The organism is Psychrobacter urativorans, assembly GCF_904846695.1.
Taxonomy (GTDB): domain Bacteria; phylum Pseudomonadota; class Gammaproteobacteria; order Pseudomonadales; family Moraxellaceae; genus Psychrobacter; species Psychrobacter urativorans.
Genome location: NZ_CAJHBR010000005.1, coordinates 1 through 115,343, shown reverse-complemented (window position 1 = coordinate 115,343; position 115,343 = coordinate 1). Strand labels below are relative to the sequence as shown.

At 42.9% G+C, this 115,343-nt stretch carries 87 protein-coding genes and 2 tRNA genes (1 of these 89 running past the window's edge); 54 read left to right on the top strand and 35 right to left on the bottom strand.

Annotation, left to right across the window (positions count from 1 at the left end; translation table 11 throughout):
* Together gabT and JMY09_RS05560 are read left to right on the top strand one after the other, a co-directional pair.
* Positions 1-48, top strand: partial view of a 4-aminobutyrate--2-oxoglutarate transaminase gene (gene gabT / locus JMY09_RS05565; protein WP_201622606.1) — the final stretch only. The gene continues 1,224 nt to the left of window position 1, outside the view; 48 of the gene's 1,272 nt are visible here — the last part of the coding sequence; its start codon lies off the left edge, out of view; the stop codon is at positions 46-48.
* A gap of 285 nt (positions 49-333) precedes the next feature.
* Entirely contained in the window at positions 334-1,776 is a 1,443-nt protein-coding gene (locus JMY09_RS05560) for an APC family permease (RefSeq protein WP_201622605.1), read from the top strand.
* Between the two features lie 145 nt (positions 1,777-1,921).
* Here the strand turns inward: JMY09_RS05560 and JMY09_RS05555 are convergent, their stop codons facing one another.
* The 6 genes from JMY09_RS05555 to nirB form a co-directional block, all read right to left on the bottom strand.
* Positions 1,922-3,301, bottom strand: coding sequence for an NAD-dependent succinate-semialdehyde dehydrogenase (locus JMY09_RS05555; RefSeq protein WP_201622604.1), 1,380 nt, complete (start codon positions 3,299-3,301; stop codon positions 1,922-1,924).
* Positions 3,302-3,681: 380 nt separating this feature from the next.
* On the bottom strand, positions 3,682-5,013 hold the full coding sequence (locus tag JMY09_RS05550) for a glycosyltransferase (RefSeq protein ID WP_201622603.1): 1,332 nt from the start codon (positions 5,011-5,013) through the stop codon (positions 3,682-3,684).
* A gap of 210 nt (positions 5,014-5,223) precedes the next feature.
* Positions 5,224-6,096 (bottom strand): TIGR03915 family putative DNA repair protein, encoded by an 873-nt coding sequence (locus tag JMY09_RS05545; RefSeq protein ID WP_201622602.1) that lies wholly within the window; start codon positions 6,094-6,096, stop codon positions 5,224-5,226.
* A 61-nt stretch (positions 6,097-6,157) separates the two neighbouring features.
* Entirely contained in the window at positions 6,158-7,426 is a 1,269-nt protein-coding gene (locus JMY09_RS05540) for a putative DNA modification/repair radical SAM protein (RefSeq protein WP_201622601.1), read from the bottom strand.
* Between the two features lie 309 nt (positions 7,427-7,735).
* Complete coding sequence (nirD, locus tag JMY09_RS05535) at positions 7,736-8,101, bottom strand: nitrite reductase small subunit NirD (protein WP_201622600.1); 366 nt, start codon at positions 8,099-8,101, stop codon at positions 7,736-7,738.
* Between the two features lie 51 nt (positions 8,102-8,152).
* Positions 8,153-10,741, bottom strand: coding sequence for a nitrite reductase large subunit NirB (gene nirB / locus JMY09_RS05530; RefSeq protein ID WP_201622599.1), 2,589 nt, complete (start codon positions 10,739-10,741; stop codon positions 8,153-8,155).
* Positions 10,742-11,346: 605 nt separating this feature from the next.
* On the opposite strand from nirB, the gene JMY09_RS05525 reads away from it, so the two are divergent.
* From JMY09_RS05525 to cobA, 5 genes are all read left to right on the top strand, one after another.
* Entirely contained in the window at positions 11,347-12,849 is a 1,503-nt protein-coding gene (locus JMY09_RS05525) for a NarK family nitrate/nitrite MFS transporter (protein ID WP_201622598.1), read from the top strand.
* Between the two features lie 4 nt (positions 12,850-12,853).
* Positions 12,854-14,923, top strand: a complete 2,070-nt coding sequence (locus tag JMY09_RS05520) for a bifunctional serine/threonine-protein phosphatase/kinase (RefSeq protein ID WP_201622597.1) — start codon at positions 12,854-12,856, stop codon at positions 14,921-14,923.
* Positions 14,924-15,032: 109 nt separating this feature from the next.
* Positions 15,033-16,634, top strand: a complete 1,602-nt coding sequence (locus tag JMY09_RS05515; RefSeq protein WP_227677184.1) for an NAD(P)/FAD-dependent oxidoreductase — start codon at positions 15,033-15,035, stop codon at positions 16,632-16,634.
* Positions 16,631-20,020 carry a molybdopterin-dependent oxidoreductase gene (locus tag JMY09_RS05510; protein ID WP_201622596.1) on the top strand — a complete coding sequence of 1,130 codons (3,390 nt, stop codon included), beginning with the start codon at positions 16,631-16,633 and terminating at the stop codon, positions 20,018-20,020. The genes JMY09_RS05515 and JMY09_RS05510 overlap by 4 nt, the downstream gene beginning before the upstream one ends.
* A 239-nt stretch (positions 20,021-20,259) precedes the next feature.
* The gene (gene cobA, locus JMY09_RS05505) at positions 20,260-21,090 is read left to right on the top strand and encodes a uroporphyrinogen-III C-methyltransferase (RefSeq protein WP_379606632.1); all 831 of its coding nucleotides are present in this window, start codon (positions 20,260-20,262) and stop codon (positions 21,088-21,090) included.
* Here the strand turns inward: cobA and greA are convergent.
* From greA to JMY09_RS05480, 5 genes are all read right to left on the bottom strand, one after another.
* Complete coding sequence (gene greA / locus JMY09_RS05500) at positions 21,077-21,553, bottom strand: transcription elongation factor GreA (protein WP_201622594.1); 477 nt, start codon at positions 21,551-21,553, stop codon at positions 21,077-21,079. The genes cobA and greA overlap by 14 nt on opposite strands.
* A gap of 242 nt (positions 21,554-21,795) precedes the next feature.
* Entirely contained in the window at positions 21,796-25,074 is a 3,279-nt protein-coding gene (gene carB / locus JMY09_RS05495; RefSeq protein ID WP_201622593.1) for a carbamoyl-phosphate synthase large subunit, read from the bottom strand.
* A gap of 152 nt (positions 25,075-25,226) precedes the next feature.
* The gene (locus JMY09_RS05490) at positions 25,227-25,778 is read right to left on the bottom strand and encodes a hypothetical protein (protein WP_201622592.1); all 552 of its coding nucleotides are present in this window, start codon (positions 25,776-25,778) and stop codon (positions 25,227-25,229) included.
* Positions 25,778-27,016: a glutamine-hydrolyzing carbamoyl-phosphate synthase small subunit gene (gene carA, locus JMY09_RS05485; RefSeq protein WP_201622591.1), complete on the bottom strand. Its 1,239-nt coding sequence runs from the start codon at positions 27,014-27,016 to the stop codon at positions 25,778-25,780. The genes JMY09_RS05490 and carA overlap by 1 nt, the downstream gene beginning before the upstream one ends.
* A 313-nt stretch (positions 27,017-27,329) precedes the next feature.
* The gene (locus JMY09_RS05480; protein WP_201622590.1) at positions 27,330-27,878 is read right to left on the bottom strand and encodes a phosphatase PAP2 family protein; all 549 of its coding nucleotides are present in this window, start codon (positions 27,876-27,878) and stop codon (positions 27,330-27,332) included.
* 378 nt (positions 27,879-28,256) lie between these two features.
* Here JMY09_RS05480 and JMY09_RS05475 point away from each other — a divergent pair, with 378 nt between their 5' ends.
* From JMY09_RS05475 to ppnP, 4 genes are all read left to right on the top strand, one after another.
* Entirely contained in the window at positions 28,257-28,793 is a 537-nt protein-coding gene (locus tag JMY09_RS05475; protein ID WP_201622589.1) for a gamma carbonic anhydrase family protein, read from the top strand.
* An 81-nt stretch (positions 28,794-28,874) separates the two neighbouring features.
* Positions 28,875-29,612 (top strand): HAD family hydrolase, encoded by a 738-nt coding sequence (locus tag JMY09_RS05470; RefSeq protein ID WP_201622588.1) that lies wholly within the window; start codon positions 28,875-28,877, stop codon positions 29,610-29,612.
* Between the two features lie 282 nt (positions 29,613-29,894).
* A protein-coding gene (gene prfB / locus JMY09_RS05465; protein ID WP_201622587.1) for a peptide chain release factor 2 occupies positions 29,895-30,990 on the top strand; the annotation gives its coding sequence in 2 pieces (ribosomal slippage) (positions 29,895-29,966 and positions 29,968-30,990; 1,095 coding nt in all).
* A gap of 45 nt (positions 30,991-31,035) precedes the next feature.
* Positions 31,036-31,320 (top strand): pyrimidine/purine nucleoside phosphorylase, encoded by a 285-nt coding sequence (gene ppnP, locus JMY09_RS05460; protein WP_201622586.1) that lies wholly within the window; start codon positions 31,036-31,038, stop codon positions 31,318-31,320.
* Between the two features lie 136 nt (positions 31,321-31,456).
* On the opposite strand, the gene JMY09_RS05455 is transcribed toward ppnP, so the two are convergent.
* Complete coding sequence (locus JMY09_RS05455; RefSeq protein ID WP_201622585.1) at positions 31,457-31,912, bottom strand: GNAT family N-acetyltransferase; 456 nt, start codon at positions 31,910-31,912, stop codon at positions 31,457-31,459.
* 313 nt (positions 31,913-32,225) lie between these two features.
* On the opposite strand from JMY09_RS05455, the gene JMY09_RS05450 reads away from it, so the two are divergent.
* The 6 genes from JMY09_RS05450 to JMY09_RS05425 all read left to right on the top strand — a co-directional run bounded on the left by JMY09_RS05450 (position 32,226) and on the right by JMY09_RS05425 (position 41,719).
* On the top strand, positions 32,226-33,371 hold the full coding sequence (locus tag JMY09_RS05450) for a DNA topoisomerase IB (RefSeq protein ID WP_201622584.1): 1,146 nt from the start codon (positions 32,226-32,228) through the stop codon (positions 33,369-33,371).
* A 49-nt stretch (positions 33,372-33,420) separates the two neighbouring features.
* On the top strand, positions 33,421-34,224 hold the full coding sequence (locus tag JMY09_RS05445; RefSeq protein ID WP_201622583.1) for an SDR family NAD(P)-dependent oxidoreductase: 804 nt from the start codon (positions 33,421-33,423) through the stop codon (positions 34,222-34,224).
* Positions 34,225-34,375: 151 nt separating this feature from the next.
* Positions 34,376-34,939: a L,D-transpeptidase family protein gene (locus tag JMY09_RS05440; RefSeq protein ID WP_201622582.1), complete on the top strand. Its 564-nt coding sequence runs from the start codon at positions 34,376-34,378 to the stop codon at positions 34,937-34,939.
* 359 nt (positions 34,940-35,298) lie between these two features.
* Positions 35,299-37,893 carry an ATP-dependent chaperone ClpB gene (clpB, locus tag JMY09_RS05435; RefSeq protein WP_201622581.1) on the top strand — a complete coding sequence of 865 codons (2,595 nt, stop codon included), beginning with the start codon at positions 35,299-35,301 and terminating at the stop codon, positions 37,891-37,893.
* Positions 37,894-38,232: 339 nt separating this feature from the next.
* The gene (locus JMY09_RS05430) at positions 38,233-39,882 is read left to right on the top strand and encodes a BCCT family transporter (protein WP_201622580.1); all 1,650 of its coding nucleotides are present in this window, start codon (positions 38,233-38,235) and stop codon (positions 39,880-39,882) included.
* 181 nt (positions 39,883-40,063) lie between these two features.
* Positions 40,064-41,719, top strand: a complete 1,656-nt coding sequence (locus JMY09_RS05425) for a BCCT family transporter (protein ID WP_201622579.1) — start codon at positions 40,064-40,066, stop codon at positions 41,717-41,719.
* Between the two features lie 399 nt (positions 41,720-42,118).
* Here the strand turns inward: JMY09_RS05425 and JMY09_RS05420 are convergent, their stop codons facing one another.
* From JMY09_RS05420 to dnaQ, 7 genes are all read right to left on the bottom strand, one after another.
* Positions 42,119-42,502, bottom strand: a complete 384-nt coding sequence (locus JMY09_RS05420) for a DUF3144 domain-containing protein (RefSeq protein ID WP_379606631.1) — start codon at positions 42,500-42,502, stop codon at positions 42,119-42,121.
* A gap of 51 nt (positions 42,503-42,553) precedes the next feature.
* Entirely contained in the window at positions 42,554-43,720 is a 1,167-nt protein-coding gene (gene metK, locus JMY09_RS05415; RefSeq protein WP_201622578.1) for a methionine adenosyltransferase, read from the bottom strand.
* Positions 43,721-44,277: 557 nt separating this feature from the next.
* On the bottom strand, positions 44,278-44,973 hold the full coding sequence (nth, locus tag JMY09_RS05410; protein ID WP_201622577.1) for an endonuclease III: 696 nt from the start codon (positions 44,971-44,973) through the stop codon (positions 44,278-44,280).
* A 118-nt stretch (positions 44,974-45,091) separates the two neighbouring features.
* On the bottom strand, positions 45,092-45,952 hold the full coding sequence (locus tag JMY09_RS05405; protein WP_201622576.1) for an RnfABCDGE type electron transport complex subunit B: 861 nt from the start codon (positions 45,950-45,952) through the stop codon (positions 45,092-45,094).
* Between the two features lie 78 nt (positions 45,953-46,030).
* Positions 46,031-47,014, bottom strand: a complete 984-nt coding sequence (gene nudC, locus JMY09_RS05400) for an NAD(+) diphosphatase (protein ID WP_201622575.1) — start codon at positions 47,012-47,014, stop codon at positions 46,031-46,033.
* 203 nt (positions 47,015-47,217) lie between these two features.
* Positions 47,218-48,939, bottom strand: a complete 1,722-nt coding sequence (locus tag JMY09_RS05395; RefSeq protein WP_201622574.1) for a hypothetical protein — start codon at positions 48,937-48,939, stop codon at positions 47,218-47,220.
* A gap of 148 nt (positions 48,940-49,087) precedes the next feature.
* Positions 49,088-50,929 carry a DNA polymerase III subunit epsilon gene (gene dnaQ / locus JMY09_RS14505; protein ID WP_227677183.1) on the bottom strand — a complete coding sequence of 614 codons (1,842 nt, stop codon included), beginning with the start codon at positions 50,927-50,929 and terminating at the stop codon, positions 49,088-49,090.
* A gap of 151 nt (positions 50,930-51,080) precedes the next feature.
* On the opposite strand from dnaQ, the gene JMY09_RS05380 reads away from it, so the two are divergent.
* A complete protein-coding gene (locus tag JMY09_RS05380) occupies positions 51,081-51,788 on the top strand; it encodes a hypothetical protein (protein WP_227677182.1) in 708 nt (235 codons plus the stop codon).
* Between the two features lie 85 nt (positions 51,789-51,873).
* The gene (locus JMY09_RS05375; RefSeq protein WP_201622573.1) at positions 51,874-52,188 is read left to right on the top strand and encodes a hypothetical protein; all 315 of its coding nucleotides are present in this window, start codon (positions 51,874-51,876) and stop codon (positions 52,186-52,188) included.
* A 162-nt stretch (positions 52,189-52,350) separates the two neighbouring features.
* Here JMY09_RS05375 and JMY09_RS05370 read toward each other — a convergent pair whose 3' ends face one another.
* Complete coding sequence (locus tag JMY09_RS05370) at positions 52,351-52,818, bottom strand: YkvA family protein (protein ID WP_256932917.1); 468 nt, start codon at positions 52,816-52,818, stop codon at positions 52,351-52,353.
* 403 nt (positions 52,819-53,221) lie between these two features.
* On the opposite strand from JMY09_RS05370, the gene JMY09_RS05365 reads away from it, so the two are divergent.
* The 3 genes from JMY09_RS05365 (at position 53,222) to JMY09_RS05355 (ending at position 56,295) form a co-directional block, all read left to right on the top strand.
* Complete coding sequence (locus JMY09_RS05365) at positions 53,222-54,493, top strand: LD-carboxypeptidase (protein ID WP_201622572.1); 1,272 nt, start codon at positions 53,222-53,224, stop codon at positions 54,491-54,493.
* Positions 54,494-54,807: 314 nt separating this feature from the next.
* Positions 54,808-55,620, top strand: a complete 813-nt coding sequence (locus JMY09_RS05360; RefSeq protein ID WP_201622571.1) for an SEL1-like repeat protein — start codon at positions 54,808-54,810, stop codon at positions 55,618-55,620.
* 96 nt (positions 55,621-55,716) lie between these two features.
* On the top strand, positions 55,717-56,295 hold the full coding sequence (locus JMY09_RS05355) for a tetratricopeptide repeat protein (RefSeq protein WP_201622570.1): 579 nt from the start codon (positions 55,717-55,719) through the stop codon (positions 56,293-56,295).
* Positions 56,296-56,422: 127 nt separating this feature from the next.
* On the opposite strand, the gene truC is transcribed toward JMY09_RS05355, so the two are convergent.
* Positions 56,423-57,208 (bottom strand): tRNA pseudouridine(65) synthase TruC, encoded by a 786-nt coding sequence (gene truC, locus JMY09_RS05350; RefSeq protein ID WP_201622569.1) that lies wholly within the window; start codon positions 57,206-57,208, stop codon positions 56,423-56,425.
* Between the two features lie 398 nt (positions 57,209-57,606).
* Between truC and JMY09_RS05345 the strand changes: the two genes are divergently transcribed.
* Positions 57,607-58,059 (top strand): PH domain-containing protein, encoded by a 453-nt coding sequence (locus tag JMY09_RS05345; protein WP_201622568.1) that lies wholly within the window; start codon positions 57,607-57,609, stop codon positions 58,057-58,059.
* A gap of 326 nt (positions 58,060-58,385) precedes the next feature.
* Here JMY09_RS05345 and JMY09_RS05340 read toward each other — a convergent pair whose 3' ends face one another.
* Positions 58,386-59,381 (bottom strand): diaminopimelate dehydrogenase, encoded by a 996-nt coding sequence (locus tag JMY09_RS05340; protein WP_201622567.1) that lies wholly within the window; start codon positions 59,379-59,381, stop codon positions 58,386-58,388.
* A 511-nt stretch (positions 59,382-59,892) separates the two neighbouring features.
* Between JMY09_RS05340 and JMY09_RS05335 the strand changes: the two genes are divergently transcribed.
* The 8 genes from JMY09_RS05335 to JMY09_RS05300 all read left to right on the top strand — a co-directional run bounded on the left by JMY09_RS05335 (position 59,893) and on the right by JMY09_RS05300 (position 71,897).
* Positions 59,893-60,870 carry a LysR substrate-binding domain-containing protein gene (locus JMY09_RS05335; protein WP_201622566.1) on the top strand — a complete coding sequence of 326 codons (978 nt, stop codon included), beginning with the start codon at positions 59,893-59,895 and terminating at the stop codon, positions 60,868-60,870.
* A gap of 280 nt (positions 60,871-61,150) precedes the next feature.
* The gene (locus JMY09_RS05330) at positions 61,151-62,419 is read left to right on the top strand and encodes a 2-aminoadipate transaminase (RefSeq protein WP_201622565.1); all 1,269 of its coding nucleotides are present in this window, start codon (positions 61,151-61,153) and stop codon (positions 62,417-62,419) included.
* A gap of 102 nt (positions 62,420-62,521) precedes the next feature.
* Complete coding sequence (gene hglS, locus JMY09_RS05325; protein WP_201622652.1) at positions 62,522-63,904, top strand: 2-oxoadipate dioxygenase/decarboxylase HglS; 1,383 nt, start codon at positions 62,522-62,524, stop codon at positions 63,902-63,904.
* Between the two features lie 169 nt (positions 63,905-64,073).
* On the top strand, positions 64,074-65,564 hold the full coding sequence (gene amaB, locus JMY09_RS05320) for an L-piperidine-6-carboxylate dehydrogenase (RefSeq protein ID WP_201622564.1): 1,491 nt from the start codon (positions 64,074-64,076) through the stop codon (positions 65,562-65,564).
* Between the two features lie 515 nt (positions 65,565-66,079).
* Complete coding sequence (gene nhaC, locus JMY09_RS05315; protein WP_201622563.1) at positions 66,080-67,549, top strand: Na+/H+ antiporter NhaC; 1,470 nt, start codon at positions 66,080-66,082, stop codon at positions 67,547-67,549.
* Between the two features lie 17 nt (positions 67,550-67,566).
* Positions 67,567-68,853 carry an L-pipecolate oxidase gene (gene amaA / locus JMY09_RS05310; protein WP_201622562.1) on the top strand — a complete coding sequence of 429 codons (1,287 nt, stop codon included), beginning with the start codon at positions 67,567-67,569 and terminating at the stop codon, positions 68,851-68,853.
* Positions 68,854-69,166: 313 nt separating this feature from the next.
* Entirely contained in the window at positions 69,167-70,564 is a 1,398-nt protein-coding gene (locus tag JMY09_RS05305) for an FAD-binding oxidoreductase (RefSeq protein WP_201622651.1), read from the top strand.
* 310 nt (positions 70,565-70,874) lie between these two features.
* Positions 70,875-71,897, top strand: coding sequence for an ornithine cyclodeaminase family protein (locus JMY09_RS05300; RefSeq protein WP_201622561.1), 1,023 nt, complete (start codon positions 70,875-70,877; stop codon positions 71,895-71,897).
* Positions 71,898-72,113: 216 nt separating this feature from the next.
* Here JMY09_RS05300 and rluF read toward each other — a convergent pair whose 3' ends face one another.
* From rluF to JMY09_RS05280, 5 genes are all read right to left on the bottom strand, one after another.
* Complete coding sequence (gene rluF / locus JMY09_RS05295) at positions 72,114-73,103, bottom strand: 23S rRNA pseudouridine(2604) synthase RluF (protein ID WP_201622560.1); 990 nt, start codon at positions 73,101-73,103, stop codon at positions 72,114-72,116.
* A gap of 474 nt (positions 73,104-73,577) precedes the next feature.
* Positions 73,578-73,664 (bottom strand) — tRNA-Leu (locus JMY09_RS05290).
* 140 nt (positions 73,665-73,804) lie between these two features.
* Positions 73,805-73,878, bottom strand: a tRNA-Cys gene (locus tag JMY09_RS05285).
* Positions 73,879-74,092: 214 nt separating this feature from the next.
* Positions 74,093-74,227 (bottom strand): putative transporter small subunit, encoded by a 135-nt coding sequence (locus JMY09_RS14500; RefSeq protein ID WP_216580840.1) that lies wholly within the window; start codon positions 74,225-74,227, stop codon positions 74,093-74,095.
* A 79-nt stretch (positions 74,228-74,306) separates the two neighbouring features.
* Positions 74,307-75,965 carry a sodium:solute symporter family protein gene (locus tag JMY09_RS05280; RefSeq protein WP_201622650.1) on the bottom strand — a complete coding sequence of 553 codons (1,659 nt, stop codon included), beginning with the start codon at positions 75,963-75,965 and terminating at the stop codon, positions 74,307-74,309.
* Between the two features lie 820 nt (positions 75,966-76,785).
* Here JMY09_RS05280 and folD point away from each other — a divergent pair.
* Positions 76,786-77,655 (top strand): bifunctional methylenetetrahydrofolate dehydrogenase/methenyltetrahydrofolate cyclohydrolase FolD, encoded by an 870-nt coding sequence (folD, locus tag JMY09_RS05275; protein WP_201622559.1) that lies wholly within the window; start codon positions 76,786-76,788, stop codon positions 77,653-77,655.
* Between the two features lie 119 nt (positions 77,656-77,774).
* On the opposite strand, the gene corA is transcribed toward folD, so the two are convergent.
* Positions 77,775-78,968: a magnesium/cobalt transporter CorA gene (corA, locus tag JMY09_RS05270; protein WP_201622558.1), complete on the bottom strand. Its 1,194-nt coding sequence runs from the start codon at positions 78,966-78,968 to the stop codon at positions 77,775-77,777.
* Between the two features lie 48 nt (positions 78,969-79,016).
* A complete protein-coding gene (locus tag JMY09_RS05265; RefSeq protein WP_201622557.1) occupies positions 79,017-79,406 on the bottom strand; it encodes a DUF2237 family protein in 390 nt (129 codons plus the stop codon).
* A 661-nt stretch (positions 79,407-80,067) separates the two neighbouring features.
* Between JMY09_RS05265 and JMY09_RS05260 the strand changes: the two genes are divergently transcribed.
* The 12 genes from JMY09_RS05260 to JMY09_RS05205 all read left to right on the top strand — a co-directional run bounded on the left by JMY09_RS05260 (position 80,068) and on the right by JMY09_RS05205 (position 96,198).
* Complete coding sequence (locus JMY09_RS05260) at positions 80,068-81,333, top strand: ATP phosphoribosyltransferase regulatory subunit (protein ID WP_227677180.1); 1,266 nt, start codon at positions 80,068-80,070, stop codon at positions 81,331-81,333.
* Between the two features lie 174 nt (positions 81,334-81,507).
* Positions 81,508-82,797, top strand: coding sequence for an adenylosuccinate synthase (locus JMY09_RS05255; protein WP_201622556.1), 1,290 nt, complete (start codon positions 81,508-81,510; stop codon positions 82,795-82,797).
* Between the two features lie 375 nt (positions 82,798-83,172).
* Positions 83,173-83,604, top strand: a complete 432-nt coding sequence (gene ndk, locus JMY09_RS05250) for a nucleoside-diphosphate kinase (protein WP_201622555.1) — start codon at positions 83,173-83,175, stop codon at positions 83,602-83,604.
* 469 nt (positions 83,605-84,073) lie between these two features.
* Positions 84,074-85,339 carry a 23S rRNA (adenine(2503)-C(2))-methyltransferase RlmN gene (gene rlmN, locus JMY09_RS05245; RefSeq protein WP_201622554.1) on the top strand — a complete coding sequence of 422 codons (1,266 nt, stop codon included), beginning with the start codon at positions 84,074-84,076 and terminating at the stop codon, positions 85,337-85,339.
* A gap of 233 nt (positions 85,340-85,572) precedes the next feature.
* On the top strand, positions 85,573-86,445 hold the full coding sequence (pilW, locus tag JMY09_RS05240) for a type IV pilus biogenesis/stability protein PilW (protein WP_227677179.1): 873 nt from the start codon (positions 85,573-85,575) through the stop codon (positions 86,443-86,445).
* On the top strand, positions 86,442-87,254 hold the full coding sequence (locus JMY09_RS05235) for a helix-turn-helix domain-containing protein (RefSeq protein ID WP_227677178.1): 813 nt from the start codon (positions 86,442-86,444) through the stop codon (positions 87,252-87,254). The genes pilW and JMY09_RS05235 overlap by 4 nt, the downstream gene beginning before the upstream one ends.
* 194 nt (positions 87,255-87,448) lie before the next feature.
* Positions 87,449-88,564, top strand: coding sequence for a flavodoxin-dependent (E)-4-hydroxy-3-methylbut-2-enyl-diphosphate synthase (gene ispG / locus JMY09_RS05230; protein WP_201622551.1), 1,116 nt, complete (start codon positions 87,449-87,451; stop codon positions 88,562-88,564).
* Positions 88,565-88,675: 111 nt separating this feature from the next.
* The gene (hisS, locus tag JMY09_RS05225; protein ID WP_201622550.1) at positions 88,676-89,977 is read left to right on the top strand and encodes a histidine--tRNA ligase; all 1,302 of its coding nucleotides are present in this window, start codon (positions 88,676-88,678) and stop codon (positions 89,975-89,977) included.
* A gap of 217 nt (positions 89,978-90,194) precedes the next feature.
* The gene (locus tag JMY09_RS05220) at positions 90,195-91,007 is read left to right on the top strand and encodes a YfgM family protein (RefSeq protein ID WP_201622549.1); all 813 of its coding nucleotides are present in this window, start codon (positions 90,195-90,197) and stop codon (positions 91,005-91,007) included.
* A 123-nt stretch (positions 91,008-91,130) separates the two neighbouring features.
* Positions 91,131-92,339: an outer membrane protein assembly factor BamB gene (gene bamB / locus JMY09_RS05215; protein ID WP_201622548.1), complete on the top strand. Its 1,209-nt coding sequence runs from the start codon at positions 91,131-91,133 to the stop codon at positions 92,337-92,339.
* 219 nt (positions 92,340-92,558) lie between these two features.
* Positions 92,559-93,980: a ribosome biogenesis GTPase Der gene (der, locus tag JMY09_RS05210; RefSeq protein ID WP_201622547.1), complete on the top strand. Its 1,422-nt coding sequence runs from the start codon at positions 92,559-92,561 to the stop codon at positions 93,978-93,980.
* Positions 93,981-94,233: 253 nt separating this feature from the next.
* The gene (locus JMY09_RS05205) at positions 94,234-96,198 is read left to right on the top strand and encodes a sensor histidine kinase (protein WP_201622546.1); all 1,965 of its coding nucleotides are present in this window, start codon (positions 94,234-94,236) and stop codon (positions 96,196-96,198) included.
* Between the two features lie 172 nt (positions 96,199-96,370).
* Here JMY09_RS05205 and JMY09_RS05200 read toward each other — a convergent pair whose 3' ends face one another.
* Both JMY09_RS05200 and JMY09_RS05195 read right to left on the bottom strand, forming a co-directional pair.
* Positions 96,371-97,537, bottom strand: a complete 1,167-nt coding sequence (locus JMY09_RS05200) for a D-alanyl-D-alanine carboxypeptidase family protein (RefSeq protein ID WP_201622545.1) — start codon at positions 97,535-97,537, stop codon at positions 96,371-96,373.
* 569 nt (positions 97,538-98,106) lie between these two features.
* Entirely contained in the window at positions 98,107-98,547 is a 441-nt protein-coding gene (locus tag JMY09_RS05195) for an MCR_0457 family protein (protein WP_201622544.1), read from the bottom strand.
* Between the two features lie 548 nt (positions 98,548-99,095).
* Here JMY09_RS05195 and surE point away from each other — a divergent pair.
* From surE to JMY09_RS05175, 4 genes are all read left to right on the top strand, one after another.
* Complete coding sequence (gene surE, locus JMY09_RS05190; RefSeq protein WP_201622543.1) at positions 99,096-99,956, top strand: 5'/3'-nucleotidase SurE; 861 nt, start codon at positions 99,096-99,098, stop codon at positions 99,954-99,956.
* Between the two features lie 292 nt (positions 99,957-100,248).
* Positions 100,249-101,034: a peptidoglycan DD-metalloendopeptidase family protein gene (locus JMY09_RS05185; RefSeq protein ID WP_201622542.1), complete on the top strand. Its 786-nt coding sequence runs from the start codon at positions 100,249-100,251 to the stop codon at positions 101,032-101,034.
* A gap of 115 nt (positions 101,035-101,149) precedes the next feature.
* The gene (locus JMY09_RS05180; RefSeq protein WP_201622541.1) at positions 101,150-102,691 is read left to right on the top strand and encodes a phosphatase PAP2 family protein; all 1,542 of its coding nucleotides are present in this window, start codon (positions 101,150-101,152) and stop codon (positions 102,689-102,691) included.
* Positions 102,692-102,758: 67 nt separating this feature from the next.
* Positions 102,759-104,918 carry an ATP-dependent helicase gene (locus tag JMY09_RS05175; RefSeq protein WP_201622540.1) on the top strand — a complete coding sequence of 720 codons (2,160 nt, stop codon included), beginning with the start codon at positions 102,759-102,761 and terminating at the stop codon, positions 104,916-104,918.
* Between the two features lie 141 nt (positions 104,919-105,059).
* On the opposite strand, the gene JMY09_RS05170 is transcribed toward JMY09_RS05175, so the two are convergent.
* Together JMY09_RS05170 and JMY09_RS05165 are read right to left on the bottom strand one after the other, a co-directional pair.
* Entirely contained in the window at positions 105,060-105,752 is a 693-nt protein-coding gene (locus tag JMY09_RS05170) for a class I SAM-dependent methyltransferase (protein ID WP_201622539.1), read from the bottom strand.
* A gap of 44 nt (positions 105,753-105,796) precedes the next feature.
* Complete coding sequence (locus tag JMY09_RS05165) at positions 105,797-106,141, bottom strand: DMT family transporter (protein WP_201622538.1); 345 nt, start codon at positions 106,139-106,141, stop codon at positions 105,797-105,799.
* A gap of 579 nt (positions 106,142-106,720) precedes the next feature.
* Here JMY09_RS05165 and JMY09_RS05160 point away from each other — a divergent pair.
* Both JMY09_RS05160 and JMY09_RS05155 read left to right on the top strand, forming a co-directional pair.
* Entirely contained in the window at positions 106,721-108,028 is a 1,308-nt protein-coding gene (locus tag JMY09_RS05160) for an NAD(P)/FAD-dependent oxidoreductase (protein ID WP_201622537.1), read from the top strand.
* 103 nt (positions 108,029-108,131) lie between these two features.
* Complete coding sequence (locus JMY09_RS05155) at positions 108,132-108,470, top strand: RidA family protein (RefSeq protein WP_201622536.1); 339 nt, start codon at positions 108,132-108,134, stop codon at positions 108,468-108,470.
* A gap of 121 nt (positions 108,471-108,591) precedes the next feature.
* On the opposite strand, the gene JMY09_RS05150 is transcribed toward JMY09_RS05155, so the two are convergent.
* A complete protein-coding gene (locus JMY09_RS05150; RefSeq protein ID WP_201622535.1) occupies positions 108,592-109,755 on the bottom strand; it encodes a glycerate kinase in 1,164 nt (387 codons plus the stop codon).
* A gap of 131 nt (positions 109,756-109,886) precedes the next feature.
* Complete coding sequence (locus tag JMY09_RS05145) at positions 109,887-111,245, bottom strand: GntP family permease (protein ID WP_201622534.1); 1,359 nt, start codon at positions 111,243-111,245, stop codon at positions 109,887-109,889.
* Positions 111,246-111,432: 187 nt separating this feature from the next.
* On the opposite strand from JMY09_RS05145, the gene cobT reads away from it, so the two are divergent.
* The 4 genes from cobT to JMY09_RS05125 all read left to right on the top strand — a co-directional run.
* Positions 111,433-112,566 (top strand): nicotinate-nucleotide--dimethylbenzimidazole phosphoribosyltransferase, encoded by a 1,134-nt coding sequence (gene cobT / locus JMY09_RS05140; protein ID WP_201622533.1) that lies wholly within the window; start codon positions 111,433-111,435, stop codon positions 112,564-112,566.
* Positions 112,566-113,381 carry an adenosylcobinamide-GDP ribazoletransferase gene (cobS, locus tag JMY09_RS05135; RefSeq protein ID WP_201622532.1) on the top strand — a complete coding sequence of 272 codons (816 nt, stop codon included), beginning with the start codon at positions 112,566-112,568 and terminating at the stop codon, positions 113,379-113,381. Before cobT ends, cobS begins: the two co-directional genes overlap by 1 nt.
* A 164-nt stretch (positions 113,382-113,545) precedes the next feature.
* A complete protein-coding gene (locus JMY09_RS05130; RefSeq protein ID WP_201622531.1) occupies positions 113,546-114,097 on the top strand; it encodes a histidine phosphatase family protein in 552 nt (183 codons plus the stop codon).
* Positions 114,098-115,217: 1,120 nt separating this feature from the next.
* Positions 115,218-115,343, top strand: a 126-nt coding sequence (locus JMY09_RS05125; protein ID WP_320157829.1) for a helix-turn-helix domain-containing protein, incomplete at its 3' end; no start/stop codon positions are given.

Below are 115,343 nucleotides of genomic sequence, written 5' to 3'. Positions count from 1 at the left end.
GTACTGCAAGAAGGTCTTGATATCATCAAAACTTTATTGACTGCTTAATAAACTTATCGCTGATAAGTGATGAGGTTGAATAAGTCAGACCTTAAGCAAGGCAACTCAAAGTAGAATTTTAGATCAGATAGTGATCTAAGTTAAACCACGGCGCCTTGCACGACAAGACGCCGTTGTTGTTTGTAGAATTGCTATTTCACTATCGTTTGAAGCAATTAAAAAGATCGTAAATTATTTAATAATCGCTGTGAAGTAACTGGATTCAATCGATAAAGTCTTAAATAGCTACAGACTGAATCTATTAAGGATGATACCAAGACAAGGAGTAAGTTTATGTCTGGATTTAAAAAATCGCTGGGGATGTTCGATATTATTGCCTTAGCCTTTGGCGCTATGGTTGGGTGGGGCTGGGTAGTTCTAGCAGGGGGTTGGATTATTGCCGCCGGAACTTGGGGGGCGATGTTAGCGTTCTTATTAGGCGGTATGGCGGTGATCTTAATCGGTGTTACGTATGCTGAGTTGGCCGCATCTATGCCAGTTACTGGTGGTGAGCACACTTATACCCATCGAGCTTTAGGGGTCAATGTGTCCTTTATTTGCTCTTGGAGTATTCTGTTCGGTTACTTCTCTGTAGTGGCCTTTGAGGCGGTTGCGCTACCGACAGTAGTAGAATACTTCATCCCTAATTATAACCAAGGCTATCTATGGACCATTGCTGGTTGGGATGTCTATGCCACTTGGGTGGCAGTAGGTATGCTCGGCTCAGTCATTGTCACTTGGTTGAATATACGCGGCATGGAAGTGAGTGCTTGGTTCCAAAAAACAGCAGTAGTAGGTATTTTATTCGTAGGTATTTTACTATTTATTGGTGCCATATTATATAACCCTGCTAACTCGACGGCTGTACAAGCCCCTGCATTTATTGGTGGTGCTGCTGGGGTAATGGCGGTTATTGTCATGGTGCCATTTATGTTTGTGGGCTTCGATGTAATTCCACAAGCCGCTGAAGAGATTGATCTAACTCGACCTAATATTGGTAAGTTTTTGATTATCTCAATAGTTATCGCTGTGCTATGGTACGTTGCGGTTGCTTGGAGCGTCGGTACAACGCTACCGCTAATACAAGCAGAAAACTCTACTTTGGCTACTGCAGATGCCATGACCAACGCTTGGAGTGGTAAATGGGCTGGGATTTTATTAGTGATTGGTGGGGTACTTGGTATTCTATCTAGTTGGAATGCCTTTTTAATTGGTGGTAGCCGCTTGCTTTATGCGATGTCAAAAGCACACATGCTGCCAGCATTTTTAGGTAAGCTACATCCAAAGTACAATACCCCAATGAATGCTATTTTATTGATAGGTGGCTTGGCTACGCTAGCGCCCTTGTTCGGTCGTAAAATGCTAGTGTGGATCGTCGATGCCGGTGGCTTTGGTATTGTCATAGCTTATACTTGTGTCGCTATCTCCTTCTTAGTATTGCGCTACCGTGAACCTGATATGGTCCGTCCCTTTAGAATACCAGCGGGTAAGTTAGTAGGGGTAATCACTATTATTTTAGGTCTTTGTCTATTGATGTTGTACATGCCAGGCATGCCCTCGGCGCTTATCGCCATTGAATGGTGGATATTCTTAGGCTGGACAGTACTAGGTATCGTTTTATATAGCTATGCAAGAATCAAGTATCCGGGTATTAGTGAAGCCATTATGAATGAGGAATTACGTGAATTAAAAATTGTTAATCAATTATGGCTAAAGGAAAATCCGCCTAAAAAATAAGCAGATTTAATCAACAGCTATCAATAACTTAATACTAAAAAAGCCTAGCGTCAATTCGATACGCTAGGCTTTTTTTATGTTATCTGTCTTATCTTAAAAGAATGTGACCTTATCAAGATAAGCAGAGGTTCGCATTGACCCAGGTTTATGCTGTGGTTTTATTGCGTATGAGTTTGTAATTTAAAAACTCAGTAATACCAAGGGTACCTAGCTCTCGACCAAATCCTGAGCGCTTGACCCCACCAAAGGGTGTGCTGGCTTCAGTACCAGAAGGCGCATTGATAGTGACCATGCCTACTTCTAACTTGTCAGCAATCTGTGCAGCTAGCTCTGGGCTTTGGGTTTGTACCGAAGCGCCAAGGCCAAAGGGTACGTCGTTTGCAATTTTAATAGCATCATCGATATCCTGAGCTTTATAAATCACTGCCACAGGGCCGAACAACTCCTCACGGTAAACGTCCATGGAATCAGTGACATCTGTGAGTACGGCAGGCTTAAACCAAGCGCCAAGCTTATCAGTTATTTTGCCGCCCTCAACCAATACCGTTGCTCCAGCTTTGACAGCACTGTCCAGCTGCTTTTGTAAGTTATCAGCGGCAGCTTTTGATGACATAGGACCAATAAAGGTTTGCTCATCTAAGGGATCAGCTAAGGTCATGGCATTGACTGCAGCAGTAAAGCCTTTAACGAAATCGTCATAAACGTCGGCAACGACAATCAAGCGCTTAGCGGCATTACAGGCTTGACCAGTATTACCAAAGCGTCCAACGATTGCACCTTGTATCGCCTGCTCAATATCAGCGTCCGCTGTCACAATAAAGGCATCAGAACCACCAAGTTCTAATACGACTTTTTTGAGGGCGCTGCCTGCTTCTTTAGCAACGGCTGCACCAGCACGTTCAGAACCGGTGAGAGAGATGCCTTGCACTCTTTTGTCTTGAATAATGGTGGTGGCTTGCTCATTGGTCGCAAAGATATTGTTGTAAACACCATCAGGTAGGCCGGCGTCTTTGAGAATCTCAACGATAACTTCTGCAGTATTAGGGCATTGCGGCGCATGCTTTAGGATAATGGTATTACCCGCCATAACGTTTGGCGCCACAAAACGAGCAACCTGATAGTGTGGATAATTCCATGGCATAATGCCTAGCAGCGCACCAACGGGATATTTTTCTACCTTAGCCGTACCTTCATCAACTGCGATCTCGCTAGGTGCTAATAGCTGTTCTGCGTTGTCTGCATAATAGCGGTAAATCTCTGCTACTAGGCCGATTTCGCCTTTGGCTTGTGCCACTGGTTTGCCCATTTCAGTAGCAACGATTCGTGCAAGCTCATCTTGACGCTCAACATAAATGTCAGCAACCTTATGTAATAAAGCACTGCGCTCACTAAGCGGCACATGACGCCAGTCTTGATAAGCGGTATCGGCATGTTCGATAGCTTGCTGGATATCTTTATCACTAGCGACTGGATAGGTGGCTTGAAGCTCACCAGTGGCTGGGTTATTGACTTGATAATCGCTCATAAAATCTCCTTGGATTAGAATCCATTTTTAGTTATGTTTTAAAGATAGGGACTAAATAACAAACCAACCAATAAATACTTTTACAATGTATTTACTGCTGGCTACTGCTGGGTAATATAAGCAATATTGCTATCATTAAAAATAATTGCTTTAGTCTGTACTCTCACTACCTGATGCTTAAGGAAGATTTTTTCAAGGTGTTCAATCGTTAAGCTGTCATTTATATCAGCGTATTGAGGGGCAGTAGTGCTGAGTTCATCGAATAAAAATTGAGATAAAAAAAGCCCAACATCAACATGTTAGGCTTTTTTTAGTTATAGCGATAAAGAGTTATTGTTAATAAGTACACAGCACTTAACGTCTATAGCTTTATTGAGCTGCTATTTATTATCTCTGTGCACTTTTTTCGGCATAGGCTTGTCTTTTACTATAGACAGAGCTGTCTTTGTAGAGGGTTTATTATAAGGTGTTACAGGCTCATTACTGGCAAAACGATCGGATACTTTGCCGCGGTTTTTGCTACCTGACTTTAAGTGTTTTTTTATTCTCATGACTGAGTAAGCATCCGATGTTGCTTGCTCCTCGATCAGTGCTTGATTATATAGTCCTTGATAAACGGCTAAGGTTTCTTCGATCATTTCACGCATAGTAAACAGATCAGTCATATTAGGGCGAGTAACACTCTCTAACTGGTTCCTGACGGCTTTACAAAGCGCTTGAGCATTGTGTTTTTTGACTAATCCTTGCGGATACAAAGGCTGTAGTATTTCAGTGAACGCCGCTTGATCCCAGCCAATTACTGGAGTCCCTAAATGTATGGCTTGCAAGGCGTTAATACCGATAGACTCAGGCTGATTGGCTAAAGCCATGACAATATTGGCTGCTGATAGCCATTCGCGCATATCATTACGTTTGCCACCGACATAAGTAATGCGCTCACTCAAGTTCAAAGCATTGCTACGCTGGCGAAAGTCTTCATGCGCCACATCACCCTCTCTATAGTCTTCATCCATAATAATCACATGAATGAGCGGAAACTGCTCCTGCAAATTACCTAAGATATCAATCAGCCATTCTTGACCGTACTCATGACCGATAATCGTCGGAAACACTAGCCACTTTTTATGTTCAAGCTCAGGATATTCAGCAAAGGTGCGACGTATCCAATAGACGGAAGGGTTGTGTCGATAAGGGTAGCGACGAGTATCAATACCACGATAAATACGTCTAATAGCTTTACTGCCCATATGCTCACGGCGCAGACCTTTTTTGAGATAATTGGTCACGCTGTCAGAGACGGTGATAATAGTATCGACGTCAAGTAGGGCTTTTGAATATTTATTAATAGGATAAAAACCATACATCGTCGATACTAATTTGGGCGGACGACTAACTCGCGCTCGACGCAGAGCTAAATGTAGTATCCATGCTGGCGTACGCGAGTGCACGTGGATGACGTCAGGGTTATACTGTTCAATCAAATGACGTAAAGGTATGATTTGTAATAACGATATCCAAGACTTTTTATTCATGTGCAATTGGTGATACAAGGTACCGTCGCGCTCAAGACGTTTGACTAACTCATTATCATAGTCAGCGCTGGAGATAATAATAGAAGTATGGCCGTTTTTTACCAAAGCACGACCAAGATGAAAAATACCACGTTCGGATTCATCATGTTTTAGAGACGACAACAAGCGCATAACTATCATAGTAGCAACAACTACTCAGTAAAATATTTAAAGGTTAAAAAGCATGCCAGCTGCTATTGTCAGTTAAAAACTAGCAAAACTCAACCATAACCGCAAACTAGCCTAGAGAAATAAGTACTTTTGCCAGCAGTTGTAAATACAGCACGGCTATTTATAGTAGCTTATTAATCAAGCTCCCTCATTATTAACGCAGAGCCATTTTAGCCAACACTAACGACGCTTTTGTAGATAGTCGGCATTAGGGAGTATTTGTTTTTCGCTAAGATACTTCCAATAGCGCTGCGGCAAATATTGCTTGTGTAGCCGTGAGTTTTTGCGCTCTTTGATATTAACATTAGTAAAGTAACCTTGCCAAAAGCGCTGATAACGCTGCTCATCAGCACTATGAATGCTGGCCGGATTGCGCAGCACCGCATTATCAAGGTCGGTAATAGTTTGCAATTCGGCCGGGCGAGAGGCTGTACTTTGGCTTTTGTCGTAGTAAATACCATAGCCACGGGCTAAGTCATAAATCGCCCAATGTTGATCCTGATAGCGTTGGCGAAAGTGCTCTCCAATCAATGGCAACACATTGAAATCAGGTTCTACTCGAGCAAAATAAATATCATCGGTAGTGTGCTCAAAGCGCACAAAAGCTTCCATACGATGTTTTTCTCGCCCAACTGACTTTACCGTTTGTGCCAACTCCAACACATAAAGATTACCTAAGTCTTGTAAGATGGCGCGCTTAGGATAGTCGATGGCGTATTTGATTACCTGAAATAAGGTAGTACCGATGTCCATCTTTTCGGATAAAAAGCCCCATAGGACTTGGCGCATACCTGAGCGGCCTAGTAGCTTATTTAACTTGATTAACACTCTTTGAGCTTTTTCATCATCGATAGCCACACTACTAGCGGCACTAATCAATGAGGGGACATAACAATCTTGGGCGGTCAACTGTAAGCTCGGATCGTGCTGAAGTTTATTATCGTACACATAATATACAGCGCTGAGCCAACCCTCAAAGCTTGGCTCATAAAGCACGATACTAGCGGTCAAATGACCTAGCGAATAGCTGTCTTTTGCGATCAGTGCTGACATATTTTCCTCAAGTTGCTATCAATTAAATCGGCTCAGATAGAGGTGATGATTGCCGCACTGTTTAAAATAAAGCTAACTGGCCACTACGCTGATCTTTAAACTTAGTCTGAGTTTGCGCCAATACATACTGTCGAAAGTTATCACGAGTCAGATGCGAGAGGTGCTCGTTCTTACCAGTAGTGGCGATAAAGTATTTAGCGCGGTTTACCGCTGCGCCCATTTTCTTTAGATGATATAAAGTTAGCTGATTAAACTTACGGGCTTTTACTATCTTTTTAGCAGTCTTAACCCCAATGCCAGGAATCCGGACGATCATCTCGTAAGAGGCGGTTTGAATATTAACAGGGAAATGCTCACGATGACGAATCGCCCAAGCCAACTTAGGATCACAATCTAGATCTAAAAACGGTGAATCCGGCTCGACAATTTCATGAGCCCCAAAGCCGTAAAAGCGCATTAACCAGTCGGCTTGATAGAGACGGTTTTCACGAATCATCGGTACTGGAGTACCAATTGCTGGCAAGCGGCTGTCAGACAGCATCGGCACATAGCCAGAGTAATAGACGCGTTTGAGATCGTATTGTTTATAAAAGTGACTCGATAGCTGGATAACTTGTAGATCTGTCTCGTTACTAGCGCCAACGATCATCTGACTGGTCTGACCAGCTGGGACAAATTTTGGTGCTTTTTTATGGGTTTTACGACTTTCACGGATAGTGATGATTTCTTCTTTCACCGTTTCCATTGGGGCTTTTAGTTGCTCATGTGACTTCTCTGGTGCTAGTAGTGCTAAGCCGGACTTAGTAGGAATTTCGATATTAACGCTCAAGCGATCGGCATACAGGCCCGCTTCTAATAGCAGCTCTTTTGAGGCACCAGGGATAGTCTTTAGATGAATATAGCCATTAAAACGTTCACGAGTACGCAGGATCTTAGCAACCTCGACTAAGCGCTCCATAGTGTAATCACCGCTTTTAAAGATACCGGAGCTGAGAAATAAGCCTTCGATATAGTTACGACGATAAAACTGCATAGTCAAATCGACTACTTCTTCGACGCTAAAAGCGGCACGTATAGTGTCATTGCTCTTACGAGAAGTACAGTAAGCACAGTCATAAATACAATGATTGGTTAATAAAATTTTCAGTAGGCTGACACAGCGACCGTCTTCAGTATAGCTGTGACAAATACCAGTCGCTGAGGCATCACCCAAGCCACCGCCTTGGTTCTTACGCGTGCCAGCAGAGGAGGAGCAAGAAACATCATACTTGGCAGCATCGGCCAAAATGTTCAGCTTGCCTTGTAGTCTTTCATAATTGATGGTTGCCATAAGTAAGGATTTACCACTTAATTAGTAGAAGACTATTTTAGCAAAGTGCTAGGTAAGTCACTGTAATTATTGGATAAACAACAAAACTATACGACAACGGTTGTCGTATGAGACAGCCATTGTGTGAGCCCTAATGATATAGGCGCAGCAGACAACTAGTGTCGTTCATTAACAGGAATACAGCCAAGTAGTCCATCGCCATAACCGCAGTGTTTTATCTCTACACTTATGGCTTCTAGCTTTATAAACAGCCCTGTAAATAGGCAATAATCAAGGATGCATGGACTCATAAGCGCCAGCCGCTAGCCGTTAACCAGCATCAGATAGAGGGCTGCTAATGACGACATCGTCACCTTCTAATTGCACAGGATAAGTGTCAATCTGGATACTGTCATCATCTAAGCACTGACCAGTAGCCAGATTAAAACGCTGCTTATAAATAGGGGAGGCGACATAAAGTACGGCCTTCTCTACACCTTTATGATCAGTGATAACGGTATCACCAAGTAAACCTCTAGAGAGTACGTTGGCTTGACTAAAAGGATCATAATTATCAACCGCGAACAGTTCTGCTTGCTTAGTACAAAAGATGGCGACCTGTTTGCCATTGATTAGTGCGCAGACACCAGTCTCTGGAATGATATCATGAAGTTTACAAACGGTTTGCTGGGACATTAGATAATCCTTAAAGAGTAAGGGTAAAGGTTAACGACAACGAACGGCAGCCTAAACAAGTTCAATGGTTTTAATCTGGGCTTTTTCAGCCTCAGTTGCTGGGCGAATTTGTTCGCGCTCAGTTACAAACACCACATTATCATCGCCTTTTTCGCTATTGACGAAATGACGGAAACGTTTGAGTTTCTCAGTATCAGTGATAGTCTCTTTCCACTCGCAGACATAGTTATCAATTAGCAGCTGCATCTGTGCTTCTAGCTCAGCCGCTATCTCTAAACTATCGTTAATGATGACGTCTTGCAGATACTCAAGACCGCCCTCTAAGCTCTCCCGCCATTTTGAGGTGCGCTGCAATTTGTCAGCGGTCTTAATGTAGAACATAATGATGCGGTCGATATACCGCACTAGGGTTTCAGTATCGAGATCGGTGGCGAACAGCTCGCCATGACGCGGGGTTATACCGCCATTACCACAGACGAATAAATTCCAGCCATTTTCAGTCGCTATCATGCCAAAGTCTTTACTTTGCGCCTCAGCACATTCTCGCATACAGCCAGATACGCCCATTTTTATTTTATGTGGGGAGCGTACCCCTTTATAACGGTCCTCAAGTCTTAATGCTAAGCCGATGCTATCATCGACGCCGTAACGGCACCAGTTATTGCCAATGCAAGACTTTACCGTGCGCAGCGATTTGCCATAAGCATGTCCCGTCTCAAAGCCGGCTTGTACTAGCTCAGTCCAGATATCTGGCAGTTGCTCCAGTCTTGCACCAAACAAGTCGACACGCTGACCACCCGTAATCTTAGTGTATAAGTTATAGTCTTTGGCCACTTGACCCAGCACAATGAGCTTGTCAGCAGTAATCTCGCCACCTGGTACGCGCGGTACTACTGAATAGGTACCATCCTTTTGGATATTACCCAGATAGTAATCGTTGCTGTCTTGTAGTGGGGCCAACTCAGGTTTGAGCACATAATCATTCCAGCACGAGGCCAAGATAGAGGCAACAGTCGGTTTGCAAATCTCACAGCCGCGGCCACTACCATGCTCAGTCAATAGCGCATCAAAGGTTTTGATCTCATGCACCCGAACTAAGCTGTATAAATCTTGACGCGAGTAAGAAAAATGCTCACATAAGTCATTATTGACTTCAAAGCCTAGGGCCTCTAACTGATAGCCTAAGGTGTCTTTGACCATGGGCGCACAGCCGCCACAGCCTGTAGCAGCACTAGTACAGGCTTTCACGTCCGCTATTGAATAGGCGCCGCCCTCGACCGCTGCGCAGATATCGCCTTTGCTGACGTTATAGCAAGAGCAAATAGTCGCGGTGTCGGGAAGGTTTTCAATACCCATTACCGGCTTTTCAACATTGGGCAATATCAAGCTCTCAGGATGAGCGGGCAGGTCGATATCGTTCAGATACAACTGTAATAGGTTGTTATAGTCCTCGGTATCGCCGACTAGTACTGCACCCAGTAGCTTTTTATTATCATCGGTGGTGACCAGCTTTTTATAAATGCCCTCTTTAGGGTTTTGGTACAAGTAGCTTAAGCTGCCCTCAGTCTTGCCTTGCGCGTCACCGATACTACCCACGTCCACGCCCATGAGTTTGAGCTTAGTACTCATATCCGCACCAGCGAAGGTTTGCTTAGTATCACCAGCGATTTGTGCGGCGCAAATACTCGCCATGCTATAGCCGGGTGCCACTAGACCAAATACCTTATTGTCCCACACCGCACACTCGCCAATCGCGTATATATTCTCAGCAGTAGTACGGCACTGTCCATCGATTAAAATACCACCGCGCGCGCCCAGCTCAACGCCGCACTGCGAGTTGTTTTTCACAATGCCATCTTGCGGCCGAATACCGGCACTAAAGACGATCATATCGGTATCGAGCGAAGTCTCATCGGTAAACTGCATCGTCAGATAATGATCATCTTCGCTCTGCACGCTGTTGTTATCGATGATCTGTTGGGTATTTTTACCCGTCAGTACCGTCACCCCAAGGGCTTCGATTTTTTGTTTGAGTATCTCGCCGCCAGCAGGGTCTAATTGCACGCCCATAAGCTGCGGGGCAAACTCCACTACATAAGTCTCAAGGCCTAATGTTACTAAGGCTTTCGCCGCCTCAAGCCCCAATAGACCACCCCCAACCACCACGCCCTTTTTGACTTTGGGCAGCTCAGCGATCGCCAGTATCTCATCCAAATCGGCAATGGTTCGATACACATGGCAGTGCGGATGGTCTTTGCCTTCGATTGGCGGTACAAAAGGATACGACCCCGTTGCCAGTACCAGCTCAGCGTAGCCTATCTGCTCGCCATCTTTGGTCGTGATGCACTTATTAGCGGCATCGATATCGACAATGCGCTGATTTAAGTGCAGATTGACCCTGGCGGACTCATAGGTGGCGAGGTCGACCAAGTTGAGCTTGCTGGCATCCTTATGCTCAAAGTAGCTGGACAGATATACACGATCATAAGCCGGGCGGTCTTCCTCAGCGAATACATGGATATCAAAGCACTCATGCAAGCCTTGCTCAATGATTTTGGTGATAAAGTGATGGCCGACCATGCCATTGCCAACCACTACTAACTTCGGTTTATGCGACGTACTCACTGTAGGGTTACTCATGCGCTTATCCTTGATAATGGGCTGGTTTAGATAGAGCTACCTGAATACCGTTATTACTACCTTATGATCACAGCCTAGGTGGCTAATCTTAGCTAATAACACAAGCAGCAGGTGGGCTCTTGTCCCTACAAAGCATCAATAACTGTGCCAAGCCTAGTGCTAGAAGGTGGTTTATGATCGATAGTTTATAAGAGTCATATCAAGACAGGGGTGGTAGTATCAGGGGGTTTGAAACTATTTGAAGAAGGTGGTTTACTACTCATAAAAGTAATAATGGTAAGTCTAGAGTGGGTTGTTAGCAAAGTATCACTGCACCAAAATAACCTGTTCAATGCACTGCATTGGTATTTATTAAGCGGGTTAGCTGTCGTCATTAGTGCCCTATAGTTGAGTTTTATTTATTATCGATTTACGGTTAAAGATTACTTACAAGTCACTTAACACTAAGCGTTACTGCTTGAAGTGTTGACGGAATTTCAGGCGTATAACGATTTTTATAAGGGCAGATGGCATAGCCATTGCACCTTGATAGCTGTTCTAACTGATAAGTTTCTGTATTTAACTTATTGCAACTATCCAAGGTTAGCCACATAAGGAAATCGCCTATGTCATCGTCACTGCTCATTCCTCCCTCTAAAGACAAGATCAACGTCTTATCTTTTACCGGTAAAAACAGGATTCTGCATTTAGGGTGGATGGCATTTTTCTTCACCTTTTTTGTATGGTTTAATCATGCGCCTTTTTTATCAGCGATTGGCGAGAGTCTTAATCTGACTAGAGATCAAGTGAAGACGCTGCTGATTTTAAATGTGGCCTTAACTATCCCAGCCCGAGTTATTGTAGGAATGCTCACGGATCGCTTCGGTCCACGCTTGGTGTATACTGCGATTTTGGCTATTGGAGCGCTTCCCTGTTTTACCTTCGCTTTTGCTCAAGATTATAATACTTTAGCTTTGTCGCGTTTTTTGCTGGGTTTTGTAGGGGCAGGTTTTGTCGTGGGTATTCGTCTGATGAGTGATTGGTTTCCGGCTAGTGAGCTGGGCACAGCCGAAGGTATTTATGGTGGCTGGGGTAACTTTGGTTCAGCAGCAGCGGCATTATTGTTACCCACAATTGCTATCATCGCGGCGGCCATATTTGGGGGCGATGAAGGCTGGCGTTATGCGACTGCAACCTCGGGCGTGGTGATGATGCTTTATAGTGTGATATTTTATAAGTTGGTACGTGATGCGCCTAAAGGAGCGACGTATTTTAAACCGAAAAAGTCTGGAGCTATGATGGTGACCTCAGCCGGTGACTTTTGGCTGATGATGGTGTTTAAGCTGCCGATGTATTTGGCATTAGCTTTATTGACTTGGAAGTTGTCACCTGCCGGTGTGCATTTAATCAGTCACTCCAGTGTTAATATTATTTATATTGGCTTGATTGTTCTTTATCTTTACGAATTTGTGAGTAGCTATCGTTTTAATAAAGAGATATTCACTACGCCTATGCCTGAAGCACACCGTTACGACTTTAAACAAGTAGGTGTTTTGAACATTTTATACTTTGCAACTTTCGGCTCCGAGCTAGCCGTAATCTCCATGTTGCCGCTTTTTTATCAGGAGACCTTTAGTCTATCGATGGTGATGGCTGGGGTGTTAGCTTCTAGCTACGCTTTTATGAATTTGATGTCGCGCCCAGGGGGTGGTTGGCTCAGTGATAAGTTCGGTCGTAGAATTACTTTATTAATTTTGACAGCGGGTCTGGCAATAGGGTACCTGTTGATGGGCTTTATGGATTCAACGTGGCCCCTAGCTTTAGCTTTACTGATTACTATGTTCTGCTCGTTTTTTGTACAAGCAGGAGAAGGGGCAGTGTTTGCGGTTATCCCTTTAATCAAACGTAGCATGACCGGACAGTTCGCAGGGATGACAGGAGCTTACGGTAATGTGGGGTCAGTGGTCTACCTGACTATCCTCAGTCTGGTCTCCTATCAAGTCTTCTTCTTTGTGATCGCTGCAACAGCAGTAGTTGGATTTTTAGCACTATTCTTGTTAAAAGAGCCAGAAGGGGTCATCATCGAAGAGATGCCGGATGGTACCTTTGCCCAGATTCAGGTGAGCTAAAAGTATGGATACTGATACTCAAGAAGACCGTAAAGCATCAACTAGCCCTAACAGAAATGATACCTCGTGGTCGATTGATTTTTATACTACTAAGGGTCGTAAAGCTGAGAACCAAGACAGCATATTGATCACCAGTTGCTTGCCATATGGTTTTTTAGAGTCGACACTTGCATATCCAGATCAGTCAAGTTTAACGCCCCTAACCGATCAGCCTTTATTGGTGCTGATAGCCGACGGGGTAAGTGCTTGTCAATTCCCCAAACAAGCTAGCCAATTGGTTGTCAATACGATCGCTCACCACCTTACTATCGCTTTAGCGCAGGTGGTGCAACCAGCAGATAATCCGCCCTGTAAGACAGACAGTCAGCCTTCAGTTGACTTCACAACAGCACTAACTGACCTTGACGATAATCAAGTTGCAGGCCTCATCAAGGTCGCCGTGAATAAAGCCAATGATAGTCTATACTTTCCGCAAGTCTATCAGCGGGTGCCACCCCTGTTATCCACACTTTCAGGCCTGCTGTGTATCGGCGATCGTATTCACCTATTCCACACGGGTGATTCGCGTATCTACCTTGTCGGCGTAGATAGCTTGCTGGCACTAAGCCAAGACCATCGGGTACATCAAGGGCTGCATAAGGGAGCGCTTAGTACTGCTATGGGTGCAGACACGCAAGTTACCTTGCAACAATCAGTGTTTACCCTGCATCAAAATGAATGCTTAGCTATGATGACTGATGGGGTCTATGAGCATATTGAGCCTGCCGAGTTACAGTTTGAGCTATGTGCAGCAGCGGCTATATTGCAGCCTATAGTGGCAAGTCACCGATTACCAATAGCGCCGAAGGTCAGCCAAATGTTGTGTGAGCAAGCCTTAATACAGGGCAGTCATGATAATTTAACCATGATTTGGTTGCAAAGACATGCTCAGCCCACGGCATCTAAGCTCAATAACCCTAGTCAAGCTCAGTCTATCAATGGGCCTGATGACGCCTGTAAGTGGGACAAGCAAAATGTCAGTAGCAACGATATCGATCGTTACCAGTTACTAGCTAGCTTGGATGTTGGCGATAACATTGATGGTTTTATGGTTATTGAAGTGATCGCTCGCACTGCTCGTAGCGAGGTATATCTGGTAGAAGATAAAGAGGGTTATAAGTTTGTTTTAAAGTCGCCGAGCCTCGACGCTGTAGGCGATGGGCATTATCTGCGTGAGTTTTTAAAGGAGCGAAAAATTGGCTTGAGTCTGTCTAAGCATCGCCGTGCAGGCGAGCCTGCTTTTAATCAAGTGGACCCCAATAATCTGTCCATCGATAGGCTAAGCGTCAGTGCTTATCAAGAAAATGGCTCAGCGCTTAGTGCATCGGGGGTGTTGCGCTATTATCCAGTACCAGCGAGCAGCAGGTATCTATACCACTTGACAGAATATATTGAAGGCGAAAGCCTACGAGACTTTATCACTCATAATGCCCCTTGTGATATATGGCAAACTTACGATTTGCTAGTCAAGATTGGTATGGCTGTTCGAGTGATGCACCGCCATTATCTATTACATCAAGATATCAAGCCTGAAAATATCTTGTTGACCACCTCTGGCACAGTCAAACTGATTGATTTTGGCTCGGCCAGCTCTTTAATATTGAAAGATAGTACTCGACCCCCTAATGGCGATCTGCACTATGCTGCACCAGAATATTACACTGATGCACCAAAAGGCGTCCATTCTGACCTTTTCTCTATAGCAGTGATTGGTTATGAATTATTGACAGGACAATTACCTTTTAGCTCTCAAACTTTGATGAGTCCGCATAAGGATTTAACACTACCAGTGCAGTGGTTACATCGGCAGCGGGTACCCTTCGCTAGCCAACAGGCTTTAATGCGTGCGTTCCATTCTAGTACCCAAGCGCGCTATCAAGCGATAGGTGAGTTTTTACAAGACTTTAACCCTGATAATAGCAGTAGTATTAACGATCCTGAGCCTCTTATTGTACGCCGTCCGTTATTGGTATGGCACAGCATTTGCTTCATTGAGTTTGTCATTATCTTATTGCTGTTGGCCTATATCAGATAGCCTTGATTAGACTGCCTTGATCAGGAGCACTGAGCCCAGCTATATAAGTAACTTTTTGACTAGTCATTTTAGTTAATGCTGCATTTTGCGGCTTAGGGACTCCAATCTTATGTCGCTCTGTATAAAACCATCAATTACTAATATAAAATCCTGCGCCAAAAAACCTAACGCCATGCGTAGCAATCGCTCCAATGCTGGCGTTGTGATTATTGGTGCTGGCATGGCCGGTAGCCGGTTTGCTATTGAGTTGGCCCGAGCGCAGCAGCAAAGCGAGCCTCTAACAAGCGCCGGTTTAGAGAGTATAGAGGCTCCTTTGCCCATTACTCTGATCAGTAAAGAGCCGCAAGTAGGTTATAACCGTATTATGTTATCGCCTGTATTGGCAGGAGATACCGCCTTTAGCGACACCTATCTGTACTCTGTGTCTGACTATGAGCAGTTAGGCATCACCGTGTTAGCGGGCGTTACAGTGGACAGCATTAATACTGAACAGCAATTTATAAAGCTGCAACAGGGTCAAACGCTCCCTTATGCCAAGTTAGTGATTGCTACTGGCTCAACCGCTCGAGTTATCCCTTTTGACAATCATAAAGCACTTGGCGTGCATGTGTTTCGAGACTTGGCGGATGTCACAGCCTTAACTCGATATGCCCATCAGAATAAGACTGGTATTGTCATCGGCGGCGGGGCATTAGGACTAGAGGCTGCCTGTGCGTTGACCACGCAGGGCGCACATATGACCGTCGTTCATGTGGACAATTATGTCCTAAATCGTCAACTTGATGAGCCAGCAGCCAAGCTATTACAGGCCGAACTGAGCCGCCGTAGTATAGGGCTAGAGCTGGCTGCTAGCACGGAGAGTATCGTCATAAACAATAACAATGCTAACAAGGTATGTGGGTTAGCACTAAAAGATGGGCGCACCTTACCGGCTGATTTTATAGTAATGGCAGTAGGCGTGATACCCAATACCACGCTGGCTAAAGATAATGGCCTTGTTGTCAATCGGGGCATTATCGTAGATCGCTATATGCATACTAGCTGCCAAGATGTTTATGCCATTGGCGAATGTGTTGAGCTCGACGGTGAGTTATTCGGTATGGTGACGCCTATTAATCAGCAAGTAGATACTTTGGTATCGGTATTAAAAAGTCCAAAAATATCGAATGCCAGTCCTTTATCAGCCGCCAAAGTGCTGTCGGATCATAATTTATGGGTACCAGATAGCTGGCAACCCTTTGTAAGTAAGCCATTATCATTAAAATTAAAAGTATCAGGAATAGCTGCTTTTTCAGCGGGCCAAATCGAGTTCGATGAAGAAGAACAGCAGGCTATTGAAACCATAACTTATTACCAAAGGAGCTTAAATCATTATCACTGTCTTTATTGTAAAGAGCAAAAGCTAGTTGGTGCAGTGCTGTACGGTGATGTTGATGAAGGGCCTTTTTATAGCCAGTTAATTAGTGAAGGTAGCGATATATCCCTCATAAAACAATATTTGATCTTTGGCGCCGCTTACTGCCACCTCGATCCCGTTGATACCGACATGATTGTCAGTAATGAGCTGGATTTAGATACAGGCTCTAGCAATAATACTTGCAATGACAATCATGCTATCAACCGTAATAGCCATCAAGAAGATGCGTTACAAGACCAAGCAGTACAAAAAAATGCGTTAAAAGCAGCGGGCTCACTAGGAGAAGTATCATGAATCAGGCCGTTACTGATAAGCCTTCATCTACTAGTAGAGCGCTAGCGCCTAGTAAAACCCCACCAGTTGATGCAGGGCCTAGTGCAGTCAAAGGATTGCAGCGCATTACTCTGCACAACCAAGACTCTAAGCAGACTAAAACTATACGCACCACTTGTCCTTACTGCGGGGTAGGCTGCGGGGTATTGGCGCATGTTGATGAGCTAGGAGTAGTAAGTGTGACGGGCGATCCTACACATCCTGCAAATTTTGGTAAGCTGTGCTCAAAAGGCAATGCGCTGGCACAAACCTTAGGGCATCAGCGCCGACTAACCCACCCTTATTACCAAAATAAACTAGCATCGATGCAGCATCAGCCTGTAGCACTTCAGGCAAGTGAAAGGGATGATGTTGATCTGCCTATTATGAAGCCTACTAACTGGAATGTGGTCTTAGAGGATATTGCTAATCGCTTTAAGGCTATTATCTCAAAGCATGGGCGAGACAGCATCATGTTTTATGTCTCAGGACAGCTACTGACGGAGGATTATTATGTCGCCAATAAGTTTATAAAAGGTTTTATTGGTAATAACAATATAGACTCCAACTCTCGATTGTGTATGTCGTCAGCGGTCGCCGGACACAAACGTGCCTTTGGTGCTGACTTAGTACCTGGTAATTATGAGGATCTGGAGGCCTGTGACTTGTTAGTGCTGGTCGGCTCAAATATGGCTTGGTGCCATCCTATCTTATTCGGGCGCTTCTTAGCCGCCAAAAAAGCCAACCCTAATAAAAAGCTGGTAGTGATTGATCCGCGTCGCACAGACTCTTGTGAGTTTGCCGATTTGCATTTGCCGATTGCTGCTGGTAGTGATACGCACTTGTACAATGGGTTGCTGCATTATCTTGAGCAACAAGGTTGCGGTGATGAGGCCTACGTTGAGCAAAGCGGCGGTGTTGATGAAGCTTTATATAGCGCCAAGCACTGGAGTATTAATAGAGTCTCTGACGCCTGCCAAGTAACCGCAGAGTCTATTCTTCAGTTCTATCAGCTAGTCGCTGCTAATAATAAAACAGTCACAGCATTTAGTATGGGTGTTAATCAGTCTAAAGATGGTACTGACAAGGTTAATGCTATTATTAATAGCCACTTATTCACCGGACGTGTAGGAAAAGTGGGCGCCAGTCCTTTCTCACTCACCGGTCAGCCGAATGCGATGGGCGGACGTGAAGTCGGGGCACTGGCGAACTTACTGGCCGCGCATCTAGACTTAGAGAATGCTGATCATCGTCAACTAGTAGCAGACTTTTGGAAAGCGCCACAACCAATCAACCCCAAAGTTGGGATCAAAGCCTGTGACGCTGCTGATGCCATTATGGATGGGCGTATTAAAGCTATTTGGATCATGGTGACCAATCCGGTAGTCAGCTTACCTGAGGCCGATAAGTTCCGTCAGGCCTTGGCTGAGTGCGATTTGGTTATTGTCTCCGACTGCTCCAAAGATAGCGATACTCTAAAATGCGCTGACATTGTGTTACCCGCTCAAGGGTGGGGCGAAAAATCCGGTACGGTGACCAATTCAGAACGGCGCATATCTCGCCAACGCTCCCTAGTCAGCGCAGCAGGCATGGCAAAACCGGATTGGTGGATATTATCACAAGTGGCCAAACGCATGGGTTTAGCAGGGTTTGATTATCAGCATGAAAGTGAGATATTTAATGAGCACGTAGCACTGACCGCTTATAACAATAAACCTAGCCAGCACCGCTCGAATAACCCTCAGCCGCGTTACCTTAATCTGGCCAAAGAGCTATTAGCCTTAGGCATAGCAGCAGAGGATAGCCATCATTATCAGGGTGAAGTATCCTCATCAAGTGCGCTAAGTATCGACAGCTATGAGTCTATGACTCCTTTTCAATGGGGAGGGCCACGTATAGCGATGAATGAGTCGCCCGCTACCAAAAACCTTCAATCTAGTCACCTAAGCATTAGTGACACTTATAACCCTAAAACCACCCTAATTGCTATTACTTGTTCTAATACACCAAGCTTACCCCATTTGCATCAAGGCAAACGTCAAGTTACTAGCAAGCCTACAATTAAACCCTACCCACATAGTAGTGACGCGCACCAAGCAAGCCTTGCTGATTTACCTAGTATTGATTTGCGCCTTATTACTGGGCGATTACGTGATCAATGGCATACTATGACACGAACAGGATTAGTGGCTCAGCTCAATCAGCATCAAGCCGTGCCAACACTCACTTTACACCCTAACGATGCTGAGCTATTAAACCTTAAAAATGCGGATTTTGTACGACTTTGTGCAAGGTACCAAGATAGCAGGGCGGCTAACAAAACGAGCGCTCAGTCAGAGCATAATAGCAAGGTGCTGGCACAAGTTGCTATTAGCGATAGTATGCGTATTGGTGATGCCTTTATGCCAATGCACTGGAGTGATGCTTTTGCAAGCTATGCTCGCGTTGGCACGCTCATTCCTACGGTGGTTGATCCGCACTCCGGCCAACCTGAACTAAAAAATTCAGCGATCAGTATTCGTCCAGTACCTATGCAGACGTTTGGCAAGATTTTGGTGCATCCTGAGTGGCAAGATACCATTATGGAGCAGCTAAGGGCTATGTTAGCGGCTTTTGAGGCTCAACGCGTCAATACGATTCCAAAGGTAAGGGCGTGGCCTAACTGTAAGCCTCTCAATGAGTCCTTATCATTACCAGCCTTGACTTGGAGCCTTAACCATCAAGCCAACAGCGTGCTGATTAACTTAGCCAGTCCCGTTGCCAGTATGGCGCAGCAGCTAGTTGATTCGGAGTTTTGGCAACAGTTTATAAAAAATCTACAGACGCTTTTACCAGTAGAGGCACCAGTGACTAAGCCAATACAAGCTGAGCTTACTGTATCTAAAGAAGCCGCTTCATTAACTGACGACGTTAAGATGACAACTTCGTTCAGTAGTGCCTTTATAGTGAGTCCGCAGCAAAGGCAACTAAACTTTGTTTTGACCCAAAGTCAGGATAATAAAACAGCAGACTCAGAGATGCTACAGGCAGTTGAGCCCAGTGAACGGCTAATAATGGCCATATATTTTGCTCCCTCATTAGCGCAGCTACCAGTATGCCATTGGCTTGACAGCTGTTTTTTAAGTACTAGTGATATTCCAGCTGACCTGCGTTATAAATGGCTATTGGCTGGCCGACCGGCTAGCGGTTATGTTGATCCAGGGCCGATGATATGTTCTTGCATGTCGGTTGGCAAAAATAGAATCATTGAGGCGATCACTAAGCAGGCTTGTAGCACTGCAGTAGCAATCGGCAAACAGTGTGCAGCAGGGACCAATTGTGGATCTTGCGTGAGTCAGATCAATAGGCTAATAGCAGAGTATGGATAACTGACGCTACCAAAAGTAGGGAGTTTCATACTTATAGCATGGCATAGCAATTGCATTTTATTAGAGACGACTCACTCTGCTTATTACTATACTAAGGTCTCTTTGGCTACTGGCAAGGATTTTACTGAGCTTTATGAATGGCATTATTAGGAGCTATTAACATGACTGATTTATCGGCCTCTACCCCCACTATACCATCTGAGTATTCGGCTAGTGTTACTGCTGAACGGGCGGAGATTATGACACTAAGCTTTAGTAAATCTAGTCTATCATCGAGTAAAAATGCTTCACCGAGCGCTAGACAGGTAGGTACGGTACATTTAGTCGGAGCAGGATCTGGTGACCCTGAGCTATTAACCCTAAAAGCACTGCGAGTGATGCAAAGCGCGGACGTGGTGCTTTATGACAGCTTAGTATCTGAAGACATTTTGGATATGTGCGCGATGAGTGCAGAAAAGATATTCGTCGGCAAACGCTGTGGTACTCATGCCATACCGCAAGCCGGTATCAACGAGTTACTAGTCAAGCATGCGCTAGCTAATAAAAAAGTAGTCAGACTCAAAGGCGGTGATCCTTTTATCTTTGGGCGGGGTGGTGAAGAGTTACAAGAAGTGGTGCGTCATGGCATCCATTTTGAGTCTATTCCAGGCATTACGGCAGCAAGTGCCGCCGCTAGCCGAGTAGGGATTCCCTTAACCCATCGCGACTATGCGCAGTCGGTCAAATTCGTTACCGCATGCAAAAAAACAGGCGGCGCCAACGAGGACTATGAAGAGTTATTAGATAGCACCCAAACGGTTGTTTTTTATATGGGATTGCAGCGCTTGGCTCAGCTAACCCAAGGTCTTATAAAGGCCGGACGAGATAGTGAGACACCTTTTGCTATTATTAGTCATGCCAGCTTGCCCACTCAGCAGATACTTATTGGTAAGCTTAGTAGTATTGCTGAGCAACAAGCATTGGCCAAACTACCTACGCCGGCGTTACTTATTATGGGTGATGTAGTCACTTTGCATTATGAGTTGGCAGCTTATAACCTTGGCAGCCTTAAGTCATTTAGTTATAAATAACTTTCATTAACTCATATTCAACGACACCTTTTGGGGTTTCGATACGCACTTCATCGCCTTCAAATTTGCCAATCAAACCGCGAGCGATAGGCGAGTTAACAGAGATTTTGCCTGCTTTAAAGTCAGCTTCATCATCACCAACGATTTTGTACTGCTTTTCTTCTTCGGTGTCCATATTTTCTATGACTACAGTCACCCCAAATACCACACGGCCGTCATTCTTTAAAGTAGCAGGATCGATAACTTGAGCGCCACCAAGCTTGGCTTCGATGTCACGGATACGGGCTTCGCAAAATCCTTGCTGCTCACGGGCAGCGTGGTATTCAGCGTTTTCTTTTAAATCGCCGTGTTCGCGAGCTTCAGCGATAGAGGCGGTGATGCGTGGACGATCGACACTTTTTAGCTGTTTTAGTTCGACTTCTAAAGCTTCGTGTCCTTGCGGAGTCATGGGATAACGTTGCATATTTTTTTCCTTAAACCAATAACAGCACACCATCTCTTATGGAGACGATGTGGGCATTATTATAAGTATTATAAAATGTTGGTATGCCTAAGGTTTGAGTGGCTAGATAGCACCCACTTAGACAGTACACAATATGAGTGGATAATAAAAAGCATAGTAGCAGTGAGGCCACTATGCTTCTATAATTAATTATCGATTACTAGCTATTACTAAGCTAGGTAGTTAAGTCTAATTTACTGAATTTATTCAGCTACGTCAATAGGCTTTGCTTGCTGATGTAAATCTTGCAGTTTATAAACCTCGAATGGTAAGTCGATAGCGTAAGATTTGCAGACCGCATCGGCCGCCCCTAAAGTGGTCACATAGAACACTTTGCCTTGCAGGGCACTACGACGAATAGAGAAAGAATCCTCTTGCGCTTGCTTGCCTTCGGTAGTGTTAATAATGATATCAATGTTGCCATTTTTTAAAGCATCAACGATATGTGGGCGCCCTTGAGTAACTTTATTGATTTGCTTGCACTCAATACCGTTGGCCACTAATATTTTTTGAGTACCAGTAGTCGTGACAATATTAAAGCCAAAGTCAATTAACTGACGAGCGATAGGTACTACTTGTTGCTTATCACTATCACGTACTGAGATAAATACAGTTTTGCTCTCGCCTTCAATAGGTAGGCCCGGCAAGCGCTCATTACTACCGATAACCGCCTTATAAAAAGCTTCGCCAAAGGTTTTACCTACGCCCATCACTTCGCCAGTAGACTTCATCTCAGGGCTCAAAATAGGGTCAACACCTGGGAATTTAGCAAAAGGGAATACCGCTTCTTTTACCGCAAAAAATGCAGGAACGATTTCTCTAGTAAAGCCCTGATCTTTTAGGGAAGTGCCCGCCATACAACGAGCTGCGACTTTCGCTAATGAAGTACCGATACACTTAGAAACGAAAGGAACTGTACGTGCCGCGCGCGGATTGACTTCTAAGATATAAACCGTTTCGCCTTTTACCGCGAACTGAACGTTCATCAAGCCAACCACACCAAGCTCTTTGGCCATGGCTACCGTTTGCTCACGCATCACATCACATAACTCTTCTGATAATGAGTAAGGCGGTAGCGAACACGCTGAGTCTCCAGAGTGCACGCCCGCTTGTTCGATATGCTGCATGATACCGCCAATCACCACATCAGTGCCGTCACAAATACAGTCGACATCGACTTCGATTGCATCGTCTAAGAAGCGATCCAGTAGTACTGGCGCCTCGTTAGAGGCTTGCACGGCAGTACGTAGATAGTGTCTGAGCTCGTCTTCGTTATAAACGATCTCCATCGCACGGCCGCCCAATACATAGGATGGGCGTACTACTAAGGGATAACCGACATCTTTGGCTTTGACTAAACCATCTTCTAAGCTAGTCGCTAAAGCATTAGTTGGCTGTACAAGATTCAATTGCTCAATCATGTGTTGGAAGCGCTCACGATCTTCAGCGCGGTCAATCGCATCAGGGCTAGTGCCGATGATTTTGACCCCAGCGGCCTCTAAAGCACGGGCCAATTTCAACGGGGTTTGACCACCGAACTGGACGATGACGCCATCAGGCTTTTCGATACGGACGATTTCTAACACATCCTCTAAAGTAATTGGCTCGAAGTACAGACGATCTGAGATGTCATAATCGGTTGAAACCGTTTCAGGGTTACAGTTAACCATAATGGTCTCATAACCGTCTTCACGCATGGCAAGGGCGGCGTGCACACAGCAATAGTCAAACTCGATACCTTGGCCAATACGGTTAGGACCACTACCGATAACCATGATTTTTTTCTTGTCTGTTGGTTTGGCTTCACATTCGCTATCATAAGTAGAGTACATGTAAGCGGTGCTAGTCTCAAACTCTGCAGCACAAGTATCTACCCGCTTGTAGACGGGGTGCACGCCTAAGTCCCAACGTTTTTTACGCAGTTGCTTTTGGGAGATACCTAGTAGTTTGGCTAAGCGTAAGTCTGATAAGCCTTTACGTTTAAAGCGACGTAGGTTTTGCTCAGTCAAGCCGCCAAAGCCTAGCGCTTTCACAGTCGCCTCAGTGTTAACGATATCTTCGATTTGCACTAAGAACCAAGGGTCAATTTTGGTAAAGCTAAATACTTCATCGACGCTCATGCCAATACGGAAGGCATCGGCCACGTAGTAGATGCGTTCAGGCGTTGGAATAGTAAGACGATTGGTAATCTCACTACGAGCTTTATCAGCGCTAAGTTGACCATCTTTAATAGCCGCAAAGTCGATTTGTTCATCGAAACCATCTGAGCCAGTTTCCATGCCACGTAGGGCTTTTTGCATCGACTCTTGGAAGTTGCGGCCGATAGCCATCACTTCACCAACTGACTTCATTTGTGTCGATAACACGTTGTCCGCTTGTGGGAATTTTTCAAAGTTAAATCTAGGTATCTTAGTGACGACATAATCGAGGGCGGGCTCGAAGCTCGCTGGAGTTTTGCCACCAGTAATATCGTTTTGCAATTCATCTAGGGTATAGCCGACTGCTAGTTTTGCGGCGATTTTGGCGATCGGAAAGCCAGTAGCTTTTGAAGCCAATGCTGATGAGCGCGATACGCGTGGGTTCATCTCGATGACGACCATGCGGCCAGTATCAGGATTAATGCCGAACTGTACGTTAGAGCCACCGGTTTCTACCCCGATCTCACGCAGTACTGCCAAAGAGGCGTTACGCATGATTTGGTATTCTTTATCGGTCAAGGTTTGTGCTGGGGCAACAGTGATAGAGTCGCCCGTATGCACGCCCATCGGATCGAAGTTTTCAATGGCACAGATGATGATACAGTTGTCTTTTTTGTCACGAACCACTTCCATCTCGTATTCTTTCCAACCTATCAACGACTCATCAATCAGCAACTGATGGTTCGGTGATAAGTCAAAGCCACGCTCACAAATCTCGATAAATTCATCACGGTTATAAGCGATACCGCCACCTGAGCCGCCCATAGTGAATGAGGGACGGATGATGCACGGATAGCCCATTTTTTCCTGGGTAGCAAAGGCCTCTTCCATAGTTTCAGCAGTCTCAGCACGAGGGCATTCAAGGCCAATACGCTTCATAGCTTTATCAAACAAGTTGCGGTCTTCTGCCATCTCGATTGAGTCTTTGGTCGCGCCAATCAACTCGCAATTATATTTAGTCAATACGCCGTGCTTATCTAACTCTAAGGCACAGTTCAAAGCCGTTTGACCACCCATCGTTGGTAGGATGGCATCAGGGCGCTCTTTAGCAATAATTTGCTCAACGGTCTGCCAAGTAATCGGCTCAATATAAGTGGCATCAGCCATCGCAGGATCAGTCATGATAGTCGCTGGATTAGAGTTGACTAAGATGACTCGATAGCCTTCTTCTTTTAGGGCTTTACACGCTTGTGCGCCTGAATAATCGAACTCACACGCTTGGCCGATAACGATAGGGCCTGCGCCAATGATAAGAATACTTTTTATGTCGGTACGTTTTGGCATAATGTTTTTAAGTCCTATTTTGGCGAGTTTATATTTGTATGATGTTTGGGTAAGCAACAAGATTTATAAATAATTAAAAATCTTCTGAAGACAATGTGATTTAATGATTTTAAATACTAAAATAATTTTTATTTAATTTTAAGTAGTATCATTTACTTAATATTAATCTTTTCAAGAGCAATATCAAGACAGGCTAAAAACTCTATAAATTCATTTGATGAATACGAATAATTAGATAATCCAACTTCTAGCGCATGTCCAATTACAGCAAAAGTTTGTTTGAGAGATAACTCTGAGTTTTTAGCTAATAATTCAGAAAACCTTCCTAATTCACTAATCGTAAATCCGTATTCATACTTTGCTGTTTCTATATCCTTTAACATTATTTCAATAATGTCTGAGTCTAAAGTACGGGTATGTATCAATGGAATATCACGAATAATATCTTCTAATAAATCAAACGGTAATTCTTCATTAAAATTGCTCAAAAGAATATAAGCGAAATCCCAGCGTTGTTTAGCGGATAACTTTGATAAATACTGAATGTATTTGTTTTGGAACTCTTGTAATACAGCATTCCATGACTTATCAAAGTTTTGCTTATTTTTATCACTCATATTGCTAGAAAATAATTTATGATCTGACAAAGCATTATCTATATTACTACCACTTTTTCTCACGAAAAGCTGAGAGATAAAGCTCACTATTTAGACCTAGCCATCATCGCCGCAAACTTATCAAACAATGGCGCAGCATCATGCGGCCCAGGACTGGCTTCGGGATGACCTTGGAAGCTAAAGACTGGTTTATTGGTCAGCTCAATGCCTTGGTTGGTGCCGTCAAATAGTGAGCGATGGGTCGCTTTAACGTTATCAGGTAGGGTGTCTTCATCAACCGCAAAGCCATGATTTTGACTGGTAATCATAACCGTGCCCGTGGCTAGATCCTGTACTGGATGGTTAGCACCATGATGACCGGTTTTCATTTTGATAGTATTGGCACCACTAGCTAGACCGATCAGCTGATGACCTAAGCAAATACCAAAGGTTGGAATGTTAGTTTCTTCGATGATATGACGGACGACATCGATAGCATAGTCACAAGCTGCAGGGTCGCCAGGACCGTTTGATAAGAAGATACCCTGTGGATTCATCGCAAGCACATCAGCGATAGGAGTCTGCGCTGGAACCACAGTCACATGACAGCCACGGTCAACGAGCATACGCAAGATGTTGGTCTTAGTACCGAAGTCATAAGCGACGACGTTATATTTAGACTCGATATGAGTGCCGAGCTGTTTAAAGAAGCCACCAGTACCGCTATCATGGCTACCGACTAAATCACGGTTGAGTAGGGTGTCAGATAATTCCCAAGTACCGGCTGTCCACTCAAAGCTATCGGAAGTACAGCACTCTTTGGCTAAGTCCATGCCTTCAATACCAGCAAACTCTTTTGCCAGATTAATCGCTTGTTGCTCATCGTCTTGACTGATCGTTTCGCCATTAGAGGCCGTCATGATGCAGCCATTCTGTGCGCCTTTATCCCGTAATAGGCGAGTAAGCTGGCGAGTATCAATCTCAGCAATAGCAACAGTATCGTTACGCTTGAGATAGTCAGTCAAGGATTCAGAATTGCGGAAGTTAGAGGTAACCATAGTGGCATCACGAATGATGAGGCCTTCTGCCCATATTTGATGCTTATGATCTACATTGCCTGATTCAGCATCTTCAGAGTTAGTACCTGTATTGCCGATGTGCGGATAAGTCAGAGTCACTAGCTGACGGGCATAACTAGGGTCAGTTAGGATTTCTTGATACCCTGTCATGGCCGTATTGAATACCACTTCACCGACACGATGACCCGCGCTACCGATACTCAGACCGCGAAAAATCGTACCGTCTGCTAGTGCCAAAATTGCTTGTATTTCTGTCGATGAATTCAAGGATTGCCTCCGCTGTTATAAGTGAGTGCCCCTATGTTCTGCTAGGATAAATATTGGTTTAAAGTTGCGATTTATAGGACTATAACTGCAGTCAATGAACTATAAAAAACAGCCTGAGACAAAATTTAGCCGCAAAAAAGCGAGAAGACATTATCAACGAAAACTACAAGACCCACTAATTAGTGAATAAGTAATAAATCGTATCATGTCCGCTCGCTTAGGCACAGATTTTGCGCATTATACTAGAATTTTTCCCTCAGGGCTAGCGCCATAAACAGGAAAAAGCCATAAAAGAACAATAGTTAGGCGCGCACTAAAACTGATAGTTTACGGTTAATCCATAATAATCAGGGGCAAGGTTAGTGGCGATGTGTAAGTTATCATTATAACTTTTGGTTAAAAACATACTGCTGGCAATGCCCAGCGCCGCACCTGCCAACACGTCAGTGGTATCATGCTCGTCTGCTTCTAAGCGAGTATAAGCGACAAAGCCTGCGCCTACATAAGCGGGTATGCTGTATTGGAGTCCATAACGTTTATGGATAAAGCTGGCGCCTTGAAAGGCTACTGATACATGTCCAGAGGGAAACGAGTTATTATCGCTACCGTTAGGCCGCTCTTTATCGATAGTAGCTTTGAGCACTTGCGTGGCCGCAAAGTTAGTAGCAAATGAACCATAGAACTGCTTACGACCAGCTTTATCATCCATATAATAGGTGCTACCGTAAGCAATAGCGGGGATAGCAACCGCAACGATATCACCAGCTCTTGTAAGATCTGAGTCATTGGCGGTACAAATTGGACTAGTCAAGATCAAGCCTGATGATAACAAGATCGATGCGGCGTACTTTTTATGGCTCATAGCCTTATTCCTAAAGATGTTTTGCTATGGATATTGAAATGCTATCATCAGTTTTTATTTGATGATAAGCCTCAGTTATTGGGTTGCTTACTTAAGCATTCTTTTATTGCTTATTTAGTCATTTTTTTCATTGCTCAAAGCTAGCTAGACCAGTGCTAAAGTTCGCTTCAAATCCAGCTTGATGACCATAAAAACTGCCTTTAATAGCAGCTAATTTGGATGACTGGGCAATTGTACTATAAAGCCGGACTGGTTTTTTTATTATCTAATGCTTATAAAGACTATTATAAAAATCTTTATCAACGCTGATTTATCGCTAGGCATTTATTGCTAGCTATTCGCTATTGATCAGTTACTATTCACTATTAAGGATCGATTATGATTTATCAATATTTAGACAAAGTCCCTAAATTTGCTAGCCCATTTAATGGTTGGGTAGCCGACTCAGCACGAGTGATTGGTGATGTCTATTTGGGTCATCAAGCTAGTGTTTGGTTCGGCGCTGTAATTCGTGGAGATAATGAGCGCATTCATATCGGCGACTATAGTAATGTACAAGAGAATAGCGTCATCCATACTGATGCAGGCATTGAGGTCACTATTGGCAATTATGTTACTATTGGCCATTTGGCGATGTTACATGGCTGCGAAATCGGTGATAATAGCTTGATTGGCATTGGTGCGGTAGTGCTTAACAATGCCAAAATCGGCAAAAACTGTATCATCGGGGCTAAGGCATTAATCACCGAAGGCAAACAGATCCCAGACAACTCATTAGTGATGGGCGCGCCCGCCAAAGTAGTCAAAACACTCACTGATGAACAAGTCGCTATGCTGCAAGCCTCTGCTATGCATTATGCCGCACGTTGCCAAAAGTTTAAAAATGGTCTAAAAGAAATAGCTATGCCTGAATAGCTATGCCTGAATAGAGAGGCGCCAGCTTTACAGTTACTACCATTCTAAGTATGCTTACCTATTATTGACGAGTATCACCCTATGAGTAACCCAGCTATTGATTCTTCACTTAACTATTCTTCTGTTAATGACATCCCCGCATCAAAGCGCACTTTAGCTTTATTTGACTTAGACCATACTCTACTTGATGTCGATAGCGACTATTTATGGGGTGAATATATTGTCAATAACGGTCTGGTTGATGAGGCAGAATATCGAACTGCCAATCAAGCATTCTATGAGCAATACATCGAAGGCACGCTAGATGCGACTGAATATAATGAGTTTGTAGCGCAGTTTTTGACTAGCTTGCCGCTGCCGCGCTTGCATGAGCTACGTGAACACTATATCCAGACTGAGATCGAACCGCATATACGTCCAAAGGCCCTAAAGGTATTGGCTGAACATATCGAATTAGGCCATGATGTCGTGATTATCTCAGCGACTAACGATTTTGTAGTATCGGCTATCGCTAAGCGCTTTGGCGTTGAGCGGGCGAATGTATTAGCGACGCCACTTGAAATCATTGATAAGCGTTATACCGGTAAATTAACTGACAAACCCAATTTCAAAGAAGGTAAAATCTATCATCTGAATAAATGGCTGGACAAGCAGCAAGCTGCTGGCGTTAGCTTTGATAAAACTTACGCTTATTCGGATTCCAAAAATGATTTACCGTTATTGCAATGGGCGGATATGGCCGTTTGCGTCTCGCCCGACGATGCTTTACATGCGCACGCTTTAGCGCACCGCTGGGCAGTAGAAGATTGGAGTATTTAGTTTTATTCAGGTATCGAATATTTTATAAGTAGCGTGGGTGGTAACCCACGTGATAATTTAGCTCAGCGTTCCGTGACTGTCATGATTGTTGGAGTTCTATTTAAAGAATTTCCCTTGCAAAGCTAAAGTTGCATTGCAATTTTTTAACGCTTTTCAGGCGTAGGCTAGGTTTTTAACCCAGCATTTTAAACTTGCAAAGTCTTGCAGCGGGGCTAAAAACGCCAGCCTACAACAGACCCTATTTATCTTATTTTTATTACTTATTAACCCTTAGGAAAATTTATGGAAATCAATCCGTACCAAGAGCAAATCAAAGACTTATCTGAGCGTGGACAGGACTTACGGAGGTATCTTTGACTTCGATGGTAAGCAAGAGCGCTTAGAAGAAGTCAATTTAGAATTAGAAAACCCTGAGCTATGGAACGATCCTGAGCGGGCGACTAAGATTAATAAAGAAAAGAGCCATTTGGATGGCGTTATCGACGTAGTGGTATCGCTTGAGACTACCTTAGAAGATGCAACAGCGATGCTAGAATTAGCAGTTGAAGCGGAAGATGAGTCCTTGCTTAACGATGTGCAAGCTGAGCTGGACAGTGCCGAAAAGCGGGTAGCTGATTTAGAGTTTCGCCGGATGTTCAGTGGTGAGATGGACCCTAATAATTGCTATTTGGATATTCAGTCTGGTAGCGGGGGTACTGAAGCGCAAGATTGGGCGGAAATGCTGCTGCGTATGTACACCCGCTGGGCAGAAGCGCATGGCTTTAAGGTTGAGGTCATTGAGATCTCATCTGGCAGCGTGGCAGGTATCAAGTCAGCAACCATCGAGATCAAAGGCGATTATGCTTTTGGTTGGTTACGCACAGAGATCGGTGTGCATCGCTTAGTCCGTAAGTCACCGTTCGATAGTAATAACGGCCGTCATACTTCATTCGCTGCAGTGTTTGTATCGCCTGAGATTGATGACGATATCGATATCGATATTAATCCAGCAGATTTGCGCATTGACACCTATCGCTCATCGGGCGCTGGTGGTCAGCATGTAAACACTACTGACTCTGCGGTGCGTATTACTCACGACCCAAGTGGTGTCGTAGTGACTTGTCAGAACGAGCGTAGTCAGCATGGTAACAAAGCCACAGCGATGAAAATGCTGCGTGCTAAACTTTATGAGCTGGAAATGCAAAAGCGCATGGAGAGCCAACAAGCGGTTGAAGACGGTAAGTCGGATGTCGGTTGGGGCAGCCAGATTCGCTCTTATGTCCTTGATGACTCGCGTATCAAAGACTTACGTACTGGTGTTGAAACCTTTAATACTGGTGCGGTACTCGATGGCGACTTGGATCAGTTTATCGAAGCCAGTCTAAAAGCGGGTTTATAAGCCTCAATTCGTATTCAAAAAACCAAAACTTACTTAAGGAAGATTATGCCAAGCGTGAATCAATATTTTGATGATAAAGTGACTTCTATTGCCTTTCAAACTGCCACTAAGCCAGCTACTGTAGGCGTTATGTCTATCGGTGACTATGAGTTCGGTACTAGCGAGTTTGAGACTATGAGTGTGGTTAGTGGCGCATTAACGGTCAAGTTGCCTGACAGCGATGAGTGGCAAACCTTTGCTGCTGGCGAGCAATTTACTATTGAAGCCAATAAAAAATTCAAAGTAAAAGTCGCGGTTGAAAGTGCTTATCTATGCTTATATGGTAAGTAGGATTTGTAACTAGTAGCGGTTATGTAGATAGTTTTCCCCGCTAAAAAAAACGCCAAACATTATCTGATTGGCGTTTTTTTATGGCTGTTATTTTTATACCTATTATATGACTAACTGAGCGGTAAACTGCTTTGAGTCATAAATCTTTTCGGTATTGCACCATATCTGTTTGACTAGCGATATGATCATAGAGTATCCGTGCTGGGGTGTTGCTCTGTTGCGTAGTCCAATAAACACGATTACAGCCTCGTTGCTTAGCGAAATCATAAACGTATTCAATCAACGTACGACCAACCCCTTGTCCACGTACCGATCCATCAACATATAAATCTTCCAAATAGCAACAGTCAGTAGTGTTCCAAGTATTAGGGTGTAGCACGACATGAGTGATGCCGACTAATACACCAGCTATCCGAGCGCCAAAGCCATAGATTGCTATCTCACTATCGATTATCTTGCGCCAAGTACAGTCGGTGGTTTCAGCCGCTAAGCTAGTCTCATAAAAGCTCAAATAGTTTTGCCATAGCGTTAGCCAAGCCTCATAGTCAGAATCTACAAGCGCGGTTATGGTAATAGAAGATTTACTAGTCATAGTTTATTCAGCTTTACAAAGTTAAAGGGTGTTAAATTATGCCTTAATAGTCATGATTTTATAACCCTGCCAGCCATCATATTGTGCGAAAGGGTGCCTTTAGACGGTTGCAGGTTTTACACAGGATTACACATTAGGCGTGGCAAACAAACAGTAAAAAAACTGCGAACTCTCTATGCTAAGGCTACGACAGGTTATTGACTGTCTACTACTAAACTTTAATGACTCAAAATAAAATATCTAAGGGCTAAAGTCCGAGCAGCTGCTGGCGATAGCTTACTCAAAATATTAGTGAAAAAAGGCGCACTATTTTATGGCTAATCGCACTGAGCAAGCAATGATAGAGGATCTACGTCATGATTATGAGTCGCTTGCACGCCGTGCCAAGCTACTTTATGTTAGTGATGAGGAACCAGGCTATCAGCGTCGTCGTCATGGGCGCGGTTTTACTTATCGTGATGCTACTGGCCATACGGTCAAAGATAAAAAGCTACGCCAACGTTTTGAGGCGTTAGTTATTCCACCGATGTGGTCAGAGGTGTGGATATGCCAAGATGACAGAGGGCATATCCAATCGACTGGTCGTGATGACAAAGCGCGTAAGCAATATTTATACCATGCGCTTTGGGATAATGTGCGTGACCAAGCCAAGTTCGATGCTATGATTGGCTTTGCTGAGGCGTTACCTAATCTGCGTGCGCAAGTTGAGCTGGATTTGGAGACAACGTCGTTATCTCGTGCTAATGTATTGGCTGCGGTAGTCAAACTGTTAGAGACCACCCTAATTCGGATAGGTAATAGTCGCTATGCTAAGCTCAACAAGAGCTACGGTCTTAGTACTCTACGCAGTAAGCATGTCAGCGAGATCGACAATGGGTTGGCCTTTGACTTCGTTGGTAAGAGTGCCAAAACTCATCATATTGAATTACAAGATGAGCGTTTGATTGCTATTGTACAAGCGTGCTCGGAGCTACCTGGCTATCAGATATTCAAATATCTTGATGAGCAAGGGGACAAGCAAGTGGTGGATAGCGCTGATATCAATCGTTACTTACGTGAGAATCTGTGTGCTGATAGTAGTAGTGATAATCAGGATCAAGAAGAGGTTGATAGACGCTATAGTGCCAAAGATTTTCGTACTTGGATGGCTAGTGTGTTGGCTGCCAGCTATCTCTATGACGAGCTACACAGCCCCACAGGAGCAGAGATAGTCGCCAGCGAACCGCATAGCAAGATGCGCCAATCATTAGTGACAGAAATGGTCAAAGAAGTAGCTAGCGAGTTAGGCAATACCCCTAGTGTCTGCCGCTCCTCCTATATTCACCCCGTTATCATCGAGCGGTTTTTGGCTGGAGAGTTCTTTGAACCTTATAAACAAGCAAGACGTGGACGCACTAAGCAGTATCAAAGCTCTGAAGAAAAAGCTTTGCTTGCATTCTTGCATAGCTTAGAGATTTGACCCTAATAGAGTAGTAATAAAAAATTAATTCATCACTAAAGGAATAGTTATGCAAATTGAAAACAGCAGTTTTTTGGTTACTGGTGGGGCATCTGGACTGGGCGAAGCCGTAGTTCGGGCTATCACAGCTCAAGGTGGTAATGTAGTCATAGCGGATCTCAATGAAGCCGCTGGTCAAGCTTTAGTGGCAGAGCTAGGCGCTAAGGTACGTTTTACACGTTGTGATGTAACTAATGGCGATGAAGTACAAGCTGCTGTACAGCTAGCCGAACAAGATTTTGGTGGCTTACAAGGTTCTATTAACTGCGCTGGTATCGCCGTAGTACAAAAGTTACTCGATCGTGATAACAATCCTGCCGACCTTGAGGCATTTAGCCGTGGAGTGAATATTAATCTAGTTGGCTCCTTCAATGTGGCACGCTTAGTAGCTGCTAGTATTGCTCGCCGAGTTGCTGCTACTAATATCGCTAGTAGTGATGCCAATCAAGAGACTGAAAAGAATCTAGATCAAGGGGTGATTATCAATACCGCCTCCGTTGCAGCCTTTGATGGACAAGTTGGCCAAGCCAGTTATGCCTCTTCTAAAGCTGGGGTAGTTGGCTTGACTCTACCTTTGGCTCGTGAGCTGGCACGTCATGGTATTCGGGTAATGACTATTGCGCCCGGAGTTTTTGGCACCCCAATGATGAATAGCATCCCAGAAAAAGCGCGCGAGCAGTTGGAGTTAGCCGTTCCTTATCCTAAGCGCTTGGGCGCACCTAGTGAGTTTGCTAAGTTAGTTACCCATATCATTGATAACGCTTATCTAAATGGTGAAGTGATTCGCTTGGATGGGGCTATTCGTATGACTTAAGACTTACAAAGTCGGTTTTCGCAGGATTTAAGGTACTCGCAGTATTCAGGGTATTAATAGTATTCGCACATAACTTAGCCCTAGGTTTTGCTATATTGATGGCAAAAGTTTTTACCCAGCATTCAAATAGCTCTAATAAGGATTAAAACCTATGTCGTTTTCTACTACGGATACTAATAAAGGCTTACGCTGGTTACTAGTCGCTATTGGCTTTGTGCTGATTATTAGTGTCGCTACTAGCAGTTATGCCAAGAGTGTCACTAACCGTGAGCAGCCTATCGATGACAGCGTAACTATCGATAAGATATTTGTCGATAAGTCTAATCGCCTGTTAAAGCTAATGAATAAAGGTGAAGTTATCAAGAGTTACCATGTGGCCTTAGGAGACAGTCCAGCAGGTCATAAGCAGCGCCAAGGTGATGAGCGTACCCCGACAGGCAACTATATTTTAGATTATAAAAACGAAAAATCTAAATTTTATCGCTCTATTCATGTTAGCTACCCTAATGCTGCTGATAAAGCCCGTGCCAAAAAGCTTGGCGTTAATGCTGGCGGCGACATTATGATTCATGGCCAGACTAACGGTTTAGGTCATTTGGCGGCGATTACTCAGCAACGTGATTGGACGGATGGCTGTATTGCAGTCACTAATGATGAGATGGATGAAATCATGGCTATCTATAAAGTAGGCATGCCGATTGAAATTGTAGAATAGGTCAGCACAGTTACTGTTTTTTTTGCTTACTGTTTTTACTGGCCATTTTTTGCTCATTATTTTTTCCATCGTTCTTGCTTAGTATTTTACTAAATAGTCAGCTATACCCAGCGTTTGTTCTTAGCCGAGCAAGCGCTTATTTTTTACATTTTTTAAAGATTTTATGGTTTTGTTGTCCTTGAAATAGTCGTTAAATATACCAATTAATTAGTCAAGATAAATATCACTGTTATAAGTAAGGTTTTATTGATTAGCTAGGTTGAAATAACCCCTAAGCTACCTTATATACATAACAGACACTGGTAAGTAAAAACCATAAATTTGCTGCCAAATATACCAATTATAAGAGGATCTAAAATATGAGATTTGAAAAATTTACTCAAAAGTTGCAATCAGCGATTCAAGAAGCGCAGAGCTTAGCGTTAGGGCGCGATAATACTGGGATAGATCCCGTGCATCTACTAGCGGTTTTGTTGCAAGATGAATCGAATTTGTCTATCTGTCAGCAAGCTGGTGGTTCTATTCCGGCGTTGAAGAATGGGGTAGCCAAAGCCCTAGATAATCAAGCAACGATTAGCGAACCGACTGGCGATGTCAATCTGAACCCAAACTCAGTCAAAATCTTGAACCTTGCTGATCGACAAGCACAAAAAGAAGGCGATGATTTTATCGCCACTGAATGGGTGATGCTAGCGCTAGCGGAACAAGGCGAAACTAAGAAGATATTTGAAAATGCTGGGGTAACAGCGCCTAAATTAAAAGCAGTCATTGAGCAGCTACGTGGCGATCAAACCGTTAACAATCAAAACGCAGAAGATCAACGTGATGCGTTAAATAAGTACACTATCAATCTGACAGAGCAAGCAGAGCTTGGTAAGTTGGATCCAGTGATTGGGCGTGACGAAGAGATTCGCCGTACTATTCAAGTGCTGTCACGTCGTACTAAGAATAACCCGGTATTAATCGGTGAGCCTGGTGTGGGTAAGACCGCCATTGTTGAAGGCTTAGCGCAAAAAATTATCAATGGCGATGTGCCAGAAGGCTTGCGTCACAAAGAAGTACTGTCATTAGATTTAGGCTCACTGATTGCGGGCGCTAAGTTCCGTGGTGAGTTTGAAGAGCGCCTAAAAAGCGTACTTAGTGACTTAGCTAAGCAAGAGGGTAATGTCATCTTGTTTATCGATGAGCTACATACTTTAGTAGGCGCAGGTAAAGCAGACGGCGCAATGGATGCGGGCAATATGCTCAAACCAGCCCTAGCTCGTGGCGAGCTGCATTGTGTGGGGGCAACTACTTTAGATGAATATCGCAAATACATCGAAAAAGATGCTGCCCTTGAGCGCCGCTTCCAAAAAGTGCTAGTCGATGAGCCAACGGTTGAAGATACTATTGCGATTTTGCGTGGTCTTAAAGAGCGTTATGAGCTGCATCATGGGGTCGATATCCAAGATAGCGCCATTATCGCTGCTGCTCGTATGAGTCATCGCTATATTACTGATCGTAAATTGCCGGACAAAGCGATTGATTTGATTGATGAGGCCGCTAGCCGTCTACGCATGGAGATGGACAGTAAACCTGAATCGTTAGGTAAGCTCGATAGCCGTTTGATTCAGCTTAAAATGCAACGTGAAGTGCTCAAAAACGAAGAAGATGCTGGCGCGCAAGCTGAGCGTAAAGCGTTAAATGTACAAATCGAAGAGTTAGAAAAAGAATACGCTGATCTCAATGAGATTTGGCAAGCTGAGAAAGCGCTAGTAAAAGGTAGTCAGCAGCTAAAAGATGAGCTGGATAAAGCCCGTACTGCTTATGATAAAGCCAGCCGTGAAGGTGATTATGAAGCGATGTCAAAATTGCAGTATGAGACTATCCCGCAGTTGGAGCGCCGCATTACTGAGTCTGATCTTGCTGAGCAAAAAGAGCAGACTAATGCGCCTAATATCAAGCTGCTACGTAATAAAGTGACCGATAATGAGATCGCTGAGGTGGTTAGTGCGGCTACTGGTATCCCAGTCAATAAAATGATGCAGGGCGAGCGTGACAAACTGTTGGCAATGGAAGAAAAACTCCATGAGCGAGTTATCGGTCAGGACGAAGCAGTAGAGGCGGTGGCCAATGCGGTACGTCGTAGTCGCGCCGGCTTGTCTGATCCTAATCGTCCTTCAGGGTCTTTTCTATTCTTAGGCCCAACAGGGGTAGGTAAGACTGAGCTGACTAAATCACTAGCGCATTTCTTATTTGATAGCGAGGACTCGTTAGTCCGTATCGACATGAGCGAATACATGGAGAAACACAGTGTTAGCCGCTTAGTAGGCGCACCTCCAGGATACGTCGGTTATGAAGAAGGGGGTGCATTGACCGAAGCGGTACGCCGTAAGCCCTATAGCGTAGTACTGTTCGATGAAGTAGAAAAAGCGCATCCAGATGTGTTTAATATTCTATTGCAAGTGCTCGATGATGGACGCTTGACTGACTCACAAGGCCGAGTAGTCGACTTCAAAAATACGGTCATTATTATGACTAGTAACTTAGGTTCACATAAAATCCAAGAAATGGTCGGCGAGAGTTATGAGGATATTAAGTCTGAGGTGATGGATTCTGTTAGTGAGCATTTCCGTCCAGAGTTTGTAAACCGTATCGATGAGATTGTGGTATTCCATGCTTTAGGGCAAGCACAAATGGCGGGTATTGCTGATATACAGATTGATCGTTTACGCAGTCGTTTACAAGAGCGCGAATTGGATATCACTTTAAGTGATGAGGCGATGACTCAGCTAGTAGCGGTTGGTTATGATCCAGTATATGGCGCGCGTCCCCTAAAACGTGCGATTCAGCAAGAGATCGAAAATCCACTGTCATTAAAACTGCTAGCTGGCGATTTTATTGCAGGAGATATCATCAAAGTCGAGGTTGGCAATGATGATCGATTGACTTTTAATAAGCTTAGAATGAGCTAATTAGAGAGTCAAACTTAGAGGTCTAATATTAGTTTTTCTAATGTTAGCAACTGAGTCCTAATCCTAATGCTCATACTAGCTATTAGTGACCCACCCCTTACTTGCAGTAGCAGGTAAGGGGTTTTATGTTTTTAGCTTTTACCTTAAGCGCTTATGTTATAAATGATCCTATGACTATTTTAGCTAGTGATTCTAGTAGCTAACTCAGGTCATATCTCAACAGATTTTACTAAGCTATTGAAAATATGTTGGTCATCCTATTTTGCTAATTATTGTCATTTGTTGATAATTGGTAACCAGTTTGTTACAGTGACTTTCATTAGAAATTGAGAATTAGTCATGGATCATGTGAAGGTTGGCAGATTAGGTCCGTTTCCGAAGGTGAGTAAACCTGTTTTTATTACCTCAGCATTACTTATCGTTGGATTTATTATTTTTGGCGCTTTTTTTACTGAAACTGCTGGTGCGGTATTTGGTTTTTTACAGAAATTTATTACTGATAAGTTTGGTTGGATGTTTATTATTTTAATGAACGTCGCTCTAGTCTTCTGTATTTACTTAGCAGCGAGCCGTTATGGTGATATTCGTTTAGGTCAGCAAACAGAACGCCCGCAATACAGTTTGTTCTCTTGGATAGGTATGCTGTTTTCGGCAGGTATTGGTATTGGGTTAGTATATTGGGGAACGGCTGAACCCTTATATCACTTTATGGCACCGCCGTTAGGGGAGGCTGAAACTATAGAAGCCGCCAAGCAAGCGATGAGTATTTCATTCTTGCATTGGGGCTTACACGCATGGGCTATTTATACTATAGTCGCTTTATCATTAGCCTATTTCCACTTTCGACGCGGATTACCGCTATCTATTCGATCAACGCTGTACCCAATATTGGGTAAAAAGATTTATGGGCGTTGGGGTCATACCGTCGATATCTTAGCCGTATTTGGCACTATGTTCGGGGTAGTAACCTCTTTAGGTTTAGGGGTAATGCAGATAAACTCTGGCCTCGAAAACTTATTCGGTATACCCAACTCTTTAACCGTACAGTTCGTTATTATCGCTGTGGTAACCGCATTAGCTTGTGGGTCATTGATGTTAGGTCTTGATAAAGGGATCAAGCGCTTAAGCGATATCAATATGGGTTTTACCGGCGTCCTATTAGCGTTTATGGTCATTTTAGGACCCACATTATTTATTTTTGATAGTTTTATTGAGAACATCGGTAATTACTTAGTAGCTCTAGTACCTTTATCTACTTGGGGTGAGGCTTATAGTAATACTGATTGGCAAAGTGGTTGGACTATATTCTATTGGGCATGGTGGGTAAGTTGGGCGCCATTCGTAGGAGTATTTATTGCCCGTATCAGTCGTGGCCGTACCATACGTGAGTTCGTATTAGGTGTGCTATTAATCCCTATGCTTATTTTGTTCTTTTGGTTCACAACTTTCGGCGGGGTGGCTATTCATATGGAGCTGCTTGCCGCTCTTGATCCCGCATTAGTCAGTCCAGGGTTAGTAGAAGCGGTACAAGCCGATACCGGTAGCGCTATCTTTAAGTTGGTCGAATACTACCCACTCACTAAGCCGGTTACTTTGATGATTGTGATCATGATTGTACTGTGGTTTGTGACTTCATCAGATTCAGCCAGTTTCGTTATTGATATGCTAACGGCTGGTGGTGATACTAATCCGCCGAAGATTCAGCGCTTATTTTGGGCAACGATGGAAGGTTTAATTGCTGCTATCTTATTAGCAGCTGGTGGACTTGGTGCCCTACAAGCCGCCGCTATCGTGGCAGGACTACCGTTTGCATTAGTAATATTTGTGATGATGTATGCGCTGTTACGGGGTCTAGGTCGTGATCGATTGATCCTTTATCGAGCGCAACAACACTTTATCACTGATGAGTCTGCGGATCACAACTCGGCTAACGAGTTCGTCGATGAAGATCTTTTAAAGGGTCCCTCTAAGATTACCTCAGGAGAATAAAAGCTAGCTTTTTATTGTCTAGATACAGCATTAGCTGGGATATTTTTGTAACCATAAAACCCTAGGATAGTTAGTTATCTTGGGGTTTTATTGTTTAGTAGAACTATAAAGAGCACTAGCTGATTTGATAGTTAGTGCTTATCTTGTTATGGTGGCCCTCTTAAAAATTTGAGACGATGACATGGATCATGTAAAAGTTGGCCGCTTGGGCCCTTTTCCGCGGGTAAGTAAACCTGTGTTTTTAACCTCTGCGTTATTAATTCTGGCATTTATTGTCTTTGGTGCGTTTTTTAATGAACAAGCAGAATTAGTATTCAATCAAGCAAAAGCATTTGTTTCGATACGTTTTGGCTGGTTCTTTATTGTAGTAGTCAACTTAGCCTTGGTCATGAGTATCTATATGATCTTTAGTCGCTATGGCGATATTAGGCTTGGCCATCAGACCGAAAAGCCAGAATATAATCTATTTTCTTGGATAGGTATGCTGTTTTCAGCGGGTATCGGTATCGGATTGTTATATTGGGGTACTGCTGAGCCGCTGTATCACTTTATGGCACCACCATTAGGAGAAGCTGAAACTATTGCGGCCGCTAAACAGGCAATGAACATCTCATTCCTGCACTATGGTCTGCATGTGTGGGCGATCTACGGTATGGTTGCTTTGTCATTGGCTTATTTCCATTATCGAGTAGGCTTACCTTTAGCCATTCGCTCAACGCTCTATCCTTTGATCGGCAAAAAAATCTACGGCCCTATGGGTCATACGGTCGATACTTTGGCAGTATTTGGTACTATGTTCGGGGTAGTAACGACACTAGGTTTAGGGGTATTACAGATCAACTCAGGTCTTACTACCTTATTTGGTATTCCTAATAATATTACTGTCCAGATTATCTTGATCGCTTTTATCACTATGCTGGCGGGATTATCGCTGTTTATGGGCTTAGATAAAGGTATTAAACGCTTAAGTGATATCAATATATTATTCACTATAGTGCTACTAAGCTTTGTGATTATCTTAGGGCCTACGCAGTTTATTTTTAATAGTTTTGTCGAAAACGTGGGCAACTATCTGCATCAAGTGGTTCCATTAGGTCTATGGACAGAGTCTTATAATGGCGAAGAGAACTGGCAGTCATCTTGGACTATCTTTTACTGGGCCTGGTGGATCAGCTGGTCACCTTTCGTTGGCGTATTTATTGCCCGTATCTCTCGTGGTCGTACTATTCGTGAGTTTATATTGGGGGTGTTATTAATCCCTATTACTATCTTATTCATATGGTTCACCGCCTTTGGTGGTTCAGCGATACATATGGAATTGCTAGCAGCGGCTGATCCTAGTATTGTTAGCCCTGGTCTGATTGAGGCGGTAAAAGCCGATACCGGTAGTGCTATCTTTAAGCTAATGGAATCCTATCCGCTAACCTCAGCCCTTAACTTGCTGATCGTAGTAATGATTGTATTATGGTTTGTGACCTCATCGGATTCTGCTAGTTTCGTTATCGACATGCTGACTTCTGGTGGGGATACCAATCCACCAAAGATTCAGCGTTTATTTTGGGCAGGTACAGAGGGCGTTATCGCTGCAGTATTATTAGCAGCAGGCGGTCTAGGGGCACTACAAGCAGCCTCTATCGTTTCAGGATTTCCGTTTGCCATCGTAATTGTCATTATGATGTACTCGCTACTGCGGGGTCTAAGTCGCGATAGACTGATTCTCTATCGTAATCAGCAGTGGTTTATCACTGAAGAATCCGCAGAGCATAACTCAGCTAATGAATTCCGTGATGAGGACTTATTGACAGGGCCACCTGATTTCGAAAAGTCTACTGATTAAAATATAGCTTGAATAAGCTTAAAGGGTAAACCTAAAAGCCCCAGCTTGGACTATAAGCTAGGGCTTTTTTATGTCAAAAAATTGTATTTAACCGCTCAGCTAACACTCTGTATAAAAATCTACGCTTAAAGTTTAAGATTAGCCCTTAGACCTAGACAAGGCTTTAAAAGATTTTCCTGAGACGAAGGCAATAGTCTGATGTAATGGTCTGATGCAATAGTCTGACAAGCATCAGGCTACGCCGTTTAAGCGCTAAGCATAACAGTTGAACTATCGAGCTGCTAATTTAAATAAAATAGCGCTGAATAACGACAAAAAAATAGCCCCTATATAGTCTAAGCTATCAAGGGGCTATTTTATAATTCATAAACGGCTATTGGTTAATAGCGACTAATAATATTAAGACTGCTTTTCGATATTGATATATTTATCGAAGTTTTGCGCATAATCGGTGAGATTGTCACTAAGCATTTGGCGATATTGCTTGACATAAAACTCAACGATATCGTCTTTTTCTTTAGCGAAGTCATCGCCTTTGATAAAACCGATTGAAGCGACAGAAGCACTATAACGCGCCGCTGCATAAAGTAGCGAAGCGCCAACTTGACCTGAATGCGCCTGCTCTCCTAGCTGACTATTAGCGACCCCAATGATGGCATCGGCACGCTGATAGAATGATTGCATCTCTGGAGTTATTTCAACGCTAGCATCAGTGCTATCATTACCATTGATAGTGTTATCGATAGTGTTCTTAGTAGTGTCTTGAGCGTCGTTCTGAGACATAAGCTTGTCCTATTAAATATGAGCTGTAAGATAATTGATTTTAAAAAGGCTTTATAAACCGGCATCTGCTTTTAGGATTTCAGCTTTATCTGTTTTTTCCCAAGTAAAAGCAGTCTCAGAGCCTTCACGACCAAAGTGGCCAAAGGTAGAGGTTTGCTGATACATAGGTTGCAATAAGTTTAGCATGCGCGTAATACCATAAGGGCGCAAGTCAAAATGTTTGCGAATCAGTATGATTATCTCATCATTACTGATCTTGTTAGTGCCAAAAGTATTGATCGAAATAGAAGTAGGTTCAGCGACGCCAATAGCATAACTAATCTGAACTTCACAACGATCCGCAATACCAGCGGCTACGATATTTTTGGCGACATAACGTACAGCATAAGCTGCACTACGATCAACCTTAGAGGGATCCTTACCACTGAATGCACCACCACCATGACGTGCCATACCACCATAAGTATCGACGATAATTTTGCGCCCTGTTAGGCCTGCATCACCTACAGGACCACCAATCACAAACTTACCCGTTGGGTTAATGTGATAGCGAGTACCTGCATGTAACAGCTCTGCTGGCAACACGTGCTTGATAATAGATTCCATGATAGCTTCTTGCAGATCAGCTTGCGAGATACTAGGGTCATGCTGAGTTGACAGTACTACGGCATCGATAGAAGTAGGACGGTTGCCATCGTATTTAAGCGTGACTTGTGCTTTAGCATCAGGACGTAACCAAGGCAAATCACCAGCACGGCGCAGCTCAGACTGACGCTGCATTAAACGATGCGCATATTCGATAGGAGCTGGCATAAGCACGTCAGTTTCGTTACTGGCATAACCAAACATCAAGCCTTGATCACCAGCACCTTGCTCTTCAGGGTTTTGACGATCAACGCCTTGGGCGATTTCAGGGGACTGCTTACCGAGCATGTTGATCACTGCACAAGTTTCGCCATCGAAGCCAAGATCAGAGTGATGATAGCCAATACCGTTAACCGTATCACGCACAATACGTTCAAAGTCAATATTAGCAGTAGTAGTGATCTCGCCTGCTAGCACTACAGCACCGGTTTTGACTAAAGTCTCGCAGGCAACACGTGCCTGTAAATCTTCACGCAAGATTGCATCAAGTATCGCATCGGATATTTGATCGGCCATTTTATCTGGGTGGCCTTCGCTTACGGATTCTGAAGTAAATAAACTATATTCACGCATAGTGGGTTCGCTTAATTGCAGGGACTGTTATCGATAAGGTCAGTCATTATTGAATGTGGGAAAAAGAGCAAATAGAACAAAAAATAGCACATTTTACCGTGATTTAGCCCAAAACTCTAGGGTAGCTTTAATATTAGCCAAGCTAGTGCTAACAGTTGGTCACTACTGCTGTCAAACCGTAGCGTAATGCGCTTTCGGCTAGTAGAGTACTGACTACGATAGACAAGGTTCAATCAGCGCTATCGGCTAGCGCGGCTAAAGTCTATAAAACTGACAGCTATTGCCTAATTGCGGTGTATCTAGGCCATTGACTAGCCGTAAAATATCAGTTCGATAGTCTAACGCGTTTAGCGCTATTGTTTGTAGGTTAACGTTATGCTTATTACGAATAATGCTACCAGTTAAAAAGCTGAGTGGTAGACGATAAAGTTGAGCTGGGCAGTTAAACATCTTAATAAGGCCGAACAGATCTAAAGGTTCAAAATTATCAAATACTACAGCCGTTCAGGTTTATATGCAGTTGCCTTAGCGTTTTAAAAGTCGCTATTCACCGTATTTTAAATCTCCGCAAAAGCCGCTTTATCCTTAAACATACACTCAGCATACACTGGACATTCGCCGCATTTAGGGGTGCGGGCCTGACAAGTATAGCGCCCATGCAAAATAAGATAATGGTGAGCATCGAGCATAAAGTCAGCGGGTATGCGCGCTACTAGCTTTTGCTCAACGATTAATACGTTTTTGCCAGTAGCTAGCCCAGTACGATTGCCGACTCGAAAGATATGAGTATCAACTGCCATAGTCGGCTGACCAAAAGCAGTATTCAATACCACATTAGCGGTCTTGCGGCCAACACCTGCCAGTGACTCTAAATCTTTACGGTTGTCAGGAACTTGGCCATCGAAGTTATCTATTAAGTCGCGACAAGTCTTGATAACATTTTTTGCTTTAGCATTATAAAGCCCGATGTTTTTTATGTAAGGTTTAAGACCCTCGACCCCTAAAGCCCAAATAGCTGCTGGGGTATTGGCTACTGGATATAACTGCTGAGTGGCAATATTGACACTGATATCAGTAGCCTGCGCTGATAAAATAACGGCGATAAGCAGCTCAAAGTTGCTTTTGTAATGCAGCTCAGTGAAAGGCTCTTTAATGGTTTCTGCTAACTTTTCAAAAAACGGCCTAACATTACGTTTAGGCATTAGTCGCGATGGTGGCGTATTGGCCGTTTTATGTTTGACTGTTTTACTCATATTTATTCATGCCTAGTAATAGGGGCTGATAACACCTTATAACATTTTATAAAAGCTGATAGCTATTGGACTAGGGTTGTTAATAACTGTCAGGGCAGCAATGCTAGTTTTAGCCGCCTTAAATAAGCGCCAACTCTGCTTTTAGAGTCATAAGCTCTTGCTGCTTGGCCGTATTATCACGCACGCTTAACTGTTTTTCTAACTTTTTAATCTTACTACGTAGCTTAGCTGCCGCAATAGTATCTTTGGCTTGCTGCTCACTGATATCTAAAGTTTGACTAGCGGCATTGTTGAGTTTGGCCTCGACCATACTGACTACGGGTCTAGCATTGCTGCTATCAGCTAGCTGTTCAGTGACGCGCTGAAGGTGCGTGTGATAACGCAGGCGCAAATCATCTTGCTCTTGAGTCCGCTCAGCATCAGTCAGCTCACGCTCGATAGTTACTAAGTCGATGCAATCTACTGGGCAAGGCGCTATACATAGCTCACAGCCAGTACATAAGTCAGTAAAGATAGTATGCATATGCTTACCTGTACCAATGATGGCATCGACTGGACAGGCAGGGATACACTTAGTACAGCCAATACAATCATCCTCACGAATGATAGCTCGCACTTCAGTAGGGCGTTTGGATGTCGGTTCTATCGGCCACTTTGAAGGCTCAGCGCTAAGCAGATTGTCAATATCGAGATTATGGTCAGTAGCAATAATCTGCGCAATAGCATCAGTAACTGGCTGACCGCCTGGCACACACTTATTATAGGGCTCATAGTTAGTGACGATAGCAGTAGCATAGGGCAGACAGCCATCAGGATGCTCGCATAAGCCGCACTGAGTCTGGGGTAAACAAGCATCGATCTGCGCTATCTTTAATTGAGTCGCTGTTGGTAAAGTATCAATAGTCAAAGTATCAAAGAGGATAGGGAGACTAGTTAAGCGCGTATGACTACTGGTAGGAGTACTAGTATAACTGGACATTTGATAACTGGCCTATAAGCTGGTATAAAAATTAATGGTAAAACTATTGTTCGCCATGACTGTCATTTGCAACAAGGTTTACAGACAAACCCCTTGCTCTTGCGCAATTTGGGCAATCAAATCATAAGCGATACTGCCCTTAAAAGGGATCTTCGGCAAGTTCGATATATCAAAGAACTCTGCATGAGACAGCTCATCTTCTTGGATCACGATATCACCACTGACATAACTGGCTCGAAAGCCTAGCATTAAGTTGGATGGAAACGGCCAAGGCTGGCTACTCACATAGCGAATATCAGTCACCCGAATACCAACTTCCTCAGCCACTTCACGTACTACTGCATGCTCTAAGCTCTCACCAACTTCAACAAAGCCAGCAATCAAACCATACTGCAATGAGGGCGTCTTTTGCCCATAGCGGTGATGATGTGCCAGCAAGACTTGCATCTCATTAGTCACGGGATTAAGTCGAGTAATAGCCGTAATTACACATGGCTGCACTCGTGGATATTGACGCAGTCGGCAGACTGAGCATACCATCGCTCGCTCACCGGATGTGGCTAGTTTTACAGGCGCACTGCAACGGCTACAGAATTGAGTATCGGCTTGCCAGCGTAATAACTGTATAGCTTGACTAAGCTGATCGGCGAGGGCTACTGACAACGTAGCTAATAGCTGGCGATAGGGAATAAAGGCCGTTGTGGCACTGTCATTAGCTTCTAACACAGCATCTTTATTAGCATCATCTGCACCTGCATCGACACTTGATAACGGGGTTATCTTAGGTAAAGCCAGTTGATGGTTTTGTGCATAATAATAAGTAATAGCGCTAGTCGCTGGTGCGTCATGCTGCATAACTATCGAGTCAGCCGTCGTCGAATCAGCTGATTGCCAATAGCTAGGCGCTAAGCTGATCTGTAGTTGGACGCGGCCTAATTGGTAAGGTGGCTGCGACTTATGGTCAGTGCTAACTGCTGGCAAGTCAACTAGTACAGGGGACCAGCCGCTAACTGTTTGCTGACATAACAAAGTTTCATCTTCAAAAACAAATGCACTACTCATTAATAGCTATCCAAATAAATTATATAAAACAACTTTTAAAAAAGACGCCTAAAGAAAATATTTTCGTTGAGCGTCCAAAACTAAGCATTTGACACTAAACATTCAAACTAAGCATTTAAGACTGAGCACTTAAACTAAGCATTTAACACTAAACATTCAAACTAAGCATTTAAACTAGCTAGCCAAAAATTGACTCACAGTTATTAGGCGGCCAGTAGCTTGCTTAAGCTATGTTGACCCACTTCCAGCGCCTGCTTTATTACCGGTCGCTTATGTTGAGAGCCGTCCAAATAATAATCTACCGACACCAGCACATCAGCAATATAAGCCAGTATATCGCTGTTAATCAGCTGATTGGATTCAATGCAGGGTGTCAAAAATTTTGCCAATTGCTTGAGCATAGTCGCTGAAGTCGATAACTGTAAAAAGCTAAGCGCCCCAGCCACTTGACTCATAGTAGGGGGCACTGCTTTTAATAGCTGTAAATCCTGTTCAGGAACTAGCGAATACTCATTGATAAGTTTTTCGGTACTAGCAAGGGCGCTACGGCACTCTTTAATCACTGTCTCATAAGCGCTATTGAGCTGATGCAAGGAGATAGCAGTATTATTCAGGGGTAGATAGACTTCACCTGGCGTATGAATCTCAGCCATAGTGATAATAGCGTTTTCAGCGCTCATAAGGGCTAGCAATAAATAATCGAAGTCATCAGGAGTCGGTCGCTGCCATTGACTTACCGTTTGCGCTGCACAGCGCAGGGTAGTAGCTGCTGAATTTAGGCCTATCAATTGTAGGGTAGAGCCTAACAGCATAAGCTCAGCAACTATTTGCTCGGCTTGAGCGGCAGAGTCATTGAGCCCAGAGTTAGCAAAATCACATCGAGAATAAATATCTATTGTTTCTTTGATAGTATTTATATGCAGTTGAACCCACTCATTTAGAGGATCAGTGACTTGTCGATTAGGACCAAACAAAAAGCCCTTCATTCGCTCGCACTGAGTACTATCCAGCTTATTGCTAGCGTACTGCTCACCTACCATCTTTGCTGACTGATGGTCACGTTGGCAGGCAAAGCTCACTAAGTCAGCAAAGCGACTGTCGATAATGGGTAAATAATTATGAAACTGCTGTTCTAAATAAATAAGCGTGTGCTTTTGGCGTATAGTTAAAGGTAAGATGGCCTCGATATCGGTGACTAGCGCATTAGCAGCTTGCCAAAACAAGGTTTGACTATGAGTAGCAATCAGCGCACAAGCAGCGCTCATAGATTCGAATTTTTGCTTATCTATTGCACTAAGATCACCGTCTTTATTGGTCAACACTACTGCCAAACCACTACGATAGCCATGACACAGAAGTTTATGATCTAAGTTTAGACTACTCAAAGGCTCAAAGTTTTTCTCAGGGTTAGCAATGACTACACTGCTACTACTAAAAGCAGAAAAATAGTATTCATCTACAGGGTCTATACCGCAATGGCTGTAGAGCGTGTTAATAATAGGCAATACTAAGCTGGGCTCTACTGTCTCAGTCAAAAGCACAAATTCAATATAACGATCAAAGGTCATAATAGCCTCTGACAAGTCCATAATAAGGGGAGCATCAGTTGAGTCATGGTCATCATTACTGTCATTGTACTGACTGTGGTAATAGAGCTGCTGCAAAGCTGCGCCTATAGCACTACTAAGTAATTGCGCATCCTTTAAAGCAATCAGCTCAAAGATGCTAGACAACTGCTTCAATACTTCAATCGATTCTAATAATAATACAGCTTTTTGCTTATCATCATTGAATTCAGTTAAATGATATTCAGTGTCTTTTAAAATAATGACAATCTCTTGATGCAGTAAGTGCAAGGAGGGGAGATTAAAATTAGTAATGCTAAGTGTGGGTATACTCAAAGCTAATTGCTCAGTCTGACTCATAATTATTTTTCCGTAAAATTGCGAACTATAAAATGTAAGTAATAGGCTGCAAGTAGCTAAGTTTGGGCGATAAAATATCAATAATTGAGATTAATTTTTAGTATTGAAAACTGGTTTTACAGCGCTATTAAAAATGCTGCTCAGCTGATTACCACTGGGTCATTTTAGTTTTGAGCTCAGGATTTTTTTCTGCCAAGTTAGCGAACCAAGCCTCATTGGCAGTACGGTCCGCTGCTGAGTCTACTAATAGCGCAGCAAGATTGGCAAAATTACTATGAGCAGTATGGCCGCCTTCCGTCTGACTGTCTTCCTCTATCCCTAGCGTCACTTGACCGCCAGTCATAGCCAAATAGACTTCTGCCAAAATCTCCGAATCCAGTAAAGCCCCATGAAAAGTACGGTCTTGTTTACCGACATCTAGGCGCCGTACTAAAGCATCTAGGGTGTTCTTTTGTCCTGGATACTGCTGTTTAGCCATAGACAGTGAGTCTGTCACTTGCACACGCTGAGCAAAGTCCGTCATACCCACTCTATCGAATTCCATGGTCAAAAAGCTCATGTCAAACGAAGCATTATGGGCGATGATCTCAGCGCCATCCATAAAGTCATACAATGGCTGAGCTACCTGATCAAAGGTAGGCTTGTCGCTCAAAAAAGCTTCTGATATACCGTGAATACGCACTACCACTTCATCCATACCACGCTGTGGATTGATATAGACGTGCAGTTTTTCACCAGTGAATTTACGTCCAATCATCTCTACAATACCTACTTCAATGATCCGATCGCCTTTGAGCGCATCCAATCCTGTAGTTTCGGTATCCATAATGAGCTGACGATTAGTCTCACCACGATGAATAGGCTTAGGCAACAAAGGGCGAAAATTCGGATTGGCGCGACTAGTATCGCCATCGAACTTAGTTACTTCGGTTAGATCTTTATTATCTATACTTAAGTTGTCTGTCGTCATAACGTTGGTAACCATAGCATCTGTAGTCATAGTATTAGTGATCATAGTAGGGGTGCTGATAGGCGAGCTGATACTTACAGCAGGCGCATCGAGTTTAGCCTTAACATTATTTATCGCGTGATCTGTCTTTGCATTATTAGTATTAGCACTATCAGTTGTTGCACTATTAATAGTTACAGTATCAATAGCTGCCTTATCAATAGATGCCTTATCAATAGTGTGCTCATAAGCAGGTTGCGGCGAATTAACAGCAACCCTTGCTTGCAAAGCCAAGTCATTGCTGGACTCAGCACTAAACGACTCATCTAATGGGTGATTTGTTTCTTCTGCTTCTGCTTCGTCTGCTTCGTCATCCAATTCATCTAAGCCTAGCGGGTCAAAATCTAACCAGTCCTCGTTCGCCAAAGCTTGCGCTTTTTGGTTAAATTGCTTTGTAGGAACCGTAGCACCATTATCAGCTATGGAGAGTTTTTTTTTAGCAATACTATTAGTATTTTGCTTATCAGTATCTTGCTCGCTGCTTGAGGTTACCCCAAGATTGGCCAGCTCATCAGCCTTTTCATTACCGACATGGCCAGCATGACCTTTGACCCAATGCCAACTGACCTCACGCGCACTATTCAATGCATCCAACTGCTGCCATAAATCTTGATTGGCTACTGGCTTTTTGCTAGCCGTTTTCCAGCCCCGTTTTTTCCAGTTAGCAATCCATTCCGTAATACCGTTTTTTACATAGCTTGAGTCAGTCCAAATCTCTAGCTTGAACTCATTCGGGCTGTGCTTGAGCGCTTGGATAGCGCCCATTAGCTCCATACGGTTATTAGTAGTATCCGCCTCACCGCCATATAAGTCTTGAGTGCTACCATCACTAAATATTAGATGAGCGCCCCAACCACCAGCGCCAGGATTACCCTTACAAGCACCGTCGGTATAAGCTACGGTAGTATTGAGCTTGGCGGCCATAGGGTCAATAGCAAGGTTGGCAGTGGTGGACGCTGTTGACATAAAGTTCTCTGACATAAAAGCTCGTTGAGTTTATTAATGAGTTAATAACTATTTATTGATTATTCAATGATTAAAAAGGGTCTGGCTCGATTGTCAATAAATCAGCACGCCCTAGTTTTATAAAGTATTTTTAATCGGTTATAGTGTAGCAAATTAAACAAGGTCAATGATAACAAATAGCTTGCCAATAGCGCTGACCCTAAACTATAGAATCATCAACTATAAAGCACATATCAAAACAGAAAACGATGGAATTTCTGCTAAAATAACAGCCTTCTTTAACGCTTTTAATACCCTAATGCAGGATAACGATGCCATGCCCTTACGCTCAGATATTATTGGCAACAAGCTTACTATATTGGCGACTAGTCTCACAGCCTGTAGTGTACTATTTTTGACCAGCTGTAGCGATAACAACAGCACAGCTGCAGATACTAAAGCGGTTGAACCGGCGGTAGATCTATCTATATTTGAGGGCTGCTATACGGTAAGTAGTGATGAACCGGCGCAAATCAAAGTCAGTGAACAGCAAGGCGTTTGGGTAATGCAAATGAAAGAGCCAGCTAGTGCCAAGCGTGTCTGGGATACCCCTGAGCCCTTAGAAATTGTCAAAAGCAGCGAAATTCCAAAATTCTTTTCGATAGACCCGGATAATGTCGATGCCGTCATCGCTCGTCCTGATCGAGTTCTAGTCTTGGCTCATGTCAAACCAGTATATGCCAATATAGATCCGCTATTAGATAGCGAATATTTGTCCTATATTTATAAAGGCTCAAATACTATCTATCGGGTGAAGTGTGATGAAATTAATACCGATATTTTGGCCAATCCGCATGCTAATTTGGTCATCGATAATGTCAATGACAGCATTTGATTACCGGACTGTCCAAGCTTGAGCTATTATTTATATATTGCGTGCTGATATAGAATTTTATTAAGTACTACAAGAGTCAAAATCTATGAATTTTTTAAGTTATGTCATTTTAGGTGGCTTGTCTTATGCGGCAGGTTGGGCGGTCAGGGTTCACGTATTGGCTAAACAGCCAGCACCAGAGCAACCCTATAATCTAAAGCATCCCACTATTTTGGGTTATTTGGCTGGGTTTTTTATTATTATGCTCATTATTTCATGGCTAATCGGTCGTTATATATTGGGTCATCTACAGATAGATTTATTGTTTATTATTATCAACAGCATCGTTGCTACTTTTGTGTTTTCATTTGGTCTAAACCCAGAAAAAGCGCGTTATGAGGTGCCTGATGATAAGTTTTAAATCGTGCTCTTTAGACAGTCTACTTGTAAGTAATCAATAAAGCATAAGAGCACTATTTTTAAGCAAAAATAATGACCAAGGCTATTAGGCATTGGTCATTTACATGATACTGCTTTTTATAGTTCTACTTACTATGAAGCTATCAACAGCTCAGAGCATCTATTAAGCTTCTGTTTGGGCTGATTCATGCTTTTGTGCTTGTTTCCATGCTTGATATTTATGCAGATCTTTTTCGACTAATTTTAAACAAAAAGCAATGACTAGAGCATCATCAATGTGGCCAATAACCGGGATGAAGTCTGGAATGATATCAATAGGGTTTATCACATAGATCAAACCAAAAACGATCGCTGAGATGGTCTTATAAGGGATGTCACGATAGTTACCTTGATAGTAATCTTTGACTAAGCTGACAAACAAAACGATATCAGTAGTAAAGCGCTCAAGATGGCTACTGTCTTTTATTTTTTCTTTAAGATTTTCTTCTTCTTCAATAATATACTCAAGATCAGCATCTAATAACTTTTCATCTTTTATGCTATTTTGCATCTCTTCAGTTTTAGCATTGATTTTATCGTTAAATAGCATATTTTTGCTAAGGTTAGTATCATCCTTCTTTTTGTCCGTCATTATCATTATTCCTTATTCTGGTTTATTAGTGAGTGCATACTATAGCAAGAGTGTTGGTAGCTACCAAATATAGTTACTTAGCAATTTGTTATGCGCTGGTAGCAACCTTGCTGTTGGTAGTAACCTTCTAGGTAGCAAGGTTATTATACGAGCTCATCATGTAACCTTTTCATAAAAGCTTTTCGTGAAACGTCGTCATAAAACCTTTTCACAAAATATCGTCATAAAATATCGTCATAAAACCTTTTCATGAAACGTCGTCATAAAAAGTGGTCAGCTAAGCTTGTACGCATTGACACAAAATATTTTAAGCTTAGATAGCCATATAGGAGGTTAATAAAGTTTTGATAGCCTCTTATAATAGCTAATCTAAGATAATTAAGCTTTAAGGTAACTGTATAACATGCCGCAAACAACTTCTAAGTCCCTAGTCTCACTAATAAATACTAGTCTCAAGCCTGAGCTCAGTCGTCGGCAGTTCTTACGTCGCTTAGGAGTAGGGGCGAGTGCCAGCTTATTAGCCAGCCAAAGCATCGCCCAATCGTTAGCCATTGATATTACAGATCACGAAAGTGCGCAGCTAACTAAAGATGACCTACCAGCCGCCAGCATTGACGCTAATCCGTCATTAGTGGCTAATACCAAAGCTACTAGCGCCCCAAGCCAGTGTCTAAACCCTAGTATTGAGACTCGTCTATTTGCCAGCTCCAATGTCGGTGCCAATGAGGTGCGTAATCAGTTGGCGCTGCAACGTATGGCTTGTGCAGGATTCAAAATACAGAATCCAGAGATTACTGAGCGTCAATATTTACGCTTTGCTGGTACTGATAGCCAACGTGCTAGCGATTTGCAAAATATCGCTAGCGGCGCGATCGCTGCGCCCAAACTCCTATTAGGCGTACGTGGTGGTTATGGGGCAATGCGTATCCTACCTTCAATAGACTGGCGGACTCTTGGTAGTATTATGGCAGAGCGGGCAACGGTTTTAGTAGGCTTTAGTGATGTGACGGCTATTCAATGCGCTTTGCTTGCCCAAGGTAAGATGAGCTCGCTTGCTGGGCCGATGCTATATAGCGAGTTTGGCAAAACGAATCCGGATCAAGTCAGTTGTCGACAGTTTGCTCAAGCACTGAGCAACCCGAAGCTAACTATTGAGGTTAACAGCGCTGCGTTAACTAGCGAGCAGTTGCCAGTTATTTTTGCAGATAATAGCAGCCAAACGATTACTGGTACTATTTGGGGTGGCAATCTGAGCGTAGTATCGGCGCTGGCGGGTAGTCCTTATCTGCCCCGTATCGATGGCGGCATTGTATTCTTAGAGGATGTTGGGGAGCAGACCTATCGTATCGAACGCATGCTTTATGATCTGTATTTAGCAGGGGTATTCAAAGGTCAGCAAGCCATTGTGTTTGGTGCTTTGACTGGGACAGGTGAGGATAGCTATGACCCTCGCTATGATGTAGCCGTAGTGATTCGTCAGTTACATGAGCTGACTGGCTTACCTATCTATAATGGCATGAGTTTTGGTCATATTAGTCAAAAATCCAGCTTTCCATTAGGAGCCACTTGTCAGATTAGCGCTAATACGGCTGGTGGCTATCAACTGAGTTTTGCCGATTATCCTACTATTAAGGCAGAGGCTATTAATGTTGAAGGGTTTTGGCAGCAGGCTTAACAGTAGTTATAACCCCTGCAAAAAATAGGCTAAGTTAGCCTTATTTTAGATAGCGACTTAGCGGTTTAAATTGCTAGGTAATTTATTGATATCTTAAATAATATTAATATCTAATCCTGTTAAATATAGCTAAACTTAATAAGTTAGCTAAGGCTGTTGAGTTCCCTCTAATAGTAGCTGATAACCAGTAGCTGATAGCTAGAATTTCATAAGCTAGATAAAAATTTTATAAGCTAAGTAATGGTAAATCATGTCAGCGCATAAGCTAAGATTATCGAATTAGCAGTTTATTATTAATAGGGAGAGTATTCATCATGCCTATATTTAAACTACCCTCAATTTATAGAATGTGGCTATTAAGCTTAGCGTTAGGGTTAACATTGCCCGCATCCGCATCCGCATCCGCATCCGCATCACCAGACTTTACCACTATAAAATCGCTTGCTGAGCAAGGCAATTCAGAGGCGCAATTTCAACTTGGCATCCTATATTTTGAAGGCGATGGGATAATACAAGATTACGATCGAGCTGTTAAATGGTTGACCCAAGCCGCTGACCAAGGCGACGCAAAGGCGCAATATGTTCTCGGTGGCATGTCCTACTTCGGTAAAGGCGTTGAGCAAGATTATGCTAAGGCTAGGCAGTGGTGGCAGTCATCAGCAGAGCAGGGCTATGACGAAGCCCAGTATAATCTTGGGGTCATGTATAGTAGTGGCGAAGGAGTGACTAAAAACCATCTACAAGCGTTTGAGTGGTATCAAAAAGCCGCCAAACAAGGCCAAGTTGACGCCCAAAATAATCTTGGGGTCATGTATGAGAACGCTAGCGGTATTCCTCAAGATTATGTTAAAGCGGTGAGCTGGTACAAAAAATCTGCCGCTCAAGGTTTGGCCGAATCGCAATACAACTTGGCTTGGATGTATGAGACTGGTCAAGGTGTTCCTCGAGATTATGAGCAAGCATTTAATTGGTATTTAAAAGCGGCCAAACAAGGTGATCCTATGGCAGAATATGTTATTGGTACTATGTACAACTATGGCAGAGGGGTAGTGCAAGACAAATCGCAAGCGGCATTATGGTTTAATAAAGTTTGTGATGATAGTACAAAAATGGGCTGCAATCAGTAATGGCCGCTCTATAAGCAATAAGTTATAAAGTATTGAGCGCACTGTAAAAAATATGCATAAGCTCAATTGTCATCATCTTTATTATAAGGAATGGCCATGACTATAACCAGATTAAAACTGACTTCTATGCAAACGATGATGGCTTTAGCGTTATCGTTTGGACTAACCGCACCAGTAGTAGCCTCAGACTTTGCTACTACTAAGGCTGCCGCTGAACAAGGTGAGGCTGTGGCTCAATATAATCTAGGGGTTAAGTACGATAAAGGCAGAGAGGTTGGCCAAGACCATGTAAAAGCAGTCGAATGGTATAAAAAATCAGCTGAGCAAGGGTTGTTAGAAGCGCAGTATAACTTGGCGGTTTCCTATGATACTGGCGAAGGCACTAGGCAAGATTATGGCAAGGCGTTTGAATGGTTCCAAAAAGCCGCTGAACAAGGGGACGCTGATGCTCAATATAGCCTCGGAAACTTATACAACAACGGCAATGGAGTTAGCCAAAATTATATCAAGGCTTTTGCTTGGTATCGACGAGCCGCTTTGCAAGACCACGCCAATGGTCAATACGCGCTTGGCTGGATGTACGACAATGGTAAAGGCATTCGTCAAAGCGACACCCTAGCAAAAGAGTGGTACCAAATGGCTTGTGATAACGGTAATGAAGATGGCTGTTATTAAATCATCCACTGAGGATCAAGGTGACTAAAAAGTGAACTGCTATTGCCGCTCATTGGTTTGATTTTTTCGTTTGGTTTAACAATATTATCACGTATTCATTAATATGATCTTCTAAACCCTAAACAGCTTAACCTTTAGCACTCTCTACCCAATCAAACTCTTCTAAAATACGCAACCATTGACTATCTAAGCCTGCTGTTAGCCGCAAGGGCTCAGCAGTCACTGGATGGCTGAGCGCCAAAGTTTGGGCATGTAGCAGCATACGCGCGCAATCATATTGAGTACGAAAAAATCGATTGTGCCGTCCATCGCCGTGACTAGTATCACCTACTATATGATGAAATAAATGTCGCATATGCCGACGTAGTTGATGCTTGCGCCCAGTCTCAGGTGTTAAGCGTACTAGACTATAGCGGCTAGTGTCATGCTTTTTTGATACCGCAAAGGGCAGCTCAATTTGTGCCAAACTCTGCCAATGGGTCACCGCCTCTTGAGCCGGTTTATCTAAGTCGGCAAGCTTATCGGCAATGGCATCTCTCTTAAAGCTTAACGCATAATCAATGGTGCCTTGCTCTGTCATATAGCCGCGCACCACGGCTAAATATTGCTTGGTTACTTGGTGATCAGTAAAAGCCTCATTCAAGCTGCGTGCAACGCTTGGGCTCTTAGCAAATAACAACACGCCTGAAGTTGGCTTGTCTAACCTATGAACTGGAAATACGTGGCAACCTACTGCATCACGGGTGAGCTGCATAGCAAAGCGCGTCTCGCCTTTATCCAACCAACTGCGATGTACCAACAGACCGGCCTCTTTATTAATCGCTACCAGAAACTCATCTTCATAGATAATTTCTATTGGGTTAGCGCTATCGTTGTCTATACCCGTGTTTTCAGTGTCGCTTTCTATACTCATGTTTTTAGTGCCTATACTTTAGATGCTATTACTTTAGAGGCTATTACTTTAGATGCTATAATTATTTTTTTTATCTCATGCTACTAAGTCAGATAAAAATGTGTTGCAATCATTTTACTGATACTTGCGCTGATAATTCTTGTCTATACCCTAGCGTTCAAAGGCACTCACTTCTTCAAAAATTCCAAAAATAACTAGTAAGTTTTATTATGATATGGCAAAAGTGGATCGGCTGATCTAGTATTTTACTGCTTTAGCGAAAATATGAATATTAAGGTGTACGCTATTATATACGCTAATAAATTGAGCTATTAAAATAATCACACTGTACTCGATGATACACATGAAGTGAGCTTTTAGAATATAAATATTAACTAAGGACTTTCTGCTAACAAATTATGATAAATACTGTATTTGCATCAAAAATTGATTTTTGGCTAGGGTTTATAATTCTGGGTTCTAGTTTACTACTTATTCTACTGCCTTTATGGGAATTGCTATATAACAATAGTTCTATTGAAAGAATAATGTTTATCAGCCTTTTCACCATACCAAGTGCACTACTGATGTTGTTAATATTTTTCAATATAAAGTACAGTTTGTCAGATGATAAATTATTAGTGAAGAATGGTTTTTTTACTCAGAGCATCTTCTTAAAAGATATTGCCTATATCACGCCTACCAACAGTAGAGCATCTGCTCCAGCACTGTCTTTAGACAGGATTGAGATAGGATACAAAGGTGGTAGTATAGTAATATCACCAAAAGATAAAGCTGGGTTCTATCATGCGATACAAGATCGCGTTCCTTCATTAAAGACCGACAATGATGGTGGGTTAATAAAAAACTGACTAATGATTTGATGCGCTATACAGGCATCGATCTGCTAGTATTAAAAATAAAGCTAATGATTAAGAAATTGACAGTTAAATGACTTGCTATAAGCCAAGGCCGTTATCAAGAGGTTAAGCATAAAGGTTAGTGACATTTTAAATGTAGAAATACTGACCGTGAAATGGCTAGTAAACTTTGTCAGCAAAGTTTAACCCTCAGCTCTGCACAAGCTAAACTAGCAGCGGCACAGATTGCAGCACCAAAAAAAGCACCAAGCCTTCAAATGCTTCGGTGCTTTTTGTTTTAACTTAGCGCTTTTTTGTCTCTAGCTTAGCGCTAGAGTTTACAGCAGTTCTTTACGCAGTTGGGCTGGGGATTTAGGTGACAATAAGCTAGGGGCTACATCGAGCACCGTTTTCGCTCCAGTTTCGCCAGCCAAGTTCATCTTATAAGCGGCACGGGCATAAGCCACCAGCACGCTAGAGGTAAACTCAGGGTTGCTGCCGAGCTTTAATGAAAACTCCAGCACTTGGTTGTTTTGCTCATCATCAAGGCCGCTAACCCCACTGCGAATGACGAAGCCGCCATGTGGCATTTGCTGATGTTCACGCTCAAAAGTCTGCTGGTCGATGAAGTTTACGGTGGTGTCATAGTCAGCAAAGTAGTCCGGCATTGTTACTATAGTATTGCGCACAGTAGCAGCATCGGCGCCATCGGCTAGCACTATATAGCATTCGCGGGTATGCTTCTCACGGGTGCTTAGCGTGGGCTGTTCGCCATTGCGTACTCGTGCCATAGCAGACTCTGAGGGAAGGGTGTACTGCACGCCCGACTTAACACCATTGACGCGACGTACTGCATCTGAGTGCCCTTGGCTTAAACCCTTGCCCCAGAAGGTATAAGTTTCGCCGACTGGTAAAATGGCTTCGCCGTATAAACGGTTGATAGAAAACAGCCCAGGATCCCAACCTACCGACAACATAGCTACTTTGCCAGCTTTCTTAGCAGGGGCATCAAGAGCGGCAAAGTACTCAGGAATCTTAGCGTGAGTATCGAAGCTGTCGACAATATTAAAAAGACTTGCGAATGCTGGGCCTTGCTCGGGCAAATCTGACTTAGAGCCGCCGCATAAGATCAGTACGTCTATGTCATCTTTGTATTGCGCAATGTCATCCATGGCATAGACGGGTATGCTGCTGTCAATAAGGGTGACCGAAGTGGGATCTCGGCGACTAAATACACAGACTAACTGCATGTCTGGATTTTGCTTAATAGCGGCTTGCGTACCGCGTCCGAGGTTGCCGTAACCGGCGATGGCAACTCTAATTATTGCTGTCATTATGATTAGCCTTACGTTATTGTAGCGAACAGTCTGTTACTGTTGAGGTGATATTTATCAAGTAATACAGGTTAACTGATAAGGGTGTGCCGTAAGCTGCACGTCACTTATCAGTATTATTATTTGCAGAAAATAAAATTTAAAAAGAGGTAGTCCATAAACATTGTGATTATAGCTGACAGTTAAGCGATTACCGTAATAAATTTCTGCTCCTAGTCAACTTAATGACCGTTTTTCACTATAGTCCCCTCGATATGCAGCCTATAACAGGACTTGATGCATTATATTTTGCCGAGTGTGGAAGTTTATCGATTAACACAACCTTCTAAGCTTATTGAAACTTAGCCAAGGCTCTTGTTAAGATTAGCCGCATCTATAGTTATCTTTGCTCAATGTTAGAGTTTTGAACAGAGGGCAGCGGTCAAGTAGTAACTAATAACCAGTTATTTATTAGTTACTATTTGGGCAACTACTACACCTTTACGCTCATAAAAATAAGAAAAAATATATTATGCAACCAGATACTTCCAACCCTCTGTCCTTCAGAAAATACCCCTCAACCACTGCTATGCAGTGCTTTGAGACGGCAGCTCGCCATTTGAGTTTTACCAATGCCGCCTTAGAGCTGCACATGACGCAAAGTGCCGTGAGCAAGCAAGTCGCGCAGTTAGAAGAGATGCTCAATATTTCTTTGTTTTATCGCACTTCGCAGCGCATCTCGCTGACGCCAGCGGGCAAAGATTACTATATTGATGTGCTCAATATTCTAAAAAATATTGAGACGGCCACGACCAAGCTGATGTCGCACAGTAGTAATGTCGAAATACTGAAAATGGTCTCGCATCCGACTTTTTGTGCCCGCTGGCTGATTCCGGCGCTACAAGGGTTTAGTCAGGTTAATCCTTTGATTAGGTTGGAGATCAAAGAGCAGGTGGGGCCGTTTTTCTCTGAAGAGCACGATATCGATATTGCGTTCTTATATGGGGAGGGGACTTGGTCGGGAATGGAGACTATCAAATTATTTGATGAGTACTGTGTGGCGGTTTGCCACCCTGATTATTTGCAGGGCCAACCGTTACCACCGCTGCAGTTAGGCAGCCATGTCTTGCTACAATTGAGCTCACGACCGAGCGCTTGGTATGAGTACTTTAAGCAGCAGCTTATTAGCTTGGATGGGACTTTCGTAGGGCCACGTTTTGATACCTTTCATGCTTGTATTTCAGCAGCTTTAAGCGGTTATGGAGTAGCTTTAGTGCCGCTACGTTTGGTCGCTCCCGAGCTGCAATCGGGTCAATTGGTTACCGCGTGGAGTTATTCAGCTAAGGGCAGAGGGTCTTATTACATGTCGTTCCCATTGTCGCTTGGAAATTCGCATAAAACCAAAGTGATGCAAGCCTGGATAGCGAGCTATCTGGAAACCTCGAGCCACAGTCAGATTGAATTGGCCGGTTCGTTAGGGATTACTTTTAACAGCGTTAGTCATGAATAATATCAGTTACAAATAATGAATTTTACTATAAGACGAAAAAGGGCTAGGAGAAGACAGTAGCAGTTTGCCACAGAGCCATTGTATGCAGATTTTCCGAGCATGCTATAGCGGTTATTTTGTTGCTGTGTTTTGGCTGTGTTTTGGTAATGTTCTGGCGGTCATGAGTAAAATGTTAACTGGCAATGACAAAAAGGAAGGCCTGCCCAACTATTATTCGTTTGCTCAAATCCTGTGGTTTTGTTGAAATGAGGGTCTAACTCAAGGAAGGTGAGAGACGGTCATGGATTCGTTATATAACGTTACCGATGCATTCACAATGGTGCATCCAGTGACGCTTAGCAAAGGCAAAAATGCGCACGTTTGGGATACCGATGGCAAGCGCTATATCGATTTCGTTGGCGGTATCGGGGTATTAAACTTTGGCCATTGCCACCCGCACATCGTCGACGCTATCGTCGAGCAGTCACAAAACCTCATCCACTACGCCTACAATGCGGCCGCACACGTCTCTTACCAAACCCTGATGCCTAGACTCTGCGATTTGATACCCATCGAAGGCGAGCTGGCGGGCATGCTGACCAACTGCGGGGCCGAAGCCACCGAAAATGCGATTAAAGTCGCACGTATGAAGACTGGCCGGGTCGGTGTCATCGCCTTTGATGGTGGCTTTCATGGCCGTACCCTTGCCGCCGTCAACCTCAACGGTAAAGTGGCTCCCTATAAACGCGGTCTTGGCCCTCTTGCTGGCAGCGTCTACCATATTCCATTCCCAAGCCCCGACAATGACATCAGTGACCAGCAGGCCATTGACGCTTTGCTGCGCCTATTCGAAGTTGAAACCGATATTCATAACATTGGCGCTGTCATCATGGAGCCAGTGCAAGGCGAGGGCGGCTTTCAATTGATGTCGCCAGAATTTGCTCAGTATCTGCGTAAATTCTGTGATGACAACGGCATCTTGCTGATTATGGATGAGATTCAATCCGGCTTTGGCCGTACCGGCATGCCCTTTGCGTTCAGTCATTTAGGGATCGAACCCGATATGATTTTGCTGGGCAAAAGTATAGCTGGCGGCATGCCATTAGGTGCGGTTATTGGCAAAGGTAGCGTGATGAATGGCCTACCTAAAGGCAGCTTGGGCGGCACTTATTCGGGCAATCCGGTAGCTTGTGCGGCTGCTAATGCCACTCTTGATATTATGATGGAGGACGCTGTTTGGGATTCCGCCAAACATTATCAGCAGACTATTCAAGCGACGATTGAGCAATGGCAACAAGAGGCTCTGACCCCTTGGCTATACGGTCTAACGGGTATCGGCACTATGCGTGGTATCGAGCTGCGCCACCCTTCTCACGGTACGCATCCGAGCGTAATGGCTTACATTTTAACGGAAGGTCGTAAGCAGGGTCTGCTATTGATGCCGAGCGGCAAATACCGTCATATTATTCGTCTATTACCGCCATTAACCATAGAGCCTGAGACTTTGCAAGAAGGCCTCGATATCTTAAAGGACATTTTGGCGTCCATTCCTAATGAGCTGCCTATTTAGCAGTCAACTTAGTAAACGTTTTTGCCTATCTGTTTTGTTATTTAAGCCAATTTAAGGGGAATAACCGTGAGTTCGGATCAGTTGAGTTCAAACCAAGACTTCATGAGCAGTGATGTGATTCGTCATAGCTTCTCACTCGTCATGTCGAAGATGTACCAAAAAGAAGTGCCACTCTATACCGATTTGATGGAGTTGGTGGCTGAGGTCAATGAGGGAGTATTAACCCGGCAACCTGAGATTGCCACCCAGCTTAAACATACGGGTGAAATCGATAGACTGAGTATGGAGCGTCATGGCGCGATTCGTTTGGGGACTGCGGCAGAGTTGGCGATGATGCGTCGCTTATTCGCAGTTATGGGCATGCAGCCGGTGGGCTATTATGACCTAGCTCCTGCAGGCGTGCCGGTGCATTCTACGGCGTTTCGTGCGGTGGATACGACGTCATTAAATAACAGCCCGTTCCGCGTATTTACCTCACTATTGCGTTTAGATTTAATCGGTGATGAGACGCTGAAGCAACAAGCCCAAGCCGCTCTAGATGCCCGCAATATCTTTACCGATGGCGCGGTCAAACTGATTGCAACTTATGAGCAAGAGGGTGGTCTAACTCAAGAACAGGGCGAGCAATTCGTGCAAGAAGCGCTAGAGACCTTCCGCTGGCATGAGCAGTCACCTATTGCCAAAGATATCTATGAGCAGTTGGCCAGTCAGCATCAATTGATTGCCGATGTGGTCGGGTTTAAAGGGCCGCATATCAACCATTTAACCCCACGGACGTTAGATATTGATGCCGTGCAGCAAGGCATGAAAGCCCGCGGTATTCCGCCGAAAGCTATCATCGAAGGGCCGCCGCGCCGCAACTGCCCAATTCTGCTCCGCCAGACCAGCTTTAAGGCATTGGTAGAACCCGTGAGCTTTAAAGGGGCCGATGGTCAGTACCAATCCGGCCAGCATACCGCTCGCTTTGGTGAGATTGAACAGCGCGGTGTCGCGTTAACCCCAAAAGGCCGAGCCTTGTACGATCAATTGCTTAGTGAGGCCCGTGAAAAGTTAGGCGCAACACCAAATGAAAAAAACGCTGAGCAGTATTACCAATTGTTAAGCGAGTCTTTTGTCGCCTTCCCAGACGACTATCAAGCGCTGCACGAGCAACAGCTGGCTTATTTCCATTATCAACCTACTAAGACTGATTCTGCAGAATTAACAGGCTTGGAGATTTCTACTGATAATTTACAACAGTTGATTGAGCAAGGCGTTATTCGTATCGAGCCGATTATTTATGAAGACTTTTTGCCAGTCAGTGCGGCCGGTATCTTCCAGTCCAATCTACACAGTGATACCGCCAGCAGCTATGAGGGGCAGTCTAATCAACAAGAGTTTGAGCAAGCTTTAGGAGCGAGTGTGCAGGATGAGTTAGCACTATACCAGCAGATGCAAGATAACAGCCTACAGGCATGTTTAGCGTCTTTACAGCAGGTGGCCTAGCTAATGACTAGTTAGAACTATGATTAAGTCAGCTTTAATCCCATAAGTTTGATGTGCCATTCCAAAAATGAATGACAGCAAGAAATTTATTATTTTGCAACTTACGCGGCGGCAGGGTAGTTTAATAGGTCTGCAAGGACGTAATAAAATACTATACAAAGGAGTCAGTATGATTAAGCAATATATGTCGGCCATGGGCGTTGATGAGAGCCAGTACCAAGCGGGTGATTTCGCAGTCCAGAGCCCTATTGATGGCGAAGTCATTGGTAAGGTCGCTTTGCACCAAGTGAGCGATGTCGACAGCCAAATTCAAAATGCTAAAAAAGCCTTCAAAGAATGGCGTACAGTACCCGCTCCTAAGCGTGGCGAATTGGTCCGTATTTTGGGCGAAGTGCTGCGTGAGCATAAAGAAAATCTAGGCGCTCTAGTCTCTTTAGAAGCCGGTAAAATCAAACAAGAAGGCCTAGGTGAAGTCCAAGAGATGATAGATATCTGTGACTTTGCAGTAGGTCTGTCTCGTCAGCTTTATGGCCTAACCATCGCCTCAGAGCGTCCGGGTCACCACATGCGTGAAACTTGGCAGCCACTAGGTGTCATCGCTGTGATCTCTGCTTTTAACTTCCCAGTCGCCGTTTGGTCATGGAATACCGCACTAGCTTTAGTTTGTGGTAACCCAGTAATTTGGAAGCCTTCAGAAAAAACCCCCCTAACTGCCATTGCTTGCCAAGCGCTGTTTGAGAAAGCATTGGCTAAATTTGGTGATGCGCCTGCTAACTTGTCGCAAATTCTGTTGGGCGAAGCCGATGTCGGTAATGCTTTGGTTGAACATAAAGACGTAGCTCTAGTCAGTGCCACGGGTAGTACCCGTATGGGCAGAATCGTAGGGCCTAAAGTCGCTGAGCGCTTTGGTAAGTCTTTGCTTGAGCTCGGTGGTAACAACGCCATGATCCTAGCGCCAAGTGCTGATTTAGACTTAGCCCTACGCGGCATTCTATTCTCAGCAGTCGGAACAGCCGGTCAGCGTTGTACCTCGCTGCGCCGTCTATTCGTTCACGAGTCTGTAAAAGACGACATCTTACCGCGCGTAAAAGCTGCTTACTCAACCGTGAGCATCGGTCATCCGCTAGAAGGCAATTTGGTCGGCCCACTCATCGACGAAGACAGCTTTAATAACATGCAAGACTCGTTAACCAAAGCTCGTGCAGCCGGCGGTAAAGTCACTGGTGGTGAGCGGGTCTTACAAGATAAGTATCCGAACGCCTACTATGTCACGCCTGCCATCGTGGAGATGGATGAGCAAAATGATGTGGTGCGTCATGAGACTTTCGCGCCTATCTTATACGTCATGACCTACACAGAATTCGACGAAGCCTTAGAGATGCAAAACGATGTACCACAAGGCCTATCCTCTTGTGTCTTTACCAATGACTTACGTGAAGCTGAGCTGTTCTTAAGCGCTCGCGGTAGTGACTGTGGTATTGCTAACGTCAACATCGGTACTAGTGGTGCTGAGATTGGTGGTGCATTCGGCGGCGAAAAAGAAACCGGCGGTGGTCGTGAGTCCGGTTCTGATGCGTGGAAAAACTACATGCGTCGTCAGACCAACACGGTCAACTACTCCACTGAGCTACCTCTAGCACAGGGCATTAACTTCGGTTAATTGCTAGCAATTCTAGCTCTATTTACACAAGCGCCAATTGTATTTTTATTCAGTTAAGCGCGCGTTATGTGCGCTTAACTGCCCTTTAATCTTCGTAGATAGGCGAACGAATAATCTAGACTGATTATAAAAAAAAGACTAACCCTAAGCCCAGTTTGTATTATTTTTTATTGCCATTCTATGTAAGCTTTTTAGTAAGTTTTTAGATGATTAATAATCCTTAAAAGGGCTATTAAAGGTCTGAATCAATATTAAATTTTAACGCTTTATTTGTTTTAACTTCTTTTATTTTAATTATTAACTGATACTTTTTAAACATCTGTTTTGACAGGTGGCAATATTTTATTGTTTAGGGTAATTTCTAAGTTATTGTTTTAATTGGTTATTTAATTTAAAACTATGTTTACAGGTGGCTTAGGTCACTAGCTTGGTTTCAGATTGACCAATCAGCAACACCGTACTACGACTATATACCAATGGATTTGGTTTTAACTACTAGGATAGGTAGATATATCATGAATACACAAACCCCGCACAAGTCACCAAACCCAGATATCGAAGGTTATGACCCTTCTTCTAGCTTCCTGCTAGATATTGCTCCGCTGGTATTAACGGCCATTCTCCTGATGGTACAGTTCTTTGTCTTTAAAGACTTTACCCCGCATATTCCGCTCGCGTGTGGCATCTTAATCACCGGTCTGTTTATGAAGATCCGTGGTCGCAGCTGGGAGGGCATGGAAGAGCGCTTTTTAAAAGTGGTAAAAATTGGTCTGCCCGCCATGATTATCTTGATGGGTGTCGGCATGCTTATCGGCGCTTGGATTATCGCTGGTACCGTTCCCACTATCCTTTATTACGGATTTAGCGTTTTCTCTCCGTCCTCTTTTCTAGTCTCTGTTTGTATCATTTGCGCCATTATTTCATTGGCAACGGGCACCTCGTGGGGCACGGTGGGTACGGTCGGTCTGGCTATGATGGGAATTGGCCTAGGCTTGGGTATCCCGCCTTCACTGACAGGTGGTGCTATTGTTTCTGGTGCTTTTTTTGGCGACAAAATGTCTCCACTATCGGATACCACCAACTTAACCCCAGCGGCTGCCGGCGTTGATCTTTGGGATCACATCCGCGGCATGTTACCCACTACCGTACCCGCCATGATTACCGCCATCATTCTTTATGCTTGGATTGGCATGGGCTATGGCGCAGAAAACGTCGATTTAACATCAATCAAAGAAATCCAAGCCTCACTAGCTGCCAACTATAACCTAAGCATTGTTACTTTATTGCCAGCTGTTGTCGTTGTCATTGCTGCAGTTATGAAGATGCCTGCCATTCCAACCGTCCTATCAGGGGTAGTGGTCGCCGGTCTAGTCGCCTTCTTTATGCAAGGCGTGGGTGTTGATGAGATTTTTAAAGTTCTACAAAACGGTTTTGTTAGCGAGACCGGTTTTGCGGTGGTCGATCAACTGCTGTCTAAAGGCGGCGTGATGTCGATGACTTGGGTGGTGACCTTGACTATCTTTGCCTTAGCGTTCGTTGGCTCCATCGAGCATTACGGCACGCTAAAAGCCATCATGGCCAAAATCAATAATATAGTGAAGTCGCGTTTTGGTTTAGTGTTCACCACTTATGCTAGCACTATCGGTGTCGGCACGCTGATCGGTGATGTCTACACCACGCTAGTCTTGCCAGGTCGTCTGCTCAAAGACAAGTATCAAGAGATGGGCTACAAGCGCACCACGCTTACCCGCTCTATCGAAGATACCGGCACCCTATTATCTCCGCTAATTCCTTGGAACATGGGCGGTAGCTTTGTTGCAGCGACGCTAGGTATTGCCACGCTAACGTACGCGCCATTCGCCTTTGCTTGCTGGTTATCACCACTATTCGGCTTGCTATGGGTGGTGTTAAATAAATTTATCCCTCGTGAAGACCCTATTGTTGATAACGACACTAGCACGCTCTCTACCGCAGACAATGTGTAATTTAAAAGGAAGCTGAGATGTTGCAAGAGCAATGTTTGTGGAGCGTCACGGCGCCCAAAACTCACTACTACGATTCGCTTACTAGCGAAACACAAACCCGAGTCTGCATTATCGGCGGTGGCTATACGGGACTGTCTGCAGCCATTCATCTGGCAGAGCAAGGCGTGGCGGTGGTGTTATTAGAGAGTAAAGTCATCGGTAGCGGTGGCTCAGGGCGCAATGTCGGTCTGGTAAACCCTGGCACTTGGGCACGTCCCGATGACCTCAATCTGATTATGGGTGAGGAGGCGGGTGAGCGTTTGGGTACCGCGCTTAGCAACGCCCCAAGCCTCGTGTTCGATATCATCGATCGTTATAATATCGCAGCGCAAGATACCCGCACCGGCAATATCCATATGGCGCACAATGCCAAGGGTGAAGCCGATGTCGACGTTCGCTACGAGCAGTTGACGCGTCGCGGTGTCCATGCTGAGGTGCTAACCGGCGCACGCTGCCACGAATATTGCGGCACTACCAGCATCAATAAAGCCTTGCTTGATCATAGAGCAGGGACCATCAACCCATCGGCTTACGTCAATGGCTTGGCTGATGCCGCGACAAAATTGGGTGTACGTATCTATGAAAACTCCGCCGTAATCTCGGTCGAGAAGTCGGGTAATGATTGGTATGTGCGTACGGCTAATGCCGCGGTAAAGGCTGAAAAAGTTATCATCGCAACCAATGCTTATACGGAAGGCGAGTGGACGGAAATTAAAAAAACCTTCTACTTAGTGGATTACTATCAGATTGCCTCAGAGCCATTAACCGGTGAGGCAGCAGATAGAATACTCCCTTATAAAATGGGATCTTGGGACACGCGTCTGGCACTATCGAGTATTCGCCGTGATAAAGATGGTCGGCTACTATTGGGTACAGTCGGTGGCAAGGCAATGAAGTCCAAAGCTTTTTATCAAAATTGGGCCAATGTAGTGCAAAAAAGCTATTTCCCAGACCTACCTAAGTTTAATTGGCAGTATGAGTGGTACGGTCACTTTGGCTTTACCCAAGACCATATCATGCGTATCTTTGAGCCTGAAGACGGTATCTTAGCTGCGACCGCCTTTAATGGTCGCGGAATTACCACTGGTACTATGATTGGCAAGTGCTTTGCTGATTATATTATCTCAGGTGACAAGGCAGTATTGCCCCTACCGTTTAAGACTATTAAAGAAGCTAAAGTCGGTATGTCGGGCTTTCGATCGGGCTATACCGAACTGGGGCTGACCTTGTATCATATGGGCCAGTGTCTAAAGATTATTGCTTAATTTTCTACAGTAGTTGAGCTTTGGAAAGTATTTGAGCTGACAGAAGCTAGTTAGTGTTAAATCTAGTCAAGCCATTTTATATTTTAACCCTTGCTCAATACTGTGCTGGTTGTTGTTAAAATTGACCGTAGTGGCCTAGTTTTTTGATGCAGTGCGTGCTGTTTATTTATTTCCTCCGTCGATTTGCTGGATAGGGTAAGTAAACAACTGGCGCTGCTTTTGTTTATTTGGAGCGTATACCGTGACTGCTGTTTCAGCACTGCCTACTTTAGAATCGACCACTTCTGCAACTGAGCTAGCCACAACGGTAGCAATGACTGAGCAGGTGCTAGCTAATCTGCAAGCGCAGCATGGTTATGACGCGAGCCAAATTAAGATGGATACGGCGAGCCTTGAGCATTGGGGCAAGGACTGGACCAAACACTTTGCGCCAGCACCATCGGCTATCGTATTTCCAAAAACTACTGAGCAAGTACAAGCGCTGGTGAAACTGGCCAATGAGTACAACATTGTCCTCACCCCAAGTGGTGGTCGTACTGGACTATCGGCAGGTGCGGTTGCCAGCAATGGTGAAATCGTCGTTAGCCTCGATAAAATGAATAAAATCGGTCAGTTTTATCCGGCGGATCGTCTGGTAGAAGTGCAAGCCGGTGTCATTACCGAGCAATTGCAGCAGTTTGCCGAAATGCAGGGATTGTATTATCCGGTTGATTTTGCCTCAGCAGGATCAAGTCAAATTGGCGGCAATATCGGCACTAATGCTGGCGGTATTAAAGTCATTCGCTATGGCATGACCCGCCAATGGGTGATGGGCCTCACTGTGGTAACCGGCAAGGGTGATATCTTGCACCTGAACCGCGGCATGATTAAAAACGCTACCGGCTATGATTTGCGTCAGCTATTTATTGGTGCCGAAGGGACTTTAGGTATCGTCACTGAAGCGCAAATAAAACTGGATCGTCCGCCGCACGATTTGACCGTGATGGTGCTGGGTATGGATGAGTTTGATCATGTGATGAATGTATTATCCGCATTCCAAGCCAAAATTGATTTGACCGCGTTTGAATTCTTTGACGATGTGGCGATTGACAAGTTAATGGCGACTGGTCATGTGCAGGAGCCCTTTCAAGCCCGCACAAAATACTATGCACTATTAGAATTTGAAGCGCCTTATGAGCCGATTATGGACAAGGCGATGGCCATCTTTGAAGAGTGTATGGACAATGGTTGGGTGGTCGATGGGGTGATGAGTCAGAGTATTGCCCAGGCGATGGACTTGTGGAAATTGCGCGAATATATCTCAGAGACCATTTCCATACTTACCCCGTATAAAAACGACGTGTCAGTATTAATTACTCATGTGCCAAGCTTTATTCATGATATCGAAGCGGTGGTCAATGCGCGATATCCTGACTTTGAGATTTGCTGGTTTGGTCATATTGGCGATGGCAATTTGCATCTCAATATCTTAAAGCCAGAGACGCTATCAAAAGATGAGTTTTTCGAGAAATGCCAGAGCGTGAACGACTCTATCTTTACTATCGTGCAGCAGTATGGTGGCTCAGTATCTGCAGAGCATGGCGTGGGTATGACTAAAAAGCCTTATCTGCACTATAGCCGTAGCGAAACCGAGATTGACTATCTACGTGAGGTTAAAAAGGTCTTCGATCCCAATGGTATTATGAACCGCGGTAAGATTTTTGATATTTAAATAAAGATTATCGTAAGGTTTGAGGCAGTTTGAGCCATTACCATAGTTGGTAAAAACTTACTGGCGTGCTAGCTGTCTCTGACTCGCCAAAGGCTGCATAAATTTCCCCCAGCTACCCATATTAAGTACGAAATGAATTTTTATATTTAGTTAAAGATTATCATGACCTTCTTACCTTTATAAAAATCGTTATAGGCTGTGGCTTTAGCCCAACTTAATAAATAACACTTATAAGGTTGCTGCGCTAAAGCATCAGCCTACACCAATCAAATTAAACACTTTTTATTAATAAAAATGACAAGGAAGCCCCATGCAAATTTTAGACAGTCAAGCCGTTAAAGAGCAATTGACTATGGTTGTGGCTATTGACGCCATTGAGCGCTTATTGGTATTACAAGCTGAGCATCCAGAGTGGGTAAAATGTCCAGAGCGTTTGGTGATTCCCACCTTTACTGCCAGTGATAAAAGTACTGGGACGCACCTATCGATGCCGTCAGTATTGTTTGATGGCAAGGAAGAGTTTGCTATCGTGAAACTGGTAACGATTTGCCCGGATAACCCCAAACGCGATTTGCCGACGACGACTGCAGTGGTGACTGTCTCTAATAACGATACTGGTGAAATCCTTGCATTTATGGATGGTGTTTACGTAACCCAAGTCCGCACGGCAGCGCTGTCCGGTATAGCTAGCAAATATTTAGCGAAGCCGGACAGTGAGCAAGTAGCGGTAATCGGTTGTGGTGGCATGGCGTATGAGCAGCTTAATGCGGTATTAACCGTCTGCCGTAATATCAAAACAGTGACGCTTTGGAATAGAACCACTGAGGGCGCCAATACTTTTAAAACCAAGTTTGCCGAGCAATATCCACAGTGGCCAGTGACGTTTACAGTTTGTGAAGATATTAAAAGCGCGGTAAAAGATGCTGATGTGATTAACTTAGCAACCCGCGCTACCGAAGGCTTGTTTGAGCTGAGTGAAATCAAAGCTGATGCGCATATCAATGCGGTAGGGGCCTATCAACCCGATATGAAAGAAGTCAGCGACTCAGTTATCGAGGCCTGCTCACATGTGGTGATTGATGATGCCCCCGGTGGTCGTCATGAAGCTGGCGATCTAATCCAAGCGGATGCGGCTAACGATTGCGACTGGAATTGGGATGATTTGACTGGCGATTTAGCCGACTTGGTCACGCAAAAAATTACTATAGACCACGATAAAAAAGGCGTGACACTATTTAAGTCGGTCGGAGCCGCCAGCTTTGATGCAGCGGTCGCTTTGGAAGTGGCGCAAAAAGCCAAATTAGTTGACCACTACCACCACTATAAGCTCTAAGCTTTGTAATAAAAGAAGAGGCGTATTGATGGTGGTAAACCATAAAAGGCAAGCAGATCATTAGTATTCGCTTTTTGGTAAGCGCAATCTATGTATTGTCTTTATTGTTTCCTAAATGTGAGGCATGGGCTTTGATTGTCGCTTTGGCTATCATGGTCCATGCCTTTTGGGCTGATACTGGGTCTACAGTAGTGATTTAGTTACATCGCACAGGCGCTACGAGCGCTTAGAGCTGCGACCTTTTGCAGGGCGCTTGCCGTTGGTAGTGGGTTTACCATTGCGCCCAGGTTTTTTACTGTCCCCAAAAGGACGCCTATCGTTACCCTTAGAGCCTGCTGGCTTTTTAGGACCGCCCTTAGGATTTCTAGTTTTCCCCTTTGCTGCGCCCGTTGTTTCTGTAGACGCTTTAGACTTAGATGGCCCATCGGTACGAGGTTTTTTCCGTGGGGCATTAGCAGATTTCTTAGCCGGAGTACTACTATCTGAAGAAGAGCCTTCTATAGATTTAAGTAAAACAGCCAACTCTTTTTGAGTCAAATCTCGCCATTCGCCAACCGCAATACCCTTGTTACTCACATTCATAATCCGCGTACGCTCAAGCTGTACCACTTCATAACCGAAATGCTCACACATACGACGAATCTGGCGGTTCAACCCTTGTACTAAGGTGATATTGAACACGTTAGGCGAAATCTTAGTCACTGGGCACTTTTTTGTCATCCTACCTAGCATAGGCACACCACCAGCTAAACCCTTGATAAAACTATCAGTTATCGGCTTGTTTACCGTCACTAAATACTCTTTTTCGTGATTATTACCAGCCCGCAGTACCTTATTAACTAAGTCACCATTGTTGGTCAAAAAGATGACACCTTGTGAGTCTTTATCTAAGCGACCAATCGGGAAGATACGTAGACTATGTCTAACAAAATCAACAATATTGTGCCTCTCGGAGCTTTCGGTAGTGCTGACAATGCCCACTGGCTTGTTTAGGACTATAAAAACAAAATTATCAGCGTCTTGGGGCTCAATGAGTTGGCCGTTCACTTTTACCGTATCGCCAGCAACTACTTGCTGCCCCACCGAAGCACGCTTACCATTGATGAACACGTTGCCTTGTTCAATAAAGCGATCAGCGTCTCTTCGAGAGCAAATACCACTTTCGCTAATGTATTTATTTAAACGAGTTGAGGAAGGGTTAAACATAAAGTACCTTTTTACCTAATAAAAAGCCTTTGTTACTAAGAAAAAAGCTTAAATTTAATGGATCATTAATAATGAAATGGATTGAATCATCATATAGGAAACTCAGTAGCCGTGTCAGCAAAGGCGAATAAAAACTTAGAAATATATTCGTAATGAGGACAGCAGTAGGCTAAGGGCATCTCTACAAGCACTAGGGGTCGTTTAACCACGCTTAAAGACTGATTTTGCAGTCCATCTAAGGTTATAGGCAAAACCTAAGCTTCGATAGGGTAAAAGCTTACCGCTTAATCTATAGATAGAAAGGAATTTTGCAGTATTTATTAAAATCAGCGCTTAGTAGAGTCAAGACTTAGCAGAGCCAAGATTTAGAGATAGAAATTAGCAGTAAGATAATGGATTTAAATAGTAAATAGTAACAGCCATAAAAAAACACCGTAAATCATAATGATTTACGGTGTTTTTAGTACTGCTATATGGTACCCGGAGCCGGACTTGAACCGGCACGCTATTGCTAGCGAGGGATTTTAAATCCCTTGTGTCTACCAATTTCACCACCCGGGCAAAACTTGTATTATCTGCTAAGTAGCTGCTATTAAGTAAGCAATATACTTGTTAGATAGTGGTCGCTATTATAAGCATTTGAGTTAATAAAGCAAGCTAAAATTAACTTATTACTAATAAATATTTAAAACTTAAATAATTGGAGGCTGGAGTCGGAATCGAACCGACGATCAAGGAGTTGCAGTCCAGTGCATTACCACTTTGCTATCCAGCCAATCAAGGTTGACTATATTAGCAAAAATATTTTAAATTACAAGACATTTTTTAGATAAAGTGACTTTATTTAGTATTGCTAGAGCTTTGAGGCCTTTATTACTGCTCAAAGGGTTTATTACTTAGGGTTATAGCAATCTTATTACTAAATCAGTAACCAAGATAGCCGCACTAAGCCTTGACTCAGTGCGGCTATTTTAGGGCTATTTCGAGTGTTAGATAATATCTTTATTATTACGGCGGGCTTTTTGGATATCGCGATAGGTTGCAGTGCAAATAAGTACTAGCACTCCAAGCGTAATCACTGGCCAAATTAAGATATACAACCCATAGATAAACGTACTACTCATACTAGCTCCTTATGTGATTAGTGTCAGGCTGATCTAATAGGGGATCAACCGGTTCTAGTTAGAGAACAGTCAGTGCTCATTAATTACTTTTGACATCAGCGACTGGGGTTATTTTTGCTTTTTTATCATAATCACCAACACGCTGTTGGATGAGATCAAAGTCGAAGTACTCGTTACTCATAAGACTGATGACAATACAGACGATAGTACTGACGCCGTAAGCAGTCAATGAGGCTAGAAGCACCATATATTGACGCAAGAAGTCTGTGGCAAAGATCAGCATGAATATCAGTGCAATACTGGCCGCTAGTAAGCCCATCTTGCGACCTAAGAAACCAAAGACCATCAGGCCAATGACTACTGAAGCGCCGACGCTGGCCATAATTTCGAAGAATAGGGCAGTAACCCCAGTAATAGGCACCAACTCGAAGCGAGCGATGCAGAAGAACAGTAAACCTACAAGTACTGCTGAGGTAAAGGCGGTATTGGTTACCCGATTCCAATACACACTAGCAATGACTGGGAACACCACTGCGCCCCATAACGCGCCTACAAATACTAGCATCACTAGAATGTCCAGCTTAAAGCTTGCGAATATAAGCCCAGCAGCAGTGGCGACAATCATCGTCCCACGGCCAACTAGCATCATTGTTTTTGGTTTTACCCCTCCTTTTTTGGCGATATTCTTGGCATAAACATCAGCCATCATAATCGTCGAGAGCGCCGATAGATCTGAATCAGCCGTTGACGACAAGGAGCCAATGACTAAGATAAAGAATAGGGCGATAAACACCGGATGCAGATAAGTGCTGACCATTTGTGGGATCAGATTATTCATATTGTCATCTAAGGGCTCAATACCGATGGTTAGCGCCATCAGGCCAATCATGCCTAGACCAATAACGATACCGGCATAGCCGACAGTCGCTGTGATAAAAGTGGCTTTAATTTTGGTTTTATCGATCGCGAATAGTCGTTGAGTGATAGTTTGGTTACCGATAGCATAAGCCAGTACAGCGACAAAGAACGGTGCACCTTGCTGAAAAAACGCTTCAGAGGAGAAGAAGTCTTGCTGCTGTAAGGTCAAGTTGGATAATCCGCTGACCATTACTGAGGGACCACCCATGGCAAATAACACCGCTGGAATAATCACTACGCCAATCGCCATCAAGGCAACTAGCTGGGCAAAATCGGTAAATACTGAGGCACGAAAGCCTGAAGTTAAGGTATAGCTGAGCACGCCAACCCCAGCAATAATGACCCCAGTCTGGAATGATAATGGCGACAATACCGACACTAGCGCCCCCGCTGCGGTAAAGTTGACCATCAAGCTAATTAAGCTGCCCATAATATTAGAGATGGCTAAAATTAATTGGCTTGATGAGCCATGGCGAGCATGTATTAGCTCGCCCAAGGTGTGACCATTGGGCGCAAGTTCACGAAAGCGCATACCGAATGGGTAGATGAATAAAATCATCAATGCACCCCAAAAGCCATAATGTATAGGCCCTGAGATACCATACTTATAGCCGGAAGTGGCTGCGGCATAAAACGATGCCGCCCAAATCCAAGTGGCAGTCATACTGGCTGCACCCATACCGAAACCGACGCTATGGCCAGCAACCATAAAACCAGTAGTCGACTCTTTGTCTTTTTTGATCAATAAAGACAATAGATAAGTACCGCCATAAAACGCTACTAATAATAAAATAACGGTTAGTGCTGAGAATTGGAACAATGACTCAGTTTTCAACTTCATACCTCGCAATTGTTTATAATGGTTTATAACGACTTATATAAGCTTAGCGTTGCTAAAAAACATAGACGCTTGGCAATTAGTCATTCAACAAACAACAAAATAAACTTAGCTTCATTACTAGGTATTGACTGAACTAACTGTTAACTCTACCGCTAATAAGTAATAAGCACTTATTAGCCCTCAATAATGCTAGCGCTATAAACCGCACAGGCACCGATCATTAAGAGCGTCTGCAAAAAGCATAACCATCAGGTTGATACTAATATATGTTGTCATGACAACCGACAATAAGTACTTAATAAATAAGCACGTTTGACTAAGCGTTTAATAGATAAGCGCTAATAAGGATAGAATAAGTAGACTATTGTTAATGCTGACAGCTAAGACTAATTGAGGTAGGTCTAACCCTTGAATCAATCTGCTGCGATAAGCGAATTGGTACAAAACATGGCACCAATTGCAAATGATATATAATAATTAGTGAATTCAATACTAAAAATGATCCTGTTTTTAAACGATGATCTTCTCACTATTGATAAATAAAACTACAACTACGTTAAATATAAGTAACATTAGTAATTCATAAGAATACCTTATTATCCCTTCAATCTCAAACTTGTGAGCTATCTGAGCGGTTAGAAGTGCTCAAAAATAAGGTTTAAAAGCTAGGGCTCAGTAGGAAAAATTTGCTAGATTTCAAGCTAAATAGGGCTTGTTACTAGGATTTTTGTTGCAAGGTAGGTACAATACTATCCTTTATAAAACCCCTGTTTCTATCGCTTTATCTATTGGAGTTACTATGTCGACCGCTCAAGAAACGGCTATTGTATTAGATGGCAAAGCACTTGCTGCACAAATAGAACAAGAGTTATGCGTACGCGTTGATGCAATTAAACAAAAAACCGGACGCACACCGATTTTGGCAACGATTTTGATTGGTGCTGATCCTGCTTCAGCGACTTATGTGCGTATGAAAGGTAATGCTTGTAAGCGCGTTGGTATGGACTCTATGAAGGTGGAATTGCCAAGCACTACTACTACAGAGCAGCTACTGGCAAAAATAGATGAGCTTAACAATAATCAAGATGTGCATGGCATTTTATTGCAGCATCCGGTCCCTAGTCATATTGATGAGCGTGCTTGCTTTGAGCAAATTGATTTGGCAAAAGACGTCGATGGGGTGACTTGCCTTGGGTTTGGTCGTATGAGTATGAATGAGTCAGCTTTTGGCTCTTGTACGCCGCAAGGTATCATGCACTTATTGCAGCACTATAATATCGAGCTGTCAGGTAAAGAGGCAGTAGTAGTCGGTCGTAGTCCTATACTTGGTAAGCCAATGGCGATGATGCTACTCAACGCTAACTGTACTGTGACTATCTGCCATTCGCGCACTGAGGATCTAGCCGCTCATGTTAAGCGTGCTGATATCATCGTTGGCGCAGTTGGCATACCGGAGCTGATTAAGGCTGAGTGGATTAAAGCGGGTGCAGTAGTGATTGATGCAGGCTTCCATCCGACTGATAATGGCGGTGTAGGTGATATTGAGCTTGCGGGCATAAGTGCTATTGCTAGCGCTTATACTCCAGTACCTGGTGGCGTAGGACCAATGACTATTAATACCTTAATTCGTCAGACTGTCGATGCCGCTGAAAAATCAGCAGCTATTTAACTCACTACCCATAGCGCTAATAGTTTATCAGCGTCACTAAGATATAAAAAAAGGGCTAATTGATATATTAGCCCTTTTTTGTATCAAGTTTTTACAGCAAAGGTTTTACAGATTTAAATTTACAACCAGCCCAAACGCTTAAAGTTATAGTATAAATAGCTACAGAGTGCCGCAATTAATAATAAAATCACAAAATAAGAATACTGCCAATGCAGTTCAGGCATAAAGTCAAAGTTCATGCCATAGATCCCAGCTACTGCTGTCGGCACGGCTAGAATACCCGCCCAAGCCGCCAGCTTACGTACCACTTCGTTCTGGCCCATATTGACCATTGCCATATAAGTATCCATTGCTAAGCTTAACATCTCGTTGAGACCGTTGACCGCATCCAAGGCGCGCAATAGATGATCATTGACGTCACGAAAGTAGGGCTTAGCCGCATTAGGGAAGGCGGGGATAAGGTCGCTTTTTTGATGGTTAATAAAGAAGTTGCAGATATCTTGTACGGGCAAAATGACAGCGCGCATATGTACTAGTTGCGATTTAAGCTCATATAAGTTTTTAAGGGTACTTTTACTAAACTCGTAAGTGAAGATATGGCGCTCTTGCTCACGTAAATAGCTGCCTAAACGGTCGGTGACCGGCATATAGTTATCAACGATGAAATCGAGTATAGCGTGCAGTACAAAAATAGGCCCCATACGTAGCTTTTCTGGACGCAAGTGGTAATGGTCACGTACTGGGGCATAGGAGTTAGAGGGTCCTGTACGAATAGTTATTAGGTAATTCTTACCCATAAATATTGCTGTCGTTCCATAACGTATAAAATTATCATCAAGCTTAGCAGTACGTACTACTAAAAATATCGTATCGTTATTATAGTTTTCAACTTTGGCACGTTGATGCTCGGCAAAAGCATCTTCAATCGCCAGCTCATGTAACTCAAAAGCGTTTTGTACTTTTGCTATAGTTTGTAGGCTAGGTTCATATAACCCAAGCCAAATAAACTGGTTATTATTAGTCAAAGCTTTACTCACTTCGCTAAGCTCTAAATTATTAAGCTGCTCACCTGTTTTGCGCGAATAGGAGTAGCAATTAACCACTTCACCTACGCTTGAAGTATCGATATCTTCGTAGCGTTCAGCATCAGGATCGTAGACCGTCATGGTCTCAAGCGTATCTTCTAGCGTGGCATCAACATCGCCATAGATATAGCTATCATAATCCACTACATCTGAGTAAATATGCTCAGTATTAGACTCAGGTGCAACGTGAGTAGTCGCTCTAATGGATAAATCGTTATCATTTTTCATACACCCTCCTCTGATAACCGCTACTTAGTAACAGAAATAGCTATATAACTATAGTGCGTAACTTTTTAAGGTTTCCAGATCAACTAAAGTCAATAAGCTCTCATGACAAGCTTCTAGTTTTAACTGAGGAGCAATATCAAAATCTAAGGCTTCAACCCAACGTAAGGCGCAGACACACCAATAGTCACCTGGCTTAAGACCAGGAAAGTTATATTCAGGTAGAGGGGTGATCAAGTCATTACCACGGCTAGCAGAGAAGTTCAAAAACTCGCTAGTCATCTTCACACATACGGTATGCTGTCCAACATCCTGATTGCCAGTATGACAAAAGCCGTTGCGATAATAGCCAGTAATAGGGTCAAAACAGCAACTGGCAAGGTCAGTTCCCAGTACGTTAGTCTGGTTAATAGCGGGATTAGGATGGTGATCAATTGACATAAGGCTTCCAAGATAAGTAGGTAATAGTTGCACAATTTCGTACAATAAAATTATGCGCTAGTGTACCATGAGTTTAGGGAGACGGCGTAGCGCTAATAATGTAGGTCGACTTATCTTTAGGCTCGTACAACATAGGGTTTGTAATGGCTAAAGCTATGAGGGTTACCAAAATAAGCAAGCGCAAAGTATAGAGGACTTATACTCTATAAGTGCAATATTGGCTATAATTGTTACTAGGCGAAGCTTAGTTGCTATGCTAAACTGAAGCGTAAAGTTTATTGATCCCTAATTGCCTTTACTCAGTTGCTTTATCATCCTAATCTTTACTCCTTACTTAATTATCACTCAGTTTTTATACTTGGGTTTATAATTTCTTGTGTCAAAATTGGCATATTGAGACTAGATTAGGAAACAGTATTGATGCTCTATTAGGGTGTTAATGCTGTGCTAAGGCTTAACTACTGATTTGCCGTACTAAGTTTCAGTAATAGGTTTAAAAGCTAAGCTGATAGGAAGTGGATCACAAGCTGATAAAAAATATCAAGATTAAAAAGTATTAAGATTATAGAAGACTTTATGTTATTAATAATAACATTGTGCCGTAACGCCCTATTATAGAGCTGCGTTTTTAGGTAAACGCTATGCCAAACAAGGATTTATTGTGTCTGCCAGTTCTAACTCTGCTACTCCTGACTCTGTTCCCTATTTAAGTAACTTTCACCTAAGTAATTTTACTGGCGAAGTTGCCAATAGCTGGCTATTACCAGATGGTGTGGTCGATGTATTGTTTGCAGAGGCGCAAAAGCAAGAAATGCTGCGTTATAAGCTTACTCAACAGCTGATTGGTCATGGTTATCAGTTAGTGTCCCCGCCAATGATTGAGTTCACTGAGTCATTACTTAGTGAAGCTTCAGAAGATCTAAAACGCCAAACCTTTAAGATTATTGATCAGCTTACTGGTCGATTAATGGGTGTGCGAGCGGATATTACTCCACAGATTTTGCGTATTGATGCGCACTGGGGTGGGCAAGGTATTGCACGCTATTGTTACGCCGGTGATGTGATTCACACTTTACCTACTGGACTATTTGGCTCACGGACGCCTTTACAGCTAGGAGCTGAAATATTCGGTTGTGCCTCTTTAAGCGCTGATATTGAGCTGATAGATGTACTATTTACGCTAGTGAATAGCCTTAATATGAGTGCTAATTTGCATGTGGACTTAGGCCATGTAGCGCTATTCAAACGCTTATCAGTATTGGCACAGTTGTCTAATAGCGATACTGAGCAATTAATGCACTTATATGCTAATAAGAATTTGCCGGAGTTAAAACGGGTTTGTCAGAGTCTAAAAATGGGCGCTGATTTTTATACCTTAGCTCGTTTTGGTCATGACATGACGCAGCTATTGGCTAAATTGTCTGATACTGCACAGCAAGACAGTGAAATAGCGGAAGCAGCCGATGAGCTGCAACGCCTAAAAGACCATTTGCAACATCAATGGCAGTGTGAAGTGAGTATCGATGTCACCGAATTGTCCGGCTATCATTATCATACTGGTATTGTCTTTAACGGCTATATCAATAGCGAAACCCAGCCATTAGTTAGGGGCGGACGTTTTGATGGTATGCAAAGTCGTAATAGCTCTGATCAAAACCAGCAGCCCCGTGAAGCGACCGGTTTTAGTATGGATATCAGTCGTCTATTAGCGCATATTGAGCTTGATGTGGCAAAAGTGGTAGTCGTGGATTTTGCTGATATCAATAGTGCTGATAGCACCCAACGACAAGCATTACAGCAACAAGTGACTGACTTACGTCAACAAGGCTACTATGTCACTATGCCGCTGTCTGTAGATGACTGTCCGACGGATCTTACACATCGTCTAAGCTTGCTGGATAATAACTGGCAGCTGACCGCTATATAGTAGGGGGCTGCTCGAGTACAAAGCACTTTAACTAATTTATATGCTTTTTTATTATGTTTTAAGGACTTTATTAAATAGTCATTAACCAATAATTAGCAAGCAGTAACTTTTTTGATTTAATAGTAGTTCTAAATCGTTATCGTACACTTCAATACATCATTGTAAGGATTCATTATGGGTAAGAACGTCGTAGTTTTAGGTAGCCAATGGGGCGATGAAGGCAAAGGTAAAATCGTCGATTTGCTGACTGAAAAAGCATCAGCCGTAGCACGTTTTCAAGGCGGTCACAATGCTGGGCATACGCTAGTAGTCGATGGAAAAACTACGGTTCTGCATCTAATTCCATCAGGTATTCTACGCGAAGGCGTTACTTGCTTTATCGGTAATGGCGTAGTACTAGCGCCTGACGCGCTATTGAAAGAGATGAAAGAGTTAGAAGATAATAATGTGCCAGTACGTGAGCGCTTGCGTATCTCACCTAATTGTCCTCTTATCATGCCGTATCACGTGGCACTCGATCAAGCCCGTGAAGCCAAACGTGGTAGTGGCAAAATCGGTACTACTGGTCGTGGTATTGGTCCCGCTTATGAAGACAAAGTGGCTCGCCGTGCTATTAAGCTTGCCGATCTTTTCCGTGATGACTTAGAAGAAAAGCTACGTAACCTTATCGAATATCATAACTTCCAATTGACTCAGTATTATAAAGTGGAAGGTATCGATTTTGACGAGACCTTGAAGCTTTGTAAAGAATGGAAAGAAGAGATTAGAGGTATGGTTACTGATGTAACCGAAGATCTTAATCAGCTGCGTCTTGCTGGCAAGAACTTGATGTTTGAAGGGGCGCAAGGTACTTTGCTTGATATCGATCACGGTACTTATCCGTTCGTAACAAGCTCAAGCGTAACTGCTGGTGGCGTATCAACAGGTACTGGTATTGGCCCGTTGTACTTAGACTACGTCTTAGGTATCACTAAAGCTTATACTACTCGTGTTGGTAGTGGTCCATTCCCGACTGAACTGTTTGACGATGTTGGTGCTCATTTGGCTAAAGTTGGTCACGAGTTTGGCGCAACTACCGGTCGTGCTCGTCGCTGTGGTTGGTTCGATGCGGAAGCGTTGCGCCGTGCAGTAGTACTTAACTCGTTATCAGGTATCTGCTTGACTAAACTTGATGTACTCGATGGTTTAGAAGAGCTGCTAATCGGTGTTGGTTATGATGTGCCAGATACTGAATTTGCTGGTGCTCATGATGCTGAATTCTATGAGTCAGTAACCCCTAAATATGAAACTCTACCAGGTTGGAGCGAGTCTACGGTTGGTGTTACTAACTATGATGATCTGCCTCAAAATGCTAAAAACTACATCAAGCGTATCGAAGCCTTGATCGATTGCCCAGTGGATATCATTTCAACGGGTCCAGATCGTGAAGAGACTATCGTACTACGTGATCCTTATGATGCTTAAGTGCGATCCGTATGATGCTTAATTAATGGCATTGATCATTATTTAAAATAAAAACCCTATGTTAATAGCATGGGGTTTTTATTGGTTAAAGCGATAGGTTTTGAGCTTTTTATAACACTATAAACGAGTTTTAGTTAAGCTAATGACTGTTTAATTTATTTTGAAAAAAGTTAAATTGTTAAACAAATCCTATCATTTACAGCGTCAATCATTATAATGGTCAGCAATCATCTATTGACGCGCTTGGCTGATCTGATTGGCTAATGGTGTAGATTTATATCGGCAATCGTAAATAGCCTAAGTCAATACTTTGATCAACAAGCACGTATAACCGTCGTATTTTTATTATTAATAATCATTCATTAGGAGCTTTTTATGGCTATCGAACGTACGCTATCTATCATCAAACCTGACGCTGTTGCTGGCAATAATATTGGTGCTATCTATGACCGTTTTGAACAAGCGGGTCTAAAAATCGTAGCAGCAAAAATGATGCAACTCGATGATCAAAAAGCTGGCGGTTTTTATGCTGAGCATGCTGAGCGTCCATTTTATAATGATCTAAAATCTTTTATGATGTCAGGTCCAGTATTAGTATCAGTGTTAGAGGGCGAAAATGCTATCGCTAAGCATCGTGAAATCATGGGTGCAACTAACCCAAAAGACGCTGAAAAAGGCACTATCCGTGCTGACTTTGCTAGCAGCATCGATGAAAACGCGGTTCATGGTTCAGATTCAGCTGAATCAGCTAAGCGTGAAATCAGCTACTTCTTCAATGACGAAGAAGTTTGTGCTCGCACTCGTTAATACAGATGGCTATTAACTCGTTACTACTATGCTAAACAGATAAGCAGAGTAACAGTGATAGCTGTAGTATTAATAAGCAGTAAGGTGAAACGGCTTATATCTTATGGGTATAAGCCGTTTCACTCATTGTTGTTTGATGAGTTAGGATGGCTTTTAGTAGCTACTAGCCAGTTTTAACGAGTTAACAGCTATTAGCAATGTCAAAAGCTAAGTTGATTGAAATTCATCGGCACTTGCCTCATTACTACTACCTGAGCGCTTAATAAACGTTTTATCTATAGCTGTAAATATTTACTAAGCGTTATCAATCCTATGTAAGCACAATGCTGTATTAATCAGCGTCGCTGGTCAGTAGTACCAGCCAGTATTAATAGTCAGTCTTAAACTATTAAAGAGTGAACCCAGCTTACAACGGATTGCTAATTTATAACTATTCATGAGCTAATACTCATGTAAAAAGGTCACCCTAATGTCAACTATCACTACCACAGATACCACATCGGCGCAGCCAGTATCAACCCATACACCTGCCAAGCGCAGCAATAGCATTAAGCTATTGGACGAGGCACGAGCAAAAACCAATCTATTGGGTATGACGCAAGCACAACTTGCTGATTATTTCAAAAGCATCGGTGAGAAACCCTTTCGTGCCACTCAAGTGATCAAATGGATCTATCAGCAAGGGGTGACTGACTTTGAGCAAATGACTAACTTGAGCAAAGGCTTACGAGATAAGTTAGCGCTCAATGCTTGTGTGACGCCACCGAAAGTTATTCACCGTCAATATAGCGAAGATGGTACGCGTAAATGGGTGTTTGAAGTGACGGGCGGCTCGCTAGTAGAGACCGTACTAATACCAGCAGATGACAGCAAAGAAAACGGCCGTAAGACATTATGTGTTTCCTCACAAGTAGGCTGTGCGCTTGATTGCAGCTTTTGTAGTACGGGGAAGCAGGGCTTTGAGCGTGATTTAACCGCTGCTGAGATCTTAGGTCAATTATGGGTGGCTAATGCGTCTTATATGACTGACGATCAAGATAGCTTGGCAGGGGTTGACCATAGTTTATGGGACAATCAAGTGACTAATGTGGTCATGATGGGCATGGGCGAGCCGTTGCTAAACTACAAGCCAGTCGTTAGCTCGATGGAGCTAATGCTCAGTGATCATGCTTACGGATTATCCAAGCGCCGTGTCACATTGTCGACGTCGGGTGTCGTCCCAAAAATGTATCAGCTGGCACAAGACATCGATGTCGCTTTAGCGATCTCTCTACATGCACCTAATGATGAGCTGCGTAACGAGCTAGTGCCAATCAATAAAAAATATCCGTTAAGTGAGCTAATGGCTGCTGCTCGAAACTATGTGTTCGATGTCAATCCACGCCACAAAAAACACGTAACTATAGAATATGTGATGCTAGATGGGGTCAATGATAGCAATGAGCATGCCGAGCAATTAGTAGCGCTGCTAGGTGACTTGCCTAGTAAAGTTAATCTTATCCCTTTTAATCCTTTTCCGCATGCAGGTTACGAGAAGTCGAGTAATAATCGCATCCATGCCTTTAGTAATATTCTTAGCGAAGCAGGCTTCGTCTGTACTATTCGTCAGACCCGTGGCGATGATATCGATGCTGCTTGTGGGCAATTGGTCGGGCAAGTAGCCGATCGTACTAGGCGTTCAGCAGCTTGGCAACAAAGTATCAAAGATCGCACTACAGTAGCAACCGATGAATAGACAGCCACTAAAGTTTAGCGATTTAGTTCGCTGAACTTAAGTTGACCTTAATCTGAACTGAGGCGATACTATTTGGCTGTACTAGTCGTTACAACCGATTAATTGATGTCATTTGTCTATCATTATAGTAATAGATATGTAGTCAACAAAATTAATAGCAACTAAATTGTGCTTATTGAGGTTAAATCTATTAAACTGATGTTTCGTTAAATTACAGTTTTATGATGGCGGCTATGATGATTTTTACAAATTACTATCAGCTCAATGCTAAAGGTATGCTGACCACTAGTATGGTGTTAGCTTTAGTATTGACTGGTTGCCAAAGCACTTCAACTGGTAGCTTAACAGGGGGTACTGCTTATCAGACCTCGACTGAGCCGAGCAATAACCGCAACTTAGACAAAAAACAAATAGCTCGGGTGCGCACTGCACTGGCAGCGCAATACATCCGTAAAAATAAGCTGGATGCCGCTCAACGCCACCTCGAAAAAGCTTTTGCTGCCGATAGCCGATATGCGCCAGCCTATGATATGATGGGCGTTTTATTACAGCAAGAAGGTAGCCGACTCAATCTTGTAAAGGCTGACCAGTATTTTAAACAAGCCATAGCACTAGATGCAGATTTTGAACAGGCCCGTAATAATTACGGTGTTTATCTGTCACAGATGCAACGTTATAATGAGGCGCTAAGCCAATTTGAGATTGCTGGTTCTGCGTTAGGTTATGAGGGTCGTATTGGCGCTTTAGAAAATCTAGGACGCACTTATTTACAGCTAAATAACCATCCAGCAGCGGCTAAAGCTTTTTTGCGAGCATTAGAGGGCAACCCTAATAGTTTGATTGCTCATATTGAGCTAGTTGATCTGTTGCTTGAACAACAGCAGGTTACCCAAGCGCAACGGCTTTATGATGAAACCTTGATATTGGTTAACAGACAAGGCATTAGCCCTCGTCTGTTACTACAAGGTGTAAAATTGGCTGCCGCTCAAAATGATATTACTAAGCGCCAACAACTAGCACAGCAGCTACTTTCCGCTTTTCCTTTAAGTGAGGAAGCAACACAACTCAAAAATTGGCTTAATAATCCAGAGGCACCATGGAAATGACCAACCCATTATCGACCAATCAATCAGATGCTCAGGGATCATTCGGTGCCATGTTGCAGCAAGCCCGCCAGAATAAGCAAGTGAGCTTAGATGAGGCAGCAGGCGAACTGTTTATTCTAAAGCGCCATCTGCAAGCATTAGAAAGTGAAAGTTTTAGTGAATTACCGCAAGCTGCATTTGCTCGTGGTTTTGCCATTAATTATGCTAAGTTTTTGGGTTTAGATCCAGCAAAGATTGCTAGCAGTTTTGATAGTGTTTATCCCAATGAGCTTAAACCACGCTCAATGAATAATACGGAATCGTTATTGCGTCCTATGGGCACTTTGCAACGTGATGACCGTAGTCGTATTCGCTTTAATCCGTTACTGATAATAGCCGCTATTGCGCTTATTGTTTTAGCGGTATTTTTATTTCGGATGGTGACTAATGCTGCTAAAGATGAGCAACAGCCTGCGCCAGTAGCAGAAGAAATAACTGCTACTGAACAAACGCAAGGGGCGGCGCTTGACGGTGTTGATGACAGCGTTGGTGCTTCAGGTTCAGCGTTGAATTTAGGGGCTGCAGCCGCAGACAATGCCTCATTACAACTTAAGCTGACAGATGCCGCTTCAGTAGGGGTCATTGATGCTACTGGTACTAGTCTAATTAGCGGTGAGCAAACTAAAGGTGATTATCAGTTATCAGGACAACCCCCTTTTAATATTGTTATCGATAATATCGACAATGTTGACTTATCTCTTAATCAGCAGCCAGTGGCTTTAGAGCAGTATGCAACGGGTAAAAAAGCCAGCTTTGCATTGACGCCTTAGTTGGTTAATATATTCGGCGTCCGCTATTGATGGCTAAGAGTTTACGATTGGACAAGGCTATGACCAATCACTAGCCGTAGTCAGAATAATCGACTGCTGTTGCTCAACGTTTAATGATAGAGTGATAGCCGTTTGAATACCGTTTAATCAAAATTGCTTGTTACTATTATATTTGCTTATACCAAGGATTTTATATGTCAACGTCAGCCCCTATTAACCGTCGTGTCACTAAAAAAATATACGTTGGTGATGTTGCGATTGGCGGCGATGCACCGATTAGCGTGCAGAGCATGACCAATACGGATACTTGTGATGTAGCTGCAACAGTAGCTCAGATCGAACGTTGCGTTGATGCCGGTGCAGATCTTATGCGAGTATCGACTCCAACTATGGAGACGGTTGCTGCTTTTGGAAAGATTCGCAAATTAGTGAATGTACCGCTAATCGCTGATGTGCATTTTGATCATAAGATTGCCTTAGCCGTTGCCGAAGCTGGTGCTGACTGCTTACGTATCAATCCTGGTAATATCGGTAGCGATGCTAAAGTTCGTGAAGTGGTGGCTTGTGCGCGTTATCACAACATTCCTATTCGTATTGGGGTCAATGCCGGATCATTAGAAAAAGAGATCCAGCGCAAATATACCGAACCAACTGGCGAGGCTATGCTTGAGTCTGCCATGCGTCATATTGATATATTAGAACGTTTGAACTTTGATCAATACAAAATCTCGGTCAAAGCCAGTAACGTGTTTTTGACTTTAGATGCTTATCGTTTAATCTCAGCACAAATCGACAACCCATTACATCTTGGGGTAACAGAAGCTGGTGTCTACCGAACAGGGGCCGTTAAGTCGGCTATTGCCCTAGGTGGTCTGCTATTAGATGGTATCGGTGATACTATTCGCATCTCTTTAGCCGCAGAGCCGGAAGAAGAAATCAAAATTGGCTTTGATATCCTAAAGTCGCTAAATATTCGCTCAAATGGAGTGAATTTTATTGCTTGTCCTAGTTGCTCACGTCAAGAGTTCGATGTTATTCGGGTGATGACTGCTTTAGAGGCGCGTTTAGAAGATGTACGTGAACCTATGAATCTTTCAGTAATAGGTTGCAAGGTCAACGGTCCAGGTGAGGCTAAAGAAGCTGATATTGGTATCGTAGGTGCGGCACGTCGGTCGCTAGTATATCGCATGGGTACAAAGAGTCATCTTATCGATACGGATAACTTAGTTGATGAAATCGAAAGTATGGTTCGCGCCCATGCAGCAGTGCTAGAAAAAGCTCGTGAAAATGAGATTATTCGGGTTAAATAATAGCTAAAGTGGTTTTAAAAACACAACTGCTTTAATAATAGATTTTATTTAAAGCTCGTACATAAAATAATAATAGTAATACTGATTAAAATTTGAGGATATAAGCGCACCATGATTAAAGCTATAAAAGGGTTCAACGACATTTTACCGAATCAATCAGCGCAATGGTTGCAGTTAGAAAAGGTCTTAGCCGAAGTAATGAGTAGATACGGCTATCAGCATATCCGACTGCCTATCGTTGAGCAGACCGATCTTTTCGCTCGAGCTATTGGTGGCGCAACTGATATTGTCGAAAAAGAGATGTATAGCTTTGTCGATAAGTCTGATCCACCGACACCGCTCACCTTACGCCCTGAAGGTACTGCGGGTGCTGTACGTGCCGTTATCGAGCATAATTTATTACGTGGTGATACCCCTAAGCTTTGGTATATCGGTCCGATGTTCCGTTACGAGCGCCCGCAAAAAGGCCGCTATCGTCAGTTCCATCAGCTAGGTGTTGAGAGTTTTGGTAGCGCCTTACCGGATGCTGATGCCGAATTGATTGCTATGACTCATTTGATGTGGCAAGCCTTGGGTCTAAAAGACGAAATGAGCTTGCAGCTCAATAGCTTAGGCGAGATCGATGAGCGTCATGCTTATCGTGATGCTTTAGTCGCTTATTTGACCGACAAACAGCACTTATTAGATGAAGATAGCAAACGCCGATTAACTACTAATCCTTTACGTATTTTAGATAGTAAAGAGGCGAGTACTCAAGCGTTATTAGTGGATGCTCCTAAGCTTGCTGAATTTTTGGGTGAAGAAAGTATGGCCCATTTTGAGCAAGTGCAAGCTTATTTAGATGGCTTAGGTATTGATTACCAGATAAATCCGCATCTAGTTCGTGGTCTTGATTATTACAATAAGACAGTTTTTGAATGGGTCACTGATAAGTTAGGTAGCCAAGCCACAGTTTGTGCAGGTGGACGCTATGACGGTCTTGTAGGTCAGCTAAAATCTACCGATAGCCGTAACCAGGACAGCCAAGCAAATAGCAAGCCTATCCAGTCCGAACCGGCGGTAGGTTTTGCTATGGGTCTTGAGCGCTTATTGTTGCTAATAGAGGCGGTAGCGCCTTTTGCAGAAACGGCTGCTTGTGACGTATTTATTGTCACTCACCCTGAGGTTTATAGCTCGGGTATGATTTATGCCCAAAACTTGCGCTACCAGCGTCCAGATTTGCGTATTAAGATGGCTAGTGCGACTAGCTTAAAAGCACAAATGAAAAAAGCTGATAAGTCAGGAGCACGTTTGACCGTTATCATCGCTCAGCAAGAGCTTGATGAGCAAAAAATCAGTATTAAAAATATGCAAACGGGCGAGCAAACTAGTATGAATCAAGACTGGTTAGCCGATATAGAAAATTTTAAATAACGGTTTAACTGGACTGGATGCTTTTTTATTCAGAGTTTAGCAGCTAAGCGCTTAGTAACGACTGGCAAGGCATAGCAAGTAACGGCTGGTCATTACCTGCTGATCAAGGTAATGAATCAGCAAAGTTTGGCCCCTTTAGCTCTGAGCACTGAAAAGCCAATAACAGCAGTAGCATTCATTACTCGCATTTTAATATAAATTTATCAGGTAACTATCCATGGCTCTGACCCCTAATTCGCCAAATACAGATAACTCGATGCAAGCGCTAAAAAAATACGGTGGCAATATTGTTACTGTTATTCTGTTGGCATTGGCCGGCTACTTTGGTTGGACTTATTGGCAAAATAATCATGCGCGAGTAGATACAGTTGCTGCTGATCAATACGCTGATATTCAGCGTCTTAATGAAGAAGTTACTCTGGCATCGCAAAATCCAGACCTAGAAGCTGAGGCCTTGACAGCACTAGCGGATAGCCGTAGTAAGTTAAATGCTAATATTGACACTTTGGTTAGTACTCATGGTAGCTCAGTATATGCTTGGCAAGCGTTAATGATTAAAGCGCGTACTCAAGCAGACAATGATGACTTTAAAGGGGCAACTGCTACTCTGAAAAAAGCTTTAGCCGTTGATTTGGGTGATGCTGGTCTCAGCGCTATTGCACGTTTGCGTTATGCCGAAACCTTATTAGCAGCTGGTGACGCTGATGCCGCTTTAGCCGAAGCTAGTAAAGATATGCCAAGCTCATTTGAAGGCAGTCAACAAGAGCTATTAGGTGATATTTATTTAGCCAAGAATGATAAAGATGCGGCCATTAAATCTTATAAGAATGCTTGGGAGCTAGTGCGTAAGCGTCAAGAGACTCGCGCAGTATTAGCACTGAAGATGGAGAGTTTAGGCGTCGTTGCTGAGCCTATTGCTGAGCCTGCTAGCCTTATCCAAGCTTCTAAAGTAGCCCCAGATAATCAAGCGGTAGCAAATGCTAGTAATGAAAATGCTACGGCCATTATTGCCGCAGAAACTACCCAATAGCTAGTCAGCAGCCAATCAACAATAATAACAGTAGTACCGCATGACTCAGTAGATAAGCTACTGGATTATGGTGTTTGTTAGCCCATTTATAGATCGTCAACTTATTCGTAGTGAGAACATACCATGACCTTAAATATTCGCTCTAATAACTATGCAAATAAGACCCTGTTAAAAACTACGGTTATGCATGTAGCTGTATTAGCACTAATGACTAGTGCTGTTATGGGCTGTAGCCGAGGCATTAAGCCCGTGGTCAATGATCCAGTAAAACTGGTACAGCTCGCGCAGCCTATTAGTGTCTTACAGCCAGTATTCATGGTAGATGTCGGCAATAAAAAAGCCAGTTCAAAGGATCCTTTGAGCTTACAAGTGGGCTATGATAATAATCAGATAGTTATCGCCTCACGCGGTGGTGACTTAGTAGGCTATAATGAGGCCGGACAGCGTTTATGGTCATTGAATGTCGATGATCAGATCGTGGGTGGGGTAGCATTAGACAGTTTTAGTCAGACGGCAGTTATTACTACACGTAGCGGAATGGTGATGGCCTTTGATAGTACTACAGGTGCTAAGCGCTGGCAGCAACAGCTAACTGGTACGGTATTAACCAAAGCCTTGATTAGTAATAACCGAGTTATTTTGTCGGCTAACGATGGCTTCTTACAAGGCTTGTCTTTACAGAATGGCCAGCCTGTTTGGAAGTTTGCCACCCAAGTTCCTGATATTAGCGTTCGTGGCACTGCTGCGCCTACCTTGTTAGATGATAAGACTGCACTGTTGGCAACTGCTGATGGTCGTTTGCATGCTATTACTGTTGATAATGGCTTGCCGCAGTGGTCACGTCGTATTGGTGTAGGTACTGGCAGTAGTGAAGTTGAACGTATGAGTGATGTCGATGGCAGTCCTATTGTCGATAACAACGAGTTATTCGCTATCAGCTATAGTGGTCAAGTTATCGGTATTGACTTGGCCTCAAAACAAGTTAAATTCGTTAATGAGTTAGCTAGCTTAAAATCTTTAGCGGTAAATAATCAGCAAGTTATCGGTACCAGTTTAACCGGTAAAATCGTCGCTTATGATCGCAGAAGTGGTGAGACACTATGGGAAAATGATGAGCTTGGCTATCGTAAATTGACTAACCCGGTGATGATAGGTAACTATATCGCTGTAGGTGATTTAGGTGGTGTAGTGCATTTAATTGACCCAGCCTCTGGTAAGATTGTCAGTCGTGTACAGACCAAAGGCGCGCTACAGACCTTACAAGTACAAGGCAGTCGCTTATTGACTCAAAGCGCTTCTGGGCAAGCTGCCATTTGGCAGTTAGCACGCTAAAGAGTCGGGCTGAACTTATTGGTTCAGCCCCTATTTATTAGCTTAGTTTGATCATAAAATTAGTATAAGATCCGCTAGTATTTAGCTTGGATTTGTATATTGATTTTATGGGTTTAGTTTACTAAAGCTTTATTAATTATTATCTATTTAAGTTTGTGACAATAGCCAGTCTAAGTACTGGTTTTATTGTCCTTTATTGCCTATCAGCGAGAGTAATGCATGAGTATCAAGCCTGTGGTTGCCTTAATCGGTCGCCCAAACGTCGGTAAATCTACCTTATTTAATCAATTCACTAAAAGTCGTCAGGCATTAGTTGCTGACCTTTCAGGTCTGACGCGTGATCGTCAGTATGGTGATGCTGAATATGAGGACAAAGCATTTATCGTAGTAGACACTGGTGGTATAGGTGAAGCTGATGATGGCAGTGGCAATATTGATGACTATATGTCTGAGCAGTCGCATACCGCTATTCACGAAGCTGACATTATAGTATTTGTAGTTGATGCAAGAGTGGGCATGATTGGTGCTGATGCAGAGATTGGCAAGTTTTTACATACTTTAGGCAAGCCAGTATATGTAGTGGCTAACAAAGTCGACGGCGCTCATGATTCAGCACCTGCTGAGTTTTATGCATTAGGCTTAGGTGAGCCCTATCCGATGGCTGCCAGTCATGGTCGCGGCGTTGGTAACTTATTAGAAGTTATTACCGCAGATATGCCAGAAAAAGAGTCTATAGTTGAGCCTCAAGGTTTGAAGCTGGCGATTATTGGTCGTCCAAACGTCGGTAAATCGACCCTAGTCAATCGTCTATTGGGCGAGGATCGAGTGGTAGTATTCGATATGCCAGGGACTACTCGTGACAGCATTTATATTCCTTATAAACGTGATGGCAAAGATTACGTGCTAATTGATACAGCAGGGGTACGTCGCCGTGGTAAGATCGATGAAAAAGTAGAAAAGTTCTCGGTAATTAAGACTCTACAAGCTATTGAAGATTCGAACGTGACAGTCATTGTCATCGATGCCCAAGAAGGTATTGTCGATCAAGATCTACATATGATTGGCTATGCCCTTGATGCGGGTCGAGCTTTAGTCGTTGCTATCAATAAATGGGATGGTTTGACTCAAGATCAAAAAGACTATATTAAAATTGAGATGGATCGTCGCTTTAACTTTATACCTTATGTAAAAGTGCATCTAATATCAGCATTACATGGAACTGGAGTAGGTAATCTATACCCTTCAATCCTACGTGCTTATAACTCTTCAATGTTCGAAGTGTCGACTAATCGCTTGACTCAAATCCTGCAAGATGCAGTAGCGGCCAATCCACCACCAGCGATTTCTGGACGTCGAATTAAATTGCGTTATGCGCATATCGGTGGTCACAACCCCCCAGTCATCGTTATCCACGGTAATCAGACGGGGTCACTACCTAAGAGCTATCAGCGTTATCTAGAAAACCAATTCCGTGAGGTCTTCAAGCTAGAAGGTACGCCGCTCAACGTAGTATTTAAGCTTAACGAAAATCCTTATTCTTCTAAAAGCGATACTCCGACTAAAGCCAAAGCGCAACAGCTACGCCAACGTGAACGTAACAGAGCACAAAAATTCACTACTCGTGAAAAAAAGAAGCGTTAATATTGCTATGTACTACTAACACTGCCATTTGCTAATAGCAGTGTTAGCTTATATAAAAAATAGCTTATATAAAAACCAGTTCATACAAAAAATTAGCTTATATAAAAATAACGGTGTAAAAAGTTAATCAGCAGTTTTAGATTAATGACTATTTTTATATGAGCTATTTATTCACTATAAAGAATTTTGAGGTGAGTAAAGGGACTAAGTATCAATGGTTATAAGTAAAAAAACCTTGAGTTGACTGGACAATATGGTTATAAACTCGATTAAGACACTGCCTAAGCTTATCTGGAACTCTCTGTTGCAGACTATAGTCTTGGCTGTTTTAGTCGGGTTTTTATTTTGTTACGTTTATGGTTTCGTTTATCATTATCAACAGCAGCGCATGCATGTGCAGCAGCTAGCTGAGCTATTGGCTAGAAGCGCTTCCAATGTTGATGGTGCTAATCTAGTAGCCAGCCAAGTCGGCGTCCTCCTAAACGAAGATTATAGCATTCAAAATATCGTTTTTTATTCTACCGATCATCCCATTAGTAGTCTTGACGAACTCGATGTAGAGCAGAACAGCAACGACTGGTATACCGCATTGTTTACCGATGCCATCAGTTTCAACAGAGCAGTGACTAGCGGTTACGCCTCTAAAAGTAACACGCAAGCGAGCAACGTTAATCTACCCCTCTCTACTCCAGCAGCCAATAGAGGAACTAGTGTTGAAAAAGCTAACAATCCGTTAGATAGGGCCTCAGTAAATACTAATACTTTAGTAGGCTATATTAATATTACCTTAGATATAAATAAACTACGTATGCAGTGGTTACGCAAAACTATTTTATTATGGTTACTGACTTTAACTTTAGTGGTCACTGCCATAGGCTTTATTTTTCGCAAGCTGCTGCGTACTACTGAAGACTTGGGTCAAATCGCTAATGTTTGTAATTTATTAGTTAATGACCCAAATCTTGAGCAGCTACTAGTCATTCAACAGCGTTTTGAGTTTCGCGAGTTTATTCATATCAAGCAGGCCTTTATTCTACTGTTTGAGCGTCTAAGACAGATGCAACGAGAGCATGAGGCGCTAGGGGATTTTGAACAACAGCTTCATCATAAAGAACGATCGCTTGAGGTTCAACGTAATAACTTTCAGAGTATGATCACTCATGAGCTTAAGACTTCACTTAATGCTATCTCCGGTGGCTTGCAGCTATTAGACAAGCATTACCTAAGCTATGACCAGCAAGATACTTTAGAGATTATTCGCAATGGTAGTGAGCATTTGGAGTCGACCTTAGAGCAAATTATTCAACTCAATAAAATTGAAAAAGGCCAAATAGTTGTTACTTTAGTGGTGTTTAATCCTTTGCTAATGATTGCCGATTTATTAGCAGAATTTGATCCTATTGCTCAGCAAAAAGGCATAGAGTTGCTTAGTCATATCCATCATATTGACTATAATCTTGAAGGGGATGCTAATAAGATTAAGCAAATATTGACTGCTGTTATTGACAATGCTATAAAATTCACCCAAAAGGGACGAGTTACTATTGAGTCGCAACTGACTCATTTCAATAATAGTATTCGCTGGCAACTCAAAATCAGTGATACCGGCATTGGTATTAATGCTAATTACATAGAGGATATATTTACCCCGTTTTTTCAGATTGATTCTTCAAGAACTCGAAAATATGAAGGGGTTGGCGTAGGTTTACCGGTCATAAAACAGCTGTTACAGCTCATTGATGCCTCGATTGAGGTCGATAGTGAGCTTGATAAAGGCAGCCAATTTGTAATCACTATCCCACTGCGTAATAAATATAAAAGCTGGCAGCACACCTTGCTAAAAGACTTAGAGATTATCTACTATTATGCTGATGAAAATGATCTTTTGGTTAAAGAGTTACAAGGGCTGGGTGCTACGGTAATCTCTAGAAAGTATGAGCAGCTCATGCTTGGAAATCTAGATGATATAAAAGTTGATATGGTAATGTTTGCAGAGGATATTCTACCGGAGAAGGTAGCGCAGCTAGCAAGGTTAATCCGAGGCGCTGAAACTAGCCATCGAGCTTTATTGATTTACTGGTGTCCCTCGCATAACAAGTATGACCTATATGACATTGAGCATGAGCTAAAAGTTGCTGGCATAGACTACTGTGAAGGCGCCACGCAGAACACTCAAAGACTTATTAAGATATTGAAGACGTGGATCGGAAGGACTTAGCGAATGATAGGAGAAATAGCCAATAAACGCCGTAACTGCTATCTTTGAATTCAACATATCCTAGTCCAAAGTAAAGGTGAGAACCATAAAAAGGCCACTTAATTTAAGTGGCCTTTTATGCAATGGCTATAATGACTTTAGGATAATAACTGCTAGTAAGCAAAACTAGCTGTTAAAATACGTTTTGTCCCCAACGTACGACATGCTGCCACATGCGACTAAAAAATCCTGCCTGTTCGATATCGCTAGTAGCAATGATAGGTACTGAGGCTACTGCTTTACCATCAATAACAGCCAGCATTTTACCTACTTCTTGACCCTTTTTAATAGGAGCTTCTAAACTATCAGGGATATCAACAACCGTAGTTATTTTATTTTTTTGAGTCTTGGTGGTTAGTACTTTTAAGGTGTCCCCAGTAGCCAACTCAATCTCTTTGGCTGCCCCGAACCATACTGGCAGCTTGCTAACGAACTGTCCTGCAGGCGCTTTGGTTACTGTAGTGAAGTGACCATAGCCCCAATTAAGCAACTCACGTGATTGATCAGCACGTTCTTGTTGGCTCTTAGTACCCATAATAACTGAAATTAGACGCATGCCATCACGGTTGCTTGAAGCGACTAAACAATAGCCTGCTGCATCAGTATGGCCAGTCTTTAAACCATCTACCGTGCTATCTGTGCTCAATAGCGCATTACGATTACCTTGAGTAATGCCATTATAAGTAAACTCTTTTTCGGAATAAATTTTATAGTAGTCGCCGCTGTTCTTGATAATGGCGCGCCCAAGCTTGGCCAAATCCAGTGCGGAGGCTTGATGACCTTCATCAGGCATACCTGTGGCATTAACAAAGTGAGTGTTGTCCATACCTAATTTTTTGGCTTGCTCATTCATTAGGGTGGCAAAAGAGGCTTCGCTACCAGCGATATGTTCAGCCATAGCCATTGAAGCATCATTACCTGATTGGATAATGATACCGCGCAGCATATCGATGACACTAGCGGTTTTGTTAACAGGTACATACATACAAGACTGGCTACTGCTGCCACGACACCAAGCGTTCTCGCTCATTAAAACCTGTTCGTCTTCGGTCAAGTCACCTGAAGCCAAGCGCTGTTCGATAATATAGCTGGTCATCATTTTGGTTAAGGAAGCGGGTGGTAGCGGCGTAGTAGCATTTTTTTGTGCTAAAATTTCGCCAGTATTATAATCCATCAATATATAGGCGGCATTTTCCATAGTAGGAGGGGTGATAGCCGCATTTACTGCTACTGATCCTAAAGAGACACTAATACCGACTACTAGTTGTACAAGCTGTTGTTTTACATACTTCACGGTCATAAACTGTTACACCACATTATGAGACTAAATTTGTCTAGCGCTATAGCTGCTACTATTAATAAAGCTAGTCACAGCAGATACTAGACATAGAATTAATATCTTAGCAATTTCACCATTAAGTAAATAGGCACAAATAAAAAAATATTCTCGCAGAGAATAATCTAAAAAGCCGCTGTCAGCAACAGATAACTGAGCTATTTAGGCATAATTAGCTATTGACTGGCAAACTAAAACCTTTCATCCACAAAAAAGCCTGCTGTGCAGCTCAGTGTATTGAGGCTGCAAACAGCAAGCTATAGTCAAATAATACAGGTATCGGATACAAAGTATCTGCTAATTTAGCGCAGCATCATAGTCTTTACTAAAATCAATCAGGTGCAATTGGTTTTATTAATACTTAAGAGTAGTACTCAAGATTAATACTTAAATGTCACTAAGCTATATCTCTAGTCTTAGTTCCTCTTAATTGCTCAAAGCTTTGGATGATGTAAGTATGGGTAGCCGACCGTGCTAGCTACTAGTGACTGTTAGTACTCTATAATTAATAGTCAATAGTCAATAGTCAATACTTAGTACTCTGCATTGGCTAAATCCTCACAGATAGACTTATTATCTTGCTTAGAAAAACTCATCGTCCAGCTACGAATACTTTGCAAAATCTGACGATAGTCTTGTTGAGTCGACAAGTACTGAATAGCCGCTTTTGGATCTTCTAATGAAGGCATCAGTTCATGCAACTGCACGTTGTATGATTTGTAAAAACGTTGCTTTTGATTGCCACTTAACATTGGTGGACATATTTCAGACAGTACTTGCATCACGGCTATTTCGTGCTTAGTGATGTTCATACCCGACATATCTAAGGGAATAGTAGTACTAGGGGCAGCAAAAGCAGTTGACGATAAAAGAGCCATACTAGTCATCAGGCCAGCCATACCAACTTTAGTTGCAGCATTAATCATAATATTTTTTGCAGGGGAAATTACCGCTAATATCGATTGATTGTTCATTCAGTATCACACTCGCTTTGCATTATTTGATGCTGTTATGGTAATAGGAATAAAAACAAAAGTCACATAAAATATTGACTGATGTGTAGATGTATTGTGACCTAAAGGCTATTTACAGCAACATAGCAGCAGCATGTATTAGTAAGTTGCTTGACCATTAACTAATAAGTTTATATTGTTAGTGCTTGTTGCCTAATGTAAGCCATTTACTGATAATATGCATCTACAATAACCACTGCTAGCGTCTTTATTAACTTAGTAGGACGCCTAAATCAGTCTTTTGTAAGTTATATAAGGCAATATTTCCAATGTCTGCTCTAAAATTTTAGTAAGGTTAAGCAGGGCATTTGTCCAAGCAATAGTTTTTATGAGCCGTGCCTATTCTTTTGTGAGTAGTCGCTATTAATGGATAATCACCATCCATGACAGTGCTAGCAGCCAGTAGCTAACCCTTGTCAAAGTTAAGTAGTTCAGGTTAAATTATTAGGGCTAGCAGTTAAATAGACAGCTAGCAGTTAAACAGAAAAATATAAGTATATTGAGCTGATATGAAGTTTTTGATTAGTAATGATGATGGAGTACAAGCTCCCGGTCTATTAGCATTATATGGTGAGTTATCTAAGATAGGTGAGGTCATTGTAATAGCTCCTGATAGCGAGCAAAGTGGCTGCGCTAGTGCGCTACATATCTCGCAGCCGCTATATACACAGACTTTACAGTCAGGATTTATAGCCGTTAATGGTACTCCTGCTGACTGCATATATTTGGGCTTGCATGAGCTATACCGTAACAGCCGTTTTGATTGTGTGATCACTGGGATTAATTCAGGAGCCAATTTAGGCCAAGATGTATTATTTTCGGGCACTTTTGGCGCGGCATTAACCGCACAGCTGTTCGGTGTCCCTGCTATTGCCACCTCACTAGTAAGCGCTAGCAATGACAGTGATTATCAGCTGGCAGCCGAGCAAATTGTCAAACTAATCACTGAGACAGACATACTCGAAACCATCAAAAGTTTGCCCTATCATGTATTAAACGTTAATATCCCTGATGTAAAGTGTGCAGCTGACATTAAAGGTCGCAAAATAACGTGTTTGGATCACAGTACTATCGCCAAACCTGTGCATCATATCGTCGACCCTCGTGGGCGTGATGCTTATTGGTTGTCTCTACGCAAAGAAGCTAAGTCTGCCTCTAAGGCCTTAGATTTGCAATCGGTAGGGAGCATAGTAGAACTTACGGCTATCGATCTATCAACTGCTAAAAATCAGCGCTTGAATAACCAATGCCTTATCAATACTGTTACTGATGTTGAAGCGATAGCTGATGGTTTTATCAGCTTATCTCCGGTCAAATTGCATCATACTCCGAGCTCAGCTTTAGATAAGCTGTCAGCATTGATACTGTAAGTTTGGCTCTACAACTCATTATCATAATTGAAATTTAGATTTTGTTAAGGCATTTTGATAGGGTTTTTTTATATCGTGTTATAACAATATTTAGATCCGCAAAAATATTAATAGCACTAGCTTGTCGCTAAAGTAGTTTGTAGCTGATGGCAGGGCAAAGATAATTAAGCTTACTGCTATTTAGAATTGAAAAGATTGATAAAGGATAGGATTTAAGAACAACTATCTTAATACTAATATAAATATGGCTGGCTCGTCAGCAACCTCAGGTATAGACATTAGGAAACCTTGTATGAAAAAGATCACCTCTAAATCCTCATTAGTAACGGCAGCATTGGCAGGTACTTTGACCGTCACTATGCTAAGCATGGTGGGTTGTGCCACCAAGCCGACTTATCAGAATAATCAGTCAGGCCCGACCATTATTACTAATAACCAAGGCGTTCCCAATTATTATCTAGTTAAGCGTGGTGATACTGTCGGTCAGATAGCTGAGCGCTACCGTATGAGCTATCGCCAAATTGGGGCGTTGAATGGTTTGGACAGTAAATATACTATCTACACCGGACAGATGCTTAAGCTTTGGCAAGGCAACCAAGCTACCGCTAGCAATACTAATGCTAACAACAGCGGTCGTCAGCCTGTAAACAATACGCCAGCTTATAACACTCCAGCGCCAACGCCAGCTTATGAGAACACTGCTAATGCAACTTCGGACTATCAATATCCTACCCGTAACCAAGTGGTACGTAACTTCGATGCCTCAGTAGGTAATATGGGCATGTGGTTCGCTGGTAGAGTAGGCGATCCTGTAGTGGCTAGCCAAGGCGGTACGGTACTCTATTCTGGCAATGGGTTGGAGGAGTACGGCAACTTGATTATGATTCGTCATAGTAATAATTACATTACCGCTTATGCTCACAACACTGATTTGCTGGTCAAAGAGGGCGAGCAAGTACAAAGCGGACAGCGTATTGCCACTATGGGTAGCAGCGGTCAGACTAATCAAGTAGGTTTAGAGTTCCAAGTGCGCCTAAACGGTAGCCCTATCGATCCTCGTACAGTATTGGGGCGTTAACGCTAAGCGTTAGTTTATTTAGCTTGAATAAAACAGGCGGCTCAGCTTTATGTCTTACGTCAGCTATTATGCTATCAGCTACTATGCTAATAAATAGCCCGCATTATACTCGGTAATGACTAATAAAGCTGGTAGGCCGCGACTATTACTATCGACACGTATCGGGCACTTAACCGCAGCGCTACTGCTGTTTGCGCTGTTATATAGCCTAACTAATCACTATAGTGCTGCGCTGTTTGACTGCTGTTCTGAGCGTATACACTATGTAGCGACCAGCTTAGACAGTAGTCTGCCATTTGTTGCCGCCATGATCGTTCCTTATAGCTGGTCAATGATATTATTCATTGCCAGCTTTTTTATGGTGCGCACTCCTAGTCAACTGTCTTCGCTTAGCTCACGTCTGATACTTGCAACTTTGCTTGCTACGCTTATATTCTATTTATACCCTGCGCGCTTTTCTTTTGAGCGTCCCTTAACTACAGACTGGACTACAGTTGGCTATGCGGTGTTAGGAGCTGCTGATAAACCCTTCAATCAGCTGCCCTCGTTACATGTCAGTTATGCACTGCTGCTAGGCGTGTCGTTGTGGGAAGTGGTGGTTGGTCGCCAGTGGCTAGTGCTAAGCTATAAAGGTTTACTAGTGCTAGTTTGCTGTTTAATTATAGGGTCGACAGTATTTACTTACCAACATCATCTACTAGATATTATTGCAGGCATGCTATTGGCTGCTATCGTACTATTTATGGTTGACAGACAGCGCAGTGTATTAGTGCTTAAATATTTTGCCATCGCAATCAGCGGTTTTTTATTGTTGGCTATTACTGGATTCTTTATAGCTACTAATTTTAAGCAGCCCTTATTTGAGTACACTAGTCTAGTAGTGGCAGGGTATTGGCTGCTAAGCTTTATGTGTTTGGCTTGGGTTTATCAAAGCGCCGAGATAAATACTAATAGTAGCTATTTTATAAAAGATAACCGAGGTAAATTAACGCTAAGCACTTGGCTAACTTTTGTACCTTTGCTACTGGCTTATAGAGCAATGTCGAGCTTGAGCCAGCGTTATTATAGTTACCAGCACCCTGACAGAGTTGGTAGCACAGATTGGCAGCCAATAGGTAATAATACTTCTGTATCGGCAAGCGCGCGTTTATCATCGCCGTTATTCATCAAGGGTTTTCTCCCCAGCCAAGTAGCTGACTTAGCTGCACAACTAATCATCGTCGATCTAGCAGCAGAGGCTAGTAGTCACTTGTTAGCAATCAGGGCTATTGCTAATAATAGCGTGAAAAATGCGCCGCGAAGTACGCAATATAGCATCCATTATTTATATTGGCCCTTATTAGATCTACAACCCTTCAATGAGGCTGATGCGCTAGTATTAATAGGCTTGTTTGAGCAGCTAAATCAATTGCTGGCTGACAATCGCCACACCAATAAAGCACAAGCTGGTACTTCATTGACGCTAATAAACTTCCATTGTGTGATGGGGTTTTCGCGCAGCATTGCTATGCAAGTTCTGTATTTAGTATATTGTGATAAGCTAAGCTTAGAGAATTATCAAACTTGGATAAGGCAACACTATCCGCAGGCGCATCTGGCTAGCTCTTATTTACCTGAGTCGCTAATAACAGCGCTAAGCTGCGCTAAAAAACCTTAAAGCATACAGCTTGCAAAGCTTACAGCGCAAAATTTTAAACCTTAAAACAGTAAGGCAATAACTAATAATGACGGCATCCCTATTTAATATTCAAAGCTATCAGTATCCGCAAAACTTTGCTGATATCAAGCCTAAGTTGGCACGCTTAGAGCAAGCAATCAATAAGTTAGAAGCGAACCTTATTAAGGCTGAAGATGCTACTAATAGTCGTAGTGAAAGTCGCAGTGAAAGCCTTACTGAGCCGCTAAAAGTTGATTATGCTAGTGAGCTAAATCCCAATCAACTACTTGCCGCAACCACTATCGAGGGCAAAGTGTTAGTGATTGCTGGGGCAGGGTCAGGAAAGACTAAGACTTTAACTTATCGGACCAGTTACTTGCTGGAGAATGGGGTCGCTCCTAAAGAGATATTGCTGTTGACGTTCACTCGTAAAGCGGCTAACGAAATCAAAGGTCGAGCTAAAACTTTGCTGGCGAGTACAGCGGCAAGTAGCAACGCGCTTAACGATATCACTAGTGGCACTTTTCATTCATTCTGCAATAGATTACTACGCCAATACTCAGGACTACTCGGTATTAATCCGCGTTTTACTATCTTAGATACCGCCGATAGTGAGGATGCTATTGATCTTATTTATAAAGAAAAGAAATACCCAGCGCAGATTAAAAAGCAGGCCTTTCCACGCAAAAAGACCCTACAAAATATCTTTTCAAGCTCTAGAAATCGACGTATCCATATCAGTGAGTTAATAGAAAATAACTATCCAGATATAGCGATACATATTCCTATTATCGAGCAGTTAGCCGTTGACTTTCATCAGTACAAGCGAGCCAATCACTTGTATGATTTTGATGATATTATCAGTCAAGTGGTCAGTCATCTAAAAAATAATAGTAAGTTTCGCCAGCTGGTACAGCAGAATTATCGTTATGTGATGGTCGATGAATATCAAGATACTAATATTCCCCAAAAGCAGCTGATCGATCTTATTTGTGCGCCAGCCTCAGTATCCTTGATGGTGGTCGGTGATGACAATCAAAGCATCTATGCCTTTCGCGGGGCAAATTATGAGAATATCCTACTATTTGGTGAGACTTATCCAGAAGCTAAGCTGATCAAATTGGAGCAAAACTATCGCAGCACGCCAGCAGTTTTAGATTATATCAATGCCTTGTCAGCACAAATCACTTTAGGCTATCAAAAGCAATTATATTCTCAGATGGCTATAGTAGGACAAAAGCCTATTTTTAGCCGTCTGAGCGATGAAACTCGTGAAGCCAAATACATCGCTGATAAAATAATTGAGCACAAAGCAGATCACGACTATAACGATTACGCAGTACTGTGCCGGACCTCCTTTCAATCCAACTATGTACAGCTAGAATTTATGGAGCGTGGTATCCCTTTTATAGTGGTTGGTGGTATCAAGTTCGTTGAGAGACGTCATATCAAAGACGTATTGGCTTTTGTAAAGATACTCTATAACCCTAATGACACTATCGCTTGGCATCGAATTTTGACTTTGTTTCGAGGGGTAGGTGGGGTGACGGCGACTAAGCTTACTCAGGCAATTAATGCCGATAATAATTCTTTTGAGCCGTTGCGTGCACCCGTGTTTAGCAAAAAAAGCGCTCAGCTTGAATCTTTATATGCACTACTAAGCAAGGCCAGTCAGGCACAAGCGGTTGAGCAAGTCATTGAGGATATTCTAGAGTTTTATATTCCAGTACTAAAGACGCTTGAAGAGAATTGGCGTGAGCGCTCAGAGGACTTTCGGGTACTTAAAAATCTAGCAACTGAATACAGCAGCTTAGATAACTTTTTAGAAAACCTAGCGCTGGATCCGCCTAATGATTCGGTAGCGGCTATGGCGCAGTCTAAAGCTAGTGGTGAGGAGGATAACGATAAAGTCACTATCTCGACTATCCATAGCTCAAAAGGACTGGAGTGGCCAATAGTATTTGTCAATTCCTTAGTCGATGGCATAACGCCGCATCATCGCTCTTTAGATGATTTTGAGGAGTTAGAAGAGGAGCGCAAGCTGTTTTATGTGGCTTGTAGCCGGGCTAAGACGAGATTGTATCTAACCGCACCTGATTACTTTGCCAGCTATTCAGGTTACTTCGATAAGCCGTCAAGATTTATCGCAGAGTTGTCTGCCGATAAGGTTGAGATTGAAAGCAGCAAAAAACTGATAGTCGAGAGCGATGATCCGGTTTGGTGGTAAGCTGCCAAACCGGAGGTAGTTGATAAATAGCTAGGGCTAGACATAGCAAATAATTTGCACTCGAATAAGGTGCGACTTGTTTGCTACAGCATAGTTATAGCCTTCTGTATTTTTCTTTCAATCATCTGCTTGCTCATAGCTCTATTGGTTAGTTATTAGCGCATAGACCAGACGATATCCTGAATCGCCTGCGGTAGAAACATAATCTGCCTTTTCCCTTTCTAGCAGATTTATATCATAGTGCTTAGCATAGTAGGTTTCGAGTTGTGCTAGTGTCACTAAGAATGGCGGAGTATTTTTCTGGTTATTATGACGCTGCTTTTCGCCGTCATAAGCAAACGATAATAGAAGTTGGTTTGCGTTATTACTCAGCTGCATAATTTTCTGTGTATAGCGTGTACGCAAGTTTTCCGGCTCATTGTCTGGAAGGGCAACTAATGCCCCGCGGTCATAGAGGGCGTCTATTGGCCCAATATCAGCAGCACTTAAATCAAAAATATCACCAACCCAGATTTTGAGTGTTTGACCTAAGTGCTCAGTCTGATAACAAGTGAGGCTAGGAATAATTGGGTGGGGTGTTACTGTCGCTATCAAATCATTTTCAATAAAAAACTGCTCAACGGCTGTTGCTACTAACTCGACACCCACAACGTCAAAACCTTGTGTGATAAACCATAGCATATCTACGCTTTTACCGCATAAAGGCACGAAAACACGCCCATTTTTACGGGTGTTTAAGGTTTTAAAGTGCTGGGTGAGCATGAAATTTGGTTTTTTTTGAGTGAAGTTAGTTTGGTTGTTATGCCATGCATTCTGCCAAAATTCAGGATTCATAACTTCAACCTTATAGTTGTAGGTTTAAACTATCTATTATAACCTCAATGACCAACGGTCTGCGAAAATACATTAATCACTATCACACCGCTGATAATCAAGGCGATACCGATAATAGCGGGGGTATCGATGCTTTGTTTAAAGATTACAAGTCCTATGATCGCCGTCAACACAATACCTATACCGCCCCAAATCGCATAGGCGATACCTAAAGGTAGGGTTTTTAAAGTTTGAGTCAAAAAATAAAACGAAAAAACATAAAGGATAGCTGTTAATAAGGTAGGGACTAAGCGGGTGAACTGTTCTGACTTGACCAAAAAAGTTGTGCCTAGTACCTCAAAGATGATGGCCAGCATCAAAAATCCATAGCCGATTAAAACAGGGTTCATACAAGCATTGCTCCAGCTATTGTCTTAAAGATAATAATTACAGCGCTGCATTATCACTCATAAAGCCTAAACTGTCAGCCCTAGAGTGACTTCATTTATTTATCAGTAATTAACTCAACCATTGTTAAGTTTATCTATATTATGCTGGCTGAATATAGCTCTGTTTTTTATTGAACTAAAGCCTAGTCTCAATAGCAGCATACTAGGCTTTTACTACCTCAAATTTATTACAGATAAAATCGCTGCTTGCCTTACATTTAAAGGGCTCAAGCTATCAGCGTTAGCGGTGTATTTATTTTTAACAGTATATGAAATCATAGGGTTGAAGGGTGAAAAAGTAGACCTATAGAAGGGTTTTGAGGCTCTCGTATAAAGGTGTAAAAGTAGCTATAACAAAAAGTAACCCTTAACAAAAATATCTGTTAGATATAGGTTTATTAATTGCTAAGTACGCGTTACTATCACCATTGCATTTATAGCGGCTAATAGCTTTTTAAGCTTCAGTTTTCGTAGCGGTTATTAGTAGTTATATTTTAATCTTGATATCTATGGTTAGTACCTATTCTAAAAGGATTTGCTATGCGTTATGACGTTATTGTTATCGGTGCGGGTATGGTCGGCACTTCGGCTGCTTGGCATCTACAGAAAAATAATTCAAAAGTTCTGATGCTTGATAGAAAGCTGCCGGGACTTGAGACTTCATATGGTAATGCAGGTTTAATCCAGCGTGAAGCGATTCATACTCATCCTTTTCCGCGCCAGATTACTGAATTGGTCAGAGTTATGCCTAACCAAGGTACCGATATTCGCTATCGTATACCTGCTATCCTACGCTATCATCAAGCGCTATTGCAGTACTGGAAGTACTCAGCACCTGCCATAGTCAAACAGATAGAGAGCGAATGGCAAACGCTGATTGCCCATTGTACTAGTGAGCATCAGACTATGATCGAAGCATCTGGCGCTGATGAGCTAATTACTCGTGATGGCTGGCTGCAATTACATCGCTCAAAAGAGACCCTAAAGGTAGCTGCAGATACGGCTATCCTTGATCGTGAGCAAGGCGTTGAGCATAAAGTATTGAGTGTAGATGAGCTAAAAGCACTTGAACCTAATGCCAATTTTGATGGTTTCGTTGGCGCTATTCACTGGTTAAACTCTTGGCAAGTGTCTAACCCAAGTTTACTGGTTAAAGCTTATGCTAAAAACTTTGAGCAGATGCAAGGCGTTATCAAAGAAACCGATGTGACACAAATTATTCCCTTGGATAATGTTAATACTGACAATGTCGATACTGATGTTGATGTTGATGTTGATGCTGGCGGTAAAGGTTGGAAAGTGGTCACAACCATAGGTACTTTTTACAGCGATAACTTAGTTATCGCCGCTGGCCCTTGGTCAAATGAGCTGATCAAACCCCTCGGTTATAACTTACCGTTATTCCCAATGCGTGGCTATCATCAGCATTTTAAAGTCAGTGCTAAAAACACTATCCATCACAGTATGTTCGATATGGACAAAGGCTTTGTGATGGGGCCGATGCAACAAGGTATTCGTATTACTACGGGTGCTGAGATGACTACTATGGATGCGCCAAAGAACTTCGGTCAGCTAAAGACGGTATTGAAATTAGCACGTAAGATATTGCCATTAGATGAAGCTGTGGAAAGTGAAGCTTGGGCGGGTTCGCGTCCTTGTATGCCAGATATGAAACCGGTCATTGGCCCAGCTGGCAAGCATGATAAGTTATGGTTTGCTTTCGGTCATAGTCATCAAGGTTTTACTCTAGGACCTATCACTGGTCGTCTAGTAGAAGAGCTAATCCATGACAAGTCATTGACCGTTGATGTTGAGCCTTTTAACGCTCAGCGCTTCTGTAAAGCGTAACTTGTAAATGTAAATATGTTAAAATATTTCCTCAAAAATGTAAGGGAGCACTATAAGTCAACATAGTGCTCAGAAATAATACTAAAAAACATAGGGATATATCATGAAAAAGCTACATAGTAATGAACGAGCTAGCAAAATTGTCATCCACAATCAGACTATCTATCTAAGTGGTCAAGTTGGCAATGCTGAAGATGACATCCAAGCACAAACCTTGACTTGCCTAGAAAAAGTTGAAGCTTTGCTAACAGAAGTAGGTAGCGACAAATCAAAAATACTTTCTGCTACCGTTTGGATCAGCACTATGGATAACTTCGATGCTATGAACCAAGTATGGAACAAATGGTTCGAAGGCGTACAGCCACCAGCCCGTGCTTGCGGTGAGTCAGCACTAGCCCGCCCTGAGCTATTAGTAGAAGTTACAGTTATCGCAGCTGAGTAATGGCTTAGTTTTTAGCTTTACTAAGAATAAAAAGGACATCCTATAATTAGGGTGTCCTTTTTTATGTCTAAAGCTTTTAGCTAAAAAATCGTAGATTATTAACTAAGCCACGCTATACGGATTAGGGTAGGAGCTGCTGACCCAAATGCATACTAGCGGCGATATTCATAGCGGTTGCTTCGATATTAGCATAAGCATCCTTTAACACTTTATCAATAGGGTCTAGCCTTTGAATGCTGGGCATAACTACGTTGAACTGAGCTTGTTGCGCTGGCGCTAAAGTTTCAACGCTGCCACAAATAGCGATAATAGGAGTGGCATGAGCCTTAGCCAGTTGACTGATACCGCTAGCCACTTTACCCATAGCGGTTTGCGCATCAAGTTTGCCCTCGCCAGTGATCACTAAATCCGCTTTAGCGATTTGCGCCGCTAAAGTTACAGCGGTAGCTACTGTAGTAAATCCTGATTGCAACTGCGCGCCACAAAAGCTAATCAAGGCAAAGCCAAGGCCACCTGCAGCACCAGCTCCTGGTATATCCTGAGCCTGGTTTACCTTTGTTGCGAGGTCATCGTTAGACTGCTGATGGTGACAGAGCTTAACAAAGTGGCCTAAAGAGTTATCTAAGATCGCTACTTGCTGAGTATCAGCACCTTTTTGTGGGCCAAAAATAGCGCTAGCTCCTTGCTCGCCGCATAAGGGATTAGTCACATCGCAAGCCACTTCAAATACCGTGTTGACAATCTGTGCATGAAAAGCTGAGTCATCTATTCGTTGCAGCTTAGCTAATGATTCACCGCCTGCTGCTAATAACTGATCGTTACTATCATAAAACTTCATGCCTAAAGCGGTTAGCATACCGACCCCAGCATCATTAGTGGCGCTACCGCCTAAGCCAATGATAATACGCTTAGCCCCTTTGTTTAGGGCATCAGTAATCATTTCACCAACGCCATAGCTGCTAGTAAGCAAGGGGTTTCTTTCTGCTATTGCCAATAAATGCAGACCACAAGCTTGGGCGATTTCTATCACCGCTGTCGCATCGGGCAGTAGTAAATATCTAGCACTGATAGGGCGCATTAAGGGGTCATGGACGGTCACTTGCTGCCAATCACCACCAAGGGCGTAAGACAATACTTCGCAAGTACCTTCGCCACCATCGGCCATTGGTAGCAGGGTGTAATCAGCATCAGGAAATACTTGCGTGAAGCCCGACTTGATGGCGTGACATACTTCTAAAGCAGTTAAGCTTTCTTTAAATGAATCAGGGGCAATAAGGATATTCATTGGCGTCTCTTAAACTATTTATTGCAAAGTCACAGTCGATATAGCGGCTGCTGTTACTATTTAGCTTAGCTTAGCTCTATTAAAATTATTGCTATAAAAAGCATTTAATAAAACTCATTAAATAAAACCCATTAGATAAAGACTAAGGTTAATAGCCAGATAAAGATAATACTAGTCACCCCTTGGATACCTGTAGCCACTGAGTGAGCTTTATACGCTTGTGCCACACTCATACGACTAAATTGGCTCACAATCCAAAAGAAACTATCGTTGGCGTGGGAGATAGTCATTGCCCCGGCACCGATAGCCATGACACAAAAAACACGGCCAAGTTCGCTATCAAGTCCAATCTGTCCTAACAGCGGTGCTACCATCGCTGAAGTGGTGACTAAAGCTACGGTAGTCGAACCTTGAGCAGTTTTTAGTGCTGCTGAGACGATGAATGGCATAAATATACCTAATCCTAAGGCGGATAATGTAGTGCCTAAGTAGTCGCCTATCGGCGTGACTTTTAACATCGCACCGAATGCACCGCCAGCCCCAGTGATTAATAAAATAGGAGCCGCTACTACTAAACCTTGTGAGATAGCATCGCTCACTTGCTGAGTTTTGTCATTGCCCTCTATTAGCAGAAACGATAAAAACAAACCAATAAGTAGCGCTGTTAATGGGTTACCAATGAATATCAGCAGCTCAGCCATTAAACCGCCGCCTAAAGGCGCTGTAGGAAAGTTAGCAAAAGACGATAAACATATCAACACTATAGGGACTATGATAGGTAAAAAAGCCATAGTTGCTGAGGGTAGCTTATTATAATCTTCACGAGATTTCATGTTTGCGGGTAGGGCAACAGCCGCTACATTGTCAGCATCTATATTGTCTGGTTCAACATTAAGAAAGCGATTGGACCAAAGCCAACCTGCCAGCACAGCAACAGTAGTGACCACGATGCCCACCATGATGACTAAGCCTAAGTTCGACTCTAATCCCAAGTTGCCAGCAGCAGCAATAGGACCTGGGGTAGGAGGGACGAACGTATGAGTGGCATATAGACCTGTTGCCAAAGCAATACTCATTGCTACACTAGATACTTTTAAGCGCTCTGCCAACGACTCTTTTAACGAGTTTAAGATCACAAAACCTGAATCACAAAACACAGGAATCGACACTACGGCCCCAACGATAGACATAGTCAAAGTAGGGAAGCGTGGTCCTAACAAATTAATAACCGTTTCGGCCATTACAATCGCTGCACCAGTCTTCTCTAAGATCAGTCCGATGATAGTGCCGAATACTATAACTAGACCAATATATCCTAAAATACCACCAAAACCATCAGCAATAGTTTTAGCCACTGAATCAAGAGGAACTTGATAAAATAACGCTACTAAAAAAGCTGACAATATCAGCACTAAAAAAGGATGCCACTTCAGTTTTGCAGTAGCAAAAATAATAAAAAGTATGGTCAATACAAGCCAAAATACTATCATCACAATCTCTATAAAATTACGGTTGTCGTTAGCTAGGAAAGCTAACGTATTTAGTTATACAGCGACGCTTCGCCGATTTTAAATGGCCTATTTTATAGTACATGACAGTAGCTAGGAAATGATATTTATATAGTGGTTTCTGCTACCATAGGCAGCTATTTATTTACCTCATTATTAGGATCAATCATTGACCACATTTAATATCCCTAAGATTGCCAATATCGCTGACCCGCAATTACAGCAGCAGCTCCAACACATTATCGATAATAAAACTAAGCCACTAGGCGCACTAGGTAGATTGGAGACGCTAGGCTTACAGTTAGGACTGATTCAAGGGTCGACTACGCCTATTATAGAGCAGCCACAGATTCGGGTCTTCGCCGCTGATCATGGCTTGACCAAACATGGTACTTCAGCCTTCCCAAGTAGCGTTACCGCGCAGATGGTACTTAACTTTTTACAAGGCGGTGCGGCTATTAATGTGCTGGCGCGTCAGCATAATATCGAGCTAAAAGTTGTCGATGCTGGCGTTGCTACTGATTTTGACAGCACGTACTTTACTAGTCATTTTGAACTTGAAAACCATCCGCAGCTGCTCGATTATAAAGTTCGTCACGGTAGCCGTGATGCCCTGACTGAACCTGCCATGACTGATGAAGAGTGCACGCTGGCCCTTAATAACGGCATGGCGGTTGCCCAGCAGCTCACTGGCAACTTATTAATAGTGGGTGAGATGGGTATTGGCAATACCTCAGCGGCAAGTATGCTATTAGCCAGATTAGGTGAGCTACCGATTGGCGACTGTATAGGCCGTGGTACTGGGCTTGATGATACGGGCCTGCAGCATAAACAGTCTATTTTAAGCCAAGTATTGCAGCGTCATAGCACTGCGTTATCGCCACTAGCAGCATTAGCAGCATTAGGCGGTCTTGAGATTGCAATGATGGTAGGGGCGCTGATACAAGCAGCTAGTGATAGACGGATATTACTGATTGATGGTTTTATCGCTAGTGTCGCCTTGTTAGTCGCTGAACGCTTAGCGCCAGGAGTGTTGCAATATGCGGTATTTGCCCATCATTCAGTCGAGCCAGGACATAGCCATTTGCTTAAGCTATTAAACGCTGAGCCGCTGTTAACTATGCAAATGCGTTTGGGAGAGGGTAGTGGTGCGGCATTAGCTTATCCGCTAATGCAATCAGCCTGCGCTATCATCAATGAGATGGCCAGCTTTAGCGATGCCGGTATTAGTGAAAAAACCAGCCCTAAAAGCACTAGTGAAAGCCAGAGCCCAAGTAAAAACAGTAGCGAGCACACTCACTGATGGCATCGATACTAAGCCGTATTGGCTATGAAGCACGCTTGATATTAGTGGCGGTGCAATTTTTGACTCGTATACCTGTGCCTTCATTCGCTCATTATGATCCACAGTGGCTGCATCAAAGCAGTCGCCATTTTCCTGCAGTGGGGCTGTTGGTAGGGGTGCTCTGTGCTGGCGTATTTTGGCTGGCAAGTCTACTGTTTAATCCGTTAGTGGCAGCAACAGTGAGTAGTGTTTTTGGTATCAAGCTAACTGGTGCCTTTCATGAAGACGGTTTAGCCGATACTTGTGATGGTCTCGGCGGTGGTCTGACTCGTGAGCGTACTCTGACGATTATGAAAGACTCGCGTTTAGGCACTTATGGGACTTTAGGTTTAGTCTCAGCACTGTTGCTCAAGATTACTTTACTGGCGGCTATGCCCGTATCAGTAGCCATAGTGGCGCTGATAATCGCTCATAGTGCTTCACGCCTGTTATGTACTAGCCTTATAGCACTGCTGCCTTATGGTGGTGAAGTAGAACATGCCAAAGCTAAGCCTATGGCGCAACAATTGACTTTAGCTCAAGGTTTTTTAGCTAGCGGTTGGCTATTATTAGGCATAATTTTAGTGCTGCTAGTCTTCCCTAGAGCAGTGCAGCTGATCAGTATTTGGCAAGCTTTACTGGCGCTACTGTTGGCTTTGATTGCTACTGACTACATGCGTCGATTATTACGTCGCCGTCTAGATGGCTATACTGGTGATGGGTTAGGGGCTACGCAGCAGCTGAGTGAAGTGGCAATCTATGCAGGGCTTGCAGCAACACTACCTTTTATTTAAGGGTGCGATTAGTAGCTTGCAGTTTATTATCTTGTAACTCAGTAGCTTGCCATTTAGCACTGTTAATTTAGCACTGTTAGTTTAGCGATGTTAGTTTAGCGCTAAGCTTTGCCGCTATTGGTTATGCAAAACTATTGAAGACTATTGAAGACTGGGAGACGTTTATGCCTCTATTATATATCTGGCGACATCCAAAACCGTTAGCCGCTGCTGGTATATGTTTTGGACAGACTGATATGGCTGTTGATAAACGTAAGCTTAAGCGCCTTGCCAATCAAATTCAGCGTTATGTGCGCCGGCAGCAATTGCCAAAAGTGATATGGGTTAGCCCTTTGCAACGTTCATTGATAGTGGGTCAGTTACTAGTACAGCACGGCTTTGAGTGTTATATAGCGCCTGAGCTTATTGAGATTGACTTTGGCGATTGGGAAAATCTTCCTTGGCAGCAAATCGCTAAGCAACAGATAGATGACTGGTGCAACAATTTTGCGCACTTTGCCCCTGATAATGGCGAAAGCTTGCAACAGTTTTTTACTCGTGTAGAAGGCTGGCTAAAGGCCAAAATGACGGATAAGCCAATACTAGCCGTAGGTCATTCTGGCTGGATTAATGCGGCCAAAATGATTAATGCGGGACAACCAGTACCACAAATAGCTGCGGATTGGCCTCGCTCACTTACTTATGGAGAGCTTACTGTGCTGGAATTTATAATGTAGTTTAGCTTAGCGGCTTTTATTAGTGAATATTATAGTTTTAAAATTACATTCATTTAGACGAATTTATGGTTATTATTAGCCAATTCGTCTTTTTTTTGTCAAAAAAAAATACAAGGATTATGGTTAATTATGTAAAGAATATTGACTCGATTTTATATTGAATTAACAGCTCATTAGCTGTTACGACTGTTTGGCTGATGTATGAAATTAGTTAGAGTAACTAATAACTGTATTTTTATATATTCATATAAGTCGAAGAATAAATTATATTATCAAATTTAATTAAAAATATTCTTAATTTACTTCGAAAAGTAGGGTTTTTATTATGATGTCTAACTTAATAAGATAATTATTACCGCTAATGATTTAGTTTCATTTTTTAGTTTAAATACTAATAAGTTAATTTAATTTTTCAGCTCCAATACTAATAATATAAGTCTTATTATAAAATAAATTCATAATAAAAAAGTTTTCATTAATATCTTTCTTCTTGGCTAAATATCTATCTAACTAATTATTTTACTTGATTTGGTTGTACGTAAAATAGACTAATGAATAATTCCTGAAAGTTTTGGTATCGATTTTAAATTGAATCGTATAACGATATTGACTAGAGTTCCTCTACAATATCGTCTTCTATTTATCCTTAGACCCTAGTACTTATAAACGCTATATATACTGTAAGATTATAATCTTAGTTCCAAAAGCGAATAAGCTAAGTTCAAAATTCAGGTATCAGAGTTATAATATCACCCTTCAACTATATATCTAAGATAGTCGTCAAAAGTCTATAGAAATAAAATATATTATCCTAAATATAAAAAAATTAATGTTGAATCTTTAAAATAAGCATTGTTATTTTTGTTACAGAACAATTAAATTAAATTGTAATTCTGTTGCTTTTTTCTATTGAGTTTCTTATATAAAAAAAGTTAATATTATCCCGCTCCTAAGTTATTAATCTTCTTGAGAGTTAATACCATTCAATAAAAAAAGATTAACAACGATAATAATCTATGGAGATTAATCATGAAGAAAATAACTTTAGCGGCGTCTGTAGTATAGTCACCTGACTTCAAAAATGTTATAGAATGAGTCAACTAAACGATTATTACTATAAATGACCATGACTTACTCCCTAGATTATCGCAAACAAGTCCTGAAAAGCTTAGATGAGGGTATGACCTTTGCTGAAGCTGCTGTTTTCTATGATATCAGTCCTACGACTATCCAGAAGTGGAAAAAG

Bases quoted from the DNA above. Each gene is read 5' to 3' on its own strand.
- JMY09_RS05560 (WP_201622605.1), top strand. From the start codon at position 334: ATGTCTGGATTTAAAAAATCGCTGGGGATGTTCGATATTATTGCCTTA.
- JMY09_RS05555 (WP_201622604.1), bottom strand. From the start codon at position 3,301: ATGAGCGATTATCAAGTCAATAACCCAGCCACTGGTGAGCTTCAAGCC.
- JMY09_RS05550 (WP_201622603.1), bottom strand. From the start codon at position 5,013: ATGATAGTTATGCGCTTGTTGTCGTCTCTAAAACATGATGAATCCGAA.
- JMY09_RS05545 (WP_201622602.1), bottom strand. From the start codon at position 6,096: ATGTCAGCACTGATCGCAAAAGACAGCTATTCGCTAGGTCATTTGACC.
- JMY09_RS05540 (WP_201622601.1), bottom strand. From the start codon at position 7,426: ATGGCAACCATCAATTATGAAAGACTACAAGGCAAGCTGAACATTTTG.
- nirD (WP_201622600.1), bottom strand. From the start codon at position 8,101: ATGTCCCAGCAAACCGTTTGTAAACTTCATGATATCATTCCAGAGACT.
- nirB (WP_201622599.1), bottom strand. From the start codon at position 10,741: ATGAGTAACCCTACAGTGAGTACGTCGCATAAACCGAAGTTAGTAGTG.
- JMY09_RS05525 (WP_201622598.1), top strand. From the start codon at position 11,347: ATGTCATCGTCACTGCTCATTCCTCCCTCTAAAGACAAGATCAACGTC.
- JMY09_RS05520 (WP_201622597.1), top strand. From the start codon at position 12,854: ATGGATACTGATACTCAAGAAGACCGTAAAGCATCAACTAGCCCTAAC.
- JMY09_RS05515 (WP_227677184.1), top strand. From the start codon at position 15,033: ATGTCGCTCTGTATAAAACCATCAATTACTAATATAAAATCCTGCGCC.
- JMY09_RS05510 (WP_201622596.1), top strand. From the start codon at position 16,631: ATGAATCAGGCCGTTACTGATAAGCCTTCATCTACTAGTAGAGCGCTA.
- cobA (WP_379606632.1), top strand. From the start codon at position 20,260: ATGACACTAAGCTTTAGTAAATCTAGTCTATCATCGAGTAAAAATGCT.
- greA (WP_201622594.1), bottom strand. From the start codon at position 21,553: ATGCAACGTTATCCCATGACTCCGCAAGGACACGAAGCTTTAGAAGTC.
- carB (WP_201622593.1), bottom strand. From the start codon at position 25,074: ATGCCAAAACGTACCGACATAAAAAGTATTCTTATCATTGGCGCAGGC.
- JMY09_RS05480 (WP_201622590.1), bottom strand. From the start codon at position 27,878: ATGAGCCATAAAAAGTACGCCGCATCGATCTTGTTATCATCAGGCTTG.
- JMY09_RS05475 (WP_201622589.1), top strand. From the start codon at position 28,257: ATGATTTATCAATATTTAGACAAAGTCCCTAAATTTGCTAGCCCATTT.
- JMY09_RS05470 (WP_201622588.1), top strand. From the start codon at position 28,875: ATGAGTAACCCAGCTATTGATTCTTCACTTAACTATTCTTCTGTTAAT.
- ppnP (WP_201622586.1), top strand. From the start codon at position 31,036: ATGCCAAGCGTGAATCAATATTTTGATGATAAAGTGACTTCTATTGCC.
- JMY09_RS05455 (WP_201622585.1), bottom strand. From the start codon at position 31,912: ATGACTAGTAAATCTTCTATTACCATAACCGCGCTTGTAGATTCTGAC.
- JMY09_RS05450 (WP_201622584.1), top strand. From the start codon at position 32,226: ATGGCTAATCGCACTGAGCAAGCAATGATAGAGGATCTACGTCATGAT.
- JMY09_RS05445 (WP_201622583.1), top strand. From the start codon at position 33,421: ATGCAAATTGAAAACAGCAGTTTTTTGGTTACTGGTGGGGCATCTGGA.
- JMY09_RS05440 (WP_201622582.1), top strand. From the start codon at position 34,376: ATGTCGTTTTCTACTACGGATACTAATAAAGGCTTACGCTGGTTACTA.
- clpB (WP_201622581.1), top strand. From the start codon at position 35,299: ATGAGATTTGAAAAATTTACTCAAAAGTTGCAATCAGCGATTCAAGAA.
- JMY09_RS05430 (WP_201622580.1), top strand. From the start codon at position 38,233: ATGGATCATGTGAAGGTTGGCAGATTAGGTCCGTTTCCGAAGGTGAGT.
- JMY09_RS05425 (WP_201622579.1), top strand. From the start codon at position 40,064: ATGGATCATGTAAAAGTTGGCCGCTTGGGCCCTTTTCCGCGGGTAAGT.
- JMY09_RS05420 (WP_379606631.1), bottom strand. From the start codon at position 42,502: ATGTCTCAGAACGACGCTCAAGACACTACTAAGAACACTATCGATAAC.
- metK (WP_201622578.1), bottom strand. From the start codon at position 43,720: ATGCGTGAATATAGTTTATTTACTTCAGAATCCGTAAGCGAAGGCCAC.
- nth (WP_201622577.1), bottom strand. From the start codon at position 44,973: ATGAGTAAAACAGTCAAACATAAAACGGCCAATACGCCACCATCGCGA.
- JMY09_RS05405 (WP_201622576.1), bottom strand. From the start codon at position 45,952: ATGTCCAGTTATACTAGTACTCCTACCAGTAGTCATACGCGCTTAACT.
- nudC (WP_201622575.1), bottom strand. From the start codon at position 47,014: ATGAGTAGTGCATTTGTTTTTGAAGATGAAACTTTGTTATGTCAGCAA.
- JMY09_RS05395 (WP_201622574.1), bottom strand. From the start codon at position 48,939: ATGAGTCAGACTGAGCAATTAGCTTTGAGTATACCCACACTTAGCATT.
- dnaQ (WP_227677183.1), bottom strand. From the start codon at position 50,929: ATGTCAGAGAACTTTATGTCAACAGCGTCCACCACTGCCAACCTTGCT.
- JMY09_RS05380 (WP_227677182.1), top strand. From the start codon at position 51,081: ATGATAACAAATAGCTTGCCAATAGCGCTGACCCTAAACTATAGAATC.
- JMY09_RS05375 (WP_201622573.1), top strand. From the start codon at position 51,874: ATGAATTTTTTAAGTTATGTCATTTTAGGTGGCTTGTCTTATGCGGCA.
- JMY09_RS05370 (WP_256932917.1), bottom strand. From the start codon at position 52,818: ATGACGGACAAAAAGAAGGATGATACTAACCTTAGCAAAAATATGCTA.
- JMY09_RS05365 (WP_201622572.1), top strand. From the start codon at position 53,222: ATGCCGCAAACAACTTCTAAGTCCCTAGTCTCACTAATAAATACTAGT.
- JMY09_RS05360 (WP_201622571.1), top strand. From the start codon at position 54,808: ATGCCTATATTTAAACTACCCTCAATTTATAGAATGTGGCTATTAAGC.
- JMY09_RS05355 (WP_201622570.1), top strand. From the start codon at position 55,717: ATGACTATAACCAGATTAAAACTGACTTCTATGCAAACGATGATGGCT.
- truC (WP_201622569.1), bottom strand. From the start codon at position 57,208: ATGAGTATAGAAAGCGACACTGAAAACACGGGTATAGACAACGATAGC.
- JMY09_RS05345 (WP_201622568.1), top strand. From the start codon at position 57,607: ATGATAAATACTGTATTTGCATCAAAAATTGATTTTTGGCTAGGGTTT.
- JMY09_RS05340 (WP_201622567.1), bottom strand. From the start codon at position 59,381: ATGACAGCAATAATTAGAGTTGCCATCGCCGGTTACGGCAACCTCGGA.
- JMY09_RS05335 (WP_201622566.1), top strand. From the start codon at position 59,893: ATGCAACCAGATACTTCCAACCCTCTGTCCTTCAGAAAATACCCCTCA.
- JMY09_RS05330 (WP_201622565.1), top strand. From the start codon at position 61,151: ATGGATTCGTTATATAACGTTACCGATGCATTCACAATGGTGCATCCA.
- hglS (WP_201622652.1), top strand. From the start codon at position 62,522: ATGAGCAGTGATGTGATTCGTCATAGCTTCTCACTCGTCATGTCGAAG.
- amaB (WP_201622564.1), top strand. From the start codon at position 64,074: ATGATTAAGCAATATATGTCGGCCATGGGCGTTGATGAGAGCCAGTAC.
- nhaC (WP_201622563.1), top strand. From the start codon at position 66,080: ATGAATACACAAACCCCGCACAAGTCACCAAACCCAGATATCGAAGGT.
- amaA (WP_201622562.1), top strand. From the start codon at position 67,567: ATGTTGCAAGAGCAATGTTTGTGGAGCGTCACGGCGCCCAAAACTCAC.
- JMY09_RS05305 (WP_201622651.1), top strand. From the start codon at position 69,167: ATGACTGAGCAGGTGCTAGCTAATCTGCAAGCGCAGCATGGTTATGAC.
- JMY09_RS05300 (WP_201622561.1), top strand. From the start codon at position 70,875: ATGCAAATTTTAGACAGTCAAGCCGTTAAAGAGCAATTGACTATGGTT.
- rluF (WP_201622560.1), bottom strand. From the start codon at position 73,103: ATGTTTAACCCTTCCTCAACTCGTTTAAATAAATACATTAGCGAAAGT.
- JMY09_RS14500 (WP_216580840.1), bottom strand. From the start codon at position 74,227: ATGAGTAGTACGTTTATCTATGGGTTGTATATCTTAATTTGGCCAGTG.
- folD (WP_201622559.1), top strand. From the start codon at position 76,786: ATGTCGACCGCTCAAGAAACGGCTATTGTATTAGATGGCAAAGCACTT.
- corA (WP_201622558.1), bottom strand. From the start codon at position 78,968: ATGAAAAATGATAACGATTTATCCATTAGAGCGACTACTCACGTTGCA.
- JMY09_RS05265 (WP_201622557.1), bottom strand. From the start codon at position 79,406: ATGTCAATTGATCACCATCCTAATCCCGCTATTAACCAGACTAACGTA.
- JMY09_RS05255 (WP_201622556.1), top strand. From the start codon at position 81,508: ATGGGTAAGAACGTCGTAGTTTTAGGTAGCCAATGGGGCGATGAAGGC.
- ndk (WP_201622555.1), top strand. From the start codon at position 83,173: ATGGCTATCGAACGTACGCTATCTATCATCAAACCTGACGCTGTTGCT.
- rlmN (WP_201622554.1), top strand. From the start codon at position 84,074: ATGTCAACTATCACTACCACAGATACCACATCGGCGCAGCCAGTATCA.
- pilW (WP_227677179.1), top strand. From the start codon at position 85,573: ATGATGATTTTTACAAATTACTATCAGCTCAATGCTAAAGGTATGCTG.
- JMY09_RS05235 (WP_227677178.1), top strand. From the start codon at position 86,442: ATGACCAACCCATTATCGACCAATCAATCAGATGCTCAGGGATCATTC.
- ispG (WP_201622551.1), top strand. From the start codon at position 87,449: ATGTCAACGTCAGCCCCTATTAACCGTCGTGTCACTAAAAAAATATAC.
- hisS (WP_201622550.1), top strand. From the start codon at position 88,676: ATGATTAAAGCTATAAAAGGGTTCAACGACATTTTACCGAATCAATCA.
- JMY09_RS05220 (WP_201622549.1), top strand. From the start codon at position 90,195: ATGGCTCTGACCCCTAATTCGCCAAATACAGATAACTCGATGCAAGCG.
- bamB (WP_201622548.1), top strand. From the start codon at position 91,131: ATGACCTTAAATATTCGCTCTAATAACTATGCAAATAAGACCCTGTTA.
- der (WP_201622547.1), top strand. From the start codon at position 92,559: ATGAGTATCAAGCCTGTGGTTGCCTTAATCGGTCGCCCAAACGTCGGT.
- JMY09_RS05205 (WP_201622546.1), top strand. From the start codon at position 94,234: ATGGTTATAAACTCGATTAAGACACTGCCTAAGCTTATCTGGAACTCT.
- JMY09_RS05200 (WP_201622545.1), bottom strand. From the start codon at position 97,537: ATGACCGTGAAGTATGTAAAACAACAGCTTGTACAACTAGTAGTCGGT.
- JMY09_RS05195 (WP_201622544.1), bottom strand. From the start codon at position 98,547: ATGAACAATCAATCGATATTAGCGGTAATTTCCCCTGCAAAAAATATT.
- surE (WP_201622543.1), top strand. From the start codon at position 99,096: ATGAAGTTTTTGATTAGTAATGATGATGGAGTACAAGCTCCCGGTCTA.
- JMY09_RS05185 (WP_201622542.1), top strand. From the start codon at position 100,249: ATGAAAAAGATCACCTCTAAATCCTCATTAGTAACGGCAGCATTGGCA.
- JMY09_RS05180 (WP_201622541.1), top strand. From the start codon at position 101,150: ATGACTAATAAAGCTGGTAGGCCGCGACTATTACTATCGACACGTATC.
- JMY09_RS05175 (WP_201622540.1), top strand. From the start codon at position 102,759: ATGACGGCATCCCTATTTAATATTCAAAGCTATCAGTATCCGCAAAAC.
- JMY09_RS05170 (WP_201622539.1), bottom strand. From the start codon at position 105,752: ATGAATCCTGAATTTTGGCAGAATGCATGGCATAACAACCAAACTAAC.
- JMY09_RS05165 (WP_201622538.1), bottom strand. From the start codon at position 106,141: ATGAACCCTGTTTTAATCGGCTATGGATTTTTGATGCTGGCCATCATC.
- JMY09_RS05160 (WP_201622537.1), top strand. From the start codon at position 106,721: ATGCGTTATGACGTTATTGTTATCGGTGCGGGTATGGTCGGCACTTCG.
- JMY09_RS05155 (WP_201622536.1), top strand. From the start codon at position 108,132: ATGAAAAAGCTACATAGTAATGAACGAGCTAGCAAAATTGTCATCCAC.
- JMY09_RS05150 (WP_201622535.1), bottom strand. From the start codon at position 109,755: ATGAATATCCTTATTGCCCCTGATTCATTTAAAGAAAGCTTAACTGCT.
- JMY09_RS05145 (WP_201622534.1), bottom strand. From the start codon at position 111,245: ATGATAGTATTTTGGCTTGTATTGACCATACTTTTTATTATTTTTGCT.
- cobS (WP_201622532.1), top strand. From the start codon at position 112,566: ATGGCATCGATACTAAGCCGTATTGGCTATGAAGCACGCTTGATATTA.
- JMY09_RS05130 (WP_201622531.1), top strand. From the start codon at position 113,546: ATGCCTCTATTATATATCTGGCGACATCCAAAACCGTTAGCCGCTGCT.